The organism is Streptomyces sp. NPDC034037, from assembly GCF_055575715.1.
Map to the genome: position 1 here is coordinate 225,088 of NZ_JBVISC010000005.1, position 95,613 is coordinate 320,700.

At 72.3% G+C, this 95,613-nt stretch carries 98 protein-coding genes, 1 tRNA gene and 1 pseudogene (1 of these 100 only partly in view); 45 read left to right on the top strand and 55 right to left on the bottom strand.

What is annotated here, in order from left to right; all coding sequences use genetic code 11:
- The 3 genes from ACZ516_RS19230 to ACZ516_RS19240 all read right to left on the bottom strand — a co-directional run.
- Window positions 1-379: the 5' portion of a DUF5063 domain-containing protein gene (locus ACZ516_RS19230; protein WP_358582797.1), read on the bottom strand. 296 nt of this gene lie to the left of the window's left edge; only the first 379 of its 675 coding nucleotides appear in the window; its start codon is at window positions 377-379; the stop codon falls past the left edge of the window.
- Complete coding sequence (gene recR, locus ACZ516_RS19235) at window positions 372-971, bottom strand: recombination mediator RecR (protein WP_358582795.1); 600 nt, start codon at window positions 969-971, stop codon at window positions 372-374. Before recR ends, ACZ516_RS19230 begins: the two co-directional genes overlap by 8 nt.
- A 71-nt stretch (window positions 972-1,042) precedes the next feature.
- Window positions 1,043-1,384, bottom strand: coding sequence for a YbaB/EbfC family nucleoid-associated protein (locus tag ACZ516_RS19240; RefSeq protein WP_358582793.1), 342 nt, complete (start codon window positions 1,382-1,384; stop codon window positions 1,043-1,045).
- Window positions 1,385-1,663: 279 nt separating this feature from the next.
- On the opposite strand from ACZ516_RS19240, the gene ACZ516_RS19245 reads away from it, so the two are divergent.
- Entirely contained in the window at window positions 1,664-2,419 is a 756-nt protein-coding gene (locus ACZ516_RS19245; protein ID WP_358582791.1) for an SLATT domain-containing protein, read from the top strand.
- A gap of 84 nt (window positions 2,420-2,503) precedes the next feature.
- Here ACZ516_RS19245 and ACZ516_RS19250 read toward each other — a convergent pair whose 3' ends face one another.
- The 5 genes from ACZ516_RS19250 to ACZ516_RS19270 all read right to left on the bottom strand — a co-directional run bounded on the left by ACZ516_RS19250 (window position 2,504) and on the right by ACZ516_RS19270 (window position 9,205).
- Entirely contained in the window at window positions 2,504-3,154 is a 651-nt protein-coding gene (locus ACZ516_RS19250; protein ID WP_358582788.1) for a hypothetical protein, read from the bottom strand.
- A 123-nt stretch (window positions 3,155-3,277) separates the two neighbouring features.
- A complete protein-coding gene (locus ACZ516_RS19255) occupies window positions 3,278-5,896 on the bottom strand; it encodes a glycosyltransferase (RefSeq protein WP_469011175.1) in 2,619 nt (872 codons plus the stop codon).
- Window positions 5,893-6,591 carry a GntR family transcriptional regulator gene (locus ACZ516_RS19260; protein ID WP_358698052.1) on the bottom strand — a complete coding sequence of 233 codons (699 nt, stop codon included), beginning with the start codon at window positions 6,589-6,591 and terminating at the stop codon, window positions 5,893-5,895. Before ACZ516_RS19260 ends, ACZ516_RS19255 begins: the two co-directional genes overlap by 4 nt.
- A gap of 217 nt (window positions 6,592-6,808) precedes the next feature.
- Window positions 6,809-8,167: an aspartate aminotransferase family protein gene (locus tag ACZ516_RS19265; RefSeq protein ID WP_361079903.1), complete on the bottom strand. Its 1,359-nt coding sequence runs from the start codon at window positions 8,165-8,167 to the stop codon at window positions 6,809-6,811.
- Window positions 8,168-8,392: 225 nt separating this feature from the next.
- Entirely contained in the window at window positions 8,393-9,205 is an 813-nt protein-coding gene (locus tag ACZ516_RS19270) for a VTC domain-containing protein (RefSeq protein WP_469011176.1), read from the bottom strand.
- A gap of 409 nt (window positions 9,206-9,614) precedes the next feature.
- Here ACZ516_RS19270 and ACZ516_RS19275 point away from each other — a divergent pair, with 409 nt between their 5' ends.
- Entirely contained in the window at window positions 9,615-11,633 is a 2,019-nt protein-coding gene (locus tag ACZ516_RS19275; RefSeq protein WP_361079899.1) for a serine/threonine-protein kinase, read from the top strand.
- Between the two features lie 50 nt (window positions 11,634-11,683).
- On the opposite strand, the gene ACZ516_RS19280 is transcribed toward ACZ516_RS19275, so the two are convergent.
- The 4 genes from ACZ516_RS19280 to ACZ516_RS19295 all read right to left on the bottom strand — a co-directional run bounded on the left by ACZ516_RS19280 (window position 11,684) and on the right by ACZ516_RS19295 (window position 13,842).
- Entirely contained in the window at window positions 11,684-12,076 is a 393-nt protein-coding gene (locus ACZ516_RS19280; protein ID WP_358697805.1) for a PIN domain-containing protein, read from the bottom strand.
- Window positions 12,073-12,336: a hypothetical protein gene (locus tag ACZ516_RS19285; protein ID WP_358697803.1), complete on the bottom strand. Its 264-nt coding sequence runs from the start codon at window positions 12,334-12,336 to the stop codon at window positions 12,073-12,075. Before ACZ516_RS19285 ends, ACZ516_RS19280 begins: the two co-directional genes overlap by 4 nt.
- A 119-nt stretch (window positions 12,337-12,455) precedes the next feature.
- Window positions 12,456-13,280, bottom strand: coding sequence for a hypothetical protein (locus tag ACZ516_RS19290; RefSeq protein WP_469011177.1), 825 nt, complete (start codon window positions 13,278-13,280; stop codon window positions 12,456-12,458).
- 163 nt (window positions 13,281-13,443) lie between these two features.
- On the bottom strand, window positions 13,444-13,842 hold the full coding sequence (locus ACZ516_RS19295) for a hypothetical protein (protein ID WP_358587626.1): 399 nt from the start codon (window positions 13,840-13,842) through the stop codon (window positions 13,444-13,446).
- A 145-nt stretch (window positions 13,843-13,987) separates the two neighbouring features.
- Here ACZ516_RS19295 and ACZ516_RS19300 point away from each other — a divergent pair, with 145 nt between their 5' ends.
- From ACZ516_RS19300 to ACZ516_RS19310, 3 genes are all read left to right on the top strand, one after another.
- Window positions 13,988-14,827, top strand: coding sequence for a helix-turn-helix domain-containing protein (locus ACZ516_RS19300; RefSeq protein WP_358587628.1), 840 nt, complete (start codon window positions 13,988-13,990; stop codon window positions 14,825-14,827).
- Window positions 14,824-15,072, top strand: a complete 249-nt coding sequence (locus ACZ516_RS19305) for a DUF397 domain-containing protein (RefSeq protein WP_469011178.1) — start codon at window positions 14,824-14,826, stop codon at window positions 15,070-15,072. Before ACZ516_RS19300 ends, ACZ516_RS19305 begins: the two co-directional genes overlap by 4 nt.
- 75 nt (window positions 15,073-15,147) lie before the next feature.
- Window positions 15,148-15,666, top strand: coding sequence for a hypothetical protein (locus ACZ516_RS19310; RefSeq protein WP_469011179.1), 519 nt, complete (start codon window positions 15,148-15,150; stop codon window positions 15,664-15,666).
- A gap of 19 nt (window positions 15,667-15,685) precedes the next feature.
- Here ACZ516_RS19310 and ACZ516_RS19315 read toward each other — a convergent pair whose 3' ends face one another.
- Together ACZ516_RS19315 and ACZ516_RS19320 are read right to left on the bottom strand one after the other, a co-directional pair.
- Complete coding sequence (locus ACZ516_RS19315; RefSeq protein WP_361079889.1) at window positions 15,686-16,294, bottom strand: Uma2 family endonuclease; 609 nt, start codon at window positions 16,292-16,294, stop codon at window positions 15,686-15,688.
- 159 nt (window positions 16,295-16,453) lie between these two features.
- Window positions 16,454-17,737, bottom strand: coding sequence for an adenylosuccinate synthase (locus ACZ516_RS19320; protein WP_358587636.1), 1,284 nt, complete (start codon window positions 17,735-17,737; stop codon window positions 16,454-16,456).
- A 196-nt stretch (window positions 17,738-17,933) separates the two neighbouring features.
- Between ACZ516_RS19320 and ACZ516_RS19325 the strand changes: the two genes are divergently transcribed.
- On the top strand, window positions 17,934-18,830 hold the full coding sequence (locus ACZ516_RS19325; RefSeq protein ID WP_469011180.1) for a diacylglycerol kinase family protein: 897 nt from the start codon (window positions 17,934-17,936) through the stop codon (window positions 18,828-18,830).
- Between the two features lie 354 nt (window positions 18,831-19,184).
- Here the strand turns inward: ACZ516_RS19325 and ACZ516_RS19330 are convergent, their stop codons facing one another.
- Together ACZ516_RS19330 and ACZ516_RS19335 are read right to left on the bottom strand one after the other, a co-directional pair.
- Complete coding sequence (locus ACZ516_RS19330) at window positions 19,185-19,439, bottom strand: hypothetical protein (protein ID WP_361079884.1); 255 nt, start codon at window positions 19,437-19,439, stop codon at window positions 19,185-19,187.
- 23 nt (window positions 19,440-19,462) lie between these two features.
- The gene (locus ACZ516_RS19335; RefSeq protein ID WP_361080192.1) at window positions 19,463-19,819 is read right to left on the bottom strand and encodes a transcriptional regulator; all 357 of its coding nucleotides are present in this window, start codon (window positions 19,817-19,819) and stop codon (window positions 19,463-19,465) included.
- 359 nt (window positions 19,820-20,178) lie between these two features.
- Here ACZ516_RS19335 and ACZ516_RS19340 point away from each other — a divergent pair, with 359 nt between their 5' ends.
- The 7 genes from ACZ516_RS19340 (at window position 20,179) to ACZ516_RS19370 (ending at window position 23,522) form a co-directional block, all read left to right on the top strand.
- Entirely contained in the window at window positions 20,179-20,490 is a 312-nt protein-coding gene (locus ACZ516_RS19340; RefSeq protein ID WP_469011181.1) for a WhiB family transcriptional regulator, read from the top strand.
- Window positions 20,490-21,014: a hypothetical protein gene (locus ACZ516_RS19345; RefSeq protein ID WP_469011182.1), complete on the top strand. Its 525-nt coding sequence runs from the start codon at window positions 20,490-20,492 to the stop codon at window positions 21,012-21,014. The genes ACZ516_RS19340 and ACZ516_RS19345 overlap by 1 nt, the downstream gene beginning before the upstream one ends.
- Window positions 21,011-21,211 (top strand): helix-turn-helix domain-containing protein, encoded by a 201-nt coding sequence (locus ACZ516_RS19350; RefSeq protein WP_361079880.1) that lies wholly within the window; start codon window positions 21,011-21,013, stop codon window positions 21,209-21,211. The genes ACZ516_RS19345 and ACZ516_RS19350 overlap by 4 nt, the downstream gene beginning before the upstream one ends.
- A gap of 266 nt (window positions 21,212-21,477) precedes the next feature.
- A complete protein-coding gene (locus tag ACZ516_RS19355) occupies window positions 21,478-21,879 on the top strand; it encodes a hypothetical protein (RefSeq protein WP_469011183.1) in 402 nt (133 codons plus the stop codon).
- Between the two features lie 127 nt (window positions 21,880-22,006).
- Entirely contained in the window at window positions 22,007-22,606 is a 600-nt protein-coding gene (locus ACZ516_RS19360; protein ID WP_358587649.1) for a phage tail tube protein, read from the top strand.
- Between the two features lie 149 nt (window positions 22,607-22,755).
- A complete protein-coding gene (locus ACZ516_RS19365; protein WP_358587651.1) occupies window positions 22,756-23,046 on the top strand; it encodes a hypothetical protein in 291 nt (96 codons plus the stop codon).
- 8 nt (window positions 23,047-23,054) lie between these two features.
- Window positions 23,055-23,522, top strand: coding sequence for a hypothetical protein (locus ACZ516_RS19370; protein ID WP_469011184.1), 468 nt, complete (start codon window positions 23,055-23,057; stop codon window positions 23,520-23,522).
- A gap of 38 nt (window positions 23,523-23,560) precedes the next feature.
- On the opposite strand, the gene ACZ516_RS19375 is transcribed toward ACZ516_RS19370, so the two are convergent.
- Window positions 23,561-24,139: a hypothetical protein gene (locus ACZ516_RS19375; RefSeq protein ID WP_469011185.1), complete on the bottom strand. Its 579-nt coding sequence runs from the start codon at window positions 24,137-24,139 to the stop codon at window positions 23,561-23,563.
- A gap of 43 nt (window positions 24,140-24,182) precedes the next feature.
- Between ACZ516_RS19375 and ACZ516_RS19380 the strand changes: the two genes are divergently transcribed.
- The 9 genes from ACZ516_RS19380 (at window position 24,183) to ACZ516_RS19420 (ending at window position 31,458) form a co-directional block, all read left to right on the top strand.
- Window positions 24,183-24,722 (top strand): hypothetical protein, encoded by a 540-nt coding sequence (locus tag ACZ516_RS19380; RefSeq protein ID WP_469011186.1) that lies wholly within the window; start codon window positions 24,183-24,185, stop codon window positions 24,720-24,722.
- Window positions 24,723-24,746: 24 nt separating this feature from the next.
- Window positions 24,747-25,859, top strand: a complete 1,113-nt coding sequence (locus ACZ516_RS19385) for a phage tail tape measure protein (RefSeq protein WP_361079871.1) — start codon at window positions 24,747-24,749, stop codon at window positions 25,857-25,859.
- A gap of 56 nt (window positions 25,860-25,915) precedes the next feature.
- A complete protein-coding gene (locus tag ACZ516_RS19390; RefSeq protein ID WP_469011187.1) occupies window positions 25,916-26,758 on the top strand; it encodes a hypothetical protein in 843 nt (280 codons plus the stop codon).
- The gene (locus tag ACZ516_RS19395; protein ID WP_469011188.1) at window positions 26,745-29,126 is read left to right on the top strand and encodes a hypothetical protein; all 2,382 of its coding nucleotides are present in this window, start codon (window positions 26,745-26,747) and stop codon (window positions 29,124-29,126) included. The genes ACZ516_RS19390 and ACZ516_RS19395 overlap by 14 nt, the downstream gene beginning before the upstream one ends.
- 14 nt (window positions 29,127-29,140) lie before the next feature.
- Window positions 29,141-29,329 carry a hypothetical protein gene (locus tag ACZ516_RS19400; RefSeq protein ID WP_469011189.1) on the top strand — a complete coding sequence of 63 codons (189 nt, stop codon included), beginning with the start codon at window positions 29,141-29,143 and terminating at the stop codon, window positions 29,327-29,329.
- Between the two features lie 58 nt (window positions 29,330-29,387).
- A complete protein-coding gene (locus ACZ516_RS19405; RefSeq protein WP_358587664.1) occupies window positions 29,388-30,023 on the top strand; it encodes a hypothetical protein in 636 nt (211 codons plus the stop codon).
- A gap of 19 nt (window positions 30,024-30,042) precedes the next feature.
- Window positions 30,043-30,903: a peptidoglycan-binding protein gene (locus ACZ516_RS19410; protein ID WP_469011190.1), complete on the top strand. Its 861-nt coding sequence runs from the start codon at window positions 30,043-30,045 to the stop codon at window positions 30,901-30,903.
- Between the two features lie 77 nt (window positions 30,904-30,980).
- Window positions 30,981-31,217 carry a hypothetical protein gene (locus ACZ516_RS19415; RefSeq protein WP_358587670.1) on the top strand — a complete coding sequence of 79 codons (237 nt, stop codon included), beginning with the start codon at window positions 30,981-30,983 and terminating at the stop codon, window positions 31,215-31,217.
- Window positions 31,207-31,458, top strand: a complete 252-nt coding sequence (locus ACZ516_RS19420) for a hypothetical protein (RefSeq protein ID WP_358587672.1) — start codon at window positions 31,207-31,209, stop codon at window positions 31,456-31,458. The genes ACZ516_RS19415 and ACZ516_RS19420 overlap by 11 nt, the downstream gene beginning before the upstream one ends.
- 79 nt (window positions 31,459-31,537) lie before the next feature.
- On the opposite strand, the gene ACZ516_RS19425 is transcribed toward ACZ516_RS19420, so the two are convergent.
- From ACZ516_RS19425 to ACZ516_RS19475, 11 genes are all read right to left on the bottom strand, one after another.
- On the bottom strand, window positions 31,538-32,767 hold the full coding sequence (locus ACZ516_RS19425; RefSeq protein ID WP_469011191.1) for a cytochrome P450: 1,230 nt from the start codon (window positions 32,765-32,767) through the stop codon (window positions 31,538-31,540).
- A 73-nt stretch (window positions 32,768-32,840) separates the two neighbouring features.
- The gene (locus ACZ516_RS19430; protein ID WP_358583651.1) at window positions 32,841-33,509 is read right to left on the bottom strand and encodes a response regulator transcription factor; all 669 of its coding nucleotides are present in this window, start codon (window positions 33,507-33,509) and stop codon (window positions 32,841-32,843) included.
- Window positions 33,506-34,861 (bottom strand): sensor histidine kinase, encoded by a 1,356-nt coding sequence (locus tag ACZ516_RS19435; protein ID WP_469011192.1) that lies wholly within the window; start codon window positions 34,859-34,861, stop codon window positions 33,506-33,508. Before ACZ516_RS19435 ends, ACZ516_RS19430 begins: the two co-directional genes overlap by 4 nt.
- A 132-nt stretch (window positions 34,862-34,993) precedes the next feature.
- Complete coding sequence (locus tag ACZ516_RS19440) at window positions 34,994-35,668, bottom strand: response regulator transcription factor (RefSeq protein WP_358583647.1); 675 nt, start codon at window positions 35,666-35,668, stop codon at window positions 34,994-34,996.
- Window positions 35,665-37,056 carry a sensor histidine kinase gene (locus ACZ516_RS19445; protein ID WP_361079855.1) on the bottom strand — a complete coding sequence of 464 codons (1,392 nt, stop codon included), beginning with the start codon at window positions 37,054-37,056 and terminating at the stop codon, window positions 35,665-35,667. Before ACZ516_RS19445 ends, ACZ516_RS19440 begins: the two co-directional genes overlap by 4 nt.
- Complete coding sequence (locus ACZ516_RS19450) at window positions 37,049-38,227, bottom strand: acyltransferase family protein (RefSeq protein ID WP_361079853.1); 1,179 nt, start codon at window positions 38,225-38,227, stop codon at window positions 37,049-37,051. Before ACZ516_RS19450 ends, ACZ516_RS19445 begins: the two co-directional genes overlap by 8 nt.
- Window positions 38,220-39,173, bottom strand: coding sequence for an alpha/beta hydrolase (locus tag ACZ516_RS19455; RefSeq protein WP_469011193.1), 954 nt, complete (start codon window positions 39,171-39,173; stop codon window positions 38,220-38,222). The genes ACZ516_RS19450 and ACZ516_RS19455 overlap by 8 nt, the downstream gene beginning before the upstream one ends.
- A 157-nt stretch (window positions 39,174-39,330) precedes the next feature.
- Complete coding sequence (locus ACZ516_RS19460; protein ID WP_361079849.1) at window positions 39,331-40,209, bottom strand: alpha/beta hydrolase; 879 nt, start codon at window positions 40,207-40,209, stop codon at window positions 39,331-39,333.
- 111 nt (window positions 40,210-40,320) lie between these two features.
- On the bottom strand, window positions 40,321-41,553 hold the full coding sequence (gene kynU / locus ACZ516_RS19465; RefSeq protein WP_469011194.1) for a kynureninase: 1,233 nt from the start codon (window positions 41,551-41,553) through the stop codon (window positions 40,321-40,323).
- Window positions 41,546-42,391: a tryptophan 2,3-dioxygenase family protein gene (locus ACZ516_RS19470; RefSeq protein ID WP_358583635.1), complete on the bottom strand. Its 846-nt coding sequence runs from the start codon at window positions 42,389-42,391 to the stop codon at window positions 41,546-41,548. The genes kynU and ACZ516_RS19470 overlap by 8 nt, the downstream gene beginning before the upstream one ends.
- A gap of 129 nt (window positions 42,392-42,520) precedes the next feature.
- On the bottom strand, window positions 42,521-43,144 hold the full coding sequence (locus ACZ516_RS19475) for a CGNR zinc finger domain-containing protein (RefSeq protein ID WP_361079845.1): 624 nt from the start codon (window positions 43,142-43,144) through the stop codon (window positions 42,521-42,523).
- A 101-nt stretch (window positions 43,145-43,245) separates the two neighbouring features.
- On the opposite strand from ACZ516_RS19475, the gene ACZ516_RS19480 reads away from it, so the two are divergent.
- Window positions 43,246-44,415 (top strand): NADH:flavin oxidoreductase, encoded by a 1,170-nt coding sequence (locus ACZ516_RS19480; protein WP_361079843.1) that lies wholly within the window; start codon window positions 43,246-43,248, stop codon window positions 44,413-44,415.
- Between the two features lie 127 nt (window positions 44,416-44,542).
- Here the strand turns inward: ACZ516_RS19480 and ACZ516_RS19485 are convergent, their stop codons facing one another.
- From ACZ516_RS19485 to ACZ516_RS19515, 7 genes are all read right to left on the bottom strand, one after another.
- Complete coding sequence (locus tag ACZ516_RS19485; protein ID WP_358583629.1) at window positions 44,543-44,956, bottom strand: DUF3151 domain-containing protein; 414 nt, start codon at window positions 44,954-44,956, stop codon at window positions 44,543-44,545.
- A gap of 81 nt (window positions 44,957-45,037) precedes the next feature.
- Entirely contained in the window at window positions 45,038-46,060 is a 1,023-nt protein-coding gene (gene fbaA / locus ACZ516_RS19490; protein ID WP_358700716.1) for a class II fructose-bisphosphate aldolase, read from the bottom strand.
- Window positions 46,061-46,159: 99 nt separating this feature from the next.
- The gene (gene pyrE / locus ACZ516_RS19495; protein WP_358583625.1) at window positions 46,160-46,714 is read right to left on the bottom strand and encodes an orotate phosphoribosyltransferase; all 555 of its coding nucleotides are present in this window, start codon (window positions 46,712-46,714) and stop codon (window positions 46,160-46,162) included.
- 10 nt (window positions 46,715-46,724) lie between these two features.
- Complete coding sequence (locus ACZ516_RS19500) at window positions 46,725-47,519, bottom strand: aldose epimerase family protein (protein ID WP_361079840.1); 795 nt, start codon at window positions 47,517-47,519, stop codon at window positions 46,725-46,727.
- Between the two features lie 25 nt (window positions 47,520-47,544).
- Window positions 47,545-48,396, bottom strand: a complete 852-nt coding sequence (locus tag ACZ516_RS19505) for an SRPBCC family protein (protein ID WP_469011195.1) — start codon at window positions 48,394-48,396, stop codon at window positions 47,545-47,547.
- Window positions 48,397-48,456: 60 nt separating this feature from the next.
- Complete coding sequence (locus ACZ516_RS19510; RefSeq protein WP_469011196.1) at window positions 48,457-50,043, bottom strand: polyamine aminopropyltransferase; 1,587 nt, start codon at window positions 50,041-50,043, stop codon at window positions 48,457-48,459.
- 83 nt (window positions 50,044-50,126) lie between these two features.
- Window positions 50,127-50,651, bottom strand: coding sequence for a DUF2617 family protein (locus ACZ516_RS19515; RefSeq protein ID WP_361079835.1), 525 nt, complete (start codon window positions 50,649-50,651; stop codon window positions 50,127-50,129).
- A gap of 574 nt (window positions 50,652-51,225) precedes the next feature.
- On the opposite strand from ACZ516_RS19515, the gene ACZ516_RS19520 reads away from it, so the two are divergent.
- From ACZ516_RS19520 to ACZ516_RS19535, 4 genes are all read left to right on the top strand, one after another.
- The gene (locus ACZ516_RS19520; protein WP_469011197.1) at window positions 51,226-51,399 is read left to right on the top strand and encodes a hypothetical protein; all 174 of its coding nucleotides are present in this window, start codon (window positions 51,226-51,228) and stop codon (window positions 51,397-51,399) included.
- A gap of 75 nt (window positions 51,400-51,474) precedes the next feature.
- Window positions 51,475-52,674, top strand: coding sequence for a pyridoxal phosphate-dependent aminotransferase (locus ACZ516_RS19525; protein WP_469011198.1), 1,200 nt, complete (start codon window positions 51,475-51,477; stop codon window positions 52,672-52,674).
- Window positions 52,675-52,826: 152 nt separating this feature from the next.
- The gene (locus ACZ516_RS19530; protein ID WP_469011199.1) at window positions 52,827-54,035 is read left to right on the top strand and encodes a cytochrome P450; all 1,209 of its coding nucleotides are present in this window, start codon (window positions 52,827-52,829) and stop codon (window positions 54,033-54,035) included.
- A gap of 10 nt (window positions 54,036-54,045) precedes the next feature.
- Complete coding sequence (locus ACZ516_RS19535; protein WP_361079829.1) at window positions 54,046-55,143, top strand: type III polyketide synthase; 1,098 nt, start codon at window positions 54,046-54,048, stop codon at window positions 55,141-55,143.
- Between the two features lie 88 nt (window positions 55,144-55,231).
- On the opposite strand, the gene ACZ516_RS19540 is transcribed toward ACZ516_RS19535, so the two are convergent.
- Both ACZ516_RS19540 and clpB read right to left on the bottom strand, forming a co-directional pair.
- A complete protein-coding gene (locus tag ACZ516_RS19540; RefSeq protein WP_358583607.1) occupies window positions 55,232-55,777 on the bottom strand; it encodes a type III secretion system chaperone family protein in 546 nt (181 codons plus the stop codon).
- Window positions 55,778-55,973: 196 nt separating this feature from the next.
- A complete protein-coding gene (gene clpB, locus ACZ516_RS19545) occupies window positions 55,974-58,586 on the bottom strand; it encodes an ATP-dependent chaperone ClpB (protein WP_361079827.1) in 2,613 nt (870 codons plus the stop codon).
- A 156-nt stretch (window positions 58,587-58,742) separates the two neighbouring features.
- Between clpB and ACZ516_RS19550 the strand changes: the two genes are divergently transcribed.
- Window positions 58,743-59,177, top strand: a complete 435-nt coding sequence (locus tag ACZ516_RS19550) for a pyridoxamine 5'-phosphate oxidase family protein (protein ID WP_358697128.1) — start codon at window positions 58,743-58,745, stop codon at window positions 59,175-59,177.
- 146 nt (window positions 59,178-59,323) lie between these two features.
- Here ACZ516_RS19550 and ACZ516_RS19555 read toward each other — a convergent pair whose 3' ends face one another.
- Complete coding sequence (locus tag ACZ516_RS19555) at window positions 59,324-59,683, bottom strand: hypothetical protein (RefSeq protein WP_358583601.1); 360 nt, start codon at window positions 59,681-59,683, stop codon at window positions 59,324-59,326.
- 360 nt (window positions 59,684-60,043) lie between these two features.
- On the opposite strand from ACZ516_RS19555, the gene ACZ516_RS19560 reads away from it, so the two are divergent.
- Complete coding sequence (locus ACZ516_RS19560) at window positions 60,044-61,048, top strand: helix-turn-helix transcriptional regulator (RefSeq protein ID WP_361079824.1); 1,005 nt, start codon at window positions 60,044-60,046, stop codon at window positions 61,046-61,048.
- 109 nt (window positions 61,049-61,157) lie between these two features.
- On the top strand, window positions 61,158-61,940 hold the full coding sequence (locus tag ACZ516_RS19565; protein WP_469011200.1) for a helix-turn-helix transcriptional regulator: 783 nt from the start codon (window positions 61,158-61,160) through the stop codon (window positions 61,938-61,940).
- Here ACZ516_RS19565 and ACZ516_RS19570 read toward each other — a convergent pair.
- From ACZ516_RS19570 to dnaK, 5 genes are all read right to left on the bottom strand, one after another.
- Window positions 61,903-62,448, bottom strand: coding sequence for a hypothetical protein (locus tag ACZ516_RS19570; RefSeq protein ID WP_361079822.1), 546 nt, complete (start codon window positions 62,446-62,448; stop codon window positions 61,903-61,905). The genes ACZ516_RS19565 and ACZ516_RS19570 overlap by 38 nt on opposite strands.
- A 156-nt stretch (window positions 62,449-62,604) precedes the next feature.
- Entirely contained in the window at window positions 62,605-63,069 is a 465-nt protein-coding gene (locus tag ACZ516_RS19575) for a heat shock protein transcriptional repressor HspR (RefSeq protein ID WP_358583593.1), read from the bottom strand.
- Window position 63,070: 1 nt separating this feature from the next.
- The gene (dnaJ, locus tag ACZ516_RS19580; protein WP_358583591.1) at window positions 63,071-64,264 is read right to left on the bottom strand and encodes a molecular chaperone DnaJ; all 1,194 of its coding nucleotides are present in this window, start codon (window positions 64,262-64,264) and stop codon (window positions 63,071-63,073) included.
- A gap of 33 nt (window positions 64,265-64,297) precedes the next feature.
- Entirely contained in the window at window positions 64,298-65,011 is a 714-nt protein-coding gene (gene grpE / locus ACZ516_RS19585) for a nucleotide exchange factor GrpE (RefSeq protein ID WP_358583589.1), read from the bottom strand.
- Window positions 65,011-66,870: a molecular chaperone DnaK gene (dnaK, locus tag ACZ516_RS19590; RefSeq protein ID WP_358909576.1), complete on the bottom strand. Its 1,860-nt coding sequence runs from the start codon at window positions 66,868-66,870 to the stop codon at window positions 65,011-65,013. The genes grpE and dnaK overlap by 1 nt, the downstream gene beginning before the upstream one ends.
- A gap of 380 nt (window positions 66,871-67,250) precedes the next feature.
- Between dnaK and ACZ516_RS19595 the strand changes: the two genes are divergently transcribed.
- The 5 genes from ACZ516_RS19595 to ACZ516_RS19615 all read left to right on the top strand — a co-directional run bounded on the left by ACZ516_RS19595 (window position 67,251) and on the right by ACZ516_RS19615 (window position 75,933).
- Window positions 67,251-69,518: a (Fe-S)-binding protein gene (locus tag ACZ516_RS19595; RefSeq protein WP_469011201.1), complete on the top strand. Its 2,268-nt coding sequence runs from the start codon at window positions 67,251-67,253 to the stop codon at window positions 69,516-69,518.
- 280 nt (window positions 69,519-69,798) lie between these two features.
- Window positions 69,799-71,268, top strand: a complete 1,470-nt coding sequence (locus ACZ516_RS19600) for an FG-GAP repeat protein (RefSeq protein ID WP_469011202.1) — start codon at window positions 69,799-69,801, stop codon at window positions 71,266-71,268.
- A gap of 355 nt (window positions 71,269-71,623) precedes the next feature.
- Entirely contained in the window at window positions 71,624-73,102 is a 1,479-nt protein-coding gene (locus tag ACZ516_RS19605) for an FG-GAP repeat protein (RefSeq protein WP_361079814.1), read from the top strand.
- Window positions 73,103-73,255: 153 nt separating this feature from the next.
- Complete coding sequence (locus ACZ516_RS19610) at window positions 73,256-74,731, top strand: FG-GAP-like repeat-containing protein (protein WP_469011203.1); 1,476 nt, start codon at window positions 73,256-73,258, stop codon at window positions 74,729-74,731.
- A 173-nt stretch (window positions 74,732-74,904) separates the two neighbouring features.
- Window positions 74,905-75,933, top strand: a complete 1,029-nt coding sequence (locus ACZ516_RS19615) for a Yip1 family protein (protein ID WP_469011204.1) — start codon at window positions 74,905-74,907, stop codon at window positions 75,931-75,933.
- Between the two features lie 104 nt (window positions 75,934-76,037).
- Here ACZ516_RS19615 and ACZ516_RS19620 read toward each other — a convergent pair whose 3' ends face one another.
- Entirely contained in the window at window positions 76,038-76,535 is a 498-nt protein-coding gene (locus ACZ516_RS19620) for a phosphoribosyltransferase (RefSeq protein WP_361079808.1), read from the bottom strand.
- Between the two features lie 8 nt (window positions 76,536-76,543).
- Window positions 76,544-77,119, bottom strand: a complete 576-nt coding sequence (gene dcd / locus ACZ516_RS19625) for a dCTP deaminase (RefSeq protein ID WP_358583004.1) — start codon at window positions 77,117-77,119, stop codon at window positions 76,544-76,546.
- Between the two features lie 534 nt (window positions 77,120-77,653).
- On the opposite strand from dcd, the gene ACZ516_RS19630 reads away from it, so the two are divergent.
- A tRNA-Gly gene (locus ACZ516_RS19630) sits at window positions 77,654-77,727 on the top strand.
- 65 nt (window positions 77,728-77,792) lie between these two features.
- On the opposite strand, the pseudogene ACZ516_RS19635 reads toward ACZ516_RS19630, so the two are convergent.
- The 3 genes and pseudogenes from ACZ516_RS19635 to ACZ516_RS19645 all read right to left on the bottom strand — a co-directional run.
- Window positions 77,793-78,178 (bottom strand): annotated as a pseudogene (locus tag ACZ516_RS19635) (PIN domain-containing protein); the annotation flags it as partial.
- Window positions 78,175-78,456, bottom strand: a complete 282-nt coding sequence (locus ACZ516_RS19640; protein ID WP_469011205.1) for a hypothetical protein — start codon at window positions 78,454-78,456, stop codon at window positions 78,175-78,177. The gene ACZ516_RS19640 and the pseudogene ACZ516_RS19635, both read right to left, overlap by 4 nt.
- Before the next feature lie 712 nt (window positions 78,457-79,168).
- The gene (locus ACZ516_RS19645) at window positions 79,169-81,220 is read right to left on the bottom strand and encodes a TerD family protein (RefSeq protein WP_469011206.1); all 2,052 of its coding nucleotides are present in this window, start codon (window positions 81,218-81,220) and stop codon (window positions 79,169-79,171) included.
- Between the two features lie 313 nt (window positions 81,221-81,533).
- On the opposite strand from ACZ516_RS19645, the gene ACZ516_RS19650 reads away from it, so the two are divergent.
- Window positions 81,534-82,268 (top strand): DUF4232 domain-containing protein, encoded by a 735-nt coding sequence (locus ACZ516_RS19650; RefSeq protein ID WP_469011207.1) that lies wholly within the window; start codon window positions 81,534-81,536, stop codon window positions 82,266-82,268.
- Here the strand turns inward: ACZ516_RS19650 and ACZ516_RS19655 are convergent.
- Window positions 82,226-83,356 (bottom strand): MmyB family transcriptional regulator, encoded by a 1,131-nt coding sequence (locus tag ACZ516_RS19655; RefSeq protein ID WP_469011208.1) that lies wholly within the window; start codon window positions 83,354-83,356, stop codon window positions 82,226-82,228. The two genes, ACZ516_RS19650 and ACZ516_RS19655, sit on opposite strands and share 43 nt — an antisense overlap.
- A 134-nt stretch (window positions 83,357-83,490) precedes the next feature.
- Here ACZ516_RS19655 and ACZ516_RS19660 point away from each other — a divergent pair, with 134 nt between their 5' ends.
- Window positions 83,491-84,375: an NAD(P)H-dependent oxidoreductase gene (locus tag ACZ516_RS19660; protein ID WP_469011209.1), complete on the top strand. Its 885-nt coding sequence runs from the start codon at window positions 83,491-83,493 to the stop codon at window positions 84,373-84,375.
- A gap of 30 nt (window positions 84,376-84,405) precedes the next feature.
- On the opposite strand, the gene ACZ516_RS19665 is transcribed toward ACZ516_RS19660, so the two are convergent.
- Window positions 84,406-84,600 (bottom strand): hypothetical protein, encoded by a 195-nt coding sequence (locus ACZ516_RS19665; RefSeq protein ID WP_469011210.1) that lies wholly within the window; start codon window positions 84,598-84,600, stop codon window positions 84,406-84,408.
- 202 nt (window positions 84,601-84,802) lie between these two features.
- On the opposite strand from ACZ516_RS19665, the gene ACZ516_RS19670 reads away from it, so the two are divergent.
- The 3 genes from ACZ516_RS19670 (at window position 84,803) to ACZ516_RS19680 (ending at window position 87,566) form a co-directional block, all read left to right on the top strand.
- Entirely contained in the window at window positions 84,803-85,168 is a 366-nt protein-coding gene (locus ACZ516_RS19670; protein WP_358699940.1) for a PH domain-containing protein, read from the top strand.
- Between the two features lie 136 nt (window positions 85,169-85,304).
- Window positions 85,305-86,525 (top strand): abortive phage infection protein, encoded by a 1,221-nt coding sequence (locus ACZ516_RS19675; protein ID WP_469011211.1) that lies wholly within the window; start codon window positions 85,305-85,307, stop codon window positions 86,523-86,525.
- Between the two features lie 87 nt (window positions 86,526-86,612).
- Window positions 86,613-87,566, top strand: coding sequence for an SGNH/GDSL hydrolase family protein (locus ACZ516_RS19680; RefSeq protein WP_469011212.1), 954 nt, complete (start codon window positions 86,613-86,615; stop codon window positions 87,564-87,566).
- On the opposite strand, the gene ACZ516_RS19685 is transcribed toward ACZ516_RS19680, so the two are convergent.
- Both ACZ516_RS19685 and ACZ516_RS19690 read right to left on the bottom strand, forming a co-directional pair.
- Window positions 87,535-87,903 (bottom strand): DUF397 domain-containing protein, encoded by a 369-nt coding sequence (locus ACZ516_RS19685; protein ID WP_469011213.1) that lies wholly within the window; start codon window positions 87,901-87,903, stop codon window positions 87,535-87,537. The genes ACZ516_RS19680 and ACZ516_RS19685 overlap by 32 nt on opposite strands.
- A complete protein-coding gene (locus ACZ516_RS19690; protein ID WP_469011214.1) occupies window positions 87,863-88,711 on the bottom strand; it encodes a helix-turn-helix domain-containing protein in 849 nt (282 codons plus the stop codon). The genes ACZ516_RS19685 and ACZ516_RS19690 overlap by 41 nt, the downstream gene beginning before the upstream one ends.
- Window positions 88,712-88,901: 190 nt before the next feature.
- Here ACZ516_RS19690 and ACZ516_RS19695 point away from each other — a divergent pair, with 190 nt between their 5' ends.
- Window positions 88,902-89,336 (top strand): DUF7144 family membrane protein, encoded by a 435-nt coding sequence (locus tag ACZ516_RS19695; protein WP_358583027.1) that lies wholly within the window; start codon window positions 88,902-88,904, stop codon window positions 89,334-89,336.
- A 173-nt stretch (window positions 89,337-89,509) separates the two neighbouring features.
- On the opposite strand, the gene ACZ516_RS19700 is transcribed toward ACZ516_RS19695, so the two are convergent.
- Window positions 89,510-90,430 (bottom strand): LysR family transcriptional regulator, encoded by a 921-nt coding sequence (locus ACZ516_RS19700; RefSeq protein WP_469011215.1) that lies wholly within the window; start codon window positions 90,428-90,430, stop codon window positions 89,510-89,512.
- A gap of 184 nt (window positions 90,431-90,614) precedes the next feature.
- Between ACZ516_RS19700 and ACZ516_RS19705 the strand changes: the two genes are divergently transcribed.
- Window positions 90,615-91,886, top strand: coding sequence for an SGNH/GDSL hydrolase family protein (locus ACZ516_RS19705; RefSeq protein ID WP_469011216.1), 1,272 nt, complete (start codon window positions 90,615-90,617; stop codon window positions 91,884-91,886).
- Window positions 91,887-91,963: 77 nt separating this feature from the next.
- Window positions 91,964-93,376 (top strand): MFS transporter, encoded by a 1,413-nt coding sequence (locus ACZ516_RS19710; protein WP_469011217.1) that lies wholly within the window; start codon window positions 91,964-91,966, stop codon window positions 93,374-93,376.
- Here ACZ516_RS19710 and ACZ516_RS19715 read toward each other — a convergent pair.
- Window positions 93,361-93,783, bottom strand: a complete 423-nt coding sequence (locus tag ACZ516_RS19715; RefSeq protein ID WP_358583035.1) for a hypothetical protein — start codon at window positions 93,781-93,783, stop codon at window positions 93,361-93,363. The genes ACZ516_RS19710 and ACZ516_RS19715 overlap by 16 nt on opposite strands.
- Before the next feature lie 68 nt (window positions 93,784-93,851).
- Window positions 93,852-94,316: an SH3 domain-containing protein gene (locus ACZ516_RS19720; RefSeq protein WP_469011218.1), complete on the bottom strand. Its 465-nt coding sequence runs from the start codon at window positions 94,314-94,316 to the stop codon at window positions 93,852-93,854.
- A 145-nt stretch (window positions 94,317-94,461) separates the two neighbouring features.
- On the opposite strand from ACZ516_RS19720, the gene ACZ516_RS19725 reads away from it, so the two are divergent.
- A complete protein-coding gene (locus ACZ516_RS19725; RefSeq protein ID WP_469011219.1) occupies window positions 94,462-95,340 on the top strand; it encodes a hypothetical protein in 879 nt (292 codons plus the stop codon).
- The last annotated feature ends 273 nt before the right edge of the window (window positions 95,341-95,613 follow it).

Genomic DNA, 95,613 nt, shown 5'->3' on the forward strand with positions numbered 1-95,613 from the left:
CGTCCGCGAGGTCGTCCGAGATGCGGGCGGGCACGGGCGCCTTGCGGGGCTCGTAGGGGTCGAAGACCTCGGAGTAGACGTCGACCGGCTCCAGGAGCACCGCGAGGCGCTCGCGGAGGTCGTCCACGTCCTGCTCGGGGCCGGGGTCCGGTTCGTACCGCTCCTCGGGGACGATGTCCTCGTGGGCGCCGAGGCGCCCGCCGGCCAGCAGGAGCTGGGAGACCTCCAGGAGGAGGAAGGGGACGGCCGAGTCCGGCTCGGCGCCCGTGGCGACCTCCCTGACCGAGACGATGAAGCTCTCGATCTGGTCGGAGATCTGCACCGCGAAGTCGTCCGGGTTCTGGTTCTCGCTGGTCGCGTGCAGCGTGGCGTCAGACATCTAGGAGTCGTCTCCCCTCGAAAGCGCGGCCCAGGGTGACCTCGTCCGCGTACTCCAGATCTCCCCCGACAGGGAGCCCGCTGGCCAGGCGGGTGACTTTCAGGCCCATGGGCTTGATCATGCGGGCGAGGTACGTCGCCGTGGCCTCGCCCTCCAGGTTCGGGTCCGTCGCCAGGATCAGTTCCGTGACCGTGCCGTCCGCGAGCCTCGCCAGCAGTTCCCGTATCCGCAGGTCGTCCGGGCCGACGCCCTCGATCGGGCTGATCGCCCCGCCGAGCACGTGGTACTTCCCGCGGAACTCGCGGGTCCGCTCGATCGCCACGACGTCCTTGGGCTCCTCGACGACACAGATGACCGAGGGGTCGCGGCGCGGGTCGCGGCAGATGCCGCAGAACTCCTCCTGCGCGACGTTCCCACACGTCGCGCAGAAGCGGACCTTGTCCTTCACCTCCAGCAGGGCGTGCGCGAGGCGGCGCACGTCCGTGGGCTCCGTCTGGAGGATGTGGAAGGCGATCCGCTGCGCGCTCTTGGGACCGACGCCGGGCAGCCTGCCCAACTCGTCGATGAGGTCCTGGACCACGCCTTCGTACAACGGATCGCCTTTCCGAAAGGTCTTGAGGAGACTGCCGACTCTCTACGTACGGTAGATGGCCGAGGGGTTTCTTAGAAGGGAAGGCCCGGGATGCCTCCGCCGCCCAGGCCCTGGGTGAGCGGTCCGAGCTTCTGCTGCTGGAGCGTCTGCGCGTTCTCGTTCGCCGCCTGGACCGCGGCGACCACCAGGTCCGCCAGGGTCTCGGTGTCCTCCGGGTCGACGGCCTTGGGGTCGATCACCAGGCCGCGCAGCTCGCCGGAGCCGGTGACCGTCGCCTTGACGAGGCCGCCGCCCGCCTGGCCGTCGACCTCCGTGCGCGCGAGCTCCTCCTGCGCGGCCGCGAGGTCCTGCTGCATCTTCTGGGCCTGCTGGAGCAGCTGCTGCATGTTGGGCTGGCCACCACCGGGGATCACGATCAGCTCCCTTTCCTACGGGTTCATGGGGCTAGGGGTTCATGGGCGGGGTTTTCCGCTTGAAACGAGCCTACGTGGTCAGGGGTGCCGTCGCCCCAGCACTCTTTCGGGTGAGAACGGCCGACCTCCTATACCTGATCAAGCGCCTCTTCCGGGCGGAAAAGCCGTGAACCGGGGCTCAGGGCCACCCATTGGGCGGTAGGACTTGGGGCACCGCATCGGTACGGAACGTTGCGTCGCCGCAGGAGAACAGTCACGGATCTCGTAGAGGAGTGCCGGGTGAGCCAGCCGGAGATGCAGCCCGAGGGGGTGCCCCCCGAGGGTCAGGGGGCGGGTGCCGGTGCCGGTGCGGGCGGGCGGCGGCTGGGGGATCTGGCCGGGCGGGCCTTTCCGGCGGGCGACTGGGGCGAGCCCGCCGTGCGCCTGGACGAGCTGTACCGCTGGGTGGAGCGCAGCGCCCTGGAGACGGCGCAGTGGTATCTCACCGATCGCGGCCACAAGCGGCGCGGGGCGCGCCTGCTGCGGGCGGGCGCCGCGCTGGGCGGCGTGGGCGCGGGCGTGCTGCCGCTGCTCGATCTGGCCGGAGCGGTGGCGGGGGTGGCCACCTGGGGGTTCGTGGCGCTGCTCGCCGGGGTGGCGTGCGTGGGGTGCGACCGGTTCTTCGGGCTCACGTCGGGCTGGATGCGGGACGTGGCCACCGCGCAGGCCGTGCAGCGGCGGTTGCAGGCGTTCCAGTTCGACTGGGCGTCGGAGAGCGTGCGCGAGGTGCTCGGGCCGACGGACGGCACGGCCGGGGAGGCGGCGGAGCGGTGCCTCGGGGTGCTGCGGAAGTTCTCCGAGGACCTGGCGGAGCTGGTGCGCGTGGAGACCTCGGACTGGATGGTGGAGTTCCGGGCCGGCCCCGTGCCGCTGGTCATGCAGGCGATGGTGCCCGGGGTGCCGCCCCGGGAGGTCCATGCCGTGCCGGGGCGGTTCCCGCTGCCGCCCGGGGCGCGGCCGAACATGCCGCGCCAGCGGCCGCCGGAGCCCCGGTAGTGCCCGGGGCCCCTTGTTCTCGGCGTTCTCGGCGTTCTCGGCGTTCTCGGCGGCTCGTGTCCTGTGCTCGGCGGCTTGGCGCGCTCAGCTGTAGATGATCATCGAGCCCTGGGCGAGGCTGCGGGTCGTGGCCGCGTGCAGGCCCAGCCAGACATGGCGTTCCCGGGCGAAGGGGCTCGCGTCCGCGGGGGCGGGCGCCGCCGGTTCCTCCAGGGCGGTCGGCGCCGCGGGCGGCATCGGGGCCTGGGGAGGGTTCGCCGGGTCTATGCCGATCGACGGGGCGACGAACTCCAGCTCGCGCAGGAGCGCCTGCGAGGAGCCCAGCGGGCCGCCCCCGGCGAGCAGCTCGTCGTTCGACAGCGGCGCCGGGAAGTCCACCGGGACGTACGCGCCGGCGTGGTCGTAGTGCCAGACCAGGTGCGACTGCTGGGCCGTGGCGTCGAACATCTCCAGGAGCTGCTCGTAGTCACCGCCCAGCGCGTCCACCGGCGTGACCTCCAGGCCGCAGATCCGCAGGAGGTAGGCGCGGCGCAGGAAGTGCAGCGCGTCGTAGTCGAAACCCGCGACCGGGGCGACGTCGCCGGACAGGCCCGGCATGTACGCGAAGACGGGGACGGACGGCAGACCGGCCGCGTGGAGCGCCTTGTCGTAGGCGGCGATCTCTTCCGCGAAGGGGTTGTCGGGGCTGTGGCACAACACGTCGACGAGCGGGACCAGCCACAGGTCGCAGGCCAAGAAGACTCCTCGGGTCGGATCGGGGTACGCCTGTATGTCCAGGTATGTACGTACGGACGCACCTGTGTGTGCGTAGCTGTGCGTTGCCTCGCGTGCTGGCAGCGTAGTGCCGCCCCCCGGCCGCTAGCTGCCCCCGTGCGCGTTCCGGTCGCCGCGGTCGGTGCTCTCGTACAGGTCCCATACCCACACACCGTCGACCCACCGCGCCGGCCGTCCGACGAGTGCCTCGACGGTCGTGCGCAGGGCCGCGTCGTGCTGCTGCGGGGGCAGGACGAGGACGCCCGCGCGCCAGAACTCCAGATCGGCGCGGGCCGCCTCGCGCCAGGCCGGGGTGATCTTCGGGACGCGGCCCGTGTCGGCGACGTGGCGCAGGAGGTTGGAGGTGTTGCGAGGCACGGGGCCGTAGATGCCGACGCGGTCCGGGCCCCAGGGGCCGTTGAAGTAGCCGCCGGGCAGGCGGAAGCCGAGGCCGGCGACGGTCTGCCAGTGCAGGGCCTCCGCGTGGGCCGCGTCGGGCACCGGGATCGGTACGAGCGTCTCGTCCGCGCCGAGGTGGGCGCGCCAGGTGCCCCGCGCGATGAACGGCGGCACCTCGGCCCGGTCCACGGCGTCGAGCGGCACGGGCACGATCGGCAGCAGGGCGAGGGCGACGGCGGCGAGACCCGCGTACCGGGCGGATCGCGGGCCGCCCGCCCGGGGTGCCAGCAGGCGGTCGAGCGCCAGCGCGAGCAGCATGCCGAGCGCCGGGGCGCACACCATCGCCACGCGCCCCTCGATGACGGACTCGAAGAGCGGGCGGTGCCGGATCGCCGCCCACGGGCCCGGCAGGACGATGTCGGTCAGCGGGATCCGGAACTTCGGGCCGAGCGAGAGCAACGCCGCCCCGAGCGCGGTGCAGGCGAGCGCCTTGACCACCGCCCGCTCCCCCATGCGTACGACGATCGCGAAGGCCAGGGCGGTGAGGGGCCACCCGTAGAAGGCGTTCTGCTCGGTGCGGTTCAGGGCGAGGGCGTCGGCGCTCTCGGCGGCGCCCGCGAGGGAGCGCTCCGCGAAGGCGACGAACGCGAGCGGGCTGTTGCCCGCGCCGTCGCCGTGCAGCACGCTCTGATAGCTCTGGGCGCCGAAGAACTGCCAGTACAGGGGGTAGGCGACCAGCGGGAGGGCGACGGCCAGGGCCACGCCGACGCCCCGGGCGAGCGGGCGCCAGGACCGCCGCGCCACGTCCCTGCGGGCGAGTGCGTAGGCGAGGGCGAACAGCAGCATGCCGAGCGCGGCGAGCAGCAGCGGTTCCTCGCCGAGGAAGATCTGATACGCCGTGAACAGGCCGAGGACGACTCCGTCGCGTACGACCCTGGTGCCCTCGCACAGCCGCAGCGCCCTGTCGATGATCAGCGGGATCATGAACAGGACGATGAAGTTCGGGTGGGCGGTGGCGTGGCTGACCATCGGGGGCGCGAAGGCCGCGAGGGCCGCGCCGACGGCGGCCGCGCCCCGGTGGGCGACCAGCCGCCGGCGGATCAGCCAGTACCAGGCGACGGCGGTGGCGGCCAGGCCGCCGGTCATCGCCATGTTCAGGGCGAACGCCGGGCCCAGGAGCCAGGTCACGGGGGCCAGCGGGACGGAGAGGCCGAGCATGACCGTGTTGGCCATGAGGTTCACGCCGTCCGGGAAGTTCTGGAGGGTGGTGAAGAGCGGGTTGTGCAGGTGGCGGACGTTGTCCGCCGTCACCGCGAAGAACCACTCCCACTGGTTCTGGTCCTGCATGGAGTCCGGGATGTAGCGGTGGGCCGGCGAGATCCAGCGCTGTGCGTACAGGACGACCGACAGGATCAGGAAGAGGAGCGCGACCAGGACGTCCGCGCGGTGCGGGGTGCGAGGGCCGCGGCGGCGGGTCGCGTCCTGGCTCGCGCGCCGGGGGCGGATCGCGCGGGCCTTGAGGAGGGTCAGTTCGGCGAGGACCTTGACGTAGTCCAGCGGGCGGACCTTCGAGCCCTCCTGGTGGGACCAGCGCACGGGCACCTCGGCGACCGGCCAGCCCGCCCGGCGGAAGTACTGGAGTATCTCGACGTCTATGCCCCAGCCGCGCAGCCGGGAGGCGGCGAAGGCCTCGCGGGCGCGGTCGCCGTCGAAGAGCTTGAAGCCGCACTGGGTGTCGCGGACTCCGGGGACGGCGACCGAGCGTATGAGGAAGTTGCCGGTCCGGCCGAGCAGCTCGCGCAGGCGGTGCTGGTGGGCGCCGATGGTGGCGCCCGGCCGGGCGCGGGAGCCGATCGCCGCGGTGTGGCCGTCCGCGAGCGCCTTGTCGAGGTGGTCCAGCTCCGCGATGGGCGCGGCGAGGTCGGCGTCGGTGATCAGGACGCGGCGGCCCCGGGAGGCCAGGACGCCCAGGCGCAGGGCGTGGCCCTTGCCCTGGTTGCGCTCCGCGCGGATCAGGCGGACGCGGGGGTCGGCGGTGGCGGCCTCGGCGGCGATCTCGGCGGTGCGGTCGGTGGAGCCGTCGTCCACGACGATCAGTTCCCATGTGGGGTCGTCGGGGGTGCGCTTGGCCGGGGCGGGGCGGGCGTCTGCGGTGGGGCTGTGGGGGCTGGCGGGGCGTTCGTCCGTGGCGGGGGCCTCGTGACTGGCGGGGCTTTCGTTCCGGTGGAGCGTGTCGAGGTGGGTTCTTATGGCCGTGAGGGTGGGGGCGAGGCGGTGCTCCTCGTTGTACGCGGGGACGACGACCGTCAGGTCGTGGGTGCTCATGCCGCGGCCAGCCGCTCTATCAGGGACAAGGAGTGCGCGTTGTACTCCCTGACGATGACGTGCGCGGCGGCGGGCTCGCGGCGGGCGAGGGCGTCGACCAGCTCCGTGTGCCGGGACCACAGCGCGCCGCGCAGCTCGCCGCCGCCCTCCTCGCTCCAGCGGCGCAGGTGGGTGACGGCGCAGACCCAGGACTTCACGCGCAGGCGGTGCAGGAAGTCGGAGAGGTGGGGGTTGCCGAAGAGGGCGCTCAGCTCGCGCCAGAAGCGCAGGTCGTAGCCGATCAGGACGTTCAGGTCGCCCGCGCAGGCCGCGCGGGCCGCCTCCTCGCCCCTGCGGCGTACGGAGAGCAGCGCGTCGCTCATGTCGCCGCGGGCGTCGCCGTGCCGCGCCAGGTCGCGGAACATGCCGTCGGCTATCAGGCCCCGGGCCTCCAGCATGCGGCGGTAGTCGTCCAGGGTGTGCTCGTGGACGCGGAAGCCGCGGTGCTGGTCGGCGTCCAGGAGGCCCTGCGCCGTGAGGTTCACCAGGGCCTCGCGTACGGGGGTCGCGGAGACGCCGTACTGCTCGGCGATCTCCTTGACCGTGAACTCCTGGCCGGGCTCCAGGCGGCCGGCGAGGACCTCGTCGCGCAGGGCGTCGGCGATCTGCTGGCGCAGAGTGCTGCGGATGACGGCGGGGCCGTCGGTGCCGGGCATCTGGGTTCCCCCACGGAGTCTGGCGTGGTCGCCTGGTGCGGTCGTCTTTCCTGGCCCTTTGGGAGGGCGTGGGCACGTCAGACTACGCGGTGGGGGTCCGGCCTGCCGTCGGCTGGCATCCGGGTGCCTGGTCGGCCCCGGGCGGGTGTTTCCCACCCACCCGCCCGTTGCTCCGGGTCCAGGGGTGGGCGGGTGGGGTTTTTCCCGGGGGCCGGGGTCAGGCCGTGTGGGCGTCCGCTGCTGTCAGTGCCGTGTCCAGTGCCGCGAGGCCCTCCTTCGCCTCCTGTTCCGTGATGGTGCACGGCGGCACCACATGGGTGCGGTTCATGTTGATGAACGGCCACAGGCCGTTCTTCTTCGCGGCGGCGCCGAACGCCGCCATGGGGGCGTTCGCCTCACCGGTGGCGTTGTAGGGCACCAGCGGTTCGCGGGTCTCCCTGTTCTTCACCAGCTCCAGCGCCCAGAACATGCCGACGCCCCGCACCTCGCCCACGCTCGGGTGCCGCTCGGCCAGTTCCGCGAGGCCGGGGCCGATGACCTCGGCGCCCATGCGGGCCGCGTTGGCGACGACGCCCTCGTCCGCCATGACGTTGAGCGTCGCGACCGCCGCGGCGCAGGCCAGCGGGTGACCGGAGTACGTGAGTCCGCCCGGGTAGGGGCGCCGGGCGAACGTCTCCGCGATCGCGCCGGAGATCGCCACACCGCCCAGCGGGACGTACCCGGAGTTGACGCCCTTGGCGAAGGTCAGCAGGTCCGGCACCACGCCCTCGAAGTGGTCCACGGCGAACCACTCGCCGGTGCGGCCGAAGCCCGCCATGACCTCGTCCAGGATGAAGACGATGCCGTACCGGTCGCAGATCTCGCGGACGCCCGCGAGGTAGCCGGGCGGCGGCGTCATGATGCCCGCCGTGCCGGGGATCGTCTCCAGGATGATCGCGGCGACCGTCTGCGGGCCCTCGAAGACGATCGTGTCCTCCAGGTGCTGGAGGGCCCGCTCGCACTCCTGCCGCTCGTTCTCCGCGTAGAAGCGGGAGCGGTACAGGAACGGCGCCCAGAAGCGGACGACGCCCGCCGAGCCGCTGTCGGAGGCCCAGCGGCGCGGGTCGCCGGTGAGGTTGATCGCCTGCTGGGTGCCGCCGTGGTACGAGCGGTACGCGGAGAGGACCTTCGCGCGGCCCGTGTGCAGACGGGCCATGCGGACGGCGTGCTCGACGGCGTCGGCGCCGCCGTTGGTGAAGAAGATCTTGTCCAGGTCGCCGGGGGTCCGCTGGGCGATGAGGCGTGCGGCCTCGGAGCGGGCCTCGACGGCGAAGGCGGGCGCGAACGTCGTCATCGTCGCCGCCTGCTCCTGGATCGCGGCGACGACCTTCGGGTGCTGGTAGCCGATGTTGGTGAAGACGAGGCCACTGGTGAAGTCGAGGAAGCGGTTCCCGTCGTAGTCCCAGAAGTACGAGCCTTCGGCACCGGCGACGGCCGGCGGGTCGATGAGCTCCTGCGCGGACCAGGAGTGGAAGACGTGGGCGCGGTCAGCGGCCTTCACGGCGGCGCCGACCTGCGGGTTCGGCTGAGGGGTCATGGGGCCGAGGGTAGATGTCCGCCCAGTGGACACGACATGGGCGTCCTGTCTGACGTGAGAAGCGGAACCCGACACTGTGTCGCATGGCGGTGGCCGGGGGCGATGGCCGGGGCGGTGGCGGGGCCAAGGCCAGGGGGCGGTGGCGGGGCCAAGGCCGGGGGGCGGTGGCGGGGGCGGTGTCCGGCGCGGTGGCCTATGGCCGCAGCGCGGGCGTCACGCTCCCCCTCACCTCCCCGCCCGTGCCCCGCGCGGAAACGCCGTCCGTGCCGCCCGGGCCCATCTGCCGCTCCCCAGCTCGGGGCGGACCGCCGCGTATCCCCCGCAGTACTTCGTGAAGTCGGCCACCCGCACCCCGAACCGGTGCAGCACCCGGTCGGCGTCGGTCAGGTGCCCCTCGTTCCTGGTCTTGGTCTCGACGAGGACGAGCCCGCTGTCGGCGGCGGCCGTGCGGCCCGTCGCGGTGTCCCGGACGACCAGCCCCGCGTCGCAGGTGACGCGCTGCCCGTCGGCGACGAACGTGGCCCGCTGGTAGTCGGTCACGAGCGAGCGGACCAGGCCGTGCGGGGCCTCGATGTCGTACGAGCCGCGCAGCACGCCGACGAGGAAGCCCTGCCGCGCCTCGTCCAGGGCGTGGTCGGCGCCTTCGAGCCGCTGGCGGTGCTTGACGGTCTCGCCCCGGCCGCCCTTCAGCTTGATCTCGAACTGCCGCTCGCCGCTGTCGCGGTAGACCCGTTCGCGGATGCGGTAGCGGGGTCGCCGGCCCTGCCGGTGGTCGTGGAAGGTGCCCAGCTCGGGGGTGTCGTAGTACGTCGAGTGGTAGCGAAAGCAGCGTTTGCCGCCGATGCTGAGCGCCCGGAAGGGGCCGCGGGGCCGCCGGGGGTCGGTCAGCAGCGCCGCGAGGTCCTCGAAGATCTCGACGGGCACGAGGTAGCTGTTGTCGTGGCGGGCGAGCAGCTGCGCGTGGGCGTTCACCTCGTCCAGCGCGATGGGGTGCGCGGCGAGCGCGGCGCGGGCGATGGCGCGTACGGCGGGGTTCACACGGTCTCCTTCGGGCGGCTGGGGGCGATCGTGCGGGACCGGGTCGTGCGGTGTCGTCGCGGTTCCTCGTCGGGGCGTCGGGGCGTCGGGCGGTTTTCTTCTGAACTCCCCGAACGGTATCGAAGGTTCCGACTGACGGAAGTGGACTTCCGTAAACATGCGTACGTGGCCTGGCGTAGGTGCGGTTCCCGGTGAGGTGGGGGTCGGATCCAGGGGCCGTCCGGTGAGGGGAGTCGCCACGGCGCGGGCGCCGGTCGTCTCACGGATGTGTCACAGATTCCGTCGACGGCTGCGGAGAAAGCGCCCATGATGTGGGCTCTACGTAGGTGGGACCTCGTCTGATGGACCGTATGGACGGCCCGTAGAGTTCTCACCCTGTTGCACACCAATGGGGGAGGTCGGTGCGGCGATGGAAAAGCTCGGTCCCGGAGATCCGCAGCGGATCGGCGCGTATCGGCTGCTGGCGCGGCTCGGCGCGGGCGGCATGGGGCAGGTGTACCTCGCGCGTTCGGGGCGGGGCCGCACGGTCGCGGTGAAGCTGGTGCGCCAAGAGCTCGCCGAGCAGGAGGAGTTCAGGAACCGCTTCCGGCAGGAGGTGCGGGCCGCGCGGCGGGTCGGCGGCGCGTGGACGGCGCCCGTCCTGGACGCGGACACCGAGGCCGCCATCCCGTGGGTCGCCACCGGGTACGTGGCCGGGCCCTCGCTGCAGACCGTCGTCTCGCGCGACCACGGTCCGCTGCCCGAGCGGTCCGTGAACATCCTGGCGGCCGGGCTCGCGGGCGCCCTGAAGGACATCCACGCGGCGGGCATCGTCCACCGCGACCTCAAGCCGTCGAACGTGCTGGTCACCATCGACGGCCCGCGCGTCATCGACTTCGGCATCGCCCGCGCCCTGGAGACCGTCACCGACGGTGGCCTCACCCGCACCGGCGCGCTGGTCGGCTCGCCCGGTTTCATGGCGCCCGAGCAGGTGCGCGGGGACCGGATCACGCCGGCCTGCGACGTGTTCTGCCTCGGCTCCGTCCTCGCGTACGCCGCCTCGGGCGCGCTGCCCTTCGGCACGGCCAACAGCGGTGTGCACGCGCTGATGTTCCGCATCGCGCAGGAGGAGCCGGACCTGTCCGGGCTCCCGGAGAACCTGGCCGAGCTGATCGCGCTCTGCCTGCGCAAGGACCCGGCTTCCCGGCCCACTCTCGACGACGTCCTGGAGCGCACGGGCGCGCAGGACACCCTCGGCGCGGAGGGCCGCACGCGCGATCCCTGGCTGCCGGGCGCCCTCGTCGCCCAACTCGGGCGGCACGCCGTGCAGTTGCTGGACGCGGAGGACCCGGACGAGCCCCGGGTGGCGACCGTCGTGGCCACGGAGGGGTCCCCCGACGCCGCAGCGGACGGTGCGGACGGGTCCAGAGATAGAGCCGCCGGTTCGCCGGACCGTGCGGGATCGTCGGACGGGCCCCCGGCCCGCTCCCCCGAGGCGAGGGCCGACGGCGCGGGCGCGGCCGTGTCCGCGGCGGCCGCAGCGGCAGCCGCGGCGGCAGCGGCCTCCGGTGGGGCGGCGGCCGGTGGCGGGGCCACTCCCCCGCCCCCCGGCGCGCCCGGCGCCGCGCCGCTCGACCATCTGCCCACCATGGTCGGGGGCCAGGCCCCGCCGCACACGCCCACTCCGCCGCCCATGCCGCCGGCGGGCGCCCCGGCGTACGGCTATCCCCAGCAGGCACACCAGCAGGCACACCAGCACCCGCAGCCCGGCGCCTACGGCTACCCGCAGCAGCCCCCGGCCGGCTTCGGCCCGACGCCGCCCTACGGTCCGGGCATGTACACCCCGCTGCCCGTGCCGCAGAACGAACCGGCGCGCCGCAGCGGCCGTTCGAGCGCCGCGCTGATCGTCGTCGCGTTGATAGTGGCCATCGGGGCGGGCGGCACCGTCTACGCCGTCATGAACAACAAGGACGACGACACCAAGCGGGGCGACGACGCCAAGAACTCGGCGAGCAGCGGGCCCCGGACCCCGGGCCCCAGTTCCCCGGAGCCGGACCCGTCCACGTCGCCCACCCCCTCCCCCACCGAGGAGGAGGGCACCGTCCCGGACAAGTACGTCGGCACGTGGTCGGGCGGCCTGGACAACAAGTTCGGCCACCACACGCGCAGTCTCACCATCCAGCAGGGCGATACCGGGGACACGGCCCTGTCGCTGGTGGCCGAGGGACCGACGGACGGCGGCGGCACCTACCGCTGCGTCTTCGAGGGCAAGCTGGAGTCCGCGTCCGGCGACCGCCTGCACATCGGGCCCACCGAGATCACGGAGGGGCAGCCGATGTCGGCGTGCACGCCCGGCAAGGCGAGCGTCGTGACGATCCTCGGCAACGGGAAGCTGCGGCGCGCCAACACGGACGGTACGGGGGAGCTGACGTACGACCGGTCGGGCTGAGCGCCCGCCGCGCCTGGGGCGAGACCCCGAGACCTCGCCCCCGTCGCCCTTTACGGCAGCCGGATCGTCCGTACCAGCGGCATGTCCGCGTACAGGCTCGGCTCGGTCGTCACCACGGGCCGGCCGTCCGGCCAGTCAGGCGTCGGCCGGGACAGGTGGACCGCCTGCCCCAGTCGCCACTCGACCCCGTCACGCAGGAGCGCGCCCAGGGCCGAGGCCCCGGCGAAGTCCAACTCGACGATTTCGGCGGCGGGCAACGCGCCCACGTGATCGGCGAGGCCCTTGCGCATCCCGTCGGCCGCCGCGAGGCACAGTGCCGGTACGTAGACGTGCCGGGTCGGCCCGTGTTCGGTGTTGGAGATGAACTGCGAGGCGAGCCGGTTGCCCGACCCCAGGGCGAGCAGGGCGGTCTGGTCGTAGATCACCGCCGTCGACCCGCTCACAGGCTGTCCACGGGCCGACCGGCCTCCAGGTCCTGCCAGACCTTCTCGGCCCTGTCGTGGTCCTCGTCCGTCAGCGTCACGCCGAAGTGCGTCTCGCAGTACGCCTTGGCCTCCTCGTACCGCTTCTGAAGCTCCTCCTTGGTGGGAGTGGCTCCCGCCAGCTCGGCGATCAGGTCGCGCATGGTCATGCCGCGCTCGCGGGCGAGCACCATGAGCCGGTCGCGGACAGCGGGGTCAACCTTGACGGTGGTGTCAGCCATGACGACAGTATACTGACGGTATACCGTCTCGGGCCGCTCCAGTAACGTGGTCATTCCGTTTCCTTTCGGATGGGGGACCCGGCCGCACGGTCGTGGGCCGGGAGTCTTATGGCCGCCGGTCAGGCCAGGAGCGGGGCCGACGCGCCCCGTAGCGCCGCTCTCGCCGCCGCCCCGCCGCGCAGTGCCGCCGCGACGAATCCCGGCTGGCCGGGTGCGCGCCGCTCCTCGCCCGCGCGGGGCGTACGCGGCGGAGGCGCGGGCAGCTTGCGGCGCAGGCGGTCCTTGACCAGCGCGGCCGCCGAGTACACCCGGGACGGCAGCCCCTGCGTCAACGCGGCCCGCACCATCGCGTCGCTCGCGCCGGCCGCCCACCACTCCTCCACGAGCGGCGCGAGGCGGACCGCGTCGGCGGCGCCGAGCGCGAGACGGGGGTCCCGCCTGCCGAGCGAGGCCAGTAGCTGGGCCGCGACGCCCAGCGGTTCGGCGGCGCTCGGGGGTTCGGCGCCGCGCTGCGCCGGCGGCTCCGGGGAGGGAGGTTTTTCTTCCCTGGTCTTTTCTCCCGAAGGGAGAGCGCCCGCCGCCCCGGATGCCGACTCGCCGGGAGCCAGGTTTTGAACTTTTTCCGCGTCACCCTCTGGGGGCTCCTCGTCGTACGGGGCGTCGAACACCTCGTAGACCGTGAAGAGTTGGCCCGTCTCGCGGTCCTTGTGGACGGCCCGCCGCAGATAGCGGGATTCCTCCAGCTCACGCAGGGCGGCGGCGACCCGCATCCGCCCTTCCTTGCGCTGTTCCGCGAGCGAACGGACCGTGGCACGGGCGCCGTTCGGGAGGCTGAGGAGGTACATCAGTACGCCTGCCGCGCACCAGGAGATGGACCTGTCGCGGAGAAGAGAGTTGGCGAAGCTGGAGAACGCGCGCGTGGGCGTCGTACGATGGATGCGCATTTGGAGGTCTTCGCTCCGGGTGTCGAGCCCCCAGGTGTTCCCGCACCGTGGGGGCAACTTCATGCGCCGCCGACCGGCCGCGCCATTGGCGGCGACTCTATGCCCACGCAAAGTGCCGCGCGCAAGTCTGAACTGGCCTTTGTGCAGGTCGCGTTCGTCATCTTCACTCGTGCGAGTTAAGCGCGGTGTGCAGCAGCAGGGTGTGTACGCGGCGGTCCGCGCCGCTGGGGCGGTAGCGCCAACTCAGGGGCCAGGTATGGCCGTCCAGCGCCGGTACCGGTACGTACGACACGTGTCCCGGCGCGGCGGTCAGGCGCGTGACGCCGTCCGGCCACGGCCGGTGCGACGTGCTGCCGACCGGGACGAGGAAGTACACCCCGCGACGCCCGTTCGCCTCCTCCACGATCGGCCCCGGGTCGCCGCCCGTCAGCCGCGCCAGCTCGTCGGCGAGGGCGCGACCCCGGTCGCCGTCGACTCGTACGGCGTCGAACTGGACGCCCGCCTTGCGGAGTTGGAGGCCGGTCGCCGGAATCCAGTCGGCCTGCGCGTTGTGCGTGTTCATGGGTTCAGCCAAGCGGCGCGAGGATAGCTTTTCCATGACTCTGAGTCGACTGCCGCGCACGGTCGGAAACGGGCCGAGCGGGGTTGAGACCGGTTGAGATCGGTTGAGATCCGGTGAGTTCGGAATACTTTCGGAGGTGACCTCGATGGCGCGGTCCGCGAACAAGGACGAGGCGGGCGGCGTGACCCACCTCGTCGCCGCCCTGGCCAGGGCCCTGCGGGAGCAGCAGCGGCTCTCCCAGACCGAGGTGGGCGCGATGACCGGTTACACCGGATCGGCGATCAGCGCGATGGAGACGTGCGCGCAGCCGCCGAGTGACCAGATGCTGGTCAAATTGGGGGAGACGATCGGCGCGGGGCTAGGTGTTTTCGAGAAGGCCCGCGAGTACGTCCTGATGGACAAGTACCCGCCTCAGTTCAAGGACTTCTCCCTGATGGAGGCGCAGGCGGTGACGTTGTCCTCGTACCAGACGTACGTTGTGGACGGGCTCTTCCAGAGTGAGGACTACGCCCGCGCGCTGATCGGCGGTGGCTATCCAAAACTGTCCGAGGACAAGGTGGAGGAGCTGGTCGAGGCTCGCATGGCCCGCCGAGCCCTCTTCGACCGGCAGCCGACCGCGATGATCGAGCTGATCCTCGACGAGTCCGTGCTGCGGCGGCCCTTCGGGAGCTGGGACATCCTGCGCGGGCAGCTCCGCTCGCTGGCCGAGGACGCGCAGCGGGACAACGTCAACGTGCAGGTGTTGCCCCTGGAGCGCGGATTGCGTGGTGCACACGCCGGCGATCGTGGCCCCATGATCCTGGTGGAAACGGAGGAGCACCACCACGTGGTCTATCTGGAGATCGAGGATGAAAGCCAGCTCGTCAGCGATGCCGTCAAGGTGTCCCAACTCTCCCACCGCTATGCGAAGATCCGTTCACAGGCTCTGAGCCCGGACGACTCGCTGAGCCTCATCGAGCGGTTGGCAGGAGAAGAGCGCAAATGAGCAGCACTCTGCGGTGGTTCAAGTCGAGCTACAGCGACGGCGGTGGGGGCAACTGCCTGGAAGCCGCCTACGAGTGGCGCAAGTCGAGTTACAGCGACAGCGGTGGCGGCCAATGCGTCGAGGTCGCCCCCTGCCCCCGCGCCCCCGGCGCGACCACGCACGTCCGGGATTCCAAGAATCCCGGGGGGCCCTCCCTCGCCGTCTCGGCGGGGGCCTGGGCCGCGTTCGTCTCCTGGGCCGAGTAGCGCTCCCCCGCGCGGGGGAGGCGGACCGGCCACGGAGGTGATCCGCCGCGCCGCGCTCGCCGCGAGGCTGGAGGCATGACCACCGCAGCCGCACACCAGCGCCCCGCCCGCACCGTCGCCGCCCCGGCGTCCGCCTGGACCGTCCGGGCCGCCCGCTCCCTCTCCCTGCTCGCCCTGCCCGTCTGCGTGTGGCGGCTGCCGTTCGCCTTCGGGTACGGGATGGGCGGGGCAGCCCCGGATCCGGCGTGGTGGAACACGCCCTACGTGCTCGGGCTGAGCCTGCTCACCGAACTCGCCGCGCTGCTGGGCCTCGGCCTCGTACGCCCCTGGGGCGAGGTCTTCCCGGCCTGGCTCCCCCGCCTCGGCGGGCGCCGCGTTCCGCCCGCCGCCGTGATCGTGCCCGGGGCCCTCGCGGGGCTGCTCTTCAGTGCGCTGTGCGCCGACTGGCTCCGCCTGGCCTGCACCCAGGGTCCGGACGCCTGGCCCTACGCCGACGGCTGGAACGTCCTCGCCATGACGGTGAGCGGGCTGATGACGCTGTGGGGGCCGCTGCTGCTCGCTCTTACGTTCGCGTACTACCGGCGCCGGCGGTAGGCGCCGAGGAGCGGTCCTGTCAGGTGCGGTAGCGGGGGAAGTCGCCGGTTTCTACCGACCAGGCGCCCATCTGTACGGTGTCGCCGAACTTGTAGCGACGCGTGTCCCCGTAACGGGGCTCCCCGGCGGACGTGTCAGGCTCGGAGTGCACGGTGATCGTGCCGTCCCGGGGGTCGATGATCACGTAGACGGGAATGCCCATGCGGGGGTAGTCGCGGAGTTTGGTGACGTAGTCGCGGCCCGGGTCCGAGGGGGATACGACCTCGACGGCGATGGATACGTCGGGGGCGAACACGGCGAAGTCCTCGGGCTGCCCATCGCGGGCCTCGCGTGTCAGGACCAACAGGTCTGCCGTCCGGCAGAGACCGAGGTCGGGACGGTGCACTCGATTCTCGGCGAGGGCGACCGCGTCACCATCCTGGCTCCGGATCTGGAAGCCGATCTCCATCACGAGCTCGCCATGCGGGTTGGAGGGGGACATCATGTGGACGGTGATCTCCTGGTTCGTGATGTCTGCCCGCGCCACGCGGCCACGGTTCTCCGCCACGGCCTCGTACTCCTCGGCCAATTCCATGAGCTGCCGATACGTGACCGTCGGCTTGATCGACTCCACCGGCTGCGCGCTCATCGGGCTACTCCTCGCTCGGGCATGACGGAGATGCTCTCCCACCGTAGCGCCGCTCGCTGTCATGTCCGTCAGTCTTCCGGGCAAGGCAAAGGGGTGGGTCGCGTTGATGTGCGACCCACCCCTAAGAGTGAGCTGAGCCCCGTTCGCGGGGCGGGCGGATCAGACGAAGGAGTTGATCTCGATCGTCTCCGTGCGGCCCGGGCCCACGCCGATCGCGGAGATCGGGGCGCCGGACATCTCCTCCAGCGCCTTCACGTAGGCCTGCGCGTTCTTCGGCAGGTCCGAGAAGGTCTGGGCCTTGGTGATGTCCTCGGACCAGCCCGGCAGCATCTCGTAGATCGGCTTCGCGTGGTGGAAGTCGGTCTGCGAGTAGGGGAGTTCCTCCACGCGCTTTCCGTCGATCTCGTACGCCACGCAGACCGGGATCTGCTCCCAGCCGGTGAGGACGTCGAGCTTGGTCAGGAAGAAGTCCGTCAGGCCGTTCACGCGGGTCGCGTAGCGGGCGATCGGGGCGTCGAACCAGCCGCAGCGGCGGTCACGACCGGTCGTCACACCGCGCTCGCCGCCGATGCGGCGCAGGTCCTCGCCGTCCTGGTCGAACAGCTCGGTCGGGAACGGGCCCGCGCCGACCCGCGTCGTGTACGCCTTGAGGATGCCGATGACCCGGCTGATCTTCGTCGGGCCCACGCCGGTGCCCGTGCAGGCGCCGCCGGCGGTCGGGTTCGACGAGGTGACGAAGGGGTACGTGCCGTGGTCCACGTCCAGGAGCGTGCCCTGGCCGCCCTCGAAGAGGACGACCTTGTCCTCGTCCAGCGCGTTGTTCAGGATCAGGGTGGTGTCGGCGACGTACCGCTTGATGTTCTCGCCGTGCTCCAGGAGCTGCTCCACGATCTGCTCCGCCTCGATCGCGCGGCGGTTGTAGAGCTTCGTGAGGAGCTGGTTCTTGATCTCCAGGGCCGCTTCGACCTTCTGCTGAAGGATCGACTCGTCGTAGAGGTCCTGCACGCGGATGCCGGTGCGGTTGATCTTGTCGGCGTACGTCGGGCCGATGCCGCGCCCGGTCGTGCCGATCTTGCGCTTGCCGAGGAAGCGTTCCGTCACCTTGTCGACCGTCACGTTGTACGGCGTGATGATGTGGGCGTTTCCGCTGATCAGAAGCTTCGACGTGTCGACGCCGCGCTCGTTCAGACCGCTCAGCTCGGAGAGCAGGACCGACGGGTCGACGACGACTCCGTTGCCGATGACCGGGACACAGTCCGGGGAGAGGATCCCGGAAGGGAGGAGATGCAGTGCGTACTTCTGGTCGCCGACGACGACCGTGTGGCCGGCGTTGTTGCCGCCCTGGTATCGCACTACATAGTCCACGGAGCCACCGAGCAGGTCAGTGGCCTTTCCCTTGCCTTCGTCACCCCACTGAGCACCGAGCAGCACAAGTGCGGGCACAGGCGTACACCCCTTCCGGGCGGGGCATGTCCAAGGTCAGGGGCCGTCGCCCCCGTATGGGTGTGGCGTGTACGGCCCGAGTGTGCCTCGGATGCTGCCCCGGAATAGACGAAGCCCCTGGCGCAATAGCGCAAGGGGCTCTTGCACAAAGATGCTACCCGAGGTCTCAAAGAACGGCTAAAAGAAAGGGAGCACGTTGTCGGCTCGCGACCAGCTCCTAGTCGTCATCGACCCGGTCGCCCGACGCGCGGACGGCGAGTCGGTACGCATCGCGAAGGACGTGCTCGGTGCGGGCGCGAACCTGCGGATCTGCCTGCCGGACAGTCCCGAGGACTTCGCGAAAGCGCTGGCCAGGCGGGGTGCGCGGCGGCCGGTGGTGATCGGTGACGACCGTGCGCTGCTGCGGGCCGTCCAGGCCTTGCACCGGGAGCGGGGGCTGGCCCGGGCCACGCTCTCCCTCGTGCCCGTCGGGGCCGCGCAGACGCTCGCGCGGGCGCTCGGGGTGCCCGCCGGGGCGGTCGCTGCGGCGCGGGCCGTCCTGGAAGGGGCCGAGCGGCGGCTGGATCTGCTGGTGGACGAGAGCGATGGGGTGGTGTTGGGGGAGTTGCGGATTCCTCCTGTGGGGGTGGGGGCGGTGCCGGCCTCGGGGGCGGGGGCGGGTGCGGGTGCGCGGGTTGGGCTGTCTCGTCTTTCCGTGGGTGTGTCCCCGGCCGGTGCCGGGGAGGGGCACGCTTGGCTTCGGACCTGTCAGTCCTTCGTACGGACCCTTGCCGCGCGGCCCTCGCGGGTGGCGGCGGTGGCGGGGGCGGGGCCTTCGCGGTTGCGGGTCGAGGCGGATGGGGTCACGTTGATCGACCTGGACCAGCCTGTCGAGGGTGTGCGGATCAGTGCGGGGGAGGGTGGGCTGGCGCGGGTCGAGGTGCGGCCGGTCTCTGTGGGGGCGGAAGCGGGGGCCCTGGGGGTGTGGGCGCGGGCGGTCACCATCTCTGGGGCGGATTTTCGGTTTTGTGCGGATGCGGTGGTGGGGGGGCCTGTTCGTACGCGGACCTGGACGGTTCGGGCGGGGGCGTGGGGGTTGACGTTGCCTCGGTGAGGGGTGGGGGGTGCGGGGGGTTCTTTGGGGGGTTTGCGCAGTTCCCCGCGCCCCTGGAGGGTCGGCCTTGGGGTCGTTGGGTGGGTGCGGGTTCGTTGGGGGGTTTGCGCAGTTCCCCGCGCCCCTGGGGGGTGGGTGGGGCCTGGGCTCGTTGGGTGGGTGCGGGAGCGTTGGGGGGTTTGCGCAGTTCCCCGCGCCCCTGGGGTGGGTCGACCTTGCGCTCGTTAGTCGGGTGCGGGTGCGTTGGGGGGTTTGCGCAGTTCCCCGCGCCCCTGGGGGGGGGTGGGTGGCTGGGGTGCTTGGGTGGGTGCGGGTGCGTTGGGGGTTTGCGCAGTTCCCCGCGCCCCTGGAGGGCTAGGGGGTGGGGTTTGTGGATTGGGCGTGTTGGGTCCAGCCTTCGCGGAACCAGTGCAGGTGGGTCTGCTGGGCCTCGGCCTCTGTGATGATCCGTACGCCCTCCACGCCGGCCTCCTGGATCTTCGTACCCAGTTCGACGAGCAGTCCGCCGAGGAGGAACGCCAGCTCCTCCGGCGTGCAGGCGTGGCCCTCGCCGCGTTCGCCGTCGCGGCGCGGGTGGCCCGACGGTCCCTCCGATTCGTCATTCGGCATGTTCGCGCTCCTTCTGTGCCCTGCTATTCGTCCTGCGGCAGGAACGCCTTCGTGACGCGCACGAAGACCGCCTGCAGTTCCGTCGGCACCCCCATCCGCCGAGCCGCCTCCTCGGGGCTCAGCCGTCGGGGGGCGCCGGTGTCCCCGCCCCGCGGGGCCGTGATCGGCAGGTCTCTCTCGGAGAGGCGTCCCGAGCGGATCAGCATGTCCCGCAGCGGAACGCCCAGCACCGTCGCCAGCCGCCGCATCGTCTCCAGGTCCGGCATGCTCTGCCGCTGCACCAGCCGGCTGACCGCCGCCCGGTGCACACCCGCGTCGTCCGCCAGCTTCGACTTGCCGCCGCCGCGCGGGCTGTCGATGTCGTAGCCGCGCTCGCGCATCACACCCTCGATCCACTCGGCGAACTCCTCCAGTTCATCCGCTCGATTCCGGCCACTGTCCCGGATCTGTCCGTCCTGGTCGCTGCGGGCGCTGGCCCGCGGGCTGGACACCATGTCGTCGCTCTCCCCTCGTCGCAGGGGGAGCGTATCGATCGCGCGCGCACGGACATACGTGCGCGCCAGCGCGTTGCCGGGAAGTTCCGGCGGGGTCCCGCCGGACGTTGCTTTCTGGCCATCCCTCTCGCCACTCCGCTCACTCGCCTCGCCATTTTTAGTTGCGCCTGCGCACACAGCGTGGAACTCTGATCACGCATCGCCCTTTCGAACATACGTTCGCATACCCTGCGGAGGGATTGCGCATGCCTCAACGGACAGCTGTCCCCGCACTTGCTCTGAACAGCGCGTTTCCTCGTACGGAAGCCCCCCTGGACGAAGCTCTCGACTGGCGCAGAGACGCCGCCTGCGTGGACCTCCCCCAGCAGTACGTCTTCACCCGCACCCTGGCCGAGGCCGCGCCGGTATTGCGCGCCTGCAATCAGTGTCCGATCCGGCGCGAGTGCGAGGCCGTCGTCGATCCGTCGCACAGCTGGTTCGACGGCGTCAGCGGCGGGCGGCTCTGGCGCAACGGCCGCGCGGTCAAGCCCCGCAAGCCGGCCGCCGGGAGGCCGTGATGAGCGACGCGAACAGCGCGGTCGACCGCGCCGCCCTCTGGCTCGACTCCCTGCGCCGCCGCTACCCCCTGCTCCTCGCGGAGCTGGTGCCCGGCACCGGACGCACCCTGCGCGAGGTACGCGGTGGCGGACCCGCCGCGTCCGCCGTCGCGCCCGTCCGCCTGTACGTCAGCGACGCCCTGCGCGACATCGGTGACGGCGTGATCGAGCTGGAGGAGGCCGTACGCGACCGGCTCGGCCTGCGCCGCATCTCCGCCGCCCCGGTGCCGGTCCGGCTGCGCCGGCTCGGCGAACTCCTCGACTACGTGGCGGAGTTGCCCGACCTCGCGGCGCACGTCGAGGAGGAGGCGCGCCGGATGGCCCACCGCTGTGCCCGCGCCCTCGGGGATCCCGAGCAGCTGGTGCGGCTCCCCGGACGCTGCCCGGCCTGCGACTGCGTCTCGCTGCGGGCGTTTCCGGAGCGGGGGATCGCGATGTGCGTGAACCCCCCGTGCCGGCACGTGCTCGACGAGGAGACGCCTTGAACACACCGCTGATCTCGGGTGACCTCGCCGCCGACGAGGCCGACGTCTCGCCCGCCACCATCCGCAAGTGGGTGCAGCTCGGCCATCTGAAGGCCGCCGGGCGGCAGGGGCGGCGGTCCCTGTACCGCCTGGAGGACGTCTTCGCCGCCGAGCGTGCCGTCCGCCGCGCACGGGTGGCGGACCGGCCGCCCACGTAAGCCGCGTCAGCCGCGTGAGAGAAACGTAGGAGCGAGGGGCCCCGCACCCGGGAGGTGCGGGGCCCCTCGTGCGTATCGGCAGCGAGCCCCTCGCGTGCTTCGGCGCCGGGGTCAACCCGGGCCCCGTACAAGCCGGTTGCGGGAATCGGGACCCTGGATCACACTTGGAGCAGCGGCAGAGCTGCGCCCCCGGCGAGGGGCGGCGGACCTGCCGCTTCGTGTTGCCCGCACCCGTCCCATCCCCTCCGATGACAGGGAGTGTCCATGTGGCCATCCTGACCTTTCCCGACGCGGAACGGCTCGTCGTCGACTTCCTCAAGAACCGGGCGGAGCTCGCCGGTTCGGACGTCGACAACCGGCCGCCCCCGGGGTTCGACGGCACCCAGAAGGCCGTCCTCGTCTCCCGCGTCGGTGGCGCGTGGGTCGACGACCGGCATCTCGACCAGCCCCTCCTCGACCTGGAGGTCTACGGTCCGGACAAGACCACCGCGCACAGCGTCTCCCTCGCCGCCCGCGCCTGTGTGCTCGAACTGGCCGGCACCTCGTACGGCGGGGCCGTCGTCACCGACGTCACCGAGACGGACGGGCCGCGCTGGCTGCCCGACCACAACCGCCCGGCGGGAAGCCGGTACCTGTCGACGGTCCGGGTGTCGATCCGGCCCCAGTGAGCCCCGGCTTCCCCCTGAGCACCACACGCACCGCACGCAGTTCCAGGCCCTGCCCCATCACGGCGGGGCCTTCGTCGTGTCCGGGACCGTCGTCCCGCGACCAACCGCACCCATCTGAGGAGTACGCATGGCAGGCAACAACGGCAAGGAGATCCGCGTCGCCGGTACCGGACGCGTCCTGATCGCCCCCGCCGGCACCGACGCCCCGGCCAACGCCACCGTCGACTGGGACACCACCAAGTGGACGGACCTCGGTTACACCACGACCGACGGCATCAAGTTCAACAAGAAGGACAAGATCGACCCGGTGGACACCTGGCAGTCGGTGAGCCCGGCGCGGTTCATCTACTCCGACCGCGACCTCACCGTGAAGTTCCAGCTGCTCCAGTTGAACAAGGCGACCCTCGCCTTCTTCATGGGCGGCGGCGAGGTGAAGGCGGTGACCACCGCGCCGGGGACCGTGGTGGAGAACGAGCTCAAGGAGTTCTCGTACGACCTGGCCAACACGCCGACCCCGGACGAGCGGGCGCTCGGCATCGAGTTCGTCGACGGCGCGTCGAAGTACCGCTTCGTGGTGCCGCGCGGCCAGGTCACCGAGACCGAGGAGATCGGCCTGACCCGGACCGGCGCGGTGAAGCTGGGCGTGACCTTCACGGCCCTCGCCAAGGACGACCGGGCTCCGCTGGCCAGCTTCCGCATCAAGGAACTCGCCACGTCCTACGCGTGAGCCGGCCGGGGCACATGTGGCCCGCTCATAACGCCCGCTGACGGCGCGCAATCGGCGGTCGTGCTCGTACGCGACCGCATAGGATCCCCGCGACGCCCGGCCCGTGCCCCCTAGCACGGCCGGGCGTCGCCCTGCCCAAGGAGACAACCGTGGCCGGCTTCAACGTCAACGCCGCCCGCGCCCAGCGCCTCGAAGCGCTCGGTCGGGCCTGGACCTTCGAGCTCGACGCCGAGACCTTCGAGCTGCCGACCGAACTGACCCGCGCCACCGCGCGCGAGCTGCGGGACCTGGACGACAACGACGTGGACGGACTGCTCGAACTGCTTCTGGGCGAGCAGCAGTTCGCCCGCTTCGAGCGTCATGACGTCACGATGCAGGACATCGCGGCGATCCTGGAGGCGTACGGCAAGGAGACCGGGCTCGGCCTGGGGGAAGGCTGAGCCTCGGCGTGTTCGTCGACGAACACGCCGAGGCCCTTGAGGCGGACCTGCTGCGCCACTACGGCCTCGACCTGCTGGACTGGCACCGGGGCCGGCTCTCCTCGCGCCGCCTCGCGCTCCTGATCCGGCACCTGCCCCGGGACAGCGCGGTGGCCCGCGAGACGGAGGGGGAGGCGGCGGAGTGGGCGGTGGGGGACTATCTCCTCGCCCATGTGGTGGACCAACTGGCGGACGCCAACTGGATGTTCGCCACGGTCAACCGGGACGAGGACGCGGATCCCCTGGAGCCGCCGAAGCCGGTGCCGCGGCCGGGTACGGTCGACGTGGCGGCCACCCGGGGCGCCCCTGAGCCCGCCACCGCCCCCGGCACAGGTCCCGGCGCAGGTCCCGGCACCGCCCCGGGCCCCGCCCCCGGGCCCGCGCCCGCGCCCCTCGCGAGGCCGAGCGCCGATCAGCTGGCCGCCTTCTTCTCCTGACGAGCGGAAGCCCGCCCGGCCGTACCGGTCGTCCCCCGTCACCTCCGGCGCAGGGTCACCTTCCACGGGGGCAGGGAGCCCCACCGCAGCGCGCCCCCGTGGCCGCCGCCCACGGCGACGAGTCCCGGGCCCGGGATGACGATCGTGCCGCGGAACTTCCCCGTGTGCTCGATCAGCTTCCTTTCCCCGCGCCCTTGGAAGTCGTAGAGCCAGACGGAACCGTGGCCCTCGAAATCGACGTCCGCTTCTGTCTTTTCCCCGTGGTGGGTGAAGACGCGGGACGTGTTCCCGGCATTCTCCGGCGCCAGCGGGGGCGCGTCCGACAGTTCGCCGAGGGATATGTGCCAGCGCCCCGGCCTGTGCACGCCGTCGGATATGGCGAGCCGGTGGTATTTCGCCGGAATCACCAGGTGGGCCCGGTCCTTTCCCCACCCGGACTCCCCGACGCGTTCCCGGAGGGTGATGCCGCCCTCCGTGCAATCACCGTCGATCGAGAAGCCCCGCCCGAACGCTCTGCCCCAGGCCTCCGCGAGCAGGACCTTTCCGGAGCGAGAAGCCGGTATGTCGAACTCGTCCCTTCCGCGTCCGGAGAAATACCCCGACGAACTATCGGACATTCAGGAACCTTTCGAGAGGAAATGCCAGATGAGCGAAGGTGACGTGAAGCCGATCAAGGACAGGGTGGCAGACCTTGAGAAGCAGATCCAGGAGTTCACGACCAAGTTCGAACACGGCTGGGCCAAAGGCGAAACCGTCGGCGCGGCGGGTGCCGCCACGGGTGCGGCCGCGTCCCTGACCGGTGTCTCGGGCGAGGCCACCCTGCTGTCCGGCGGCTTCAAGCTGGCGAACTTCGAATACGACTTCATGGCCGAGAGGGAGAAGAAGAAGCTCAGGAGTCTGCGCCAGCTGCCGGATCAGCTGGCCGAAGACATCGGTGCCGCCAAACGCCTGGCCAACGAAGGAAAAGAGGCGGCCGGCCGCGTCGACCGACGGGTGAGCGACCTCTCCCGCGACGTCGACCAGAAGCTCCGCCGCAAGGCCGACCTCTCCGAGGTACGGCAGACCAACAGCCGCCAGAACAGTCAGCTCGAAGGGCTGCGGAGCAGTCAGGTCAGCGCGCTGCGCCGCGAGGCCACCCAGGCGAACGCCGCCGTGCAGCACCTGAACGACGAGATCACCCGGCTCAATTCCCGCTTCTGACGCGGCGAGCGAGGAGAAGACACCATGGGACTGAACCAGTCCATAGGAACCGCGGCCACCCAACTGGGGCGGCTGCGCGGGGCGGCCCGCCAAGCCGCGTCCGAGATCGGCACGTTGGGCAAGTCGACCGGGACCGCCGCGAGGTCCGTCGGCAGCCTCGGCCGGCCGGCCGGCACCGCCGCCACCGCCGTCGGCAAGCTCGGCACGTCCTCCGGGACCGCCGCCACCGCCGTGGGACGGCTGCGCACCTCCGCCAACAACAGCGGCGGCGCCGTACGCCAACTGAACACCGGCCTGCGGACCGCCGACGGATCCCTCTCCAAGGCCCGCAAGGGAAGCGACGGCTTCAAGAAGGCCCTGGACGGGCTGCGCGGCGCCGCCAACCGCACCAAGACCGCCCTGCGCGACGTGCAGCGCCAGGCCGACGCCGTCGAGAAGTCCGTCGGCAAGGCCGGCAAGAACGCCGACAAGGGCGGCAAGTCCATGGGCGGGCTCGGCAAGGGCCTCAAGGGGGCGAGCGTGGCCCAGAAGGGGCTGAACCTCGCCATGGCGGCCAGCCCGTTCGGGCTGATCATGACCCTGGCCGCCCCGCTGATCGCCCAGTTCGTGAACATGGACAAGGTCACCGCCGCCCTCAAGCGGGGCATGACCGCCGCCTGGAGCGGCATCAAGTCCGGCACCCGCTCGGCCGTCGACTTCATCAAGCCGCTGGTCAAGGGCCTCGGCAACCTCATCCTGGCCCCCATCCAAGGGCTGGCGGGCGCCCTGAACGGGGTGTTCGGCGTCCTCGCCGGGATCAAGATCTCCATCCCGAGCTGGGTGCCGAAATGGGGCGGCAAGTCCTTCGGGTTCCCGCGCCTGCACGTGCCCGTCCCGCACCTCGCCCAGGGCGGCGTCGTGCGGGCGCGGAGCGGCGGCACCCTCGCCCTCGTCGGTGAGGCCGGCGAATCCGAGGCCGTCATCCCGCTCTCCCGCCTGGAGAGCATGATCGGCCGCGGCGGCGGCAACACCGCCGCCCTGCGCCGCCTCGCCGACGTCATGGAGCGGCTCGCCGAGCGGCCCGTGCACGTCGACGTCGACTCGCAGACCATCGCCCGCGCCGTCTTCGCCGGGCAGCGCGCCCTCGCCCGCAGGTAACCGCGCGGCACGCCGTAGGCCCGTACGCCGCGCATCACATAGAACAGGAGGAGTTCATGGCCAGGAACCTGTGGATCGGAGCCCCCGGCCGGCTCCGGGAAATACGTCAGGCGGCGAAGAGCTGGGAGCGCACCGCCGAGCTGAACGTCACCGAGTTCAAGGCGCTCGAAGGGCGCGTCACCACCTTCGCCCCCACCCGCACCACCCGCCGCCTGAAGTTCTCCTTCGACTGGCTGGAGCCCGGCGACGCCCGGCACCTGGACCGCCTCGCCCGCCGCGTCGGCACCGGCCGAGGCCCGCTCGTCGTGCTCGACCCCGCCGCCGTCAACCTCCTCGACCCCCATCAGGCGGCCGGCCAGTCGGACAGCCCCGGCGGCCGGGACCACTGGTTCACCATGAACGGCGCCGTCGCGCTCGCCCGCGACGCCGACGACCTCACCACCGCCGACTGCCAGGACCCGGCCGCCGCCATCGGCTGGGTGCACGGCACCTGGGCGGGCTGGCCGGTGGTGCCCGGCATGCGGGTGTCCTGGCTCCTGCCGGCCGGCTGGGACCCGGCCACCGTGACCGCCCAGCTGGACTGGAAGGCGGCGGACGGGACGTATCTGAGCACCGCCCACGCCTCCGGGACCTCCGTCACCGGCACCGCCCCGGCGGGCGCCGCCTTCGCGACCCCGGTCGGGCGCCCCGGCGCCACCGGTCTGTTCGGGCTCGCGGGCGCCTGCCTCACCCTCGACGAGGAGCCGGGCGCCGACCCGGGCACGGGGCCCGGCGCCCACCTCCTCGGCGACGGCTGCCCCGCCATGTCCGTCACCGCGTACACCGACGTCCCGGCGGCCCGCCTGCCGTACCGCAACGTCAGCGTCGACCTCGTGGAGGTGCGCCGTGCAGCCTTCTGACGAGGCCCTCGACCACGCCCTGTCCGCCCCCGAGCGCGTCCCCGCCCACTCCACCCGCCTCGGCGGCGAGGAGCTGGGCGGCCAGGTCCAGTCCTGGAAGGTCGAGCGCGCCTACGCCACCGACCTCCCCGAGGCGATGCGGGCCTTCTCCGGCAGCGCGTCCGCCCAGCTCGAAGTGCAGCTGGGCGGCGCCGACGGCGTCCCCGCGCCACGGCTGTACTCGGCCTGGGCGAACCGGGCCACGGGCGACGTCGTACGCCCCGGCCAGTCGGTCGTCCACCGGGCGGGGGCCGCCGGGCGCACCCTGCCCGCCTTCCGCGGCACGGTCCGCTCGCGCGGCGCGGCCTCCGGCAGCGACACCGTCACCGTGCAGGCCCTGGACGGGGCCGAGCGGCTGCGCGGTCCCGCCTCGCTGCCCCGGCCCTACCACGGCTACCTCTACGGCCGCCCGGTGGCCACCGCCACCTGGTGCGTGGACGAACTCCTGCGCCAGGGCGGCATCCACACCTGCCCGCCCCCGCGCGCGCCGCTGGTCGACCAGGACGACACGGCGGACGAGAAGCCGTTCACCGTGCTCTACGCCTCGCTCCACGGCGGCTTCAACTCCACCTACGGCCAGCCGGAGGAGGTGCCGAGCCCGTCCGCGTACGACTGGATCCAGGAGGGCGCGCCCTTCGAGCTCGCGCTGATGCCGAAGGCCACCGGGCTCACCGCCTCCTGGATGCCGCGCTCGCGGTTCGTCATGCCCGGCAAGGTCTTCCTGGTGGAGTGCTGGGTCAACACGGCGCTCACGCGCGGCAATCTGATCGAGATGTCGGCGGTGTTCGACCAGAGCGGCACCAAGACCGGTTACATCAAGGCGTCGTTCGACATCGCCACGGGCGTCGTCGGCATCACCTCGGGCACCACGGGCGTCGCCGCGCCCACGGTCACCTGGGGCATCGACAAGCTGGCCTCGCTGCGCGGGAACTGGCACCTCGGTTTCCTGGTCGACACGTCCTCGACCGGCACCGTCGTCGCCCCGACCGTGCAGCCGCGCCTCACCGCCCCCGACGGCTCGCTGCGCGTGGGCGGCAAGTACACGTTCACCCAGGAGTCGGCGTTCCAGCCCACCTCGGAGCTGAACCGGATCGACCTGACCACCGACATGGCCGTCGAGTGCCTCCAGGTCACCGACCGGGTGTGGACGGACACGGCGAGCTATCCGGACCAGGAGTGGGAGCCGAAGGGGGGGTGGGTGAAGGGCGCGGTCCTCGACCTGCCCGAACTGCCGCTGTACGACATCCCCAAGGTGTCCGGCTCGCAGTGGGACGTGATCACCGAGATCGCCCGGGCCAGCATGTCCACCGCCGAATTCGACGAACAGGGCGTCTTCCGCTGGCGCGGCCCCTCCCGGTTCACCACGGTGCCGACCGTCCCCGACCTCACCGTCACCACGAACCGGGACATCGCCTCGCTCACGGTCACCGAGGAGATCGACGCCTGCCGCAACCACTGCGAACAGCCCTACCAGGACTGGACCGGCATCAAGGCGCTGCGCGGCGAGGCGGTGGACGACACGGTGGTGCGGGAGATCAAGCCGAACACCGCCGTCGTCGTGCAGTACGCCATGGCCGAGGACGAGAACGACGTCGGACCGCTCCTGGTCGTGGACGACTCCGTCAGCTACGACGGCCACGGCGTGCGGTTCGGCACGGCGAAGACCGGCGGCACCGCGGTCAAGGGCAAGGTGTCGGTGAGCTGCTGGCGGGAGGGGCCGACCTACTTCGTACGGTTCTCCAACCGCGGTACGACCAGCGTGTGGACGGTCACCAAGGACGGCAAGCCGTCCGTGCGCGTCCTGCCCCTGAAGCGGTCGGCCGATCCCAGGCAGCGGTCCTACGCCCGCTGGAACACCACCAGCCAGGAGCACTACGGCAAGCAGCAGTACACGGCGCCCGCCACCGACTGGGTGCAGACGTCCACGGGCGCCGCCGCCCTGTCGAACGCCATGCTCGCCGCCGGCCGCTACCCCGTGCCGCTCCTCGGCGAGGTGGAGATCCTGCACGACCCGCGCGTCCAGCTCGGCGACGTGGTGCGGGTGCGCGACTTCGCGGGCGCCGAACTGGACACCCTCGCCTGGGTGGTGGGCATCCGCACCACGTGCGCCGCGGGCAGCGCCCCGCAGCAGACCCTCACCCTGCGCGGCACCGCGTACAACGGCGCGCCCGCCGACGACGGGCTCACCCCCGACGGCCCGGTGGACCCCGCCCACGGCACGCAGCGGACGTACCAGCGGCTCACCGCCCAGTACGCGACGCTCGACGCCCTCACCACGGCGGCGCTCAGCTACCGGACGCTCCTGACGACGACGGGGGCCACGACATGAACGGGAGCCTCGCCATGAACGAGAGCCTCGCCATGAACGAGGAGGGGAGCCTCCGCATGAACGAGGACGACCCCGACGAGGCCGGGACGGCCGGCACGTACGTGCCGCCGCCCGGGCCCGTGCAGATCGACGACCCCCTCGTGGCGGCCGACGACGAGGGCATGGACCCGAACGAGACGCTGCCGCCGCCGCTCGACGGCTGAGCCCGCCGCGCCACCCCCGGCCCCGTGCCCGTGCCCGCCCCAAGGAGGAATCGAACTCATGGTCGCTCTCACCCCGCTCGGCAGCCTGCCCTACCCGCAGCCCGCCGACAACGCCAACATCCCCGTCCACCTCCAGTCCCTCGCCGAAGCCGTCGACGGCCGCACCGTGCTGCGCTTCGCCGACGCCGCGGCCCGCGACGCGAAGGTGAGCGACCCGATCCCCGGCATGCTCACCTGGCTCAACAACCCCGGCCGCTACTACCACTTCACCGCCGCCCGGCAGTGGGCGCCGCTCGTGCCCGGCCCGGTGCACTGGTTCAGCAACCTCAGCGGTACGACGACCTCGACCGCGTACGTCGAGACCCTCACCGGCGTCACCGAGCCGTTCGCCGTCACCTTCCTCGCCCCGCCGTCCGGCATCGCGCTCCTGACGGTCGGCGCCCGCATCAACAACAGCGCGGCGGGCCTGGCGCACTTCTCGGCCTCCGTGAAGCAGGGCACCAGGGTCGTCTTCGCCGCGGCCGACAACCGCGCGGCCGTCGTCGGCGGCACCAACCCGGTCTCGGCGAGCAGCCAGTTCCCGCTCTCCGGCCTCACCGCGGGCGCCGCCTACACCGTGACCGGCGCCTACCGCACCACCGCCGCCACCGCCACCTTCACCAACCGCTTCCTGACCCTCACCGGCCTGAACTGACACACCCGAGGAGGCCCCCATGGCCACACCTCTGACCCCCGACGCCCTCGTCCGCGCCCTGCGCGGCGAGGGCGTCCGCGTGAGAGAACACGGCGACTGGAGGACGCACAACCGCAACCACAAGGGCCCCTGGGGGCCGGTGCACGGCGTCATGCTGCACCACACCGCCGGCCGCGACAGCCTCGCCGTCTGCCGGCACGGCCTGCCCGACCTGCCCGGCCCGCTGTGCGTCGGCCTGATCGCCAAGGACGGCACGCTCCACCTGGTCGGATACGGCCGCACCAACCACGCCGGCAACGGCTCCAGCGCGGTGCTCGACGCGGTCCGCACCTCGAAGGCACCGCCGTCCCGGCCGGGCCCCGACGCGGTGGACGGCAACGCCCGCTTCTACGGCTTCGAGATCGAGAACCTCGGCACCGGCCGCGACCCCTACCCCGCCGCCCAGCTCGACGCGGTGGAGCGCCTGTCGGCGGCCCTGTGCCGGGCGCACGGCTGGACGGGGGCGAGCGTGATCGCCCACAAGGAGTGGACCCGCAGGAAGATCGACCCGTCCTTCTCCATGCCGGTGATGCGCGGCCGGGTCGCCGCCCGGCTCGGCTCCAGGCCGCCGGGCGACCACACCCCCTCCCCCGCGTACGCGCCGTTCCCCGGCGCGGCGTTCTTCACGGTCGGCCGGCGCGACGCGCTGTGCACGGCGGTCGGCCGCCGCCTGGTCGAGGAGGGCTGCGGACGGTACGAGATGGGGCCCGGGCCCGTGTGGACCGAGGCCGACCGCGCCTCGTACGCCGCCTGGCAGCACAAGCTCGGCTACCGGGGCGGCGCGGCCGACGGGGTGCCGGGGCGGGCCAGCTGGGACCGCCTGCGCGTACCGCGGCCCTGACGGCGGCCGACTCCTGCAAGAAGCACTGCGGAGCGCTGAGGAGCACCGAGGAGAACCCGGGAGAACCGAGGAGAACCATGGAGAAAGACACCACGCGCAGAGCGCTGCGCACCGCCGTACAGGCGCTGTTCACGCTGCTCGCCGCCCTGCCGCTGCTCGCGGCGGACCCGGGCATCGCCGACGTACCGGTGCTCGCGGCCCTCGTCGCCTTCGCCACCGGGCTGAGCCGGCTGATGTCGGTACCGGCCGTCGAGGCGCTGCTGCCCCCGTGGCTGCGCGGGCAGGCGGGCGAGGGGGCGGACGATGGCGGTTGAGACGGGCAGCGTCCCCCTGGAGCTGGAGCGGCTGAGGCGCTCCGTGGACGTGGGGTTCGCGACCACGCGCGGGGATCTGGCGCTCCTGCTGCAGCGGGCCGACCAGACCGACAAGACCCTCTCGGAACACGAGGACCGCCTCGGCGCCCTGGAGCGCAGCCGCTGGCCGCTGCCGTCCCTGGCCGCCATCACGTCGTGCACGGCGCTTGCGGTCACGCTCTGGCAGACCGGCGGCAGATAGCACACCGCCCTCCCGGCGGACCGGACCGCTCGCACGGTCCGGTCCGCCGGTCGACGTGTGGTGCGTGCAAGGTACGCGGTCACACCTCCACGAGCAGTTCCTGGAAGCCGCGGATCACGAAGTTCGGTCTGCGGACCGGTTCCGCGGCGAGGCGCAGGGTGGGGGCCCGGCGCAGCAGGGCCCGGGCCGAGGCGGTGAGTTCCAGGCGGGCCAGGGGGGCGCCGAGGCAGTAGTGGACGCCCGCGCCGAAGGAGATGTGGGGGTTGTCGCGGCGGGCCAGGTCCAGTTCGGCGGGGCGGGTGAAGACGGCCGGGTCGCGGTTGGCGGAGCCGAAGAGGAGCGCCAGCTCGCTGCCGCGCGGGATGCGCACGCCGCCGATCTCGATGTCGTCCAGGACCCAGCGCTCGAACAGCTGGAGCGGGGTGTCGTGGCGCAGCAGTTCCTCGATGGCCGTGGGCAGCAGGCCGGCCGGGTCGGCGCGCAGCTCGGCGAGCCGGTCGGGGTGGCGCAGCAGCGCGTGCCAGCCGTTGACCGTGGCGTTGACGGTCGCCTCGTGTCCCGCGTTCAGGAGCAGCACGCAGGTGGAGATCATCTCCTGTTCGCCGAGCGACCGGCCGTCCTCGTGGGCCGCGATCAGCCCCGAGATCAGGTCGTCCCCCGGGCTCTCGCGGCGGGCGGCGATCAACTCCCGCAGGTAGGCGGAGAATTCGAGGGAGGCGGCGACCGCCCTGGTCGCCGTCTCCGCGGAGGGGCGCAGCTCGTACATCCCGCAGATCGCGGCCGACCAGGGCCGCAGCAGATGCCGGTCGCTCTCCGGGACGCCCAGCAGCTGGGCGATGACCGCGACCGGCAGCGGCTCGGCGACCTTCGCGGCGAGGTCGCCGCCCCCGTCGGCCACCAGCTCGCGCACCAGCTCGTCGGCCAGCTCCTCGACGTAGGGGCGCAGCCGCTCGACCGTGCGGGGCGTGAAGGCCTTGGCGACCAGGCGGCGGATGCGGGGGTGCGCGGGCGCCTCCAGATCGAGGATGCCGTTGTCGTTCAGGACGTGGAACGGCTCGTGCTCGGGCGGCGGGGCGGCGCGGCCGAACTCCTCGTGGGTGAAGCGGTGCAGGTACGTCCGGCCCAGGCGCCGGTCGCGCAGCAGGGCCGAGACGTCCGCGTGGTGCGGGATCAGCCACTGGTCGGTCGGCGCGTGGTGGAGGGCGCGGCCCGCCGCGCGAAGCCGGTCGTACGCCGGCCAGGGGTCGGCCACGAACTCCGGCGCGTCGGGGGTGAAGACCTCGGAGGGATCGAACGGTACGGGCGTCATGGCGCGACGCTATGGGGTCGCCGTGGGGCGCGGACAGACCTCCGGAGGGGGCCGCGACCCGCCCGGAAGTCCGTCAGCCCGGGGTGACCAGCCTCGCCTCGTACGCGAAGACCGCCGCCTGCGTGCGGTCCCGCAGCCCCAGCTTCACCAGGACCCGGCTGACGTGCGTCTTGATCGTGGACTCCGCGACCACCAGGCGCGAGGCGATCTCCGCGTTCGACAGCCCCTGTGCGATCAGCACCAGGACCTCCGTCTCGCGCTCGGTCAGCTCGCCGTACTGCTGCGCCTGGACCGCCGCCGAAAGGCGCGGCGTCTGCGCCATCTTGGAGAACTCGGTGATCAGGCGGCGCGTGACGGTCGGCGCCAGGAGCGCTTCGCCGGAGGCCACCACCCGCACGCCGTCGGCCAGTTGGCGCGCCGAGGCGTCCTTGAGGAGGAACCCGGAGGCTCCCGCGCGCAGCGCCTGGTACACGTACTCGTCCAGGTCGAACGTCGTCAGGACGAGCACCTTCGACGTGCCCTCGGCCGCGACGATCTCCCGGGTCGCGTCGATGCCGTTCAGCTCGGGCATGCGGATGTCCATCAGGACGACGTCGGGGGCCAGTTCGCGCACCCGCTCGACCGCCTCGCGGCCGTTGACCGCCTCCCCGACGACCTCGATGTCGGGCATGGCGCCCAGCAGGACGGAGAAACCCTCGCGGACCATCATCTGGTCGTCCGCGATGAGCACGCGGATCGTCATGCGCTCTCCTCCTTCGCCGCCTCGGGCCGGTCGGCCAAGGGCACCGGCAGGAAGACGGTGACCTCGTACCCGCCCTCGGCCGTCGCCTCCGCCGTCATCTCACCGTTCAGCATGGTGACGCGCTCACGCATGCCGGTGATGCCGTGGCCGGCCCCCGGGGACGGCTTGACCAGGCCGGTCGCCGGGCCGTTGACGACGCGCAGACCGAGGCCGCCCAGGACGTAGCCGACCTCGACGCGGGCCGGGGCGCCGGGCGCGTGGCGCAGGCTGTTGCTCAGGGCCTCCTGCACGATGCGGTACGCCGAGAGCTCCACGCCCTGCGGCAGTTCCCGCACCGCCCCGGTGATCACCTTGTCGACGCTCAGGCCCGCGTCCTGGACGTTGTCCAGGAGGCGGTCGAGGTCGGCGAGGGTGGGCTGCGGGGCGTCCGGCGCCTCGTAGTCCTCCGCCCGTACGACACCGAGGAGGCGGCGCAGCTCGGTCAGCGCCGCCACCGCGTTCTCCCGGATCGTCGCGAACGCCTGCTCCAGCTCGGGCGGCGGGTCCTGCACGCGGTAGGGCGCGGCCTCCGCCTGGATGGCGACCACCGACATGTGGTGCGCGACCACGTCGTGCAGCTCGCGGGCGATGGTGGTGCGCTCCTCCAGGAGCGTGCGCTTGCCGCGCTCGATGGCGGTGACGGTGCGCTGCACCGTGACCTCGCGCTGGGCCTCGCTGCGCACATGGGCGAGGGTGGTGACGAGCAGCGCGAGCGCCGAGCAGAACAGCATCGCCGGGGCGTCGGACCCGGCGTAGCCGTTGGCGCCGAAGTCCAGCAGGGCCTCGGCGGCCAGGGCGTACGCCGCCGTGGCGAGCCACATCCACAGGGCGGTGCGCGGGCGGGTGCGGGCGGCGACCACGACCATCACCACGATGTGCGCGAAGAAGGCCTCGGGCGTCCACGGCCAGCCGTCCCAGGTGTTCCCGAACGCCGCGGTGACCAGCGTCGACGCCAGCGACACCCAGAACGCGCCGACCGGCCTGACCAGCGTCATCAGGACGGCTGCCGCGGGGATCAGGCTGACGGCCACGTAGGGGGCACCACCGCCACCGAGGGCCATCCGGTAGGAGATGAACATGGTGATCAGGGCCGCGGCCACCACCAGGGCGTGACGGCTCCAGACGGCGTACGGGCGTATCCGCTCCGGGAGCAGACGGGCCGCCCCGCCGCCCGCCGGCCTCGGGGGCAGCAGCCGGTAGGCGAAGGCGTCACGGCACAGTGCCTCGCGCAGGCCGCCGAGGACCTCCCGCGCGAAATGGAACTCCGGGCTCTTGGGGCCCTGGCCCCTGAGCTGCTCAGTCGTATCGGTCACGGTGACGACGGTACGGGGGCGCCGGGCCCGGGTCGTCCACAGCGAGAGGGGTTCCGCGGGGTCCGTCGCAGGTACTACACGCGGGCCCGACACGCCGCCCCGAGGCCCCCGAGGCCCCCCGAGGCCCCGCTCTCACCGGTGCCCGGAAGGCCGCACCACCCCGGACTCGTAGGCGAAGACCGCCGCCTGGGTGCGGTCCCGCAGGCCCAGCTTCACCAGGATGCGGCCCACGTGCGTCTTCACCGTCTGCTCGGCGACCACCAGCTCCGCCGCTATCTCCGCGTTCGACAGGCCCCGTGCGATCAGGGCGAGGACCTCCGTCTCGCGCCCGGTCAGCTCGCCGACGCGGGACCTGAGGGGCCCGCGCCCCCCGCCGTCCAGACGGGAGAACTCCGCGATCAGGCGCCGGGTGATGCCGGGCGCGAGCAGCGCGTCCCCGGCGGCCACCACCCGCACGGCCTCGGCGAGCTGGTCCGCGGAGGCGTCCTTCAGCAGGAAACCGGACGCGCCCGCGCGCAGCGCCTCGTACACGTACTCGTCCAGGTCGAACGTCGTCAGGACCAGGACGCGCACCTCGGGCAGCGCGGCCGTGATGCGGCGGGTGGCCTCGATGCCGCTCAGCTCGGGCATGCGGATGTCCATCAGGACCACGTCGGGCGTCAGCTCGCCGACCTGGGCGACCGCGTCCCGCCCGTCGACCGCCTGGCCGATCACCTCGATGTCCGGCTCCGCGTTCAGCAGGACCGTGAAGCCCTGTCTGACCATGATCTGGTCGTCGGCGATCAGTACCCGGATCGTGTCCCTCACTGGCTCTCCCCGTTCGTCGGCGAAACGTTCGTCGGCAAGAAGGCGGACACCTCGTAGCCGCCGTCCGGCAGGGGGCCGGCGGCGAGGTCACCGCCCAGCATCGCGGCCCGCTCCCGCATGCCGAGCAGCCCGTGCCCGGCGCCCGGCGAGGGCGGGACCCGCTCCCGCGCGGCGGTGTTGGTGACGCGCACGCGCAGGCCGGCCCCGCCGTGCGCGAGGGCTATGCGCACCGTCGAGCCCGGCGCGTGCCGGATGGCGTTGCTCAGCGCCTCCTGCACGATGCGGTACGCCGACAGGTCCACGCCGGGCGGCAGCGGCCGCCGCTCCCCGCCGGCCGGAAAGCCGCCGTGGACGGTCAGTCCGGCCATCCGGGCGTTGTCGAGGAGGCCGTCGAGCCGGTCCAGGGTGGGCAGGGGGGCCTGCGGGGCGCCGTCGGGGTCCTCGGGGTCCTCCGAGCGCAGCACGCCGAGGACCCTGCGCAGCTCGGTGAGGGCCTCCAGGGCGTTCTCCCGGATGCCTTGGAGGTTCTCCCGCAGCTCGTCGGGCGGGTCCTTGACCAGGTGCGGGGCGACCTGCGCCTGGATGGAGATCACGGACATGTGGTGGGCGACCACGTCGTGCAGCTCGCGGGCGATGCGGCTGCGCTCCTCCAGCAGCGTGCGCCGGGCGCGCTCCGCGGCGGTGAGCGTCGTCTGCCGGACGAGCTGGCTGCGGGTCTCGCGGCGGCCGCGCAGCAGCGTGCCGATCAGCGTGACGGCACCGAAGACGAGCGCCGAGAGCGGCACCGTCGTGTCGTACGGCCCCGGCCTGATCGTCTGTTGCAGCAGGAACGGCACCCCGACACCGAGGACGTACGCCGCCCAGGCGGCCCTGGCCGGCAGCCGCAGCGCGAGCAGCAGGGTCACGGCGGCGTGCGCGATGAACGAGGGCGGCGACCACGGCCAGGGTTCACCACCCTGATCGGGCGGGACGGTCCCGGCGGCGGTGAACACCCCATGCCCGGAGGGGATGCGCGCCGCCGCGGCGACGAACACGTTCACCCCGAGCGACAGCCACCACGCGGCGGCCGGCCGCGACAGGGCCAGCAGCAGGGCCGCGCCCTGCGCCAGGCTCAGGAACCAGCCGAGCACGTAGCCGAGTCGGTAGACCTGCGCCAGCTGGTCGACGTTGTTGACGGTCGTGGCGAGGGTGATCCCGAGGACCACGAGGTGCGGGGCCCAGCGCAGCCGCCGGGGCCTGCCGAGCGGCGGCAGCGGCAGGAGGGCCGCGTTCCACAGCTCCCCGCGCAGCCCACGCAGACCGCGCAGACCGCCGGTCAGGAACCGGTCGGCCCGCTCTCCGTCGCCATCCCCGCGGCCCGCACCGTCCACAAGATCAACCCTAGTCATGCCGCACCCCCTCGCCCCGCGCCGCCCCCGCCCCGCGGCGCACGCGCACCACCCGGGAGCCTCCCGCGCCGCGCCGCGGACCCCCGCGCTCCTGCGTGCGGAACGCCGCCCAGCAGACCCCGAGGGCCACCGCGAACACCGGCAGCCAGGCCAGGCGGGCGAGCACCCAGCCGAGCCCGTCCGGCACCGTGTGCAGTCCCGGCAGCGGTCGGCCGGCGAGCAGGCCGAGCGCGGTCACCGCCATCAGGGCCGTCTGGTGCCAGAGGAACACCGTCATCGCCGAGAGGTTGGCGAGGGCCACCGCCGCCCAGGCGAGGGGCGCGCGCGTCCACCGCCGCAACGGCTCCCGCAGCAGCAGCGCGAGCCCGCACTGGGCGAGGCCGAAGGTGACGACGGCCAGGGTGGGCGGGTCGAGGTTCGACACCGCCGCCCCGGGGACGCCGACCATCGAGGCGGGATAGCCGCCCCACAGGACCAGTACGGCGGTGGCCGCCGCGCCGCCCACGAGCAGCACCCGCCCGCAGACGCGCGTCAGCCCGCCCCGCGCCCAGGCCGTGCCGAGGGTGTAGGGCACGAGCCAGCCCGCCGCCACGTTGATCCAGCCGAGCCAGGCCGGGCCCCCGAAACCGAACCGCAGCAGATCCACGTGGAGGACGACGGCCAGCGGCCACAGCGGGTTGAGCCGCGCCACCAGCGGGGTCACCGCGGTGAGCGCGGCGAGGACCAGCAGGAACCACAGCGGGGAGAGCGCCAGTTTCAGCAGGGTGTGCACCGTGTCCGGGTCCGTGCCCGTCAGGAGGAGGGCGCACGCGGTGACGGCCCAGACCGCGAGCACGGCGGCGACCGGCCGGAAGAGACGGCCGAGCCGGGCCGCGAGCCACGGGAGGTGGCCGATGCCACGCGCCCGCGCCGACGCGTGGCTCTTCGCCGCCACCTGGCCGCCCACCAGGAAGAACACGGCCAGCGTCTGGAAGACCCAGGAGACCGGGGCGAGCCACGGCAGGTGCCGCAGCGGGCTCTCCCCGTGCAGGGCCCCGCCGTCCCACACCAGCGCCGTGACCAGCCAGTGGCCGCCCACCACACCGAGGATGGCCAGGGCCCGCAGGGCGTCTACGGCGCGGTCCCGCCCGGGAGGCGTACCGGCCTCGATCCGCCGCACCAGGTCACGCATGGCCGCCCTCCGGGGCGTCCCCGCGCACGATCCGGGCGAGGCTGCGCAGCGGGACGGAGCCCGGTCTGAGGTAGTCGCTGTGGCCGCCGTCCCCGGCCGGGAAGACGCGGGCCCCGAAGTCGGCGGAGAGCGGGTCGGTGCCGAAGCCCACCGTGGTGCCGAACAGGTCGGCGCCGGCGTGCGGCACCTCGGCGATCCAGTCGTCCGCGCCGCGGCCGGCCCAGATCCGGGCCCCCGTGTTCAGGTCGGCGGCCCGGTCGGCGCCGGTGCCGGGGCTGCCGTAGAGCGCGATGTCGGCGACGTCCAGGGGGCGCGGCCCCGAGGCGGCGCTCGCGCACACCACCGAGCCGTAGGAGTGGCAGAGCAGGGACACCCGCGCGCGGGCGTTGACGCCGTGCAGGTCGGCGACGAAGGAGCGCAGCGCGGGCGCCGCGCCGTCCGCGCGGCCCGTGGTCAGCACGGCGGGGCTGACCGTGCCCGGCGTCTCGTAGCCGAGCCAGGCCACGACCGCCGTGCCCGCGCCCAGTTCGCGGTGCAGGGCGAGCGCGCCGGCGCGCAGCCTGCCGTAGGTGTCGAGGGAGGTGTCCGAGCCCGGCACCAGGACGGCGACGCGCCCGGCGTCCGCCAGGTCGCCGAAGACCTCGGCGGTGCGGCCCGCGCCCCGCCCGTCGAAGGCGAGGAAGTGCCGGCCGGGCGCGGCCATGGCGCGCAGTCCGGCGGCCCGCTCCCGCGCGCCGTACCGCTCGGCCATGCGGGCGGCCTCGGCGGCGTTCGCCCTGTTCGCCTCGTACGCGGCGGGCAGTTCCCGGGCCGTGACGTGGCCGAGGGCGGCGGGCGCGGGGGCCGGAATCTCGGGGCGGGCGGCGCCCGACAGCGGGAACACCACCGCCGCGGTGACCCCGGCCGCCAGCAGAGTGCGGCGCAGCCGCCCGGCACTGATCCTCATCGCGCTTCCCTTCCACCGCGCGGGCCGTGCTCCGACTCGCGTCCATGGAAGGGAAGTTAGGGACCGGGCTCTGTCACCCGCATCACACCGGGGTACGCACCCGCCGCGTAGCTCTCAGGTATGACGGGTATCCCCGGGGCCGCCGCGCGGGGCCCGTTCAGAACGCCAGCTGTGCGATCTCCTCCGCGACCACCGCGCACGCGTCCGCCGCCGGATCGATCAGCGGGAAGTGGCCCACGTCCGCGAGGAGGGTGAGGCCCACGACCTCGCCCGCCGCGGCCGCCGCGTCCGCGTACGCCTCGGCCACGGCTTGCGGCACCACGATGTCGTCGCGGCCCTGCACGAGGGCGGTGGCGATGCCCGTCGGGAGCAGCGAGGCGGGATCGGCGTAGGGCAGACGGTCCGTGAACCTGGCGCTGCCGCCCAGGAGTTGGGCGCAGGCGCCGCCGCACACGTCCAGTTCCTCGGCGGCCGTGAAGTCCGCGATGGGCGCGAGCGCGACGACGCCCCGCAGCGGGGCGGGCCGCTCGGTGCGCCAGGGCGCGTCGGCGGGCAGCAGGTGCCGGGCGGCCGCCCACAGCGCGAGGTGGCCGCCGGCGGAGTGCCCGGTGACGACCGTGCGGCGCGGGTCGGCCGACGGCAGGGCCTCGCGTACGAGCGGGAAGAGGGCGTCGAAGGCGGCGGCCACGTCGTCGAAGGTCTCCGGCCAGCGCCCGGCCACCGGGGCCGTGCCGCCCTGGGCCGGGATGGGGCTGCCCCTGCGGTACTCGACGTTGGCCACCGCGAAGCCCCGGCGCGCGAGGAAGTCCGCGAACGGCGTCAGGTGCCACCGGTCGTACGGCGCGCGCCAGGCGCCGCCGTGCAGGGTGACGACCAGCGGCGCGGGCCGGGGGGTGTCGCCCCGGGGCGCGTAGAAGTCGATGACCTGGTCGGGGTGCGCGCCGTAGGCGGCGGTGGCGTCCGGCTCCACGGCGGGGTGCGAGAAGGCGGCTTCGGCCTCGGCGGCATCGCGGGCCACGGCGGCGTCGTCCGGCATGCGGCAACCTCTCAACGGCAGTGCGGCTGGCGGGCACGTCCCGTCCCCCCGGGCGCGGGGGGACGGGACCAAGATCCGCCGGACGCTACCAGCCCGGCGCGCGCCCCGGCATCACGCCGCCAGCGTCCGCGCGAGTACGCGGGCGGCGCGCTCGGCGTCGGCGAAGGAGACGTACAGCGGGGTGAAGCCGAAGCGCAGCACGTCCGGCGCCCGGAAGTCGCCCACCACGCCCTGTTCGATCAGGCGCTTCATGACGTCGCCGGCGTCCGCGCAGCGCAGCGCGACCTGGCTGCCGCGCTCGGCGTGCGCGGCCGGGGTGAGCGACTCGACCAGGCCGGGCGGTACGTACGTCTCGACGCACCGCAGGAAGAAGTCCGTCAGGGCGAGCGACTTGGCCCGTACCGCGTCGACCGAGACGCCGTCCCAGACGTCGAGGGCCGCTTCCAGGGCGAGCATGGACAGGATGTCGGGCGTGCCGACGCGCCCGCGCACCGCGCCCCGGGCGGGCTCGAAGTCGGGGCGCATCCCGAAGGGCTCGGCGTGCGCGTTCCAGCCGGGCAGCGGCGAGTCGAACCGCTCCTGGTGCTCCTCGCGCACATAGAGGTAGGCCGGTGAACCGGGGCCGCCGTTCAGGTACTTGTAGGTGCAGCCCACCGCGAGGTCCACGCCGTGCTCGTCCAGGCCGACGGGCAGGGCGCCCGCCGTGTGGCACAGGTCCCAGACGGCGAGGGCGCCCGCCGCGTGCGCGGCCGCCGTCAGACCGGGCAGGTCGTGCAGGCGGCCGGTGCGGTAGTCGGCGTGGTTCAGCAGGACGGCGGCCGTGCGGGGGCCGAGCGCGGCCGGCGCCTCGGCGGGCGCGAGCGGGATCAGCCGGCAGCCGGTGAGGCGGGCCGCGGACTGCGCGATGTACCCGTCCGTGGGGAAGGTCGTGGCGTCAACGATGATCTCGTCACGCCCCCCGTCCGAGTGGCGGTCGCCCCCGTCCGGGCGGTCGCCGCCCTCGCCGCGGGCCAGTCGCACGGCGCCGACCAGCGCCTTGAAGACGTTCACGCTGGTCGAGTCGCCGACCACGATCTGGCCGGGGGCGGCGCCGACCAGCGGGGCGACGCGGTCGCCGATGCGCTCGGGCGCGGTCCACCAGCCGCTCTCGCCCCAGGAGCGGATGCGCAGCTCGCCCCACTGGCGGGCGATGACGTCCGCGACCCGGTCCGGCACGTTCGCGGGCAGGGCGCCCAGGGAGTTGCCGTCCAGATAGACGGTGTCGTCCAGGATGAACTCGGCGCGCTTGGCGGCCAGTTCGTCCTTCGCGTCCCAGATCTCGGCCTCGCTGCGCAGGTCAGACATGGCTCCTCGCCGTCCACAGCTCGGGGAACACGTTCTTCGTCGCCCGCTTCTCCAGCCAGGCCACGCCGGCCGAGCCGCCCGTGCCCGTCTTGGAGCCCATCGCGCGGCGGGTGGCGACCAGGTGGTCGTTGCGCCAGCGCCAGACCAGCTCGGCCACGTCCGTCAACGTCTCGCCGAGCCGCGCCAGTTCGGCGCTCTCGTCGCCGGAGTACAGCGCCGTCCAGACCGCCTCGACCTCGGGCGACGGCTCGTACTTCTTCGTCAGGTCGCGCTCCAGGACGGCGTCCGGGATCGCGTGCCCCCGCCGGGCGAGCAGCCTGAGCACCTCGTCGTACAGGCTCGGCTCGTGCAGGGCCTTCTCCAGCTCCGCGTGGACGCGCGGGGCGCCCCGGTGCGGGACCAGCATGGACGCCGACTTGTCGCCCAGCAGGAACTCCATGCGCCGGTACATCGCGGACTGGAACCCGGAGCCCTCGCCGAGCGAGCTCCGGTAGGAGTTGAACTGCGCGGGGGTCAGCCCGGCCAGCGGGGTCCAGGAGTGGTTCAGGGCCTCCAGCTCGCGGATGCTGCGCTTGAGCGCGGCCACGGCGACCGGGACGTCGTCGCGGCGCAGGGCGCTCGCGGCGGTCTCCCACTCGTGGACGATCACGGTGAACCACAGCTCCATGACCTGGGTGGTGACCAGGAAGACCATCTCGCCGGGGTCGTCCGACCGCAGGTGCTGGAGGTGGGTGAGGACGTCCGCCTGGACGTAGTCCTCGTACGGGGTGGTGCCGGCGAAGTCGAGGTTCGGGGCCTCGTGCGTCTCGGCGGGCGTCTCATGCGCCTCTGGGGACATCGCTGTCTCCTCGTACGTACTCCGGGTAGCGGTCCGCCCCTGCCGGTACCGGCACGGGGGCCCCGGTCCCCACCGGCATCCTCCGCAACTTTCCCCGAATCGGCAAGGCACACCCGTTCGGGACTCGGGCTAAAGCCGGACGCTGCTGTCGCCGACGCCGTCCTGTACGCGGCGCCGCTCCCGGCAGGCCCGCAGGTGGGCGGCGTTCCCGCAGCCCCGCACCGAGTGCCAGACGCCGCTGTTGTTGCGGGAGCGGTCGTAGAACGCGGCGGCGCAGGAGGCGTTGCGGCAGATCTTCAGGCGGCGCCAGAGGCCCGAGGTCTGGGCCAGCAGCGACTCGGCGAGCACGGCGGAGGCCAGCCAGCGCGCCCCCGCGCCCTCCGGTTCCACGGTCAGCGTGCCGTCGCCCGCGAGGCCGACGACCACGGGCGCGGAGGTGAAGCGCACCGCCGCCCCGCCCCGGTCCCCGGCGGCCAGCGCGCGCCGCACCTGGTCCCGCAGGCACCGCAGCTTCGGCAGGTCGTCGGCGGTCAGGACGAGCTGGACGTCGGCCCGGCCCGTCTCGCGGGCCCAGCCGCGCACCGCCCCGTCGGCCCACTCCTGGGCGGTGCCGAGCGCGCCGTCGGCCAGCAGGTCGGGCAGGTCGGCGGGGGCGGGACGGGCGGCCGGCGCGGTGTTCAGGAGCTCCTGGACGAGGGCGAGGCCGCCCGGCGCGGGACTCAGACAGTGGCGCTCGGTCGCTGGCCAGTTCATGCCTCTCACGGTACCCGCCCCGAAGGCGACACCAGTAAAAGGCATACAGTGCTGTCAGCATCGTAGGACGCCACGCCGGACCGAGAGCCCAGGAGGGCCGCATGGAAGCCACGGAAGCGACGCCGGACACCGCGCCGGAAGCCACCGCCACGGCGGGAACGGGCGACACACGCGCCGCACGCGTTCTCGGCCGCCCCTTCGACATCAACGGCCTCACCCTGCCCAACCGCATCGCCATGGCCCCCATGACCCGCGAGTTCTCGCCCGACGGCGTGCCGGGCACGGACGTCGCCGAGTACTACGCCCGCCGCGCGGCCGGCGGCGTCGGCCTCATCGTCACCGAGGGCACCTACGTCGACCACCCCTCGGCCGGCAGCAGCCACCGCGTCCCCCACTTCCACGGCGAGGCCGCGCTCGCGGGCTGGCAGCGGGTCGCCGAGGCCGTCCACGCGGCGGGCGGCAGAATCGTCCCGCAGCTCTGGCACGTGGGCGTGACCCGCGACGAGGGCCAGGGACCGATCCCCTCGGCGCCCTCGGTGGGCCCCTCCGGCATCGGTCTGGACGGCGCGGCCAAGGGCCACACGATGACCGGCGCGGACATCGACGCGGTCATCGCCGCCTTCGCCGACAGCGCGGCGGCCGCCGAGCGGATCGGCTTCGACGGGGTCGAACTGCACGGCGCGCACGGCTACTTGATCGACCAGTTCCTCTGGGGGACCACCAACCGCCGCACCGACGGCTACGGCGGCGACCTCGCGTCCCGCACCCGCTTCGCGCGGGAGATCGTGGCAGCGGTGCGGGCGGCGGTCTCGCCGGCGTTCCCGGTGATATTCCGCCTCTCCCAGTGGAAGGCGTACGCCTTCGACGCTCAGCTCGCCACCGACCCGGCCGAGCTGGAGGCGCTGCTCGCGCCGCTGGCGGACGCGGGCGTCGACGCCTTCCACGCCTCCACGCGGCGCTACTGGCTGCCCGAGTTCGACGGCAGCGACCTGAACCTCGCGGGCTGGGTCAAGAAGCTCACCGGCAGGGCCACGCTGTCCGTGGGCTCGGTCGGCCTCGACAAGGAGTTCGTCGGCCCCCAGGGCTGGGCCAAGGAGACCGCGTCCACCGGCATCGACCTGCTTCTCGACCGCATGGAGCGGGACGAGTTCGACGTCATCGCGGTGGGCCGCTCCCTGATCGGTGACCCCGAGTGGGCGAACAAGGCGGTGACGGGGCGCCTGGCGGAAGCGGCGCCGTACGACGTGGCGCAGCTGGGCCGGCTGCGCTAGTTCTTCGCCCGCGGGCGCGTGGTTGGCTGGTCGCGCAGTTCCCCGCGCCCCTGAAGGGGCGCTCCAGTGCCCGCCTGCCCAAGAGCCGCGCGGGCCCACGACGCAAGCGACGCGGGCCCGCTCAAGGTCAGCCCAGCGTCGTCGCCGCGGTCTGCGAGGAGTCCCGCAGGAAGCCCGCGCAGCGCTCGTACTCCTCCTGCTCGCCGATCGCCTGCGCCGCCCGCGCCAGGGCGTGCAGCGCGCGCAGGAAGCCGCGGTTGGGCTCGTGCTCCCACGGGACGGGCCCGTGGCCCTTCCAGCCGCTGCGGCGCAGCGCGTCCAGGCCGCGGTGGTAGCCGGTGCGGGCGTACGCGTACGACTCCACGACGCTGCCGCGCTCGAACGCCTCGTCGGCGAGCTGCGCCCAGGCGAGCGAGGACGTGGGGTACTTGGCGGCGACGTCGGCGGGCGCCGTGCCGTTCGCCAGCAGCTCGCGCGGCTCCGGGTCGTCGGGCAGGTGGGTCGGGGGCGGTCCCCCGAGCAGATCCTTGTGAATGGCCATGGGTTCAGTGTGCTGCATGGCGGTACGGCGAAGGCCCCGGGTCACCCGACCCGGGGCCTTCGTCACGTGGAGCGCGGGGCGCTACTTCAGCTTCGTGCCGGTGGAGCGCAGGTTCGCGCACGCCTCGGTGACCCGCTTGGCCATGCCGGCCTCGGCGAGCTTGCCCCAGGTGCGCGGGTCGTACGTCTTCTTCGAGCCGACCTCGCCGTCGACCTTCAGGACGCCGTCGTAGTTCTTGAACATGTGGTCCGCGACGGGCCGCGTGAACGCGTACTGGGTGTCGGTGTCCAGGTTCATCTTCACGACGCCGTTCTCCAGCGCGGTGGCGATCTCCTCGGCCGTGGAGCCCGAGCCGCCGTGGAAGACGAAGTCGAACGGCGACTGCTTGCCGTACTTGGCGGCGACGCCCTCCTGGAGGTCCGCGAGCAGCTCGGGACGGAGGACGACGTTGCCCGGCTTGTAGACGCCGTGGACGTTGCCGAAGGACGCGGCCAGGAGGTAGCGGCCCTTCTCGCCGAGGCCCAGCGCCTCGGCGGTGCGCAGCGCGTCGTCGACGGTGGTGTACAGCTCGTCGTTGATCTCGTGCGTGACACCGTCCTCCTCGCCGCCGGTCGGGGTGATCTCGACCTCAAGGATGATCTTGGCGGCGGCGGCCTTCGCGAGCAGCTCCTGGCCGATGGCCAGGTTGTCGGCGAGGGTCTCGGCGGAGCCGTCCCACATGTGGGACTGGAAGAGCGGGTTCCGGCCGGCCTTGACGCGCTCGGCGGAGACGTCGAGCAGCGGGCGGACGTAGCCGTCCAGCTTGTCCTTCGGGCAGTGGTCGGTGTGCAGCGCGATGGTGACGTCGTACTTGGCGGCGACGATGTGCGCGAACTCGGCGAGCGCGACCGCGCCGGTCACCATGTCCTTGCTGTACTGGCCGCCCAGGAACTCCGCGCCACCGGTGGAGATCTGGATGATGCCGTCGCTCTCGGCCTCCGCGAAGCCGCGCAGCGCGGCGTGCAGGGTCTGCGAGGAGGTGACGTTGATGGCCGGGTAGGCGAACTTGCCTGCCTTCGCCCGGTCGAGCATCTCGTTGTAGACCTCGGGAGTTGCGATGGGCATGTGTCCGCTCCTTGTGATGTGCGGGTGGGATGCTGTGCTGCTTGACCCTGACCTGGGGGCGACGACATCGTCGCCCCCATCTTTCCAGACGTGCCGGAGTCAGTCGGCCAGACCGAGGTCGTCCTTGGAGTACGCGAAGAGGTACGGCACGCCGGCGCCCTCGGTGATCTTCTCGCCGGCGCCGGTGGCCCGGTCCACGATCGTGGCGACGCCGACGACCTCGGCGCCCGCCTCGCGGACGGCCTCGACGGCGGTGAGCGGGGAGCCGCCGGTGGTGGAGGTGTCCTCGACGACGAGCACGCGGCGCCCCTTGATGTCCGGACCCTCGACGCGGCGCTGCATGCCGTGCGCCTTCGCGGCCTTGCGGACCACGAAGGCGTCCAGGCGCCTGCCGCGCGCGGCGGAGGCGTGCAGCATCGCGCCGGCGACGGGGTCGGCGCCCATGGTCAGGCCGCCCACGGCGTCGAAGTCGAGGTCGGCGGTGAGGTCGAGCAGCACCTGGCCCACCAGCGGGGCGGCCTCGCCGTCGAGGGTGATGCGGCGCAGGTCGATGTAGTAATCGGCTTCGAGACCCGAGGAGAGGGTCACCTTGCCGTGCACCACGGCCTTGTCCTTGATCTGCTGGAGCAGCGCGCCACGTACGTCGTCAGTCATGCCTGTCAGCTTAAAGCCGCGTCCAGGTCCAGGTCGTCGCCGTCTCCAGCGGTTCGATGGGGGTGACCAGGCGGGGCGCGGTGTTGAGCCCGTTGGGCGGGCCGGTCTGCGGCTCCACGCACACGGCCGCCTCCTGCTCGTCGTAGACGACGACCCACTGCTCGCGGCTCGTGACGTGCAGCGCGAGCCGCCCCGGCCAGGTCAGCGTCACGTCGACGCCGTCGGGCATGCCGAAGCAGTCGTCCCAGGGACCGGGGCGCGGCTCGACGCGGCGGCCGGTGGGGAGGTGGTCGTCGCCGCGCTCCTCCTGCCAGGCGGGGGCGAAGTCGATCCGCGCGGGCTCGCCGCCGCCGTCCAGGGAGCGGTTGAACCAGGGGTGCCAGCCCGCCTGCGCGGGGAAGGAGTCGCCGTACGTCTCGATGCCGAGGCGCAGCGTCAACGCGTCCTCGGTCAGTTCCACGATCTGGGTGACGCGGCCCGGGTAGGGCCAGGGGTCGGTGAGGTCGTATGTGAAGACGGCCTCGGTCGGGGAGGTGCGCGCCGTGCGCCACGCGGCGTCGCGGGCGAAGCCGTGGATGGCGTGCGGCGGGGAGTTCAGCGGCATCTGGTGGACGCTCGCGCCGTCGCGGAACCGGCCCCGGTCGATCCGGCCGCACCAGGGCACCATCGGGAAGGAGCCGTACCGCTCCCCCTGGCGCAGCAGCTCGACGCCGCCGATGCGCAGACTTCCGATGCGGCAGCCGCTGCCCGGCCGCACGGTCACTTCCGCGTCGCCCGCGGTCAAAGTCACGTCTTGGGTACTCACCCGGCCGACCCTACGGTGTACGCGGTCACCGGCGGCGGCGCAGGGCGCGGCCGACCACGACGGCCGAGGCCAGCGCGAGGGCGGCGGCGGGCGCGGCCCAGCGGAGCGTGGCACCGGCGGAGAGCGTCTCGGGGACGGGCGCCGGCGCGTACCGGCCGCGCGGCGGGGCGTGGTCGACCTCCTCGGCGCTGCGGCCGATCATCGTGCGGCGGGCGTGGGCGGCCTCGGCGGGCGGTACGTCGATGTCGCTGACGTCGTCGTCGATGTCGATGTCGATGTCGCCCAGACCCTCAAGCTCATCTTCGTCGTCGAGGTCGTCGGCGCTGTCGAGGTCGTCCATGCCCTCGACGTCGTCGTCATCGTCATCGTCGTCGTCATCCTCCGCCCCGGGGGCTCGCGGGGCGGGCTGCGGGGTCGTGGCGTGTGCCCCGGCCGGGCCGGAGTCCGCGGGCGCCGCCGCCGCGAGGGCCTCCGCGAACCGTTCGAGGAGTCTGCGCACAGCGGTCTCCACAGCCTGTGGAGAACTTTCCGTGATCCGGCCGTCGGCCGTGGCCGCGCCCTCGAAGGCGATGTTCGTCCCCGCGGAGACGGGCAGCAGCCGCACGGTCAGCGTGAGCCGCACGGAACCGGAACCGCGCGCCTCCGTCCCCTCGCCCTCGATCACGTACGCCCCGTCGGCACGGCCCTCGGTCCGCGCCGCGCCCCGGTAGGTGATGGTGTGCCCCGCGACCCGCACCTTGAGGCGGCCGGAGATCGGCCCCGCCGTCTCCCGCGCGTCGCGCTGGAGCGCGGGCACCGCCCCGGCGACCCGCTCGGGGTCGGCCAGGACCTGCCGGAGACGCTCTGCGGCGACCGGGACGAAGACCTCATGCTCCATGGCAGTGGAGCCTACCCACGCACTCGCGACTATGTGCGCCGGTTCACCGGACCGTGTACGTCAGTCCGCGTAACGCGGACGCACCAGGGTGGACGCCACCAGGCCGGGCACCCGGGTGGGCGCGGCCGAGCGCACCCCGGCGCGCACCGCCGGCGACCCGGCCGCGCGCAGCAGCACGGGACGCGCCCGTGAGGCCAGCACGAACCCCCAGTCGCGCGGCGCCCGCGTCCCCGCCGATGCGCGGTCGGGCCCGGCGGCGAACCCCGAGCGCCGGCCGCCCACGCGGTAGGGCACGGTCCGCAGGCCCGCCGCCCGCACCGTCGCCTCCACCGTCCAGAAGACCCGCGGCCGCACCGACACGGGGCCCGCGTGCACGGCGAGGCGCCCTCGAGGGGCCAGGACGCGGGTGGCCAGGCCGTAGAACTCCTGGGAGTACAGCTTCGCGCTCGCGGTGACGCCCGGGTCCGGCAGGTCGCAGATCACCACGTCGTACGCGGCCCGCTCCGCGTACGCGGCCCGCTCCGCGCGCAGCCAGCGGAAGGCCTCGGCGCGCACCACCCGCACCCGCGGGTCGCGCAGGGCGTGGCCGTTCAGCTCGCCGAGGGCCGGGTCGTGCCGGGCGAGGGCGAGGACGCCCGCGTCCAGCTCCACGAGGTCGACGCGGCGCACCCCCGGATGGCGCAGCACCTCGCGCGCCGCGAGGCCGTCGCCGCCGCCGAGGATGAGCACGCGCGCGTGCGGGCCGCGCATCGCGGGCCGGACCAGCCCTTCGTGGTAGCGGCGCTCGTCGCGGCCGCTGATGCGCAGGCGCCCGTCGAGGTAGAGGTCCAGGGAGCGCCGCCGCCCTCCGGTGAGGACGATCTCCTGCACCTCGGTCTGGACGGCGACGCGCACGTCCGCGCCGTACACCGCCCGCCGCGCGGCCCGCTCGAAGTCGCCGACGAAGACGGCGGCCGTGGCCAGCACCGACAGGACGAGCACGTTCGCGGCGATCAGCGCGGCCCGCTCGCGCACGCCGAGGTCCCGCCCGAACAGGCCGAGGACGAGCGCGCCGCCCGCGACCGCGTTGACCGCGCCGGTGAACAGGGCGCCCGTGAGCTGCCCGAAGACCGGCAGCAGCAGGAAGGGGAAGGCGAGGCCGCCGACCAGCGCGCCCACGTAGTCGGCGGCGAACAGGTCGGCGACGGCGCCCCCGGCGTCCTGCCGCCGGATGCGCTGGATGAGGACCATCAGGAGCGGCACCTCGGCGCCGATGAGGACGCCGATGGCCAGCGAGAACGCGACGACGAGAGGGCGCGAGCCGCCCGCCCAGACCTCGCCCCGGTCGCCGGTCCACGCGAACGCCGCGTACAGCGCCATGGCGCTGCACCCGCCGACCAGCGCGAGCGCGGCCTCGATCAGGCCGAACCCGAGGGCGGCGCGGCGCCGCAGCCGCTTGGCGAGCAGCGACCCGATGCCCATGGCGAAGACCATCACGGAGAGCACGACGGAGGCCTGGGTGACCGAGTCGCCGATCAGATAGGCGGCGAGGGCGACGAGTTCGAGTTCGTAGACGAGCCCGCAGGCAGCGCAGACGAACACGCCGACCAGAACGAGGAACCGTCCTGCCCGGGGTGAGACCGGCAACCGGACCGTCGAGTCGAGCACCGACAGCACGCTACGTCACTGCGGCCTCACTCCGGGTCACCCGCAAGGGTGCAAAAGGGGCCCGCCGGGCGTGGCGGCCCCGCTCACAGCGGCGCGGGCAGCGGCATCCGCACCCCCACCCGCGACCGCGTGGCGACCAACTGGCCGTCCTGCGGATACGCGTGCCAGGTGCGCCACATCACCGAGCCCTCGTGCCGCTGGGCCAGCAGGGCGGTGAAGGCGTGCGGGCTGCCGGGGAAGACCCCCGCGAGGCCGTGCGGGTGTTCGGTCACCAGGGCCAGCAACTCCTGGGCGCGGCCCGCGAACTGGCCGCGCGAGAGGGTCTCGACGCGCGCCGCGAACTCGTACTCCCAGTCGCCCACCCGCTTGGAGACGCCCAGTGGGAGCGGTGTGCTGCTGCCGGGGATGCAGGCCACGGTCTCGGAGCAGCTGCCCTGCTCGTCCTCCAGGAGCACCTGGTGGGAGGCCCCGAGGAGTCTCAACTGCATTCTCGCGTCGGTCAGTTCCACGTCGAGGGTGGCGAGCGCGGGCAGCGGCTCGCGCCCCAGGGCCCAGGCGAGGTCCGCGGCGCGCGTGTCGGTGTAGACAGTCTTCAGGGTCGTGAGCATGGGTCGGCTCCGCTAACACGCAATGGAGGTGGGGCCGGCGCACCCGGGTCGCGGCCCGGAAGGGTCGTGACCGGGAGGTCGGAATACCGGCTCGTGCCCACGTGAACGGCACCGGTCGGGTCTCCGGGCTTGCGTCCGTGAAACCCGTGAGGGACGTCCGAGGGCGGTACGGGCGGTTAAGAGGGAATCATGGTCGGCGGCAGTGCCACAGCGTTTTTACCCAACTTCGTGCGCTTTCCATCCCCCTGGGGGTTGCACAGTTCAACTGTTCAATGATTCACAACCGTCCGTCCGCCGGAGCACGCCCCCTCGCCTCGCACACCCGAACGCAACACCAGTGCGCCCGGCGGGAGTTGCCTCCCACCGGGCGCCCCGGGGAATCGGTGGACCAGCTGCCCCGTGTCAGCTGCCTCCGCCGCACCCGCCCCCGCCCCCGCACGACGAGCCGCCCCCGCACGAGGAACTGCCCCCGCACGAGGAGCCGCCGCCGCAGGAGTGCCCCCCGTGGTGGTGGCCGCCCCCGGAGTCACCGCCCCCGGCCCACCAACTGCCGCCACCCGCCGTGCTCGACGCCGTGCCCGAGCTCCACCGCGAACCGGCGCGGCGCTTGGCGCTGCCCCGGGAACCGGCCACCATGGCCACGACGAACATGATCACTCCTGCGAAGACGAAGGCCACGATCACGACCACCACGCTCCTTCCGTTCCCCCGCGACGCGGTCCCCCCATGGGCCTCGCTCCTCGCGTGACAGGGGGATGCCCTTCGCCGTCGCGGCCCAAAGCAGAGTTGAGGAAGTCCAGAGGTTCGGCGCAGGATGGCGGCCATGACTTCCACCACCGGGAGCGGGCGCCCGCTGCTCAACCGCCGCCTCGCCGAGTTCGGTACGACGATTTTCGCCGAGATGTCCGCGCTCGCGGTGTCGACGGGCGCGATCAACCTGGGTCAGGGCTTCCCGGACACCGACGGACCCGAGTCCGTGCGCGAGGCCGCGGTGCGCGCGCTGCGCGACGGCCGCGGCAACCAGTACCCGCCGGGCCCCGGCGTCCCCGAGCTGCGCACGGCGATCGCCGCGCACCAGCTCTCCCGCTACGCCCTCACCTACGACCCCGACCGCGAGGTCCTGGTGACGGCCGGCGCCACCGAGGCCATCGCCGCCTCGCTGCTCGCCCTGGTCGAACCGGGCGATGAGGTCATCGCGCTGGAGCCCTACTACGACTCGTACGCCGCCTCGATCGCGCTCGCGGGCGGCACGCGGGTGCCGGTCACGCTGCGGCCCGGCGACGGCCGCTTCCGCCTGGACCTGGACGAGCTGCGCGACGCGATCACGCCCCGCACCCGGCTGCTGCTGCTCAACACCCCGCACAACCCGACCGGCACGGTCCTCACCCGCGCCGAACTGGCCCGGATCGCGGAACTGGCGGTCGAGCACGACCTGCTCGTCATCACCGACGAGGTCTACGAGCACCTGGTCTTCGACGACGCCGAGCACATCCCGCTCGCCTCCTTCCCCGGCATGCGCGAGCGCACGGTCACCATCGGCTCGGCGGGCAAGACGTTCTCGTTCACCGGCTGGAAGGTCGGCTGGCTGACGTCCACCCCGGAACTGGTCACGGCGGTCCGCTCGGTGAAGCAGTACCTCACCTTCGTCTCCTCGGGCCCCTTCCAGTACGCCGTCGCGGAGGCGCTCGCGCTGCCGGACTCCTTCTTCGACGGCTTCCGCGCCGACATGCGGGCCCGGCGCGACCTGCTCGCCGAGGGCCTCGCCGCCGCCGGCTTCGACGTCTACCGCCCGGCCGGCACGTACTTCGTCACCACCGACATCCGCCCCCTCGGCGAGAGCGACGGCTTCGCCTTCTGCCGCTCGCTGCCCGAGCGGGCCGGCGTCGTCGCCATCCCGAACGCCGTCTTCTACGACCACCGCGAGGCGGGCGCGCCCTTCGTCCGCTTCGCCTTCTGCAAGAAGGTCTCCGTCCTGGAGGAGGCCGTCACCCGCCTCAAGCGGCTGACGGTCCGCGGGAGGTAACCCCGGGACGGCCCGCGTGGGTGATGACCCTAAGTGTGATAGTCGGGTTATTACTCCATAAAGGTGGCAATGAGATGCTTTCCTGCTGAACGTGGGCAGGAATATGCCAAGGACACGCGTGGGCCGGGTCCAGCCACAAGGGGAGTGCCAGGATGACTGCTGCCGACGCCGTGCCGACGTGTCCCTTCCGACACGACGACGCCCTCGAACCGGATCCGGTCATGGCCCGTTTGCGCGACGAGTCGCCCGTCGCCCGGGTCCGCATGCCCTACGGGGAGGGCGACTGCTGGCTGGTGACGCGCTACGAGGACGTGCGGACGGTGACCTCCGACCGGCGCTTCAGCCGTGCCGCGCTCGTCGACCGCGACTTCCCCCGGATCACCCCGGCCCCCATCGCCCAGCGCGAGGCGATCAACCTGATGGATCCGCCCGCGCTCAATCGCGTGCGCCGGCTGGTCATCAAGGCCTTCACCACACCCCAGGTCGAGGCACTGCGGCCCTGGACGCAGCGCACCGTGGACACGTTGCTGGACAAGATGGAGGCGGGTGGCGCGCCCGCCGACATCGTCGCTCATCTCGCGGACCGGCTGCCGCTGATGACGATCTGCCAGCTCATGGACGTGCCGGAGGAGGACCGGCCGCAACTGCGCAGCTGGGCGATGGCCATGATGTCCATGAGGGCCGCCGACCGTTCGTCGGCGGCCGAGGCGAAGGCGGGGTTGCGCGCCTATTTCGACGCGCTGACGGCCGCGCGGCGCCGTGACCCGGGCGACGACCTGATCAGCGCACTGGCGACCGCACGCATCGGCTCGGAAATGCTGGACGAAGGGGAGCTGTCCGTTCTGGCCATGCTCCTGGTCGTCACCGGACACGACACCACCACCTACGACATCAGCAACGTCGTCTACACGCTGCTGACCCGCCCCACACATCTGCGCCGGCTGCGGGACAGCCCCGAACTGCTGCACCGGGCCCTGGAGGAACTGCTGCGCTACATCCCCTTCCGCCAGGGCGTCGGCATCCCACGGGTGGCGCTGGAGGACGTCGAACTGTCGGGCGTCCTCATCAAGGCGGGGGAGATCGTGCACGTGTCCTATCTGACCGCCAACCGCGACGGCACGGTCTACGAAGAGCCCGACGCCCTCGACTTCGAGCGGAAGGACCCGGCCCCGCACATGACCTTCGGGTACGGCAGCCACCACTGCCTGGGCTCCCACCTCGCCCGTATGGTCCTCCAGGTCTCCATCGGCACCCTGATCGCCCGGTTCCCGAAACTGCGGCTGGCCGTACCGGCGCAGGACGTGCGGTGGAACACCGTGTCGATCTGGCGCTATCCACTGACCCTGCCGGTCGTCTGGTGAGGAGCTGACCATGGCCACTTTGTGCAGACCCGCCATCGCCGTGCCCGAACACGTCATCACCCGGGAACAGACCCTGGGCCTGGCGCGCGAGCTCCACGCCGGCCACCCGCAGCTGGATCTCGCGCTGCGCCTCATCGCCAACACCGGGGTCCAGACCCGCCACCTGGTGCAACCCATCGAGGACACCCTGCGCCACCCGGGCCTCACCCGACGCAACGCCCTGTACGAGGCGGAGGCCAAGTCACGGGTCCCCGAAGCCGTGCACCGGGCGCTGGGGCACGCCCAGCTGACGCCCGAAGACATCGACATGATCGTCTACGTGTCCTGCACGGGCTTCATGATGCCCTCGCTGACCGCCTGGCTCATCAACACCCTGGGCTTTCGACCGCAGACCCGGCAACTGCCGATCGCGCAGCTCGGCTGCGCCGCCGGAGGGGCGGCCATCAACCGCGCCCACGACTTCTGCACCGCCTACCCGCGGGCGAACGTGCTGATCGTCTCCTGCGAGTTCTGCTCACTGTGCTACCAGCCCACGGACCTGCTCGTGGGAAACCTGCTCTCCAACGGCCTGTTCGGAGACGCCATCGCCGCCGCCGTGGTCCGCGGCCAGGGAGGCACCGGCGTACAGCTGCACCACAACGGCTCCCACCTGGTACCGCGCACCGAGGAATGGATCTCCTACGCGGTCCGCGAGACCGGCTTCCACTTCCTGCTGGACAAGCGCGTACCGGGCACCATGGCCGACCTCGCGCCCGCCCTGCGCGACATGGCCGCACTGCGCGGCTGGGACATCTCGGACCTGGGCTTCTACATCATCCACGCCGGGGGGCCCAGGATCCTGGACGACCTGAGCACCCACCTGGGACTGCCGCCGACGATGTTCCGCTACAGCAGAGCCACCCTCACCGAACGCGGCAACATCGCCAGCGCGGTCATCTTCGACGCCCTGGAACGCCTCTTCCAGGACGGCGGCGCCGACCACGCCGCCTCGGGCGTCATCGCGGGATTCGGCCCCGGCATCACCGCCGAGATCACCCTGGGCGCCTGGGACGCGACCGGAACGAGCGACCCGTCGGCCGTGCAGGCCCTGGCCCAGGCACCCGTCTGAGCAGGCACCGCACGGGCCATGGCGAAGAGCCCGGCCGGGGCGACCTCTCGGGGTCGTCCCGGCCGGGCTCTCGTGGGTGTACGGACCCTCAGGCCTCGTCGCCCGGCTGCTCGCCGGTGTCGCCCTCGGCGGAGTCCACCTCGGACTCCAGGCCGAGCTGCTCGACCAGCCAGCGGTCGAACTCGATCGCGGCGCGCACCCAGCTGACCGTCGACGACACGAAGTGCTCCAGGGAGACACCCGTGCCGATCAGCATCTGGGCCTCGCCGATGAGGCGGACCGTGCCGTCGTCGTGCGTGTGGCTGTAGACCTTCGGCCACAGCGTGCGGCGGTTCCAGTCGTCGATCGACTCCAGGAGCTGCTGCTTCTGCTCGATCTGGTGCGGGCGGTCGTAGAACGTCCGCACCGAGAAGACCTGCTGGTCGTCCTCGCCGCGGAACATGAAGTACGTACGGAACTCCTCCCACGGCGCCGCGAGGTCACCCTCGTCGTCGACGACGTGCTTGAGCTCCATCTGGTCCAGGAGCTGCTTCACCAGGTCCTGGTCGGGGACGACGGGGCCCGCCGGTCCTGCGCCCTGCTGCGGTTCGGGCTGTCCCCCGAAATTCGGAATCGAGGACGGGTCGATGCTCACGTGCTTTGTCCCTTCGTACGGATTGGCGCCATCCTCTCCCACCATGGGGTGCCCCTAGCAACCCCGGCACCGCGTCTGCCCGGTTTCCGCCGTCTGCCGACCGCGGGAGGTGGTCCGTCCTCGCGCAGTTCCCCGCGCCCCTTGAGGGCGTCAGGCCACCCCCCGTCAGGGGCGCGGGGCGGCAGACGGGATGGCGTTACAGCTGCTTGCCCGGCGCGGCCGGTGAGGGGCCGACCCGCAGGCCGTCCTCGGAGCGGTCCACGCGGACCACGTCGCCGTCCTTGACCTCGCCCGCGAGGATCTCCTTGGCGAGGCGGTCGCCGATGGACGTCTGGATCAGGCGCCGCAGGGGACGCGCGCCGTACGCCGGATCGTTGCCCTCCAGGGCCAGCCAGGCCAGCGCCTCGGGCGTGACCTCCAGGGTCAGGCGCCGCTCGGCGAGCCGCTTGGCGAGCCGGCCGATCTGGAGCTCGGCGATGTGCGCCAGCTCGTCCTTGGTGAGCGCGGAGAAGACCACCAGGTCATCGAGCCGGTTGAGGAACTCGGGCTTGAACGAGGACCGCACGACCTCCAGGACCTGCTGCTTCTTCTCCTCCTCGGAGGTCAGCGGCTCGACCAGGTACTGGCTGCCGAGGTTGGACGTCAGCACCAGGATGGTGTTGCGGAAGTCCACCGTCCGGCCCTGCCCGTCGGTCAGGCGCCCGTCGTCGAGGACCTGGAGCAGGACGTCGAAGACCTCCGGGTGCGCCTTCTCGACCTCGTCCAGGAGCACCACGCTGTACGGACGCCGCCGCACCGCCTCGGTGAGCTGGCCGCCCTCCTCGTAGCCGACGTAGCCCGGCGGGGCGCCGACGAGCCGCGCGACGCTGTGCTTCTCGCCGTACTCGCTCATGTCGATGCGGACCATGGCCCGCTCGTCGTCGAAGAGGAAGTCCGCGAGGGCCTTGGCCAGCTCCGTCTTGCCGACACCGGTGGGGCCGAGGAAGAGGAACGAGCCGGTGGGCCGGTCGGGGTCGGCGATCCCGGCGCGGGTGCGGCGCACCGCGTCGGAGACGGCGCGCACCGCCTCGTGCTGGCCGATCAGCCGCTTGCCCAGCTCGTCCTCCATGCGCAGCAGCTTCTGCGTCTCGCCCTCCAGGAGGCGCCCGGCGGGGATGCCGGTCCACGAGCCGACGACGTCGGCGATGTCGTCGGGGCCGACCTCCTCCTTGACCATGGTGTCCTTGGCCTGGACGGCCTCCTCCTCGGCCTCGGAGGCGGCTTCGAGGTCGCGCTCCAGGGTCGGGATCTCGCCGTAGAGCAGCTTGGAGGCGGTGTCGAAGTCGCCATCGCGCTGGGCGCGCTCGGCCTGGCCGCGCAGGTCGTCCAGCTTCTCCTTCAGGGCGCCGACGCGGTTGAGGGACTCCTTCTCCTTCTCCCAGCGCGCGGTGAGCCCGCGCAGCTCCTCCTCCTTGTCGGCGAGGTCGCGCCGCAGCTTCTCCAGGCGCTGCTTGCTCGCCGGGTCGGTCTCCTTGCTGAGCGCCAGCTCCTCCATCTTCAGCCGGTCCACGGCGCGCTGGAGCTCGTCGATCTCGACGGGCGAGGAGTCGATCTCCATGCGCAGCCGGGATGCGGCCTCGTCCACGAGGTCGATGGCCTTGTCCGGCAGGAAGCGGGAGGTGATGTATCGGTCGGAGAGCGTCGCGGCGGCCACCAGGGCGCTGTCGGCGATCTGGACCTTGTGGTGCGCCTCGTAGCGCCCCTTGAGGCCGCGCAGGATCGCGATGGAGTCCTCCACGGACGGCTCGGCGACCAGGACCTGCTGGAAGCGCCGCTCCAGGGCGGGGTCCTTCTCGATCCGCTCGCGGTACTCGTCCAGGGTGGTGGCGCCGACCATGCGCAGCTCGCCGCGGGCCAGCATCGGCTTGAGCATGTTGCCCGCGTCCATGGCGGAGTCGCCGCCGGCGCCGGCGCCCACGACGGTGTGCAGCTCGTCGATGAACGTGATGATCTGGCCGTCGCTCTCCTTGATCTCGGACAGGACGGTCTTCAGGCGCTCCTCGAACTCGCCGCGGTACTTGGCGCCCGCGACCATCGCGCCGAGGTCCAGGGAGACCAGCCGCTTGTTCTTCAGCGACTCCGGCACGTCGCCCTTGACGATGCGCTGGGCGAGGCCTTCGACGACGGCGGTCTTGCCGACGCCGGGCTCACCGATGAGCACGGGATTGTTCTTGGTGCGGCGCGAGAGCACCTGCACGACCCGCCGGATCTCCTGGTCCCGCCCGATGACGGGGTCCAGGCGCCCTTCCCGGGCCGCGGCGGTGAAATCGGTGCCGAACTTCTCCAGCGCCTTGTACTGACCCTCGGGGTCGGGTGTGGTCACCCGGCGCCCTCCCCTTGTCGTCTCGAATGCTTCCAGCAGCTTCTTGTCGGTGGCCCCGTGCTGGGCGAGGGCCTGTCCGGCCCGGCCGCCCTTGGCGGCGATGCCGATGAGCAGGTGCTCGGTGGAGAGGTACTCGTCGCCCAGCTCCTTCGCCCGCTGCGCGGCGTCGGCGATGACGGCGAGCAGTTCGCGGTTGGGCTGCGGCGGCGCGACGGTGGACCCGGTCACGCTCGGCAGCGCGGCCAGGGCCCGCTCGGTGTCCGCGCGCACGGCCGCCTGGTCCGCGTCGACCGCGGCGAGCAGGTCGGTGATGTTCTCGTTGTCCTGGCCCTCCAGGAGGGCGAGCAGCAGATGCCCCGGCGTCAGGTCGGGGTGGCCGTCCTGTACGGCCCGGTCACCGGCCGCGTTGATGGCGGCGCGGCTCCTGTTGGTCAGCTCTGCGTCCACGTGCGCTTGTCCTCCTTACGGACCGAACGGGGTACGGGTCCTGAACTCGGCCGACGGCCGGGTTTCCCTCTCACGCTGACTTAATCAACGTACACAAAGTTGAGTCTATTCCACTCAAGGCAGCGGTCGGAAGGCGGGGCGGCTATGTTCCGGTCCATGAGCAGCCACGCATCCGCGCCGATAGATCCGCGGCATCCGCCCGAGCCCTACCTCAGCTTCTGGCGCGAACGGCACCTGTGCACCTTGACCACCCTGCGCCCGGACGGCACCCCGCACGTGGTGCCGGTCGGCGTGACCTACGACCCCGAGACCGGCACCGCCCGTGTCCTCGCGCGCAGGACGAGCAGGAAGGTCGCGCACATCCTGGCGGCGGCGGGCGCGCCGGACGGGCCGGGGGCGCGGGTGGCGGTCTGCCAGTTCGCGGGCCGGCGCTGGGCGACGCTGGAGGGCCGCGCGACGATCAGGACGGAACCGGAGCGGATCGAGGACGCGGAGACGCGCTACGAGGCGCGCTACGAGCGGCGCCCCTCGCCCAACCCCGACCGCGTCCTGATCGAGATCGAGGTCACCCGCGCCCTGGGCAAGGCCTGAGCCCGCGCGGACCCGGCGCCGGCGGCCGCACGCCGCATGAGCGCCACCGGCCGCGCACGCCACAGCGGCGCCACCGTGTTCAGGTCCACGGTGACGCCGCTGCTGGGGGAAGCACCTGCGCGATCTACAACGACGGGGGAATCGCGTCAGGCGCTGCGGGGGGTGGCTGTGATGCTGTCCGGGGCGCTCGTCATGGCCCCCGGGTCCTGCTGTTCGCCCTCTCCGACCACCTGGTGGTCGCGGCGGTCGAGATTGACGAAGACCATCCCGTACCGGATGGCACACCGCACGGGCTGCGGCGCTCCTCGCGGCCGCCGCAGGCACCGGTAGGCGCGGATCTCCTCCTCGTCGTCGCGGGTGACGACGATCGGCTCGCCGAGCAGGGTGACCATCAGCGAGTCGCCGCGATGCGGGATCGCGGTCACGAGATCGATGAAGTGCCATCCGGAGCGATAGGCGGTGGCCATCTCGCGGCGGAAGGTGCGGTCGTCAGGAGGAGTGCTCATGTGTGCGCACCCTTCGGGCCCACGGTCCAGCCCGTGTCCCCCGCCGGGAGCGCTTCCACGCTGGTCCAACCGGTGTCCACCGGAAGCGCCTGCACGCTGGTCCAACCGGTGTCCGCCGGGTTCGCCACCGCGGAATTTCCGCTGCCAAGGCCCGAGCCGCTCTGGGCACCGAGGGCCACAGCGGCAGAGAAGACCGCGGCAAGCACTGAGCCAAGTATTCTCACGCGCATAGTCGGCTTCGTCCTCACTTGATGGATTCCTCTCCCCCGGCCATGAAGACGATGGCTCATTCAGGCATGTCAACGCCACAGGAGCGATGCATCATGTTCTTGCACGTTCAGGACCCTGGGGGGTGGAGATATGACCACAAGCAACACAAAACCGACACATCCCCATGCTGTCACTGACCTGTGCGACGAGGGGGCACGGCTTTACGCCAACGCGCTGCGTTCCGGACGCATCAATCGTGTCGAAGCGGAACTGGCCCCTTGCCTCGTGGAATTCGCACTGCTGCACCCGGATCCGGATGACGCCAACTGGCTCCGTCCGGTTCCTCCCTCCGTCGCCCTCGCCCAGCGTCTGCACCCGCTGGAACGCGAGATCCAGGACCGCAGGCGGCTCGCCATCGAACTGACGGACTCCTTCGAACAGTTCGTCACGATCAGCGCCCAGAGCCCCGCGAACATCCACGCGATCACCGTCCTCGAGGGCTTCGACCGCATCAACGCCGCGCTGAATTCGGCCACCGCCGAGTGCAACACCTCCGTGCTGACCATCCAGCCCGGCGGCGGCCGCCCGGTGGACGCCCTGACCCAGGCCCTGGAGCGGGACCGGCCCCTGACCGACCGCGGCGTCAGCATCCGCACCCTCTACCAGCACACCGCCCGCCACAGCCAGGGAACGCTGGCCTACGTGGACCGCATCTCGGGCGGCAAGGTGCAGGTCCGCACCCTGGAAGAGCTGATCGAGCGGCTGATCATATTCGACCGGACCGTGGCCTTCATCCCGGCGAGCGACGACCGGCGCGTGGCCCTCGAACTGCGCCACCCCGGCCTGGTCGAGTACCTCAGCAAGGTCTTCGAGCAGCTCTGGGAGCGCGCGGTCCCGCTGACCGAGGAAGTCCCCTACGACATCGCGCCCAACGGCATCACGGGCGTCCAGCGCTCCATCGCCAAGCTGTTGATCGAGGGTCACGTCGACGAGGCGATCGCCCGTCGGCTCGGCATGAACGTCCGCACCTGCCGCGCCCACATCGCCAAGATCGCCGCGGCCCTCGGCAGCGGCAGCCGCGCCCAGCTCGGCTACCTCATCGCCCAGTCGGGAATCCTCGACCAGGCGAAGCTCAGTCCGGACCGCCCGAAGTAGCCGCCCGAACCAGCCGCCAGAAGTGGACACTTCAATCACGGCGGGACGGTCCGCGCCCGCACCCTCTGCATAGAATCGCCGCGCTTCAACCGAGCGGGAGGGAGCACACATGGCCAGGGAACTCACGACGCACGCAGTGACGGATCTCTGCGAGGCGGGCTCGGCCGTATACCTGCGCCGGGCCCTCCGCGCCGGTCGCATCCGCGGTGAGGACGTCACGAGCGCCTCCTTCCCGGAGGCGCACATCACCGTCCTGGACGGCGTCGGCCGCATCAACGCGGCCATCGACCGCGCGATGAACGACGTCAGGGAGGAGTTTTTGGCCATTCAGCCCGGCGGTACCCGGCCGCCGGAGACACTGGCCGAGGCCTTCCCGCGCGACCAGGCGATCCTCAGCCGCGGCTGCCGGATGCGGACCCTCTACCAGCACACGACGCGCCACTCCCTGCCCGTGCTCGGCTATCTGGAGCAGCTGCACGGCGACGCCGAGGCCCGCACCCTGGACGAGGTGACCGACCGCCTCTTCGTCTTCGACCGGACCGTCGCGTTCATCCCGGCGAGCAAGGACCGCAGCATCGCCCTGGAGGTGCGCCACCCGGCCCTCGTGGAGTACTTCACCACCACCTTCCGGCGGCTGTGGCGGCTGGCCACGCCCATGTGGCCGCAGGCCGCCCCGCAGGTCTCCGAGGGCGGCGTGACACCTCGTCAGCGGGCCATCGCGGGCCTGCTCGTCGAAGGCCTCACCGACGCCGAGATCGCCGACCGCCTCGGCATGAACATCCGTACGGCCCGCGTCCACATCGCCAAGCTCGCCGCCACCCTCGGCAGCGGCAGCCGCGCCCAGCTCGGCTACCTCATCGGCCGCTCGGGGCTCCTGGAGCGGGACCAGTAGCGTCCGCCACCGCCAGCCACTCGCGCAGCAGCGCCTCCCGCGCGGCCGCCCGCGGCGAGCCCCCCTCGTGCCGGCGGCCCCACTCGGCCATCGCCGACAGCGTCGTCAGGAGGGTGGCCGCACCCTGGGTGAGGCGGCCGAGCAGCGCGCGGGAGAGGTCGTACTCCGTCGCGGAGTAGCCCACCGCCGCGGCGGTGTACGCGGTCAGTTCCGTCTCCCCCGTGGCGCCGCCGATCCGCACCGTCATCGTCGGGGCCTCGTCCGGGCCGCCGAGGCCCACCGTCAGCACGAGGTCGACGGCCACGCCCACATGCCGTTTGAACGACTTCACCGGTACGTCGTCGATGGTCAGCGTGTGGACGTCCGCCCAGGGCCAGAACGCCGACTGCCGGTCCCCGAGGGCCGCCACGCCCTCCGGCGTCAGCCGCACCCCGGGAGCGAGCCCGGACGGCTTCGCGCCCACGTACACATCGCCCTCGGCGATCCAGAACAGCCCCACCATGGCCATGGCCGGCTCAACTCCCCGTTCGACAGCGGAAAACCAACAGCGGAAAACAGCGAACGGGGGCCGGGAGGTTGCCACCTCCCGGCTCCCGCGTCAGCCTACTCAGGCCCTGCGAACCGCCGCCGGTCCCCTATGCCCTCGGTTATGCCCTCGGTGCCCCTACTGCTCGTGCGTCCTCTTGGGCCGCCACACCACGAGCGCGCTCGTCTGCTGCACGTCCTGGTACGGGACGAGGTCGCGGCGGTAGGAGGCGTGCACCGCCGCCTCGCGCTGCTGCATGGCCGCGGCGGCGCCCTCCACGGCCGCGGACAGCTCCGCGACGCGCGACTGGAGCGCCGCGACCTGGTTCTCCAGCTCGATGATGCGCTTGATGCCGGCGAGGTTGATGCCCTCCTCCTGCGACAACTGCTGCACCGTGCGCAGCAGTTCGATGTCACGGGCGGAGTAGCGCCGGCCGCGGCCCGCGGTGCGGTCCGGGGAGACCAGGCCCAGGCGGTCGTACTGGCGCAGGGTCTGCGGGTGCAGGCCGCTGAGCTGGGCGGCCACCGAGATGACGTACACCGGCGTCTCGTCGGTGAGTTGGTACGCCCTACTGAATCCGGACTGTCGACGGCGGCCGTCCATCTCATGCTCCCTTCGCGGCCTGGAACAGTTCTGCCCGCGGGTCGTCCCCCGCGGTCGCCTCGCGGTAGGACTCCAGGGCCTCCTTGGCGGCGTCCGACAGAGATGTCGGGACCGACACCTCCACCGTCACCAGGAGATCGCCCCGGGTGCCGTCCTTGCGGACCGCGCCCTTGCCGCGGGCCCGCATCGTACGGCCGTTGGGCGTGCCCGGGGGCAGCTTCAGCGTGACGGCGGGTCCGCCCAGCGTCGGGACCTTGACCTCGCCGCCCAGCGTCGCCTCGGGGTAGGTCACCGGCACGGTGACCGTGAGGTTGTCGCCCTTGCGGCCGAACACGGGGTGGGCGTCGACGTGCACGACCACGTACAGGTCGCCGGCCGGGCCGCCCCGCTCGCCGGGCGCGCCCTTGCCGCGGAGCCTGATCCGCTGGCCGTCGCTCACCCCGGCCGGGACGCGCACCTGCATGGTGCGGGAGGACTTGGCGCGCCCCGAGCCGTGGCAGGCCTCGCAGGGGTCCTGGGCGATCAAACCCCGGCCCTTGCAGTCCACGCACGGGTCGGTCAGCGAGAAGCCGCCGCCACCGCCCCGCGAGACCTGGCCCGTGCCGACGCAGGTCGGGCACACGCGCGGCGTGCCGTTCTTGTCGCCGGTGCCGGAACAGGCCTTGCAGGCGGCCTGGGAGGACATGCGCAGCGGCACCGTGGCGCCGTCCACCGCCTCCGTGAAGCTCAGCGTGACCTCGGACTCGATGTCCTGGCCGCGCCTGGGCTGCGTACGCGTGCCGGTACCGGCACCCGCGCCACCGCGGTTGAACAGGCCCCCGAAGACGTCACCGAGACCGCCCCCGAAGCCGCCGCCGGCCGCCCCACCGCCGCCCGGGGCGCCGCCTCCGAAGAGGTCGCCCAGGTCGAAGTTGAACGTGCCGCCGGCGCCTGCGGGGCCCTGGCGGAATCCGCCGTTGCCGAAGAGGGCACGCGCCTCGTCGTACTCCTTGCGCTTCTTGGGGTCACCGAGGACGTCGTTCGCCTCGGAGATCTCCTTGAAGCGCTCCTCCGCCTTGACGTTGCCCTTGTTGGCGTCCGGGTGGTTCTCGCGGGCGAGCTTCCGGTACGCCTTCTTGATCTCGGCCTCGGTGGCGTCCTTGGGGACGCCGAGGACCTTGTAGTAGTCCTTCTCGATGAAGTCCTTGGTGCTCATCCCCGACGTCCCTCCTCACTCATGTCGTCGCCGTCAGCCCTCGTCCGGGCCACCGGTCTCCTTCTCGTCCGATCCCTCGGCGGCCGCGGACCCCTCGGGGGCCTTCTCGGCGGCCTCCTCGCCCTTGGCCGGCTGCGCGCCGGGCTGGGGCTCGGCGACGGCCACCCGCGCCGGGCGGATGGTGCGCTCGCCGATGCGGTACCCCGGCTGCAGGATCGCGACGCACGTCGTCTCGGTGACGTCCGGTGCGTAGCTGTGCATCAGGGCCTCGTGGATCGTCGGGTCGAAGGGCTCGCCCTCCTTGCCGAACTGCTGCAGGCCCATCTTGGCGACGACGGTCTCCAGCGCCTCGGCGACCGACTTGAAGCCACCGACCAGCTCCCCGTGCTCACGGGCGCGGCCGATGTCGTCGAGGGTCGGCAGGAGCTCGGAGAGGAGGTTCGCCGAGGCGATCTCCTTCACCGTCACCTTGTCCCGCTCCACGCGGCGGCGGTAGTTCTGGTACTCGGCCTGCAGCCGCTGGAGGTCCGCCGTGCGCTCGCTGAGCGCGGTGCGCACCTGGTCCAGCTGGGCGGTCAGGCCCACATCCTGGGCGGACGTCTTGCTGTCCTTGTCCCCGGCCGGGGCCGCCGGGCCCTCCTCGGTGGAGGGCTCGGCGGCCTTGGGCGCCGCGTCGTCAGGGGTGGCGCCGGAGGGGACGTCAGGCTTGTCGGCGCTCTCGCCGAAACCCGGGGTCTCCTCGGTCATCAGGCGGCGCCGCCCTTCTGGTCCTTCTCGTCGTCGACGATCTCGGCGTCGACGACTCCGTCGTCCTCCTTGGCCTGCTCGCCGCCGGGGGCCGCGCCCTCGGCGCCGCCCGCGGCCTGCGCGCCCTGGGCGTCGGCGTACATGGCCTGGCCCAGCTTCTGCGAGACGGCCGCGACCTTCTCCGTGGCGGTGCGGATCTCGGCGGTGTCCTCGCCCTTGAGCTTCTCCTTCAGCTCACCGACGGCTTCCTCGACCTCGGTCTTGACCTCGGCCGGGACCTTGTCCTCGTTGTCCTTGAGGAACTTCTCCGTCTGGTAGACGAGCTGCTCGCCCTGGTTGCGGGACTCGGCGGCCTCGCGGCGCTTGTGGTCCTCGTCCGCGTACTGCTCGGCCTCCTGGCGCATGCGGTCGACCTCGTCCTTCGGCAGCGAGGAGCCGCCGGTGACGGTCATCTTCTGCTCCTTGCCCGTGCCGAGGTCCTTCGCGGTCACGTGCATGATGCCGTTGGCGTCGATGTCGAAGGAGACCTCGATCTGCGGGACGCCGCGCGGGGCCGGCGGCAGGCCCGTCAGCTCGAACATGCCGAGCTTCTTGTTGTACGCCGCGATCTCGCGCTCGCCCTGGTAGACCTGGATCTGGACCGACGGCTGGTTGTCCTCGGCCGTCGTGAAGATCTCGGAGCGCTTCGTCGGAATCGTGGTGTTCCGCTCGATGAGCTTGGTCATGATGCCGCCCTTGGTCTCGATGCCGAGGGACAGCGGGGTGACGTCGAGGAGCAGGACGTCCTTGACCTCGCCCTTGAGGACACCGGCCTGGAGCGAGGCGCCGATGGCGACGACCTCGTCCGGGTTGACGCCCTTGTTGGCGTCCTTGCCGCCGGTCAGCTCCTTGACGAGCTCGGCGACGGCCGGCATGCGGGTCGAGCCGCCGACGAGGACGACGTGGTCGATCTCGCTGAGCTGGATGCCCGCGTCCTTGATGACGTTGTGGAACGGCGTCTTGCAGCGCTCCAGGAGGTCGGACGTGAGCTGCTGGAACTGGGCGCGCGTGAGCTTCTCGTCCAGGTGCAGCGGGCCCTCGGCGGAGGCCGTGATGTACGGGAGGTTGATCGTGGTCTCCGTGGAGGAGGACAGCTCGATCTTGGCCTTCTCGGCCGCCTCGCGCAGGCGCTGGAGCGCCATCTTGTCCTTGGAGAGGTCCACGCCGTGGCCGTTGTTGAACTGCTTGACCAGGTAGTCGACGACGCGCTGGTCCCAGTCGTCACCACCGAGGTGGTTGTCGCCGTTCGTGGCCTTCACCTCGACGACGCCGTCACCGATCTCGAGGAGCGAGACGTCGAAGGTGCCGCCGCCGAGGTCGAAGACCAGAATGGTCTGGTCGTCCTTGTCCAGGCCGTAGGCCAGGGCGGCGGCGGTGGGCTCGTTGACGATGCGCAGGACGTTCAGACCCGCGATCTCACCGGCCTCCTTGGTGGCCTGGCGCTCCGAGTCGTTGAAGTACGCCGGGACGGTGATGACCGCGTCCGCGACCTTCTCGCCCAGGTACGCCTCGGCGTCGCGCTTCAGCTTCTGGAGGATGAACGCGGAGATCTGCTGGGGGTTGAACCCCTTGTCGTCGATGTCCACCTTCCAGTCGGTGCCCATGTGGCGCTTGACCGACCGGATGGTCCTGTCGACGTTGGTGACCGCCTGGCGCTTGGCCACCTCGCCGACCAGCACCTCGCCGTTCTTCGCGAAGGCGACGACGGACGGCGTGGTCCTGGCGCCCTCGGCGTTGGTGATGACGGTGGGCTCGCCGCCTTCCAGAACGCTGACGACGGAGTTAGTCGTGCCCAGGTCGATGCCGACCGCACGTGCCATTTCGATTCCTCCAGAGGTACTTCTTGAGTGGATCTGGCTCAAGGATGCATGAGCGCTGCGCTTGCGTCAACAGATGTGAGTCGAGGGGGCTCAACTCTTATCCAGGGCTTACGCGCAAGTCGGTGCCTCCCGGGGGTCCGGAACCCGGCTGCGGGCCACATGTGGCTGGGCGCGCAGTTCCCCGGGCCCCTTCGGGGCGCACCCCCCGGTACCGCGGCGCGCCGGGGAAGGGTTGCCTGAGCGACGCAGATCACCGCCTTGCTGGCTACAGTGCGACCGGGTAAGTGGGTAGTCTCAGACGGACTGCATAAGTTACCGCTTAGTAATCAGCCCTAGTCCGCTACGACGAGTCCCGCCTCGCAGGCCCGAGGAGCCCCCCAATGCAACTCGCCGCGATCATCGTGTCGCTGGTCCTAATCGCGGTCGGCGTCGCGCTGTTCGGCCGTGCCATCGTGCAGATCTACCGGTTCATGCGGCTCGGCCAGCCCGTCCCCGCCGGCACCCGGACCGACGACCCCGTCCAGCGCACGCTCACCGTGGTCAAGGAGTTCCTCGGCCACACGCGCATGAACCGGTGGGGCATCGTCGGCGTCGCGCACTGGTTCGTGGCGGTGGGCTTCTTCTCGCTGCTGCTGACGATCGTCAACGCCATCGGCCAGCTCTTCCAGGCCGATTGGATGCTGCCGATCATCGGCGACTGGGCGCCGTACAACGTCTTCGTCGAGTTCCTCGGCACCATGACCGTGCTCGGCATCGCCACGCTGATCGTCATCCGGCAGCTGAACCGGCCGGACAAGCCGGGCCGCAAGTCCCGCTTCGCCGGCTCGAACACCGGCCAGGCGTACTTCGTCGAGACCGTCATCCTCATCGTCGGCATCTGCATCTTCACGCTGCACGCCCTGGAGGGCGCCCAGCACCACGTGGACGGCTACGAGGCCTCGTTCTTCATCTCGTACCCCCTGGTCTCCGCGTTCGAGGGCCTGGACGTCTCCACGCTGCAGAACCTCACGTACCTCTTCGCCGGCGTGAAGATCGCGACCTCGTTCATCTGGATGATTACGGTCGCCCTGAAGACCGACATGGGCGTCGCCTGGCACCGCTTCCTGGCCTTCCCGAACATCTGGTTCAAGCGGGACGCGGACGGCTCCACCACCCTCGGCGAGCTCCAGCCCATGACCAGTGGCGGCAAGCCCATCGACTGGGAGGACCCGGGCGAGGACGACACCTTCGGCGTCTCCCAGGTCGAGCAGTTCTCCTGGAAGGGTCTGCTGGACTTCTCCACCTGCACCGAGTGCGGCCGCTGCCAGTCGCAGTGTCCCGCCTGGAACACCGGCAAGCCGCTCTCCCCGAAGCTGCTCATCATGTCGCTGCGCGACCACGCGCACGCCAAGGCGCCCTACCTGCTCGCGGGCGGCGGCAAGACCATGGAGGGCGAGGAGAAGGCGTCGGCCGAGCAGCTCGCCGACGTCCCCGCCGCCGCCCTCGCGGAGGCCGAGCGTCCGCTCGTCGGCACCCTCGAGGAGAACGGCGTCATCGACCCGGACGTCCTGTGGTCCTGCACCACCTGCGGCGCCTGCGTCGAGCAGTGCCCGGTGGACATCGAGCACATCGACCACATCGTCGACATGCGCCGCTACCAGGTGATGATCGAGAGCGCGTTCCCGTCCGAGGCGGGCACGATGCTCAAGAACCTGGAGAAGAAGGGCAACCCCTGGGGGCTCGCCAAGAAGCAGCGCGTGGAGTGGACCAAGGAGGTCGACTTCGAGGTCCCGATCGTCGGCAAGGACGTGGAGGACCTCACCGAGGTCGACTACCTCTACTGGGTCGGCTGCGCGGGCGCCCTGGAGGACCGCGCCAAGAAGACCACCAAGGCCTTCGCGGAGCTGCTGCACATCGCGGGCGTCAAGTTCGCGATCATGGGCGGCGACGAGAAGTGCACCGGTGACTCCGCCCGCCGCCTGGGCAACGAGCCGTTGTTCCAGCAGCTCGGCCAGGAGAACGTCGCGATGCTGAACATGGCGTACGGCGAGGACGACGAGGACGAGTCGACCAAGAAGCCGAAGTCGGCGAAGAAGATCGTCGCGACCTGCCCGCACTGCTTCAACACCATCGCGAACGAGTACCCGCAGCTCGGCGGCGACTTCGAGGTCATCCACCACACCCAGCTGCTCCAGCACCTCATCGACGAGGGCAAGCTGATCCCGGTGACCCCGGTCGAGGGCCTGATCACCTACCACGACCCCTGCTACCTGGGCCGGCACAACAAGGTCTACACGCCCCCGCGCGAGATCATGTCCGCCGTCCCGGGCCTGCGCCAGCAGGAGATGCACCGCCACAAGGAGCGCGGCTTCTGCTGCGGCGCCGGCGGCGCGCGCATGTGGATGGAAGAGCGCATCGGCAAGCGCATCAACACGGAGCGGGTCGACGAGGCGCTCAGCCTCAACCCCGACATCGTCTCCACCGCCTGCCCGTTCTGCCTGGTCATGCTCACCGACTCGGTCAACGGCAAGAAGAACGACGGGAAGGCGAAGGAGTCCCTCCAGGTCGTCGACGTCGCGCAGCTGCTGCTCGACTCCGTGAAGACGCCGGCCGACCCGGCGGACGATGAGGAGTCCACGGACGCGCCGGAGCCCGAGCCGGTCAAGTAGCGCCTACGGATACGACGGTCCGCGTCCCGGAACGACGCCCAGGCCGGTTCCGCCCTTCGGGGCGGGGCCGGCCTGACGCGTTCGTGCCGCGAACGGCACCGTGGCGCCCCGTTCACCCGGCGCTCACTCCGCCGCCCCCGGCGCACAACCCTTCGTACGCCTCACGAGTCACACCCCACGGAAACGATCTTTCCCAGCGGCTCACGTCGAGCCCGCAGACGCCCTGCCCCGTACTTCTGACTTCGGCGTCCATGTCATCACCCGGTTGGAGACTTCCTCAGTGACTCAGCACGTGCGCACGACCGCGCGCAGGACCGCGCGCAACAAGTTCCTCGCCGCGGGCGCGGTCTGCGCCGCCACGGCCCTCGGCCTCACCGGCCTGACCGCGGGCAGCGCGTCCGCCACCCCCGCCCCCTCCGAGCTGCGCGCCGACTACAACGGCGACGGCTACGTGGACCTGGCCGTCGGCGTGCCGGGCGCCACCGTCGCGGGCAAGGCCAAGGCCGGTTACGTCAACGTCGTCTGGGGCGGCGCGTCCGGTCTCGGCAAGCACGGCTCGACGACGGTCAGCCAGTCCACCGCGGGTGTGCCCGGCACCGTCGAGGCGGGCGACAAGTTCGGCAAGGCCGTCGACTCCAACGACATGAACGGCGACGGCTACAGCGACCTGGTCGTCGGCACCCCCGGCGAGGACATGGGCACCACCCTGGACGCGGGCAGCGTCACCGTCGTCTGGGGCTCCGCGAGCGGCTTCAAGGGCGGCTTCACCGCGGCCACCGGAGAGGGCGAGTCCGGCAACTACGGAGCGCTGCTCACCACGGGCGACTTCGACAAGGACGGCGACAAGGACATCGCCCTCAACACCCACTTCGACGAATCCAGCGCCCTGCGCATGCGGCCGGGCCCCTTCACCGCGGGCTCTTCCGCCACGCTCTCCACCATCCGGAGCTGGCACTTCGCCGGCCCGAGCGTCGTCACCAGCGGCGACTTCGACGGCGACGGCGGCGACGACATCGCCCTGGCCTACTCCGGCATGGAGATCAGCGGCACCGAGGTGGTCAGCCGGAAGTCGGGCGAGTGGAAGGGCCTGTGGTCCACCGGTGACTCCACCAACACCGCCTTGGCCGCCGGCGACTTCGACGGCGACGGCACGACGGACCTCGCCGTCGGCAACGTCCGGCCCAACCCCGAGGCCGACGACACCGCCTGCGCGGACCGCTTCGGCGGCGCCGTCCTGACCGTCTACAACAAGAAGGGCGGCAAGCTCGGCGACGGAGGCGACTCCTGCACCACGCAGAACAGCCCGTCGGTCGCCGACGACGCGGAGGCCGAGGACAACTTCGGCGCGCACCTGGCGGTCGCCAACGTCGACAAGGACGGCATCGACGAGCTGATCGTCGGCGCCGACACGGAGGCGGTCGGCACCGCGAAGAGCGCCGGCGCCTACTGGGTCCTCGCCTCGCTCGGCACCGGTGAGGCCCTCGCGGGCCCCTCCTTCAACCAGGACTCCCCGGACGTCGCGGGCACCGCGGAGGCCGGTGACCGCCTCGGCGCGGCCGTCGCCACCGGTGACTACGACGGCGACACCTACCCGGACGTCGCCGTCGGCGCGCCCGGAGAGGACGGCAAGGGCGGCGTCTGGTACGACCCGACCCAGAAGGACGGCCCGAACCTGCCGGTCACCTCGGTGACGCCGGGCAAGCTGGGGCTGACCGGAGCGGTGGAGTACGGGGCGATCCTGGGGCGGTGAGCCACCGGCTCCACCGCGTCCGTCCGCAAACGCCGGACGGGCTTGTCGAGTTCCCCGGCCGGGCTGGCTGAGTTCCCCCCAGGGGCTTGTCGCGTTCCGCTGGCCGGGTCCGCCATCAGCGGGCCCGGCCAGCGTTCCCCCCCCCCCCCCCCCCCCCCGGGGCCCCGCCAAACGTGCCGAAACCCGTCAAGCCGCCCCAACTCCCCTGTCCCGTACAACCCTTGGGCCTCATCGGTGGTCTCCTCTTCGCCGACCACGGCGTGACGCCAGGGCCAATGCCCGGTGAACGCGTCTGCTCCGCACCCCATCGAAGGCGGATGCCCGCAGGCATCCCCGCATGCCGCAGGAGAACCGCATGGCCCAGCACAAGCGCACCACCGCCGGCAGACCCGGCCGCATCCGCCTCGCCGCGGCGACGGCCGTCGCCGCCGCGCTCTCCGGCGGGCTGCTCACCGCCACTGCGGTCACCGCGTCGGCCGCGCCGTCCCCCGCCACGCAGCCCGACGCCGACTTCGACGGCGACGGCGCCGCGGACCTCGCCACCTCCGCCTCCGGCGCCAACGTCGCCGGCAAGGACGGCGCCGGCCAGGTCACCGTGACGTATGGCGGCGGCGACCGGCACCACACCACGTACAGCCAGAACAGCGCCGGCGTGCCCGGCGCCGCCGAGAAGAACGACCGCTTCGGCAGCGACACCGCCTACGGCGACTTCAACCGCGACGGCTACGACGACCTCGCGGTGGCCGCGATCGGCGAGGACGTCGGCACGGACGTCGACGGCGGCACCGTACAGATCCTGTGGGGCTCCAAGAACGGCCTGTCCGGCGGCACCACGCTGGAGGACCCGCGCCCCACCAAGCACGACTTCTTCGGCGGCCCCATCCAGGCCGGCGACTTCGACGGCGACGGCAAGGACGACCTCGCCATCGGCTCCAGCTCGGGCGCGGCCACCCTCGACGTCTACGAGGGCGGCTTCACCCGTGCCGGCGGCACCGGCCGCCACTACACCGTCACCCCGCCCATCCTCAGCGGCGACAGCGCGGGCCCGTTCAACCTGCACTCCGGTGACGTCAACGGCGACGGCAAGGACGACCTGATCGTCGACGGCTTCTCCTCCGGCGACCACTACAACGCCAACCTGTGGCTGCCCGGCAGCGCGAACGGCATCACGACGACCGGCGTGCAGCGCCTGCCCGGCGGCTACATCACGGACGTCGGCGACACGGACAGCGACGGCTACGGCGACATCATCATCGGCCTCACCTGGGACGACGGCATCGCCGGCGCCCACAAGGGCGGCAGCGTGTACGTCGTGAAGGGCAAGTCCACCGGCCCCTACGGCGACAGCCAGGTCATCACCCAGGACACCGCGGGCGTACCCGGCAGCGCCGAGAAGGGCGACGAGTTCGGCTCCGAGCTCGACCTCGGCGACATCAACGGCGACGGCCACCTCGACCTGGTCGTGGGCACCGTCGGCGAGGACCTGGACGGGGTCACCGACGCCGGTTCCGTCACCGTCATCTACGGCGCCGCGGACGGCTCCGGCCTCACCACGGCGGGCTCCGTCCTGCTCACCCAGAACACGCCGGGCGTGCCCAACACCAACGAGAAGAACGACTTCTTCGGCTCGGACGTCCACGTCGACGACCTGAACGACGACGGCCGCGGCGACGTCGTGATCGGCGCGGCCGGCGAGAACGGCTCCAACGGCGCCTTCTACATCCTGGACTCCAAGGCGGACGGCACGCTTTCGGGCACCTCCGGTGTCTACACCTCCACCGTGGGCATCTCGGGCGCGGGCACGCCCCGCCTCGGCAACAACTTCGCGGACTGACCCGCCTTCGCCCCTCCCCCGGCCGGCCTGACCGCCGGGCCCGCACCACACGTGCGGGCCCGGCCCCCTTCCCCGTATGAGCGGCGCGGCCGGCCGGTCCCGCCGCCGCTGTCCCCGGAATCGACGTACCGACCCCGCAGAGTTGGAGCCCCTATGCGCCCCCGCGTACCCACCCGCCCGAGCCCCCGCGCCCTGGCCCTGGCCGCCGCCACCGCCCTCGCCGCCACCGGCCTCGCCCTGCCCCTCGCGGCCCCGGCCACCGCGTCCGAACGCGCGCCCCTCACCAGCGACTTCAACGGTGACGGCTACGCGGACCTCGCCGTGGGCGTGCCCTCGGGCACCGTCGACGGCAAGGCCAGGGCCGGTTACGTGAGCGTCGTCTTCGGCGGCGCGGACGGCCCCGGCACGAACGGCGTGCGCCGCATCACGCAGGCCACCGTCGAGGTCCCCGGCACCCCCGAGGCCGGCGACCGCTTCGGCGCCGCCGTCACCACCGCGCACGTGGACGACGACAAGTACGCCGACCTCGTCATCGGCGCCCCCGGCGAGGACATCGCCGGCAAGGCCGACGCCGGTTCCGTCACCGTCCTGTACGGCACCGGCGACGGCTTCGCGCTCGCCAACACCGCCGCCCGGGGCGAGAAGGCGTCCGACGCGTACGGGATGTCCCTGACCGCCGCCGACTTCACCGGCGACACGGACGTCGACCTGGCGATCGGCGCCAAGGACAAGGTCGTCGCCAACCTCAACCCGTACGCCGCCCGGACCGAGCCCGTCATGGCCCGGCCCATGGGCGGCCGCGCCCCCGTCATGGCGACCGGTGACTTCGACTCCGACGGCCGCCCCGAGCTGACCGTCGCCTACTACACGCAGAACCAGCCCCACACCCAGTCCCACATCCAGCTCTACCGCTACCTCAAGGACGAGACCCGCTTCGACATGACCTGGAGCAGCGACAACAGCGCCGCCAACGCGCTGGCCGTCGGCGACTTCAACGGCGACGGCCTGGACGACCTGGCCCTCGGCAACTGCCGCGAGATCGCCGACGAGAACATCGACGACCCGTGCGGCCCCGAGGAGCGCGCCAAGGGCGGCGGCATCCACATCCACTACGGGGGCGGCGAGCAGCCGATCTGGGAGGGCCAGACCCTCAACCAGGACACCCCGGGCGTTCCCGGCGTCGCCGAGACGGGGGACGACTTCGGCAACGCCCTCGCCGTCGCGGACATCGACGGCGACGGCAAGGACGACCTGATCGCGGGCGCCCCCGGCGAGGCGATCGGCGACGCGGCGGGCGCGGGCGCCGTCACCGTCCTGAAGGGCGGCCCGAAGGGCATCCTCGACGCGTCGGGGGCGGCGCGCGCGGTGGCGTACCAGCAGAACTCCCCCGGCATCCCGGGCGGCGCCGAGAAGGGGGACGCGTTCGGTGCGGCGCTCCTCACCGCCGACCACGACGGCGACGGCCGCCTCGACCTGTCCGTCGCCGCGCCGGGCGAGAACGCCTCGGCGGGCGGCGTCTGGGAGCTGCCCGCCGTCCAGCCGTCCGGCGTGCGGGTCATCACCCCCAAGTCCATCGGCCTGCCCGCCTCTTCACACCCGTACGCGTACGGGGCGGTGCTGGGCCGCTGATCGGGCGGCCACCGGGGTCGCGAGGGGCGTGGGGGGCGTAGGAGGCGCGGGGGGGGCGCGGGAGGTGTCGGCCCCCTCAGGGTTCCCTTAGGGGTTGTCACAGGTCGGCCGCAAAGCGGCTCTCCTCCCAAGGAGGGACGACCCCGCCCCGTAAGACCAGGTACGTTCGATTCGTGGCTGGATTCAGGAACGGACGCGGCCGGGACAACCGCGCCCCGCAATCGCGACCGCAACAACAACCGCGGCAGCAGCCGTACGGACAGCAGGCCCCCCAGGGTCAGCAGCAGCCGTACGGCTACCCACCCGTGTCGCCGAACCCGCGCCAACAGCAGTACGGCGGGGCCGGCCCTCAAGGTGGCGGCCCCCAGTACGGCGGGGGCGGCCCCCACGGTGGTGGCCCCCAGTACGGCGGGGGCGCCCCGTACGGGGGCGGCCGCCCGCAGCCCGGCAGCGGCGGCCCGCAGTGGCCGCAGGCCGACGGCGGTCACGGCGAGCCGGAGTACTTCGGCGGGCCGGGCGACCAGGGCCACGGCCCCCAGGCCGGTCCCGACCCGTACGCGGCCAACAACCCGGGGCACACCCAGGCCTTCTCCATCGGGGACGACCACTACACCCAGGGCGACACCTACCGCGCGGGCCAGGCGGCCGCGGCGCCGATCGGTCCGCGCCTGCACTGGAAGGACCTGCTGCGCGGCATCGTGCTGCGCCCGGGCCCGACCTTCCTGCAGATGCGGGACTACGCGATGTGGGCCCCGGCCGTCGTCGTCACGTTCGTCTACGGCCTGCTCGCGATCTTCGGTTTCGACGGCGCCCGCTCGGACGCGCTCAAGGCGCCGCTGTCGTCCGTGGTGCCCTACGTCCTGACCACCGGCGTCGCGATCACCGTCAGCGCCTTCGTCCTCGGCGTGGTCACGCACACCCTCGCCCGCCAGCTCGGCGGCGACGGCGCCTGGCAGCCGACGGTCGGCCTGTCCATGCTGATCATGTCGATGACGGACGCGCCGCGTGTCGTCGTGGCGATGTTCCTGGGCGGCGGCCAGAGCTTCGTACAGCTCCTCGGCTGGGCGACCTGGATCGCGGCGGGCGCGCTGCTGACGACGATGGTGGCCAAGTCGCACGACCTGCCGTGGCCGAAGGCGCTGGGAGCGGCGTCGATCCAGCTCCTGGCGATCCTGTCGATCATCAAGCTGGGCACGTTCTAGCGCTCGCCCAGCGCCCGCCCCGGCACGAGGAAGGGCCCGCCCGACGATGCGTCGGACGGGCCCTTCCCCCACGTCGGGGGACGTGGCTCATCGGAGGACGTGGCTCAGGCGTCGAGGACCTGCCCCGCGCGCTTGACGACGGGCGGCTCGACGCTCCACGGGAAGTTGATCCACTCGTCGGTGCGCTTCCACACGTACTCGCACTTCACGAGCGAGTGGGACTTCTCGTAGATGACGGCGGAACGCACCTCGGCGACGTGGTCGAGGCAGAAGTCGTGCACGAGCTTCAGCGTCTTGCCGGTGTCGGCGACGTCATCGGCGATGAGCACCTTCTTGTCGGTGAAGTCGATGGCGTTGGGGACGGGCGCGAGCATGACCGGCATGTCGAGCGTGGTCCCCACCCCCGTGTAGAACTCGACGTTCACCAGGTGGATGTTCTTGCAGTCGAGGGCGTAGGCGAGCCCGCCGGCCACGAAGACGCCACCGCGGGCGATGGAGATGATGATGTCGGGCCGGTACCCGTCGTCGGCGATGGCCTGCGCCAGCTCGCGCACGGCGCCACCGAACTTCTCGTACGTAAGGTTCTCGCGCACGTCACTCATACCGCTGCTCACACCTGTGTCCGATGGAAATTGAGGAAGGACCGGGAGGCGGTCGGTCCGCGCTGCCCCTGATAACGCGACCCGTACCGCTCCGAGCCGTAGGGCTCCTCGGCGGGCGAGGTCAGCCGGAACAGGCACAGCTGCCCGATCTTCATGCCCGGCCAGAGCTTGATCGGCAGGGTCGCGAGGTTCGACAGCTCCAGGGTCACGTGCCCGCTGAACCCCGGGTCGATGAACCCGGCGGTCGAGTGGGTGACGAGCCCGAGCCGCCCGAGACTGGACTTGCCCTCAAGCCGGCTGGCGAGGTCGTCGGGCAGACTGACGACCTCGTACGTCGAGGCGAGGACGAACTCCCCGGGATGCAGGATGAAGGGCTCGTCGCCCTCGGGCTCCACGAGCCGCGTCAGATCGGCCTGCTCCACGGAGGGGTCGATGTGGGGGTAGCGGTGATTCTCGAACACCCGGAAGTAGCGGTCCAGCCGCACATCGATGCTCGAGGGCTGCACCATGGATTCGTCGTACGGTTCGATCCGCACTCGTCCGGAGTCGATCTCGGCCCGGATGTCCTTGTCTGAGAGAAGCACGCACCGAGGATACGCAGAGCGCGCGGGCCCGCCCCAATCGGACGGACCCGCGCGCTGCGCCACCCCTTACCGCTTCTGCAGGACCACCGGCACGGCGTGCCGGAGCCGGGCGCAGCGCGGACAGCGGATGAGCCGCCCGGGGCCGAGCCGGCCGGCCTGCTGCATCGGGAACGAAGCGGTACTGAACACGTGCCCCTCGGCACATCGGACGACGGTGCGCTCCATCAAGTCCTCGAGTCCCTTCCCCAAAGCCGTGTGTGAACTCGTCCTGCCGGCCGGGCCCGCGAGGCTGCTGTCCCGCCCCTGAAGCCGACGACGAAGGCACACATTACGGCACGAAAGGGACGCCACTCCAGGCGGCACGACCCCACTCGGCGACCCATCGGCGGTGCGCCCACGGTACGCCCCAACTCCCTCCCCCCGCACGGCCGGACCCCGCCCCGAACGCCACACGGGCCCCGCGGCGACAGCGCCGGGGGCCCGCGATGAGGTACAGTGTGCGACGTTACGACACCGCTTCTGGCGGCGCGTTACGCGGGTGTAGTTTAGTGGTAGAACATCAGCTTCCCAAGCTGAGAGTGCGAGTTCGATTCTCGTCACCCGCTCCACAGTTGAGGCCCAGGTCGGAGACCTGGGTCTTTTTGCTGTGCGGGGCCGGGGCGGTGTGCGTGCCAGCACTCACGCGGGGGTGCTCGGCGGTGAGCAGTTCGATGTCTTCCACGTCCGAAGTCAGGATCGTCACCCGGCCGGGATGCCGCAGGGCGGTCGCGCACAGTATGGCGTCGATGGCGGACTTGCGGCCGTGCAGTCCCGCTGCGCGCAGCAAGGCGGCAGCGGACTGCGCGACGGCCTGGGGACCGGCTCGACGGCCAAGCGGGAGAGGGTCCACTTCAGTGCGGCGTCGCTGATCTTCGGGTGGATCACCTCGACCAGCACGGCGGCCGAGGTGATCGCCGGCAGGTCCGCGTCGCGAGCCGCCGTCAGCCACTCGTGGATCTCCCGATCACGCTGTACGGCCTTTGCCAGGCCCTCGCTGTCCAGGACCAGGGCACCGCTCACGCGGCCGTCCCAGCGTCCGAGGCGCCTCCGGTCAGCCGGGTGCGCTTGGCCGCCACGGCCTCGGGGCCGGCCGGGCCGTGCACCTTGTCGAAGTCCGCGATCAGCTCGTCCAGGTCCTCCCGCTCGATTTGGCGCTGGGCCGCCTTCTCCAGGTAGGCCGAGACACCTCGCTTGCCGACCCGCTCACGGATCGCATGCAGAGTTCCGGCAGTCAGGGTGACAGAGATGCCACTGGTGGGGCCCTCACCGGGTGGGAAGTCCCCTTCGTCGTCAGTCACACATCGACTATGCCATTGGGTATGGCATAGCGCGTGGTGGATGCACAGGGTGCGGTGCGGACGCCTCCGGCGCCCTCGCGGCGGCCAGCCGCGGCGCGGAATATCTCATCGGCGAGCGCACAGAAATCTGTCGTCATGGGAGTAGACATTGGGTTGTCTCCTCGTTATGGTTTCTCTTGTAGTCGAGATCGAGCAAGGGCCCGGCAGACACGAACTGCCGGGCAGAAGTACCCGCATGACGGTGCGGTGGTGGAGTCTCGGAGCCAGGGTTGTCGCATGACGGTGACGAGGCTGACGGCCGGACCGGGTGGCCCGCAGTGATCAGGGGCCGCCGCCAGCAGTAGGTAGTACACAGCAGTACGAGCAGTACCCCGCAGAAGGGCAGGGACAGGACGTCCTGCCTGGCAGTACGTAGTTTCGTCAGAGGGAAGAACGGAGGAAGCGCGCGCCATCAGGATCGCCCGGGTCGACGTCTGATCCCGGGTGCCGCAACCGCAGGACATCGATAGGTAGGTGGTCTCCGGTCACGCATATCCGATCCCCGCACCCCCGTCAGCGTTTCGGGCGGCCGTGCGGACACAGAGGGCCGACGCAGTTCTAGGTCGGCAGATGGTGTTGTAGTTCCTTCGGGGCCCTGGTGCTTACCGCACCAGGGCCCCTCAACATTCCTCGCCGCTTTCCCGCGCGCCTCCCTCGCGCCCAGAAGCGCTGCTCAATTCGCCAGCTGCGCCGCCACCAACGCGTGGAACCGGTGCACCGCGTCGTCCACGCTGCGGATGAAGCCCGTCTCCGCGTTCCCGCGGCCGCTTCCCATCCCCTTGAAGAGGGACAAGCGGAAGCCGGTGATCCGGGCGCCGTTCTTCGGCAGCATGTCCGCCGGCTCGGGGCGGAGCCGTTCGAGTGTTCCTCGTGGGCCTCCCGCCTCGCCCTCCACCAGAGTCTCGATGTGGAGGTCGGCGGGTGCGTCGGACAGGCGGCGGACGAGCCGTTTGACCCAGGTCAGCGGGGACCCCTGAGCGGGCGCCGGGATGTCGATCGACGTGCGCAGCTTGCCGGTGCGCAGATCCGCCGTGATCGCCAGCACGCCCGGCGTGTCCTCGATCCGCATCTCCGCGTGCAGCCTTCCTTCGAGGCAGAGCTGGTCCGCCAGCCGCGAGCGGCGCTCCGCGGGGCCCGACCCCCGCCTGGCCCGCTGCACGGGCAGCACCTTCTGCCCGAGTTCACCGCCCAGCCCGAGACAGACCTGGCGGATGAGCCGCTCCCAGCTCTCCACCACCTCGAGCGTGCGCGAGTCCCCCTGGCACAGCGTCTCGTCGTCGATGCCCTTGCGTACGGGGACCCAGGCCGCGCCCATGTTCTGGAAGCCGTGGCAGCCGGAGTTCTCGTGCTGGAGGTAGTGCAGCAGCTCCTGGAGCAGCCAGGCGTGCGCCGCGTTGCCCACGCCCTCGTGGCGGATCAGCATCTGCGCCTGGTGGGCCACCTCGGCCCAGGACAGGTGCCACAGGGCCACCTTGTGCTTGCGCCGCCCGTCCACCTTGACGTCGACCAGGGGGCTGCCCTCCAGGGCGACGTCGTTGGACAGCGTGATCACGGCCTCGTAGCCGCGGCGGGCGGCGATGTCCATGTACGCCTGCACCTGATCGGCCTTCAGCGCGTTGCCGTTGGTCTTCGTCTCGACCAAGGCCGTCCACAGCTTGCCGGCCCGCTCGACGCGGATCACGCCGTCCGGGCGCCGGGGGGTCTCGCCGTGCGGCAGCTGGACCTCCGCGAACGTCTCCATGCGGCCCGCGGGCGCCCCGAACGCGGCGGTGAGCCGGCGGCCGAACTCGGGGATCTGCGCCATCACCGACAACAGCACCGAGGTGGCCCGCGTCTCACGGTCCCGGTCGCTCTTGAGCACGGAGACGGGGAAGAGCCTGGCCCCCTTCCACGAGTCGTTCTCCGCCAAGGACTTCTTGGCCACCTTCGGCAGAGTGACCTTCTTCTTGGCCGTACGAGGCCGGGGGGCCGCCTTCTTCGACCCTCCATCGGCGTCCGGCCGACGGGGAGTCGGAATGGCCCGCGGCGACACCGCTGGCCGCCCGTCGGCAATGAGGGCCTCGGCGTCCGGTGCGGCCGCCGCCTGCCCCGTCGCCGCACCGACCGGCAGTTCCGCCGTCACCGTGTCGGCCGGCAACTCTTCCGTCGGCCCGCCCTCGGGCACCTCTTCCGTCGCGGCGTCGTCGTCGATGTCGACACCGAAGTCCGTCGCCAGGCCCGCCAGCCCGGTGGCGTACCCCTGTCCGACGGCCCGCAGCTTCCACTCCGGGCCCCGGCGGTAGATCTCCCCGAAGATGAACGCGCTGACCGACCCGGTGTCGCCGATGGTGAAACGGACCAGCTCCTCGCCGGAACCGTCCGCCAGCGTGAGCCGCAGATCGTCCAGCTCCCCGAAGTGGGCGCCGCCGTATCGGCTCGCCGCCACGACGATGCGGTCGATGTCCGGCGGAACGGCGGTCAGATCGAAGCTGATCCGGTCCTTGTCGCCGCCGCCGGTCGGCGTCTTGCCGAGGAGTTGCACGCTGCCGTCGGCGGCCACCGGGTTGTTGTAGAAGTAGAAGTCACCGTCGTCGCGGACCTTGCCGTCCGCCGTGAGCAGCAGCACGGAGACGTCCGCGTCGCCCTCGCCCGACGGGCTCGTCCAGTCCAGGGCGACGATCACCGCGTCGGTGCTCTCGCTCAGGGCCGCCAGGCCCACGTTGGCGCCCTTGGTCAACTCGTACATGTTCCGCCCCCATAGCGCCCGTCAGGCGCGCGCCGGCCGCCCCTGGTCGCGCGCCGCCCCTTGTGTGGTGCGTCACACACTGATCGCACAGCGGCACCCTAGTCGCCCGTACGGGCCGTCCGTGGCCTCTCCCGCAATCACGTGAGAACTCCGTTGTACGGGCCCGCGAAGCGCGGCAGCGGGACGTGAGCCGGGTGGCAGCGAGGCGTGAGCGGGGGGCGGCAGACTCGGGGGTGTCAGCAGGTCAGGCGGGGTTTCCCGGTCGGGTCGGCTCGCTCCTACGGTCGTCATCCTTAGCTCTCGGGGGAATCCCATGCCCACGTTCCACAGCCGCACCCGCATCGGTGCCCGTGCCCGTTCCGCCGTCGTCGTCGCCGCCGGGGCGGCCGCGCTCGCGCTGTCCCTCAGTGCGTGTGGCGGGGGCGGCACCGGGGTGAAGTCCTCGGGGGCGGGCGAGGCCGGCGAGACCGTTTCCGTCTCGGTGTCCAAGGCCGGGAAGTCGGGGGCGACCCCCAGCGCTTCGGGCACCTCCGGTGCTTCCGGTGCTTCAGGGGTTTCCGGCGCTTCCGCCGCTTCCGGGGCCCGTGCGAAGGCCGGCGGGGCCCCCTCCTCCGCCTCGCGCGCCACCGCCCCCGTCTGCACCACCAAGGACGTCTCCCTCAGTGCCGCCCGCCACGGCGGCCCGCCCTACACCCACCTCGTGCTGACCGCCAAGAACACCTCCGGGCACGCCTGCGAGCTGACCGGGCACCCGGAGATCCAGTTCCTGGAGAGCCACCGCGAGATCGTGCCGCCGGTCGCCAAGAGCAAGCCCGCCGCGCCCGTCGTGCTGAAGGCGGGAGCCCCGGCGTACGCCCTGGTCAGGCTGTCGGACGGCGGGCGGGACGAGAGCACCGAGGTGGTCACCGACTTCTCCGTGACGTTGCAGGGCGGCGGCGGCATGAGCGCCGTCAGGGCGCCCGGCGCGGGCGGGGTCGCCGTGGACCCGGCGAAGTGGGCCACCGGCTACTGGACGTACGAGCTGCGCAACGGCGCCGACGACTTCTGAGCGGTCGGCGGGGCCGGCGCCTCTCGGGCGTCGAGCGTCGCGGCGAGGCGGGCGAGCGCGGCCTCCTCCCCGCTCCCCTCCGCCGCGCCGAACACGTGGACCACCAGGCCCGTCTCCCCGGGGGCCGCCGGTACGTGCAGGGATTCGAAGTCCAGGGTGAGGACGCCGGTCACGGGGTGGCGCAGCCGCTTGCGGCCGGCCGCGCACATCACCACCTCGCCGCTGTCCCAGATACGGCGGAACTCCGCGCTGTGAGCGGCCAGTTCGGCGATGAGCGCCGACAGTCGCGCGTCGTGCGGATGGCGTCCGGCGGCCACCCGCAGCTGGCCCACGGCTTCCGCCGCGCGGTCGGTCCACTCCGGGTGTACGTCCCTCGCGGCGGGGTCCAGGAAGAGGAACCGGGCGTTGTTGCGGTCGCGCCGGGCGGGGTCGGCCAGGCCGCCGAGCAGCTCGGCGCCGAGCGCGTTCCAGGCGACCACGTCCAGGCGGTGGTCGGTCGCGAAGGCCGGGAACCCGGTGCCGACGGCGTCCAGGACGCGGCGCAGCAGCGGGCTGACGCGGGGGCGTGGCGCGGGTCGGCCGCGCTCGGCCGCGGGGAGGGCGGTGCGGGCGGCGAGGGTGGTGAGGTGCGTGCGCTCCGCCGTGTCCAGGGCGAGCGCCTGGGCGAGGGCGTCGAGCACTTCGGGGGAGGGCTGGGTGGCGCGGCCCTGTTCGAGACGTACGTAGTAGTCGGCGCTGATGCCGGCCAGCAGGGCCAACTCCTCGCGCCGCAGCCCGCGCACCCGGCGGCGGGGCCCCGCGGGCAGCCCGACGTGCTCGGGCGCGACCCGGGAACGGCGGGCCCGCAGGAAGTCCCCGAGGGCCCGGTCACCGGGGGTGGCGCCGGTAACGCCGGTGCCGGCAGTCGTACCGGAGCCAACCGTGACGCCGGTGCCGGCACTCGTACCGGAGTCAACCGTGACGCCGGTGCCGGCACTCCTGCCGGAGCCAACCGTGACGCCGGTCCCGGCACTCGTACCGGAGCCAACCGTGACGCCGGTGGCGGTCCGGCCGGGGCCCGCACCCCGGTCGTCATCGTCGTCGCTCATGTCCCCAAGTATGGGCAGCCCGGCGGGAGACGGGGCCCGAGCGGGGCGATGGGGGGTCCGGCAGTACCAGGAACCGGGTTCCCGCCACGGACAGAGGGCTGGTTGGCCGGGCGCGTGCGGGAGAGCGTGGCGGCATGAACGCCAAGAAGGTTCTCGTCGTCAGCGCCCACCCCGACCCCCGCTCCCTCACCTCCGCCCTGGCCGCCTTCGCGGTCGGGCATCTGCGGGCCGCCGGGCACGAGGTGCGGGTGTCCGATCTGTACGCGATGAAGTGGAAGGCCGCGGTCGACGCCGACGACTTCCCGGACGGCGGCCCCGCAGAGGACGCCGACGGCGCGCGGCTGCGGGTGATGGCCGCCTCGCAGGAGGCGACCCTGGCGGGGCGGCTGACGCCCGACGTCGTGGCCGAGCAGGAGAAGGTGCGCTGGGCGGACGCGGTGGTGTTGCAGTTCCCGCTGTGGTGGTTCGGCGCGCCCGCGATCCTGAAGGGCTGGATCGACCGGGTGTTCACGGCCGGCTTCGCCTACGGTCCCACCCTGCCGCCGCCCTACGGCGAAGGAGTGCTCGGGGGGCGGCGGGCGCTGGTCTCGGTGACGGCGGGGGCCCGGGAGACGGCGTTCTCGGACCGGGGCATCCACGGGGAACTGGCGGACGTGCTGTTCCCGCTCCAGCACGGGCTGTTCTGGTTCACCGGCATGGCCCCGCTCCCGCCGTTCGCGCTCTACGACGCCAACGTCCTGTCCGAGGAGCGGTTCGCGGCGGCGCGGCGGGCGTACGCGGAGCGCCTCGACGGCCTCTTCACGGACGCCCCGGTCCCCTTCCGCTCGCTGACCGGCGGCGACTACGACCACGACATGCGGCTGCTGCCGGAGGTGGAGGCGCCGGGTGCGGCCGGTGGCCTCGCCCTCCACCGCCGGGAGGACGGCCGCAACGACGAAACGGGTGACCGCGTCAGCGCCGGTGACGGCGCCGGTGCCGGTGCCGGTATGCGTGTCGGCGGCGCGTCCACGGGGTCGTAGGGCTCGGGCCGATCAACTCACCGGAGCCGGCTACTCCCCGGAGTGGTAACCGCCGCCCCGGTGGCTCCTCTTCCGGGCCGTGGCGGCCAGTTCCGCCGCCACGGTCGTGGCCCGGGCCACCCCGTGGACCCAGCGCGGGCCGCCCCGCGCCGCCCACACGACGGCGCCGAGCCCCGCCGCCGCGATCAGCGCCCCCGCGCCGAGCAGCAACATCATCATCGCCATCCCACCCACCTGGCCGGGACCTTCGCAGGCCCGTTCGTACGGGCCCTGATCATCGCAGACCCGCCGCTAAGCCGTGGGCAGAGCTTCACCGAGGCGTTCGAACGGGGGTACGAGACTTCCGCCGGGCCCCGGCCGGGCCCCGGTTAGGGTTTGGGCAAGGCAGACCCACCGGCTGGTGGGTCCACACAGTGGGGGGCCACACATGGCACTTTTCGGCAACGCGCACACCGTCGATCCGTCCAAGGCGCAGGGCGAGTACGCGCGGCTGCTCGGTCACGGTGAGCAGGTGCACGCCGCGTACCTGCTGATCCGCGACACGATGCTGTTCACCGACCGTCGGCTGATCATGGTCGACAAGCAGGGGATAACGGGCAAGAAGGTCGAGTACCACTCGGTGCCGTACCGCAGCATCACGCACTTCTCCGTGGAGACGGCCGGGCACTTCGACCTCGACGCGGAGCTGAAGATCTGGATCTCCGGCAGCCCGACGCCGCTCCAGAAGACGTTCACCAAGGGCGTCGACATCTACGAGGTCCAGGCGATCCTGACGCAGTTCGTGGCGCGCTAGTACGGCGCTTCCGCGACGGTCCCGCGACGCATGGACCGTCGCGGGCAGCCCTTCGGCGACGGGCGATAGACCTTCGGCCGTAGGGCGGCGTGGGGGCGGGCCGCCAGGCTGGTGGCCCGACACCACGGGAGGCACAGTGCGGAACGAAGCGATCAGCAGGGCCCGGTTCATCACGGCGGCGGGGGCGGTGGCGGCCGGCGGCGCGCTGGCCGCCACGGTCACCACCCGCCCGGCCCGCGCGGCCACCGGAACGGCCCCACCGGCAACACCCGCTACCCCGGCGACACCCGCCGCCCCCGCCACGAAGCCGCGCGGTCTCACCTACCGGGGCGTCTGCTACGAGGTCGGCGACGGCGAGTCCCGCGCCACCCGCTGGACTGCCCCCCGCATGCGCGCCGACCTGCGGGCGATCCGCGAGGACCTGCACGCCAACACCGTCTCCGTCTTCGGCAACGGCGTCCAGCGCCTCGCCGCCACCGCCACCGAGGCCGCCGAACGAGGTCTGCACGTCTGGCTCCAGCCGCGCCTCGGCGACGTACCGGAGCGGGACATCCTCGACCACCTCGCGGAGACCGGCCGCCACGCGGAACGCCTGCGCCGGCAGGGCGCGCGCGTGTACCTCAGCGTGGGCTGCGAGTTCCTGCTGTACGTGCCCGGGATCGTGCCCGGCGCCAACGCCCTGGAGCGCGTCGACAACATCCTCAAGGGCAACTACGACCCCGCGCACATGGTCCGCAAGCTGCGTGAGTTCATCGCGCGGGCCGCCCGGGTCGGCCGTTCCGTCTTCCACGGACCGCTCACCTACGGCGCCGCGCAGGACGACGACGTCGACTGGTCCCTCTTCGACATCGTCAGCGTCAACTACTACGCCTACCACCGCGACCGCGCCGCCTACGTCAAGGAACTCACCCCGTACGGGCGTTGGGGCAAGCCCGTGGCGATCACCGAGTGCGGCACGTGCACGTACGAGGGCGCGCCCGAGCGCGGCGGCATGGGCTGGCACGACGTCGTGGACTACACCAAGGAGCCCCCGGAGATCATCGGGGACCTGAAGCGCAGCGAGGGCACGCAGGCCGCGTACCTCCTGGACGTCTTCGGCGCCTTCGAGTCCATGGCGCTGCACGCCGCCCTCGTCTACACCTTCGTCGCCCCCGACTCCCCGCACCACCCCGACCGACTCCACGACCTCGACATGGCGGGCTACAGCATCACCAAGTCCCTGCGGGATCACCCGGACGACCCCGGCTCGCGCTGGCACTGGGAGCCGAAGGAGTCCTTCCACGCGCTGGCACGCCACTTCGCGCGCGCCGAACGCGCCGAACGCGCCCAGCGGACGGAACCGGCCGCGCGCAGCTGACCGTACTTGGCGGGCCGACGCCTTCCACCGGTCTCGCCCGTGTGCTTGCCTGAGGGCCGTTTCGGCTGTCTGGGGCGGGAGTCGCGGGTGCGAAGGCTGTGGGGCACGGGTGTGGGTGCGGCGGTGCTGGCGGGCGCGCTGCTGCTGGCCGGGTGCGGGGACCCCGGGTCCGGCGGCGAGACGCGGGCCGCCGCGCCCCTCCCCGAGAACCCCGGGCGCTCCGCCCACGCCGAGCCCTCCGACGCCGGTGACCCGGCCCCCGCTCCCCGTCGGGGCGCCGCCGCGAAACCCCGGCGCAAGGCCCCGAAGGTGCTCTATCTCGGCGACTCCCTCGCCATGGAGAACCAGGACGTCCTCGGCGCCCTGCTCAAGGACCGCCTCGGCGCCCGCTACCGCAGCGCCCCCTACTCGGGCACCACCCTCTGCGACTACCTCGAAGGCACCGGCAAGGACTCCCTCGTCCCCGACCGGGACAAGGCCGCCGCCCTGGTCCGCGCCGAGCGGCCCGACTACGTGGTGCTCCAGTTCTGGGGCAACGCGTGGGGCTACACGCCGTGCATGGACGGCATCACGTACGCCAAGGCCCGCGAGAAGTACTTCGACCGGTACGCGGCGGACGCGCGTGCGCTCGCCGCGCAGATCGACTCCGCCGGCGGCGGGAGCGGGCGGCCCCGCGTCGTGTGGGTCCTCCAGGGCCCCGACCCGATCACGCCCGACCGCGTGCGCCGCGTCAACGGCCTCTACGAGGCGCAGGTCCGCGCGGGCGGCGGGCTCCTCGCCGACGCGGGCAAGGCCGTCGCCCCGGCCTCCTCGCGGTACACGTGGGCCGGGACGCTGCCGTGCACCTCGTACGAGGTGAAGCACCCCGCGTACTGCACCGACCCGGCGCGTGGCCGCACCGCGCTCCATCGGGGCGACGACTACCTGCACTTCTGTCTGGCGCCGACCACGCCCAAGTCCCGGCCCTGCCCGACGCGGTCGCCGGGCGTCCGCCGCATGGCCTCCGCGATTACCTCGCGGGTCGCGGCAGATCTCCGTTAGCGGCGGCGCCCACGAATCGCGTGAACGCGGGGGTCGCGATGGTGAGGGCGGGGCCCCCGGGGTTCTTGCTGTCCCGTATGGCTACGGTGCCGTTGCACTGGGCGGCAGCGAATTCGAGGCAGTCGCCTCCTGTGTTGCCGCTGTATGTCGACTTACGCCAGGCCTCGTTGCCGAGGGGGGAGCATTCCACGCAGTCGCCGCCGTTGCTGCCGCTGTGCGACGACTTACGCCACGCCGCGCCATCGAGGGGGGCGCACTCGATGCACTCGCCCCCCGTGTTGCCGCTGTAACTCGACTTACGCCAGCGCGCGTCGCTCGTATCCTGACTGGTCGCCATAACGTTCCTCCATCACGCGGCTGATCAGCTCCGCCGATTTGCCCTCCGAGAGGGCGGCGGCCTGCAAGTTAGCGTAACGGCGGGCAGCTTCGCGCACGGTTTCCGGGTTGGCTGTCATGTGGCCGGAGATGAGGTCTTCCGTATAGACCAGTTCCGGGTCATCGGCGAAGCGCAGTGCTGTGAACGAGCCGACCATACCGGCGTGTTCACCAGCGGAGTCAGGTAGGACCTGGAGTTGGACCCAGCGACGCTCCGCAATCCGGAGCAGGTGGGCGAGTTGTTCCCGCATGACGTCGCGACCACCGACCTCCCGGTGCAACACAGCCTCGTCGAGGGTCACGAGCAGCAGTGGGGGGTGCTCCCGCTCCAGAACCCGTTGACGATCCATCCGTGCCGCGACCAATTCATCGAGTCGGTCCGGAGCACCCGTTGCGAGCACCGCTCGCGCGTACGCCTCCGTCTGCATCAGGCCGTATACCAACTGCGCCTGGTACGTGGAGAGGTAGCGAGCCTTGGCCTCCATCTCGGCGAATGCCTGGAACCAGTGGGGCAACTGGCTGCGCAGGACGAGGCTCACGAGCCTGGAAAAGTGGCCGTCCGTGTCCAGCACGGCGTCTGCCCGTTCTGAGAAGTCCCTGGTGGGGACCCTCCTCGCAGTCTCGATCTGGCCGACCAGCGAGCCCGTGCAAAAGAGGCACCCGCCCAGCTCCGCCTGTGTGAGGTCTGCGGACTGGCGCAGGCGGCGCAGTTCCGCGCCGTAGTAGTCCAGCGGCGACGCGCTGGGGTCGAGTTCGGTGTTGTGGACCATGGGACGGACTCCCCCGGGCTCGAACGCACGGACACGGCGTACTGACGCTGTCGCCCAGCGTAACCACGCCGCTCCGGCCGAGTGGCGGGAATCCACAAACCTCCGGGTCACTCGTTCGGAGTACGTCCGGTCGCCGCGCCCGGGGGCCCGGCACACGCTGTGGGTCCCGACAGCGAGAGGTGGGGTGGCCATGAGCAGCGTGACCGACCACGGGAAGCCGGACCATCGCGGCGGCGGCCAGAAAGCGGTGTGGACGACCGGCGGCACGGTGTTCGCCGGTGTGCTGATGCTGGTGAACGGCTTGCTCGGCGTGTTCGCCGGGATCGCGGGCATCGCCAAGGACGACGTGTACGAACGCATCGGCGACTACGTGTACAAGTTCAACCTGACCACGTGGGGCTGGATCCACCTGGTGCTCGGCATCGTCATCGCCGTCGTCGGCTGGGGCATCCTGACCGGCGCGAGCTGGGCGAAGGCGGCGGGCGTGGCACTGGCGGCGCTCGGCATCGTCGCTCAGTTCCTGTGGCTGCCGTACACGCCGTTGTGGGCGCTGATCTCGATCGCGCTCGGCGTCTTCGTGATCTGGGCGCTGTGCACGGACCGCCCGGACAGCGCCGGTCCCTAGGGCATGTTTCGAAAGTCCCGTCTGCCTGGCGACGCCTGGCACGCACGCTCGCGGCGTTGTCGGGATCGCCCCGATACAACCAGTATCGGGGCGCCCCTCCGCCTTGCGATCGCACGCACCAGACGCCGCCAGGCCCGCCCTGCGGGCGGACGACGCTACTTTCGAAACACGCCCTAGAACCGCGCGGGCCCTCCGTTCCCGGCGACGACATCCGCGACGGTCCGGACGAACGCGTCCACGCGGGCACTCGTCGTGCCGGTCCGGTGGATCAGGGCCACCTCCGCCGGCGGGACATCCCGTAGGGGCACGAAGGTGACGTCGGGGCGGGCGTAGTACCGCTCCACGGAGGCGACCACCGGCGAGATCCCCTGCCCGGTCGCGACCAGCGTCATCAGTTCCTGGAACGAGGCGACCGCCTGCCCCCGGCGGATCTCCCGGCCGCTCGGCGTGCGCGGCGGTACGTGGAAGTCCCACCAGTACGCGGGCGCACCGTTGACGACGCCGAAGAACGTCTCGCCCGCCATCTCCTCCAGGGAGACCGAGGTCCGCCCGGCGAGCGGGTGGCCCAGCGGCATGGCGAGGAGCCGGGGTTCCTCGATGACGACGGGGCCGACCGCGAGGTCCGGTTCCCGCACGGGCAGGCAGGTGAAGAGCAGGTCGACGTCGCCGCCGCGCAGCGCGCCCAGCGGGTCCTTGAACTGCGTCTCCCGCATGGTCACCGCGCACCCCGGGCAGCGCTCGCGGAACGCCGCGAGGATCGGCGCGGTCAGCGAACCCGCGCCCGAGCCGAGGAACCCGACGTTCAGCTCGCCCTCGACGCCCCGCGCGGCGTCCTTCGCGCGCGCCAGGGCCGCCTCCAGCTGGGCGTGCAGCGGCGCCACATCCTCGTACAACTGCCGTCCCAGCGGTGACATCCGCACGACTCGGCTGGTGCGTTCGAAGAGGGGGGCGCCGATCTTGCGCTCCAGTTTCTTCAGCGTCTGGCTCACGCGGGCCTGGGAGAGCAGCAGGCGTTCGGCGGTGCGGCCGAAGTGCAGCTCCTCAGCCAGCGTCAAGAAGGTCTCCAGCTCCTGCCGTTCCATCATGTCCCCCATGCCCCCATAACCCCTGTACCCCCTGTGACCTGCGTCGATAAGCGCAGGCGCGTTGATCGTTCCATGGATCGCCCTTGATGGGCGATCACGGTCGGCGGATCTTTGGGGTGTCGGTCCGGCGCGGTGCCGGACCGGGTCCCCTCCTCCCAACACCCCGGAGATCGCCATGATTTCGCGTGCCCGTATGACCGCCGTCGCCACCGCCGCCGCCCTCGCGCTGACCGCCGGGGCCGTCCTGACCGGCGCCCACGCCACCGCCCACGCCCCCGCCACCGCGCCCGCCACGAGCGGCCAGGCCGCCGGGTGGAGCGCCGCCTGGGCGGCCTCCCCGCAGCGGCCCAGCGCCGGGTTCAAGGCCAACTGGTCGGAGGCCGGATTCGACGGCCAGACCCTGCGCCAGGTCGTCCGCGTCACCGAGGGCGGCACCAGGGCCCGCATCCGGCTCTCCAACGCGTACGGCGCCTCGCCGCTGCATATAGCGAGCGCCACCGTCGCCCGTACGACGAAGGGAGCGGCCGTCGACAAGGGCTCGGTGCGGCGGCTCACCTTCGACGGGAAACGCTCCGCGTCCGTGCCCGCAGGCGGTCAACTGGCCAGCGACGCGGCCGGGTTGCGGCTCGACCCCTTCGAGTCCGTCACCGTCACCCTCCACCTCGCGGGCACGACCGGGCCCGCCACCTTCCACGCGCAGTCCTTCGCCACCAGCTACCGCGCGGACGGCGACCACGCCGCCGACGCGGGCGGCGAGGCCTTCGGCGAGTCGACCGAGTCCTGGTACTACCTCGCCGGCGTGGACGTCAGCGGTCCCGGGCCCGCCCGGCGCGACGGCGTCGTCCTCTTCGGCGACTCCATCACCGACGGCTTCGCCTCCACCACCGACCGGAACCGCCGCTGGTCCGACGCCCTCGCCGAACGCCTCACCGAGGCGGGCGACCAGCGGCCCGTCGTCAACTCCGGCATCGGCGGCAACATGGTCCTCAACGACTCCGCCTGGTACGGCGACAAGGGCCTCGGCCGGTTCCGGCGGGACGCCCTCGACCTGCCCGGCGTCGGCACCGTCCTCGTCCTCGAAGGCGTCAACGACATCGGCTTCAGCGAGACCGACAAGCCCACCTACAAGCCCGCCCCGACCGTCTCCGCCCGGCAGCTCATCGACGGCCACCGCGAGCTGATCCGCGCCGCCCACGCCAAGGGCGTGAAGGCCGTCGGGGCGACCCTGCTGCCGCTCGGCGGCTCCGACCACTACGGGCCGCACGCCGCCGCCGTGAGCGACGCGTTCAACACCTGGGTGCGTACGTCCGGCGAGTACGACGCGTACGTCGACCTCGACAAGGCGCTCGCCGACCCGGGCGACCCCGAGCGGATCGCCCCGAAGTACGACAGCGGCGACCACCTGCACCCGAACGACGCCGGTTACCGGGCCATGGCGCGTGCGGCCGAGCTGGGGGAGCTGTGAGCGCCGGTACGGGTGTCGGCGTCGGTGTCGGTGAGGGGGCGTTGTCCGTGGGCGGGGGCAGACGGGAGGAGGGGGGCATGACCCGGCGGCAGCGGCTCGTGCTCGTCCTGCTGCTCGGCTCGCAGTTCATGGTCGCCGTGGACTTCTCCATCCTGAACGTCGCCCTCCCCGCCGTCGGGGCGGGGCTCGGCTTCTCCCTCGCCCACCTCCAGTGGGTCGCCACCGCCTTCGCCCTCGCGGCGGCCGGCTTCACCCTGCTGTTCGGGCGGGTGGCCGACCTCTTCGGGCGCAAGCGGCTCTTCATCGGCGGCATGGCGCTCCTCGGCCTCTCCTCGGCACTCGGCGGCCTCGCCGGCTCCCCCGAAGTCCTGCTCGCCGCCCGGGTGTTGCAGGGCCTCGCCACGGCGGCCGTCACCCCCGCCGGGCTCGCGCTGCTCACCACGGCGTTCCGGGAGGGGCCCCAGCGGGACCGGGCGCTCGGGCTCAACGGCGCGCTGATGTCCGCCGGTTTCACCACCGGCGCGCTCCTCGGGGGGCTCCTGACCGACCTGCTCTCCTGGCGCTGGGCGTTCCTCGTCAACGTGCCGGTGGCGGCGGCCGTCGTCGCCCTCGCGCCCGCCCTCCTCACCGACTCGCGCATCGTGTGCCGGCACCGGCTCGACGTGCCCGGCGCGGTGACCGTCACCGGCGGCCTGCTCGCCCTCGTGTACGGGCTGACGCGGGCCGGCGAGAGCGGCTGGGGCGACTCCGTGGCCCTCGCCGCGCTGAGCGCGGGGGCGGTACTGCTCGTCGCCTTCTGGTGCGTGGAGCGCCGCTCGGCCGCGCCCCTGGTCCCCGTACGCATCATGCGGCGCCCCACGGTCGTCTGGGGCAACGCGACGGGCCTCGTCGCCTTCGCCACGGAGACCTCGCTGGTGTTCCTCCTGACGCTCTACCTCCAGCGGGTCCTCGGCCACTCCGCCCTCGCCACCGGACTCGCCTTCGGCGTGCTCGGCCTCGGCACGGTGGCCGGCGGGCTGCTCGGCGGGCGGGTGGTGAGCCGGTTCGGGGGCCGGGCCACGATCCTCGGCGGCGGCGCGGTCCAGGCCGCCGCCACCGTCTCCCTCGTCGCGCTCGGCACCTCCGGCGGCTGGATCTGGCTGCTGCTGGCGGCGACCTTCGTCGGCGGTGTCGGCAACATGCTGCTGATCGTCGCCTTCATGGTCACCGCCACGTCCGGGCTGCCGGACTCCCAGCAGGGCCTCGCGACCGGGCTCGCCACGATGACCCAGCAGGTCGGCATCACCCTCGGCATCCCGGTGATGAGCGCGATCGTCGCCACCCGGACGGGGAGCGGCTCCGGTGCGGGTGCCTCGCCGGGGGCGGTGCTCTCCGGGGTGGGCGCGGCGGTCGCGGTGAACGCGGCGCTGGTCCTCGCGGCGTCGCTGGTGGCCGCGTACCGGTTGGGGCGGGCGGAGCGGTCGGGCGCCGCCGGTCACTCGGTCGTGTAGTAGCGGTAGAACGTCACCGCGAAGACCCCTCCGGCGATCAGCAGCGCCAGCACCGTGCACCGCAGCACGCCCACTCCGCCCAGGCTGCACAGGAAGCCGAACGTGACTCCCGCGAACACCGCCCAGGACAGGGAGCGCAGTTCGCGGGGCAGTGCGTGTGCCATCCGGTGCACGGCGAACATCAGCGCGGCGAAGACGAGGCCCGTGACCACGCCGAGCAGGACGTTCCCCGTCGTGATCGGTCCTCCGTCGCGGTCGATCGCACAGGCCCACAGGCCGTAGACGACGCCCATGAGCAGGGCGAGGCCCGCCCAGCGGGCGGTGGGGGTCGTGGCCGCCCTGGAGCGGCCCGAGCGGCCCGAGTGGCCCGGTCGGCGCGTCGGGCGGAGGGGAGCGGCGTGTGCCATGACGGTTCCCTTCTACGTGCGGGGTGTCTGCGGGGCTGGGGGCGCGCACGTACGTGCGTACGCGCGCGTCAGTGGTCGCGGTTCACGCACGGGTCGTGGTGGCAGTCCCGGTCGCGCCACTGCGGGCACGGGTCCTCGGGGGCGGAGCAGCTCGGTACGTGGCGGCCACCGGTGTCGACGTACGCCGCGCTCACCCAGCCACGGGCGCCGGTCAGCCAGTACCAGTCGGGGTTCCCGTGCACGACCGTGCCGTGCGTGGCGCACTCGACGCGGTCCTGACTGCCGGGCGGCAGCTTCTCCACGATCCGGCCGCCGGTGTTCGGCTCGTCGCGGACCTTCAGGTCGGGTCCGGAGACGACGGTGCCCCAGATGACTCCGCCGTCGTGGTGCGCGGGGTTCGTGGCGGGCGCCGTCGTGACGGTGACGGCTGCTTCCGCGGTGGCGGCGGTCGCGGCGGTGGCGGCAGTCGCGGCGGTTCCGGCGGTCAGTACGGCTGCCGCGCAGGCCGCCCCCAGAGTCAGAGCGATTCGCATGATCAGCCTCCTCGTCCCCTCATCCAGGAAACACCCGTTCGGCCGAGTGCTCCACCGGAACGGTCGGCCCCGGGGGCTGACGCCGTTGCCCCATATGCAGTCGCACCGCTCGCGCCCCTCAGAGGTGGGGCCTTGCCTGGAAGGCGTGCCCCGCAGCGTCCGCAGTCCCCTGTCCGCCGTCCTCCTCGTCCTCGCCTGCCTCCTCGTCCCCCTCGGCGCGCTCTCCACCTGGACGCGGTACGAGATCGGGGACGAGGACAACTACGTCGCCACCATGGCGCCGCTCGCCTCCGACCCCGCGGTGCGGGCCGCGGTCGCGGACGCGGTCACCGGCGCGGTCATGGCGGAGGTCGACGTGGGGCCGCTCCAGGGCACGGTCACGACGTTCGTACGGGACGCGGCGGGGTCCTTCACCGGGACCGCGGCCTACCGGACCGCCTGGGAGGCGGCGAACCGGGCCGCGTACGACGCCGTGCGGCGGGCCCGGGGCGACGCCGACGGGGCCGTCACCATCGACCTCGCGCCCATCACGCAGCGGATCAAGCGGCAGCTCTCGGACGACGGGGTGCCGTTCGCCTCGCGGATTCCCGTGCGGCACGCCGAGGTCACGGTGCTGCGGTCCTCCGACGACCTCGGGTGGCTGCGGCAGGTCTTCACGGTGCTGCGGGGGGCGGGGCCGTGGGTGCCGGCCGGCGCGGTCGTCCTCGCGGTCGCCGGTGTCCTGCTCGCCCTGTCGCGGCGACGGGCGGTCATCGCCATGGCGCTGGGCGCGGGGCTCGCGGCGGGGCTGTTGCTGGGGGGCGTGGCGGTGGGGCGGGGGTTGACGCTCGGTGACCTTCCGTCGGATGTTTCGCGGGGGGCGGCGGGGGCGGTGTACGACGCGCTGACGGCGTCCCTGCGGAGGTCTTCTTGGGCGGTGGTGGGGGTGGGGGTGCTGGTGGGGGTCGGGGGGTGGCTGTCCCCCCGGCTCCCCCGCCTTCCGTCAGCGACGCGCAGGCGGGTGAGTGTCGCGCAGGCCCCCTGACAGGGCCCCGCCTTTCGCCTGCGGCTTCGCTGTGGTTCTCGCGCAGTTCCCCGCGCCCCTGGAGGGGTGGCCCGACCCGTCTATTGCCTGCGGCTTCGCTGTGGTTTTCGCGCAGTTCCCCGCGCCCCTGGAGGGGTGGCTCGACCCGTCTTTTACCTGCGGCTGCGCTGTGGTTCTCGCGCAGTTCCCCGCGCCCCTGGAGGGGTGGCTCGACCCGTCTTTTACCTGCGGCTGCGCTGTGGTTCTCGCGCAGTTCCCCGCGCCCCTGGAGGG

Bases quoted from the DNA above. Each gene is read 5' to 3' on its own strand.
- ACZ516_RS19275 (WP_361079899.1), top strand. From the start codon at position 9,615: ATGGAAAAGCTCGGTCCCGGAGATCCGCAGCGGATCGGCGCGTATCGG.
- ACZ516_RS19470 (WP_358583635.1), bottom strand. From the start codon at position 42,391: ATGTCCCCAGAGGCGCATGAGACGCCCGCCGAGACGCACGAGGCCCCG.
- ACZ516_RS19315 (WP_361079889.1), bottom strand. From the start codon at position 16,294: ATGAGCGCGCAGCCGGTGGAGTCGATCAAGCCGACGGTCACGTATCGG.
- grpE (WP_358583589.1), bottom strand. From the start codon at position 65,011: ATGACCGAGGAGACCCCGGGTTTCGGCGAGAGCGCCGACAAGCCTGAC.
- ACZ516_RS19300 (WP_358587628.1), top strand. From the start codon at position 13,988: ATGGCGCGGTCCGCGAACAAGGACGAGGCGGGCGGCGTGACCCACCTC.
- ACZ516_RS19265 (WP_361079903.1), bottom strand. From the start codon at position 8,167: ATGACCCCTCAGCCGAACCCGCAGGTCGGCGCCGCCGTGAAGGCCGCT.
- ACZ516_RS19295 (WP_358587626.1), bottom strand. From the start codon at position 13,842: ATGAACACGCACAACGCGCAGGCCGACTGGATTCCGGCGACCGGCCTC.
- ACZ516_RS19505 (WP_469011195.1), bottom strand. From the start codon at position 48,396: ATGGAGCATGAGGTCTTCGTCCCGGTCGCCGCAGAGCGTCTCCGGCAG.
- ACZ516_RS19385 (WP_361079871.1), top strand. From the start codon at position 24,747: ATGGGACTGAACCAGTCCATAGGAACCGCGGCCACCCAACTGGGGCGG.
- ACZ516_RS19430 (WP_358583651.1), bottom strand. From the start codon at position 33,509: ATGACGATCCGCGTGCTCATCGCGGACGACCAGATGATGGTCCGCGAG.
- ACZ516_RS19255 (WP_469011175.1), bottom strand. From the start codon at position 5,896: ATGAGCACCCACGACCTGACGGTCGTCGTCCCCGCGTACAACGAGGAG.
- ACZ516_RS19340 (WP_469011181.1), top strand. From the start codon at position 20,179: ATGCCTCAACGGACAGCTGTCCCCGCACTTGCTCTGAACAGCGCGTTT.
- ACZ516_RS19360 (WP_358587649.1), top strand. From the start codon at position 22,007: ATGGCAGGCAACAACGGCAAGGAGATCCGCGTCGCCGGTACCGGACGC.
- ACZ516_RS19260 (WP_358698052.1), bottom strand. From the start codon at position 6,591: ATGCCCGGCACCGACGGCCCCGCCGTCATCCGCAGCACTCTGCGCCAG.
- ACZ516_RS19685 (WP_469011213.1), bottom strand. From the start codon at position 87,903: ATGGCGACCAGTCAGGATACGAGCGACGCGCGCTGGCGTAAGTCGAGT.
- ACZ516_RS19305 (WP_469011178.1), top strand. From the start codon at position 14,824: ATGAGCAGCACTCTGCGGTGGTTCAAGTCGAGCTACAGCGACGGCGGT.
- ACZ516_RS19715 (WP_358583035.1), bottom strand. From the start codon at position 93,783: ATGGCACACGCCGCTCCCCTCCGCCCGACGCGCCGACCGGGCCACTCG.
- pyrE (WP_358583625.1), bottom strand. From the start codon at position 46,714: ATGACTGACGACGTACGTGGCGCGCTGCTCCAGCAGATCAAGGACAAG.
- ACZ516_RS19525 (WP_469011198.1), top strand. From the start codon at position 51,475: ATGACTTCCACCACCGGGAGCGGGCGCCCGCTGCTCAACCGCCGCCTC.
- ACZ516_RS19310 (WP_469011179.1), top strand. From the start codon at position 15,148: ATGACCACCGCAGCCGCACACCAGCGCCCCGCCCGCACCGTCGCCGCC.
- ACZ516_RS19335 (WP_361080192.1), bottom strand. From the start codon at position 19,819: ATGCGCGAGCGCGGCTACGACATCGACAGCCCGCGCGGCGGCGGCAAG.
- ACZ516_RS19645 (WP_469011206.1), bottom strand. From the start codon at position 81,220: ATGTACGAGTTGACCAAGGGCGCCAACGTGGGCCTGGCGGCCCTGAGC.
- ACZ516_RS19390 (WP_469011187.1), top strand. From the start codon at position 25,916: ATGGCCAGGAACCTGTGGATCGGAGCCCCCGGCCGGCTCCGGGAAATA.
- dnaJ (WP_358583591.1), bottom strand. From the start codon at position 64,264: ATGAGCACCAAGGACTTCATCGAGAAGGACTACTACAAGGTCCTCGGC.
- ACZ516_RS19620 (WP_361079808.1), bottom strand. From the start codon at position 76,535: ATGAGTGACGTGCGCGAGAACCTTACGTACGAGAAGTTCGGTGGCGCC.
- ACZ516_RS19665 (WP_469011210.1), bottom strand. From the start codon at position 84,600: ATGGCGATGATGATGTTGCTGCTCGGCGCGGGGGCGCTGATCGCGGCG.
- ACZ516_RS19570 (WP_361079822.1), bottom strand. From the start codon at position 62,448: ATGGCCATGGTGGGGCTGTTCTGGATCGCCGAGGGCGATGTGTACGTG.
- ACZ516_RS19535 (WP_361079829.1), top strand. From the start codon at position 54,046: ATGGCCACTTTGTGCAGACCCGCCATCGCCGTGCCCGAACACGTCATC.
- ACZ516_RS19660 (WP_469011209.1), top strand. From the start codon at position 83,491: ATGAACGCCAAGAAGGTTCTCGTCGTCAGCGCCCACCCCGACCCCCGC.
- ACZ516_RS19560 (WP_361079824.1), top strand. From the start codon at position 60,044: ATGACCACAAGCAACACAAAACCGACACATCCCCATGCTGTCACTGAC.
- ACZ516_RS19475 (WP_361079845.1), bottom strand. From the start codon at position 43,144: ATGAACTGGCCAGCGACCGAGCGCCACTGTCTGAGTCCCGCGCCGGGC.
- ACZ516_RS19420 (WP_358587672.1), top strand. From the start codon at position 31,207: ATGGCGGTTGAGACGGGCAGCGTCCCCCTGGAGCTGGAGCGGCTGAGG.
- ACZ516_RS19605 (WP_361079814.1), top strand. From the start codon at position 71,624: ATGGCCCAGCACAAGCGCACCACCGCCGGCAGACCCGGCCGCATCCGC.
- ACZ516_RS19425 (WP_469011191.1), bottom strand. From the start codon at position 32,767: ATGACGCCCGTACCGTTCGATCCCTCCGAGGTCTTCACCCCCGACGCG.
- ACZ516_RS19655 (WP_469011208.1), bottom strand. From the start codon at position 83,356: ATGAGCGACGACGATGACGACCGGGGTGCGGGCCCCGGCCGGACCGCC.
- ACZ516_RS19345 (WP_469011182.1), top strand. From the start codon at position 20,490: ATGAGCGACGCGAACAGCGCGGTCGACCGCGCCGCCCTCTGGCTCGAC.
- ACZ516_RS19415 (WP_358587670.1), top strand. From the start codon at position 30,981: ATGGAGAAAGACACCACGCGCAGAGCGCTGCGCACCGCCGTACAGGCG.
- ACZ516_RS19575 (WP_358583593.1), bottom strand. From the start codon at position 63,069: ATGGACGGCCGCCGTCGACAGTCCGGATTCAGTAGGGCGTACCAACTC.
- ACZ516_RS19400 (WP_469011189.1), top strand. From the start codon at position 29,141: ATGAACGAGAGCCTCGCCATGAACGAGGAGGGGAGCCTCCGCATGAAC.
- ACZ516_RS19480 (WP_361079843.1), top strand. From the start codon at position 43,246: ATGGAAGCCACGGAAGCGACGCCGGACACCGCGCCGGAAGCCACCGCC.
- ACZ516_RS19555 (WP_358583601.1), bottom strand. From the start codon at position 59,683: ATGAGCACTCCTCCTGACGACCGCACCTTCCGCCGCGAGATGGCCACC.
- ACZ516_RS19610 (WP_469011203.1), top strand. From the start codon at position 73,256: ATGCGCCCCCGCGTACCCACCCGCCCGAGCCCCCGCGCCCTGGCCCTG.
- ACZ516_RS19550 (WP_358697128.1), top strand. From the start codon at position 58,743: ATGAGCAGCCACGCATCCGCGCCGATAGATCCGCGGCATCCGCCCGAG.
- ACZ516_RS19485 (WP_358583629.1), bottom strand. From the start codon at position 44,956: ATGGCCATTCACAAGGATCTGCTCGGGGGACCGCCCCCGACCCACCTG.
- fbaA (WP_358700716.1), bottom strand. From the start codon at position 46,060: ATGCCCATCGCAACTCCCGAGGTCTACAACGAGATGCTCGACCGGGCG.
- ACZ516_RS19410 (WP_469011190.1), top strand. From the start codon at position 30,043: ATGGCCACACCTCTGACCCCCGACGCCCTCGTCCGCGCCCTGCGCGGC.
- ACZ516_RS19700 (WP_469011215.1), bottom strand. From the start codon at position 90,430: ATGGGGGACATGATGGAACGGCAGGAGCTGGAGACCTTCTTGACGCTG.
- ACZ516_RS19285 (WP_358697803.1), bottom strand. From the start codon at position 12,336: ATGGCTGACACCACCGTCAAGGTTGACCCCGCTGTCCGCGACCGGCTC.
- ACZ516_RS19695 (WP_358583027.1), top strand. From the start codon at position 88,902: ATGAGCAGCGTGACCGACCACGGGAAGCCGGACCATCGCGGCGGCGGC.
- ACZ516_RS19530 (WP_469011199.1), top strand. From the start codon at position 52,827: ATGACTGCTGCCGACGCCGTGCCGACGTGTCCCTTCCGACACGACGAC.
- ACZ516_RS19445 (WP_361079855.1), bottom strand. From the start codon at position 37,056: ATGACTAGGGTTGATCTTGTGGACGGTGCGGGCCGCGGGGATGGCGAC.
- kynU (WP_469011194.1), bottom strand. From the start codon at position 41,553: ATGTCTGACCTGCGCAGCGAGGCCGAGATCTGGGACGCGAAGGACGAA.
- ACZ516_RS19460 (WP_361079849.1), bottom strand. From the start codon at position 40,209: ATGCCGGACGACGCCGCCGTGGCCCGCGATGCCGCCGAGGCCGAAGCC.
- dnaK (WP_358909576.1), bottom strand. From the start codon at position 66,870: ATGGCACGTGCGGTCGGCATCGACCTGGGCACGACTAACTCCGTCGTC.
- ACZ516_RS19565 (WP_469011200.1), top strand. From the start codon at position 61,158: ATGGCCAGGGAACTCACGACGCACGCAGTGACGGATCTCTGCGAGGCG.
- ACZ516_RS19595 (WP_469011201.1), top strand. From the start codon at position 67,251: ATGCAACTCGCCGCGATCATCGTGTCGCTGGTCCTAATCGCGGTCGGC.
- ACZ516_RS19290 (WP_469011177.1), bottom strand. From the start codon at position 13,280: ATGCGCATCCATCGTACGACGCCCACGCGCGCGTTCTCCAGCTTCGCC.
- ACZ516_RS19670 (WP_358699940.1), top strand. From the start codon at position 84,803: ATGGCACTTTTCGGCAACGCGCACACCGTCGATCCGTCCAAGGCGCAG.
- ACZ516_RS19515 (WP_361079835.1), bottom strand. From the start codon at position 50,651: ATGCTCACGACCCTGAAGACTGTCTACACCGACACGCGCGCCGCGGAC.
- ACZ516_RS19455 (WP_469011193.1), bottom strand. From the start codon at position 39,173: ATGAGGATCAGTGCCGGGCGGCTGCGCCGCACTCTGCTGGCGGCCGGG.
- ACZ516_RS19690 (WP_469011214.1), bottom strand. From the start codon at position 88,711: ATGGTCCACAACACCGAACTCGACCCCAGCGCGTCGCCGCTGGACTAC.
- ACZ516_RS19720 (WP_469011218.1), bottom strand. From the start codon at position 94,316: ATGCGAATCGCTCTGACTCTGGGGGCGGCCTGCGCGGCAGCCGTACTG.
- ACZ516_RS19650 (WP_469011207.1), top strand. From the start codon at position 81,534: ATGCCCACGTTCCACAGCCGCACCCGCATCGGTGCCCGTGCCCGTTCC.
- ACZ516_RS19705 (WP_469011216.1), top strand. From the start codon at position 90,615: ATGACCGCCGTCGCCACCGCCGCCGCCCTCGCGCTGACCGCCGGGGCC.
- ACZ516_RS19330 (WP_361079884.1), bottom strand. From the start codon at position 19,439: ATGCCGAATGACGAATCGGAGGGACCGTCGGGCCACCCGCGCCGCGAC.
- ACZ516_RS19375 (WP_469011185.1), bottom strand. From the start codon at position 24,139: ATGTCCGATAGTTCGTCGGGGTATTTCTCCGGACGCGGAAGGGACGAG.
- ACZ516_RS19710 (WP_469011217.1), top strand. From the start codon at position 91,964: ATGACCCGGCGGCAGCGGCTCGTGCTCGTCCTGCTGCTCGGCTCGCAG.
- ACZ516_RS19450 (WP_361079853.1), bottom strand. From the start codon at position 38,227: ATGCGTGACCTGGTGCGGCGGATCGAGGCCGGTACGCCTCCCGGGCGG.
- ACZ516_RS19405 (WP_358587664.1), top strand. From the start codon at position 29,388: ATGGTCGCTCTCACCCCGCTCGGCAGCCTGCCCTACCCGCAGCCCGCC.